At 65.4% G+C, this 103772-nt stretch carries 91 protein-coding genes; 57 read left to right on the top strand and 34 right to left on the bottom strand.

Annotated elements, in window-relative coordinates; all coding sequences use genetic code 11:
• Positions 1–554: 554 nt before the first annotated feature.
• Entirely contained in the window at positions 555–2576 is a 2022-nt protein-coding gene (locus tag G5C50_RS25140; protein WP_165073725.1) for a metallophosphoesterase, read from the bottom strand.
• 383 nt (positions 2577–2959) lie between these two features.
• Between G5C50_RS25140 and G5C50_RS25135 the strand changes: the two genes are divergently transcribed.
• The 11 genes from G5C50_RS25135 (at position 2960) to G5C50_RS25085 (ending at position 12430) form a co-directional block, all read left to right on the top strand.
• Positions 2960–3709 carry a hypothetical protein gene (locus G5C50_RS25135; protein WP_165073724.1) on the top strand — a complete coding sequence of 250 codons (750 nt, stop codon included), beginning with the start codon at positions 2960–2962 and terminating at the stop codon, positions 3707–3709.
• Between the two features lie 77 nt (positions 3710–3786).
• Positions 3787–4554 carry a ubiquinone/menaquinone biosynthesis methyltransferase gene (locus G5C50_RS25130; protein ID WP_240907357.1) on the top strand — a complete coding sequence of 256 codons (768 nt, stop codon included), beginning with the start codon at positions 3787–3789 and terminating at the stop codon, positions 4552–4554.
• A complete protein-coding gene (locus G5C50_RS25125; protein WP_165073722.1) occupies positions 4551–5165 on the top strand; it encodes a UbiX family flavin prenyltransferase in 615 nt (204 codons plus the stop codon). The genes G5C50_RS25130 and G5C50_RS25125 overlap by 4 nt, the downstream gene beginning before the upstream one ends.
• A gap of 2 nt (positions 5166–5167) precedes the next feature.
• Positions 5168–6046 carry an SDR family NAD(P)-dependent oxidoreductase gene (locus G5C50_RS25120; RefSeq protein ID WP_165073721.1) on the top strand — a complete coding sequence of 293 codons (879 nt, stop codon included), beginning with the start codon at positions 5168–5170 and terminating at the stop codon, positions 6044–6046.
• Positions 6047–6050: 4 nt separating this feature from the next.
• Positions 6051–6929, top strand: a complete 879-nt coding sequence (locus G5C50_RS25115) for a UbiA-like polyprenyltransferase (RefSeq protein ID WP_165073720.1) — start codon at positions 6051–6053, stop codon at positions 6927–6929.
• 120 nt (positions 6930–7049) lie between these two features.
• Positions 7050–8195, top strand: coding sequence for an aminofutalosine synthase MqnE (mqnE, locus tag G5C50_RS25110; protein WP_165073719.1), 1146 nt, complete (start codon positions 7050–7052; stop codon positions 8193–8195).
• A 447-nt stretch (positions 8196–8642) separates the two neighbouring features.
• Positions 8643–9476 (top strand): prolipoprotein diacylglyceryl transferase, encoded by an 834-nt coding sequence (gene lgt, locus G5C50_RS25105; RefSeq protein ID WP_165073718.1) that lies wholly within the window; start codon positions 8643–8645, stop codon positions 9474–9476.
• Positions 9477–9484: 8 nt separating this feature from the next.
• Positions 9485–10216 carry a DUF2334 domain-containing protein gene (locus tag G5C50_RS25100; RefSeq protein WP_165073717.1) on the top strand — a complete coding sequence of 244 codons (732 nt, stop codon included), beginning with the start codon at positions 9485–9487 and terminating at the stop codon, positions 10214–10216.
• Positions 10138–10842, top strand: a complete 705-nt coding sequence (locus G5C50_RS33320) for a class I SAM-dependent methyltransferase (RefSeq protein WP_407673589.1) — start codon at positions 10138–10140, stop codon at positions 10840–10842. The genes G5C50_RS25100 and G5C50_RS33320 overlap by 79 nt, the downstream gene beginning before the upstream one ends.
• Positions 10843–10855: 13 nt before the next feature.
• Complete coding sequence (locus G5C50_RS25090; RefSeq protein WP_165073715.1) at positions 10856–11623, top strand: glycosyltransferase; 768 nt, start codon at positions 10856–10858, stop codon at positions 11621–11623.
• Between the two features lie 297 nt (positions 11624–11920).
• Positions 11921–12430 carry a BUD32 family EKC/KEOPS complex subunit gene (locus tag G5C50_RS25085; RefSeq protein ID WP_165073714.1) on the top strand — a complete coding sequence of 170 codons (510 nt, stop codon included), beginning with the start codon at positions 11921–11923 and terminating at the stop codon, positions 12428–12430.
• Positions 12431–12446: 16 nt separating this feature from the next.
• Here G5C50_RS25085 and arfB read toward each other — a convergent pair whose 3' ends face one another.
• Positions 12447–12872, bottom strand: a complete 426-nt coding sequence (gene arfB, locus G5C50_RS25080; RefSeq protein ID WP_165073713.1) for an alternative ribosome rescue aminoacyl-tRNA hydrolase ArfB — start codon at positions 12870–12872, stop codon at positions 12447–12449.
• Positions 12873–13099: 227 nt separating this feature from the next.
• Between arfB and G5C50_RS25075 the strand changes: the two genes are divergently transcribed.
• From G5C50_RS25075 to G5C50_RS25045, 7 genes are all read left to right on the top strand, one after another.
• Complete coding sequence (locus G5C50_RS25075; protein ID WP_165073712.1) at positions 13100–14089, top strand: PstS family phosphate ABC transporter substrate-binding protein; 990 nt, start codon at positions 13100–13102, stop codon at positions 14087–14089.
• A gap of 7 nt (positions 14090–14096) precedes the next feature.
• Positions 14097–15080: a phosphate ABC transporter permease subunit PstC gene (gene pstC, locus G5C50_RS25070; RefSeq protein ID WP_165073711.1), complete on the top strand. Its 984-nt coding sequence runs from the start codon at positions 14097–14099 to the stop codon at positions 15078–15080.
• A complete protein-coding gene (gene pstA / locus G5C50_RS25065; RefSeq protein ID WP_165073710.1) occupies positions 15077–16024 on the top strand; it encodes a phosphate ABC transporter permease PstA in 948 nt (315 codons plus the stop codon). The genes pstC and pstA overlap by 4 nt, the downstream gene beginning before the upstream one ends.
• A gap of 43 nt (positions 16025–16067) precedes the next feature.
• Entirely contained in the window at positions 16068–16898 is an 831-nt protein-coding gene (gene pstB, locus G5C50_RS25060; protein WP_165073709.1) for a phosphate ABC transporter ATP-binding protein PstB, read from the top strand.
• A gap of 103 nt (positions 16899–17001) precedes the next feature.
• The gene (locus tag G5C50_RS25055; RefSeq protein WP_165073708.1) at positions 17002–17712 is read left to right on the top strand and encodes a glycosyltransferase family 25 protein; all 711 of its coding nucleotides are present in this window, start codon (positions 17002–17004) and stop codon (positions 17710–17712) included.
• 36 nt (positions 17713–17748) lie between these two features.
• The gene (locus G5C50_RS25050) at positions 17749–18969 is read left to right on the top strand and encodes a M20 metallopeptidase family protein (protein ID WP_165073707.1); all 1221 of its coding nucleotides are present in this window, start codon (positions 17749–17751) and stop codon (positions 18967–18969) included.
• Positions 18970–19053: 84 nt separating this feature from the next.
• The gene (locus G5C50_RS25045) at positions 19054–19761 is read left to right on the top strand and encodes a response regulator (RefSeq protein WP_165073706.1); all 708 of its coding nucleotides are present in this window, start codon (positions 19054–19056) and stop codon (positions 19759–19761) included.
• Here G5C50_RS25045 and G5C50_RS25040 read toward each other — a convergent pair.
• Entirely contained in the window at positions 19700–19933 is a 234-nt protein-coding gene (locus tag G5C50_RS25040; protein WP_407673591.1) for a carbon storage regulator, read from the bottom strand. The genes G5C50_RS25045 and G5C50_RS25040 overlap by 62 nt on opposite strands.
• A gap of 310 nt (positions 19934–20243) precedes the next feature.
• On the opposite strand from G5C50_RS25040, the gene trxB reads away from it, so the two are divergent.
• On the top strand, positions 20244–21278 hold the full coding sequence (gene trxB / locus G5C50_RS25035) for a thioredoxin-disulfide reductase (RefSeq protein ID WP_165073704.1): 1035 nt from the start codon (positions 20244–20246) through the stop codon (positions 21276–21278).
• Between the two features lie 12 nt (positions 21279–21290).
• On the opposite strand, the gene G5C50_RS25030 is transcribed toward trxB, so the two are convergent.
• From G5C50_RS25030 to folD, 9 genes are all read right to left on the bottom strand, one after another.
• Positions 21291–22604: a sensor histidine kinase gene (locus G5C50_RS25030; protein ID WP_165073703.1), complete on the bottom strand. Its 1314-nt coding sequence runs from the start codon at positions 22602–22604 to the stop codon at positions 21291–21293.
• Positions 22605–22679: 75 nt separating this feature from the next.
• A complete protein-coding gene (locus tag G5C50_RS25025; protein ID WP_165073702.1) occupies positions 22680–23396 on the bottom strand; it encodes a GGDEF domain-containing protein in 717 nt (238 codons plus the stop codon).
• A gap of 169 nt (positions 23397–23565) precedes the next feature.
• The gene (locus G5C50_RS25020; protein WP_165073701.1) at positions 23566–24378 is read right to left on the bottom strand and encodes an ABC transporter permease; all 813 of its coding nucleotides are present in this window, start codon (positions 24376–24378) and stop codon (positions 23566–23568) included.
• A gap of 3 nt (positions 24379–24381) precedes the next feature.
• Positions 24382–25251 (bottom strand): ABC transporter permease, encoded by an 870-nt coding sequence (locus G5C50_RS25015; RefSeq protein WP_165073700.1) that lies wholly within the window; start codon positions 25249–25251, stop codon positions 24382–24384.
• Positions 25238–26230: an ABC transporter ATP-binding protein gene (locus tag G5C50_RS25010; protein WP_165073699.1), complete on the bottom strand. Its 993-nt coding sequence runs from the start codon at positions 26228–26230 to the stop codon at positions 25238–25240. The genes G5C50_RS25015 and G5C50_RS25010 overlap by 14 nt, the downstream gene beginning before the upstream one ends.
• A gap of 43 nt (positions 26231–26273) precedes the next feature.
• Positions 26274–28202 (bottom strand): DNA gyrase/topoisomerase IV subunit B, encoded by a 1929-nt coding sequence (locus G5C50_RS25005; protein ID WP_165073698.1) that lies wholly within the window; start codon positions 28200–28202, stop codon positions 26274–26276.
• 66 nt (positions 28203–28268) lie between these two features.
• Positions 28269–30704 (bottom strand): DNA gyrase/topoisomerase IV subunit A, encoded by a 2436-nt coding sequence (locus G5C50_RS25000; RefSeq protein ID WP_240907355.1) that lies wholly within the window; start codon positions 30702–30704, stop codon positions 28269–28271.
• A gap of 243 nt (positions 30705–30947) precedes the next feature.
• Complete coding sequence (locus tag G5C50_RS24995) at positions 30948–31787, bottom strand: sugar phosphate isomerase/epimerase family protein (protein ID WP_165073696.1); 840 nt, start codon at positions 31785–31787, stop codon at positions 30948–30950.
• Between the two features lie 3 nt (positions 31788–31790).
• Positions 31791–32666: a bifunctional methylenetetrahydrofolate dehydrogenase/methenyltetrahydrofolate cyclohydrolase FolD gene (gene folD / locus G5C50_RS24990; protein ID WP_165073695.1), complete on the bottom strand. Its 876-nt coding sequence runs from the start codon at positions 32664–32666 to the stop codon at positions 31791–31793.
• Positions 32667–33359: 693 nt separating this feature from the next.
• Here folD and G5C50_RS24985 point away from each other — a divergent pair.
• The 9 genes from G5C50_RS24985 (at position 33360) to G5C50_RS24945 (ending at position 43122) form a co-directional block, all read left to right on the top strand.
• Entirely contained in the window at positions 33360–34166 is an 807-nt protein-coding gene (locus tag G5C50_RS24985; RefSeq protein ID WP_165073694.1) for a hypothetical protein, read from the top strand.
• A 107-nt stretch (positions 34167–34273) separates the two neighbouring features.
• Entirely contained in the window at positions 34274–35629 is a 1356-nt protein-coding gene (locus G5C50_RS24980; protein ID WP_165073693.1) for a Gfo/Idh/MocA family protein, read from the top strand.
• 59 nt (positions 35630–35688) lie between these two features.
• Positions 35689–36492, top strand: coding sequence for an AraC family transcriptional regulator (locus G5C50_RS24975; protein ID WP_165073731.1), 804 nt, complete (start codon positions 35689–35691; stop codon positions 36490–36492).
• Between the two features lie 44 nt (positions 36493–36536).
• The gene (locus tag G5C50_RS24970) at positions 36537–37877 is read left to right on the top strand and encodes a ThuA domain-containing protein (protein ID WP_165073692.1); all 1341 of its coding nucleotides are present in this window, start codon (positions 36537–36539) and stop codon (positions 37875–37877) included.
• An 11-nt stretch (positions 37878–37888) separates the two neighbouring features.
• Complete coding sequence (locus G5C50_RS24965; protein WP_165073691.1) at positions 37889–38857, top strand: sugar phosphate isomerase/epimerase family protein; 969 nt, start codon at positions 37889–37891, stop codon at positions 38855–38857.
• Positions 38854–40008, top strand: coding sequence for a family 20 glycosylhydrolase (locus G5C50_RS24960; protein WP_206107845.1), 1155 nt, complete (start codon positions 38854–38856; stop codon positions 40006–40008). The genes G5C50_RS24965 and G5C50_RS24960 overlap by 4 nt, the downstream gene beginning before the upstream one ends.
• The gene (locus G5C50_RS24955; protein ID WP_240907354.1) at positions 40005–40814 is read left to right on the top strand and encodes a ThuA domain-containing protein; all 810 of its coding nucleotides are present in this window, start codon (positions 40005–40007) and stop codon (positions 40812–40814) included. The genes G5C50_RS24960 and G5C50_RS24955 overlap by 4 nt, the downstream gene beginning before the upstream one ends.
• A gap of 134 nt (positions 40815–40948) precedes the next feature.
• Positions 40949–42139, top strand: coding sequence for a cytochrome-c peroxidase (locus G5C50_RS24950; protein WP_240907353.1), 1191 nt, complete (start codon positions 40949–40951; stop codon positions 42137–42139).
• A gap of 26 nt (positions 42140–42165) precedes the next feature.
• Positions 42166–43122, top strand: a complete 957-nt coding sequence (locus G5C50_RS24945) for a DUF1559 domain-containing protein (RefSeq protein ID WP_165073689.1) — start codon at positions 42166–42168, stop codon at positions 43120–43122.
• Positions 43123–43145: 23 nt separating this feature from the next.
• Here G5C50_RS24945 and G5C50_RS24940 read toward each other — a convergent pair whose 3' ends face one another.
• The 10 genes from G5C50_RS24940 to G5C50_RS24895 form a co-directional block, all read right to left on the bottom strand.
• A complete protein-coding gene (locus G5C50_RS24940) occupies positions 43146–43310 on the bottom strand; it encodes a hypothetical protein (RefSeq protein ID WP_165073688.1) in 165 nt (54 codons plus the stop codon).
• Entirely contained in the window at positions 43282–44634 is a 1353-nt protein-coding gene (locus G5C50_RS24935; RefSeq protein ID WP_165073687.1) for a glycosyltransferase family 9 protein, read from the bottom strand. Before G5C50_RS24935 ends, G5C50_RS24940 begins: the two co-directional genes overlap by 29 nt.
• Positions 44615–45739, bottom strand: coding sequence for a glycosyltransferase (locus G5C50_RS24930; protein ID WP_165073686.1), 1125 nt, complete (start codon positions 45737–45739; stop codon positions 44615–44617). Before G5C50_RS24930 ends, G5C50_RS24935 begins: the two co-directional genes overlap by 20 nt.
• Positions 45739–47235 carry a polysaccharide deacetylase family protein gene (locus G5C50_RS24925; RefSeq protein WP_165073685.1) on the bottom strand — a complete coding sequence of 499 codons (1497 nt, stop codon included), beginning with the start codon at positions 47233–47235 and terminating at the stop codon, positions 45739–45741. Before G5C50_RS24925 ends, G5C50_RS24930 begins: the two co-directional genes overlap by 1 nt.
• Positions 47228–47932, bottom strand: a complete 705-nt coding sequence (locus tag G5C50_RS24920; protein WP_165073684.1) for a class I SAM-dependent methyltransferase — start codon at positions 47930–47932, stop codon at positions 47228–47230. Before G5C50_RS24920 ends, G5C50_RS24925 begins: the two co-directional genes overlap by 8 nt.
• Positions 47929–48696 (bottom strand): glycosyltransferase family 2 protein, encoded by a 768-nt coding sequence (locus tag G5C50_RS24915; RefSeq protein WP_165073683.1) that lies wholly within the window; start codon positions 48694–48696, stop codon positions 47929–47931. The genes G5C50_RS24920 and G5C50_RS24915 overlap by 4 nt, the downstream gene beginning before the upstream one ends.
• Positions 48689–49732: a CDP-alcohol phosphatidyltransferase family protein gene (locus G5C50_RS24910; protein WP_165073682.1), complete on the bottom strand. Its 1044-nt coding sequence runs from the start codon at positions 49730–49732 to the stop codon at positions 48689–48691. Before G5C50_RS24910 ends, G5C50_RS24915 begins: the two co-directional genes overlap by 8 nt.
• Positions 49733–49822: 90 nt before the next feature.
• A complete protein-coding gene (locus tag G5C50_RS24905; RefSeq protein WP_165073681.1) occupies positions 49823–50767 on the bottom strand; it encodes a glycosyltransferase in 945 nt (314 codons plus the stop codon).
• A 142-nt stretch (positions 50768–50909) separates the two neighbouring features.
• Positions 50910–51866 carry a sugar phosphate isomerase/epimerase family protein gene (locus G5C50_RS24900; protein WP_165073680.1) on the bottom strand — a complete coding sequence of 319 codons (957 nt, stop codon included), beginning with the start codon at positions 51864–51866 and terminating at the stop codon, positions 50910–50912.
• Between the two features lie 25 nt (positions 51867–51891).
• Positions 51892–52716, bottom strand: coding sequence for a sugar phosphate isomerase/epimerase family protein (locus G5C50_RS24895; protein WP_165073679.1), 825 nt, complete (start codon positions 52714–52716; stop codon positions 51892–51894).
• 178 nt (positions 52717–52894) lie between these two features.
• Between G5C50_RS24895 and G5C50_RS24890 the strand changes: the two genes are divergently transcribed.
• Positions 52895–53377 carry a hypothetical protein gene (locus G5C50_RS24890; protein ID WP_165073678.1) on the top strand — a complete coding sequence of 161 codons (483 nt, stop codon included), beginning with the start codon at positions 52895–52897 and terminating at the stop codon, positions 53375–53377.
• A 16-nt stretch (positions 53378–53393) separates the two neighbouring features.
• On the opposite strand, the gene G5C50_RS24885 is transcribed toward G5C50_RS24890, so the two are convergent.
• The 6 genes from G5C50_RS24885 to G5C50_RS24860 form a co-directional block, all read right to left on the bottom strand.
• Positions 53394–54164: a phosphorylase family protein gene (locus G5C50_RS24885; RefSeq protein WP_165073677.1), complete on the bottom strand. Its 771-nt coding sequence runs from the start codon at positions 54162–54164 to the stop codon at positions 53394–53396.
• Positions 54149–55150, bottom strand: coding sequence for an adenosyl-hopene transferase HpnH (hpnH, locus tag G5C50_RS24880; RefSeq protein WP_165073676.1), 1002 nt, complete (start codon positions 55148–55150; stop codon positions 54149–54151). Before hpnH ends, G5C50_RS24885 begins: the two co-directional genes overlap by 16 nt.
• 72 nt (positions 55151–55222) lie before the next feature.
• Complete coding sequence (shc, locus tag G5C50_RS24875) at positions 55223–57250, bottom strand: squalene--hopene cyclase (protein WP_165073675.1); 2028 nt, start codon at positions 57248–57250, stop codon at positions 55223–55225.
• Between the two features lie 251 nt (positions 57251–57501).
• Positions 57502–58788: a BON domain-containing protein gene (locus tag G5C50_RS24870; protein ID WP_165073674.1), complete on the bottom strand. Its 1287-nt coding sequence runs from the start codon at positions 58786–58788 to the stop codon at positions 57502–57504.
• A 186-nt stretch (positions 58789–58974) separates the two neighbouring features.
• Positions 58975–61410, bottom strand: a complete 2436-nt coding sequence (locus G5C50_RS24865) for a TolC family protein (protein WP_165073673.1) — start codon at positions 61408–61410, stop codon at positions 58975–58977.
• Positions 61411–61835: 425 nt separating this feature from the next.
• Complete coding sequence (locus tag G5C50_RS24860) at positions 61836–62240, bottom strand: Mpo1-like protein (protein WP_165073672.1); 405 nt, start codon at positions 62238–62240, stop codon at positions 61836–61838.
• Positions 62241–62387: 147 nt separating this feature from the next.
• On the opposite strand from G5C50_RS24860, the gene lpxK reads away from it, so the two are divergent.
• The 10 genes from lpxK (at position 62388) to G5C50_RS24810 (ending at position 73183) form a co-directional block, all read left to right on the top strand.
• Positions 62388–63461: a tetraacyldisaccharide 4'-kinase gene (lpxK, locus tag G5C50_RS24855; RefSeq protein ID WP_206107843.1), complete on the top strand. Its 1074-nt coding sequence runs from the start codon at positions 62388–62390 to the stop codon at positions 63459–63461.
• 61 nt (positions 63462–63522) lie between these two features.
• Positions 63523–64605 (top strand): lipopolysaccharide heptosyltransferase II, encoded by a 1083-nt coding sequence (gene waaF / locus G5C50_RS24850; RefSeq protein ID WP_165073671.1) that lies wholly within the window; start codon positions 63523–63525, stop codon positions 64603–64605.
• Positions 64590–65534 (top strand): NAD-dependent epimerase/dehydratase family protein, encoded by a 945-nt coding sequence (locus G5C50_RS24845; RefSeq protein ID WP_165073670.1) that lies wholly within the window; start codon positions 64590–64592, stop codon positions 65532–65534. Before waaF ends, G5C50_RS24845 begins: the two co-directional genes overlap by 16 nt.
• A gap of 69 nt (positions 65535–65603) precedes the next feature.
• Positions 65604–67199: an ArnT family glycosyltransferase gene (locus G5C50_RS24840; protein WP_165073669.1), complete on the top strand. Its 1596-nt coding sequence runs from the start codon at positions 65604–65606 to the stop codon at positions 67197–67199.
• Positions 67196–68047, top strand: coding sequence for a lipopolysaccharide kinase InaA family protein (locus G5C50_RS24835; protein ID WP_165073668.1), 852 nt, complete (start codon positions 67196–67198; stop codon positions 68045–68047). Before G5C50_RS24840 ends, G5C50_RS24835 begins: the two co-directional genes overlap by 4 nt.
• Before the next feature lie 123 nt (positions 68048–68170).
• A complete protein-coding gene (locus tag G5C50_RS24830; protein WP_165073667.1) occupies positions 68171–69409 on the top strand; it encodes a glycosyltransferase family 4 protein in 1239 nt (412 codons plus the stop codon).
• Positions 69410–69463: 54 nt separating this feature from the next.
• Positions 69464–70219 (top strand): sugar phosphate nucleotidyltransferase, encoded by a 756-nt coding sequence (locus G5C50_RS24825; protein WP_165073666.1) that lies wholly within the window; start codon positions 69464–69466, stop codon positions 70217–70219.
• A 15-nt stretch (positions 70220–70234) separates the two neighbouring features.
• Entirely contained in the window at positions 70235–72010 is a 1776-nt protein-coding gene (plsY, locus tag G5C50_RS24820; RefSeq protein WP_165073665.1) for a glycerol-3-phosphate 1-O-acyltransferase PlsY, read from the top strand.
• A 94-nt stretch (positions 72011–72104) separates the two neighbouring features.
• Positions 72105–72530, top strand: coding sequence for an OsmC family protein (locus G5C50_RS24815; RefSeq protein ID WP_165073664.1), 426 nt, complete (start codon positions 72105–72107; stop codon positions 72528–72530).
• Between the two features lie 26 nt (positions 72531–72556).
• The gene (locus G5C50_RS24810) at positions 72557–73183 is read left to right on the top strand and encodes a hypothetical protein (RefSeq protein WP_165073663.1); all 627 of its coding nucleotides are present in this window, start codon (positions 72557–72559) and stop codon (positions 73181–73183) included.
• A 12-nt stretch (positions 73184–73195) separates the two neighbouring features.
• Here the strand turns inward: G5C50_RS24810 and G5C50_RS24805 are convergent, their stop codons facing one another.
• Positions 73196–74227 (bottom strand): type IV secretion system protein, encoded by a 1032-nt coding sequence (locus G5C50_RS24805; protein ID WP_165073662.1) that lies wholly within the window; start codon positions 74225–74227, stop codon positions 73196–73198.
• 212 nt (positions 74228–74439) lie between these two features.
• Here G5C50_RS24805 and G5C50_RS24800 point away from each other — a divergent pair, with 212 nt between their 5' ends.
• From G5C50_RS24800 to G5C50_RS24730, 15 genes are all read left to right on the top strand, one after another.
• The gene (locus tag G5C50_RS24800) at positions 74440–74913 is read left to right on the top strand and encodes a cupin domain-containing protein (protein WP_165073661.1); all 474 of its coding nucleotides are present in this window, start codon (positions 74440–74442) and stop codon (positions 74911–74913) included.
• Positions 74914–75036: 123 nt separating this feature from the next.
• Positions 75037–76248, top strand: a complete 1212-nt coding sequence (locus tag G5C50_RS24795) for an SGNH/GDSL hydrolase family protein (RefSeq protein ID WP_165073660.1) — start codon at positions 75037–75039, stop codon at positions 76246–76248.
• Positions 76245–79712: a PVC-type heme-binding CxxCH protein gene (locus tag G5C50_RS24790; protein WP_165073659.1), complete on the top strand. Its 3468-nt coding sequence runs from the start codon at positions 76245–76247 to the stop codon at positions 79710–79712. The genes G5C50_RS24795 and G5C50_RS24790 overlap by 4 nt, the downstream gene beginning before the upstream one ends.
• An 11-nt stretch (positions 79713–79723) precedes the next feature.
• Complete coding sequence (locus G5C50_RS24785; protein ID WP_165073658.1) at positions 79724–79897, top strand: hypothetical protein; 174 nt, start codon at positions 79724–79726, stop codon at positions 79895–79897.
• Positions 79898–79903: 6 nt separating this feature from the next.
• Complete coding sequence (locus G5C50_RS24780) at positions 79904–81121, top strand: GspE/PulE family protein (RefSeq protein WP_165073657.1); 1218 nt, start codon at positions 79904–79906, stop codon at positions 81119–81121.
• A 118-nt stretch (positions 81122–81239) separates the two neighbouring features.
• Positions 81240–82322 (top strand): type II secretion system F family protein, encoded by a 1083-nt coding sequence (locus G5C50_RS24775; protein WP_165073656.1) that lies wholly within the window; start codon positions 81240–81242, stop codon positions 82320–82322.
• A 110-nt stretch (positions 82323–82432) separates the two neighbouring features.
• The gene (locus G5C50_RS24770; RefSeq protein ID WP_206107842.1) at positions 82433–83563 is read left to right on the top strand and encodes a type II secretion system F family protein; all 1131 of its coding nucleotides are present in this window, start codon (positions 82433–82435) and stop codon (positions 83561–83563) included.
• 33 nt (positions 83564–83596) lie between these two features.
• On the top strand, positions 83597–83842 hold the full coding sequence (locus G5C50_RS24765; protein ID WP_165073654.1) for a hypothetical protein: 246 nt from the start codon (positions 83597–83599) through the stop codon (positions 83840–83842).
• A 1-nt stretch (position 83843) separates the two neighbouring features.
• Positions 83844–85088, top strand: a complete 1245-nt coding sequence (locus G5C50_RS24760; RefSeq protein ID WP_165073653.1) for a type II secretion system F family protein — start codon at positions 83844–83846, stop codon at positions 85086–85088.
• Positions 85085–85510: a hypothetical protein gene (locus G5C50_RS24755; protein WP_165073652.1), complete on the top strand. Its 426-nt coding sequence runs from the start codon at positions 85085–85087 to the stop codon at positions 85508–85510. Before G5C50_RS24760 ends, G5C50_RS24755 begins: the two co-directional genes overlap by 4 nt.
• A complete protein-coding gene (locus G5C50_RS24750; protein ID WP_165073651.1) occupies positions 85507–86034 on the top strand; it encodes a PulJ/GspJ family protein in 528 nt (175 codons plus the stop codon). Before G5C50_RS24755 ends, G5C50_RS24750 begins: the two co-directional genes overlap by 4 nt.
• The gene (locus G5C50_RS24745; RefSeq protein WP_165073650.1) at positions 86031–86441 is read left to right on the top strand and encodes a hypothetical protein; all 411 of its coding nucleotides are present in this window, start codon (positions 86031–86033) and stop codon (positions 86439–86441) included. Before G5C50_RS24750 ends, G5C50_RS24745 begins: the two co-directional genes overlap by 4 nt.
• A 30-nt stretch (positions 86442–86471) precedes the next feature.
• On the top strand, positions 86472–87389 hold the full coding sequence (locus tag G5C50_RS24740) for a DUF1559 family PulG-like putative transporter (protein ID WP_165073649.1): 918 nt from the start codon (positions 86472–86474) through the stop codon (positions 87387–87389).
• Positions 87390–87418: 29 nt separating this feature from the next.
• Positions 87419–88372 (top strand): DUF1559 domain-containing protein, encoded by a 954-nt coding sequence (locus G5C50_RS24735; protein WP_165073727.1) that lies wholly within the window; start codon positions 87419–87421, stop codon positions 88370–88372.
• Positions 88356–89261, top strand: coding sequence for a DUF1559 family PulG-like putative transporter (locus tag G5C50_RS24730; protein ID WP_165073648.1), 906 nt, complete (start codon positions 88356–88358; stop codon positions 89259–89261). Before G5C50_RS24735 ends, G5C50_RS24730 begins: the two co-directional genes overlap by 17 nt.
• A 453-nt stretch (positions 89262–89714) precedes the next feature.
• Here the strand turns inward: G5C50_RS24730 and G5C50_RS24725 are convergent, their stop codons facing one another.
• Entirely contained in the window at positions 89715–93746 is a 4032-nt protein-coding gene (locus tag G5C50_RS24725) for a DUF6797 domain-containing protein (RefSeq protein ID WP_165073647.1), read from the bottom strand.
• Between the two features lie 129 nt (positions 93747–93875).
• Positions 93876–95171, bottom strand: coding sequence for a hypothetical protein (locus tag G5C50_RS24720; RefSeq protein WP_165073646.1), 1296 nt, complete (start codon positions 95169–95171; stop codon positions 93876–93878).
• An 835-nt stretch (positions 95172–96006) separates the two neighbouring features.
• Between G5C50_RS24720 and G5C50_RS33315 the strand changes: the two genes are divergently transcribed.
• Positions 96007–96840, top strand: coding sequence for an alginate O-acetyltransferase AlgX-related protein (locus G5C50_RS33315; protein ID WP_407673590.1), 834 nt, complete (start codon positions 96007–96009; stop codon positions 96838–96840).
• Here G5C50_RS33315 and G5C50_RS24710 read toward each other — a convergent pair.
• Complete coding sequence (locus G5C50_RS24710) at positions 96812–97309, bottom strand: DinB family protein (RefSeq protein WP_165073644.1); 498 nt, start codon at positions 97307–97309, stop codon at positions 96812–96814. The genes G5C50_RS33315 and G5C50_RS24710 overlap by 29 nt on opposite strands.
• A 344-nt stretch (positions 97310–97653) precedes the next feature.
• Here G5C50_RS24710 and G5C50_RS24705 point away from each other — a divergent pair, with 344 nt between their 5' ends.
• Positions 97654–98016 (top strand): DUF3024 domain-containing protein, encoded by a 363-nt coding sequence (locus G5C50_RS24705; RefSeq protein ID WP_165073642.1) that lies wholly within the window; start codon positions 97654–97656, stop codon positions 98014–98016.
• A gap of 4 nt (positions 98017–98020) precedes the next feature.
• Here G5C50_RS24705 and G5C50_RS24700 read toward each other — a convergent pair whose 3' ends face one another.
• Complete coding sequence (locus tag G5C50_RS24700) at positions 98021–99631, bottom strand: glycerol-3-phosphate dehydrogenase/oxidase (RefSeq protein ID WP_206107841.1); 1611 nt, start codon at positions 99629–99631, stop codon at positions 98021–98023.
• A 262-nt stretch (positions 99632–99893) separates the two neighbouring features.
• On the opposite strand from G5C50_RS24700, the gene G5C50_RS24695 reads away from it, so the two are divergent.
• Positions 99894–101363 (top strand): hypothetical protein, encoded by a 1470-nt coding sequence (locus tag G5C50_RS24695; protein WP_165073643.1) that lies wholly within the window; start codon positions 99894–99896, stop codon positions 101361–101363.
• Between the two features lie 1771 nt (positions 101364–103134).
• On the opposite strand, the gene G5C50_RS24690 is transcribed toward G5C50_RS24695, so the two are convergent.
• Positions 103135–103772: helix-turn-helix domain-containing protein (locus G5C50_RS24690; protein WP_206107840.1), on the bottom strand; the 638-nt coding region annotated here is incomplete at its 5' end.

Genomic DNA, 103772 nt, shown 5'->3' with positions numbered 1-103772 from the left:
GCTTCCAACGCCTGAAACTCGACCCGACCCGCTGGCTCGACGCCCTCGTAGCCATCCAGCGCCCGCGTCCCCCCTCGCGCCTGGGCCGACCTCGCCCCAAGCCCCCGCGACGACTCGCGAAGCCTCACGGGTCCTTTCAGAAACCTTCCCCAGCGGCCTTCGCCGCTCATCCGTGAACAGGAATGTCAACTGATGGCGTCTCAGATCGGGCAATCGTCCCAACCGCCGCATCCAGGCCGCTCGTCCTGCATTCCCGGATGAGGATGTTGAATCCTCGTTCGCCCAGCGCGGTTTGAGCCCACGTTATTGGTAGATGGCACTTTGATAATTCGGCCGATGGTATGCGGCGGCGGACCAAGTTCGTCGGCGGGGTTCCGGGAGACAACCCCAAGATGTTAGCGAACGAACCCACCGTGGAGTCTCGCGTGGGTCGCGTTAACTTGTTACGGGTATTTTGGTTGCGTTGGCTGAAGGCTGCGGATGAACCGTGCGAGGGAAGCCAATCAAACCCACGGTCGCGAGATTGGCGGGGGCGTGCGGATCGCGGTGGCGGGTCAGTGGCGGCTGGGGGAGTCGGTGGGTGTCGCGAGGCGGTCGACCGAGGTCTGTCGGCCCTTCACCAGCGAGCGCCTCTGATCATCGACGACGGATTTCTGGATGACGAGAGAATCGGCGATCTCTCCGGTGGCGGTCCAGGAGCGGTAGGTCAGCCGGCCCTCGGGCTCGTCGATCTCGATCGTCTGGTAGGTCGAAAGGTCGGTTCGACCGACCTCGATGTACTCGCGACGGGGCTGGTCGTGGACGAATTTGTCGCCGGAAACGGAAACGACGTAGACAGTTCCGTCGGCCGGCGTGGAGACGCGCTGGTGGTTGCGCATTGGCGGGGTGCGAAGGTAGGCGTGGTCGTGACCCTGGAGGACCATATCGACGTGGTGGCGATCGAAAACGGGGACCCAGTGCTTGCGGAGGGTTGGGTTGTCGCGCCAGGGGTGCGAGGGATAGATGGGGTGGTGGAACATCACGAACTTCCAGTCGGCGTGGGTGCTCGCCAGCGCGGAGTCGAGCCACTCAGCCTGCCGAACGGCCTCGGCCTCGCTCCAGACGGCCGAGGTTCCGTCGAGGACCGCGAAGAACGCCCCGCCGTAATGGAAGGTGTACGCTAACCCCGGCGCCAGGTCGGTCGGGCCGTTCTGCGGAAGGCGGAAGAATGAGTTGTAGAGTCGGGGGCCCTGGTCCAGGTACTCGTGGTTGCCGGCCGCCGGCATCAGGGGGAGCCGGTCGAAAACCGGAGCGGCTCGCATGAAGAAGTGGTCCCAGTTCGTCCGCTCGTTGCCTCGATCCACGAGGTCGCCGGCCAGGAGGGCGAAGTCGAGACCTGGATGACGGCGGTATGCGGCGGTGAGGAGGTTCCCCCAGGACTCGAAGCCGGTCTGGGCGTCCCCCAGATAAAGGAACTCCAGTCGCTTGGGCCGGGCGGGGCCGGTGCGAACCGTCCTCCACGGACCCCAGCGCTCGGGAGAGCCGTCGCCGACCGAATAGTAGTAGACCGTATCCGGTTCCAGGTCGTCGACGACGACCGTATGGCGACGGATCAGCGGGTCGTTCACGACGGTCGACGTTCGGATCGTGCTTGAGCGGCCATCCACCAACCGTAGGTCGAGCAGTTCGGGCGGCGAGGTCGGGTCTTCCTCGGGCGTCTGGAACTTCGCAGGCGCGATCCGGACAAGGCTCTTGGTTACATCGGCGGATGTCCGCCAACTCCAGACCAGCCGATGCGCGGGATCCTCTCCGAGGCTCACGCTCACCTGATCGGGGATCGGCGAGGAGGCGGAATGCGTTTTCCAGATGCGGCCGACAGCCACGACCCCGGCGTGCCGACGGTCGTGAGCCGGTTGCAGCAGGACTGAGCCGTCAAGCTCCGCAGGCAAGTCGGCGATCGGTCGGTGACGGTCGCTGGCCGCGCTGACGCCCTCGCGAGCTTCAACCACCCGCCATGCGGTCTCGGGGTCGGGACGGACCTCCAGCGCCTCAAGAGCCAAGGCCCCTCCGGTGGCAGGCCGGACGAACGCCGCGTAATGGTCGTCGGAGGTGCGGTCGAGGCCGTTGACTCCGAGTCCGACCCAACCGGCCGTGAACGTCCGCTCGTGAACCTCCCAGGAGAGGCCGTCGACCTGGATCGATCGCCCGGAACGTCGGAAGCCCTGATCGGACAACCAGAAGGGGGCCGACTTCGCGGGACAGGCGACGGCGACGATCGTCGGTGCATCGGAGCGGAATCGGACGGCGTTGCGGCCCAACGCCTCGCGTTCGGAATGCTTGAGCCACGAAAGGAGTTGCGACTGGCGGGTGACAGCGGCGGTCAACTCGTGCTCAGACTTGACCGCGCCCAGACGGACTCCGACCGCGTCGAGCGACTCGCGGACGCCAGGCAGGTCCTCGACGGGCGTGGACTGGCGGCAGCCGGCGCAAGCCAGCGTCAGCAGCAACAGCCACCGACCGCCTCGCTTCCTTACGTACATGATCCGCCGTCCCTCCCTGGTCTGGCGACGCTCCTTCGAGAAAGATAGATACCGCATCGGGCCGACTCTTCAAATGGCGATTTGCCGGGAGCGACGCCCATATCCCGAGACGAAGCATGCTTGCCGCCGCTCTATCCTCCCCAATGGCTCTCCCCCTGGTCTGGGCTGCGGAAGATGAGCCTGACCTGCGAATCTGGGTTCTTCTGGGTGGCGGCGTCATCCTGGCACTCTTCTTCGAATTATTCCGCCTCCTCACACGGGCTCAAAGAGAAGCTGCGGCGGCGCGGTGGTCTGAGTCGGCCAAGGGGCCGATCGAGAATCCGGCGACAGGGGTCGTTGAACTTCCCATGGAGCCGAGGAAGGAGAATCCGGTCGATCCCCGGTTTTTTCGATACATCGGGCCGTTCAGTGACCAGCAACGTGCTGAGGATCGGCCGGCGATGCCGTGGCGGAAGGTGGCCTGCCCGCCTCTCAGGGGACGTGTGGTGCTGGTTTCACTGTTTGTCGGGGCCGACGGGAGGGGGTGGAGCGACGAGGAAATCGCCCGGCACCTCGCTTCGCTGGGACGCGCGGCGAGGTGGATGGAGCAAGAGGCCGGCCGCTATGGAGTCGAAGCGAGCGTCGGCACGGCCGACGTCTATTTCCAGGTGGACGGCGGCGAGACGCCTGACATCGACATGGTCGTCGCTCAGAGCGGCGGCGAGGTGGGGCTGTTCGAGGCCGAGATGACGGTCCGGGCTCTAACCTTGATGAGTCGCGCGGCGGCCGAGCTGGGGGTTCGCGACGCGGTTGATTTCGTCCAGGAGGTCGCTGCACGACTGCCGGGGACGACCGTCGCCTGGCTGCTGCATCTCCGGCTGGCGGGGCGGTCCTACGCCGTGCCGCTGGATCGGACCGAGCTGGACGGGGTCAGCCTGGCATTCTGCCACGCTCGCCAGGCCAATTTCACCGAACCGCTGATTCGGCCGCCGGTTCCACGGGCGGGGGTTTTGGCTCACGAAGTTCTCCATCTCTTCGGGGCCGAAGACAAGTACGGCTGGCCGCTCTCGCATTTTCCGCCCAGGTCGGTCTCGCGACGGGACGTGATGCGGCTGGATTCGGAACGGCTAACCGACCTTCGCGTCGACCCCCTCACCGCCAGTGAGTTGGGCTGGGCACCCAGCCCCGGCCGATGGGACCGCGAGGATTGATGCGGCTTGTCGTACTTCGAACCGACAGTCACAATGGGACCATTCCTGAATCCCGAAGACCACCCGGACGCAGCCCCGTGCCCCTATCCGAACCCGTTGCGGCCCCCGCGCCTTCCACCTCCTCCGAGGACAAGTCGAACCAGCGCGTGCGGCGGATGTTCGCGTCGATCGCCAAGCGTTACGACCTGCTGAACCACCTGCTGAGTCTGAACATCGACCGCTCCTGGCGACGGTTCACAACTCGCAAGGTGCCGCCGGTCCCCGGGATTCCTGTCCTGGACTGTTGCACCGGCACGGCCGACCTGGCGCTCGAATACGATAAGGCGGCGAAGGGAAAGTCGCCGATCGTCGGGGCCGACTTCTGCCGCGAGATGCTCCTCGTCGGCGAGAAGAAGGTGGGCAAGGCCGGTGCAGGCGACCGGATCACGCTCGTCGAAGGCGACGCCCAGCACCTGCCGGTTCCCAGCGACACCTTCGCAGTCGTCAGCGTGGCCTTTGGCCTACGGAACGTGCGGGACACCGTCGCCGGCCTCGACGAGATGATCCGTGCGGCGAGGCCCGGCGGTAAGGTGGCCGTGCTGGAGTTTTCCCGGCCTCGGGGTCGGATCCTCGGGCCGATCTATCTGGGCTTCTTCCGCTCGGTTCTGCCAAGGATCGGCCAAGCGATCTCCCCGAACGCCGATAACGCCTACAACTACCTGCCCAAGACCGTGCTGGAGTTCCCCGACGGCCAGGACCTCCTGGATCTGATGGCCTCGCGCGGGCTGGTCGATCTGGAAATGCACCCGCTGACGTTCGGGATCGCCACGCTCTACGTCGGCGTGAAACCGACGCAAAAGCCATGAACTCGGACGGTCCGCCGCTGGTCGTCGCGATCACCGGGGCCAGCGGCGCTCCCTACGCCCTTGGGCTCCTGAAAACGCTCGTGTCGCTCGGGCGAACCATCCACCTGACGATGAGCCCGAGCGCGGTGGAAGTCTTCAAGGCCGAAATCGGCGTCGCACCCTCTCTCGACCGCTTCGACGCGGCCGACCTGCTTGGCGATGTTCCAGCCGGCCGACTCTTCTATCACCACTACCAGAATTTCTCAGCCGGAATCGCCAGCGGCTCGTTCCTGACGGGCGGAATGGTCGTCGTCCCCTGCAGCATGAGTACCCTGGGGTCGATCGCCCACGGGATCACCACGAACCTGATCACGCGGGCGGCCGACGTCCATCTCAAGGAACGCCGCAAGCTGATCCTCGTGCCTCGCGAGACGCCCTTGAACCTCATCCATCTGGAGAACATGACCCAGGTCACCCGCGCTGGGGCCGTCGTCCTGCCGGCCGCTCCGGCCTGGTATCACCGGCCGAAGGGCCTGGATGACATGGTGGCCTTCATCGTCGGACGGATCTGCGATCAACTGGGGGTCTCGAATCACCTGATCCCGCGCTGGGGTGAAGGGGAGGGGGGCTGACGATGGACGGCTCATCCCCTGGAGACACATCGCAGCGAGTCGTCCTTGTGACCGGCGCATCAGCCGGGCTCGGGGCGGCGATCGTTCGCGAGATCGCCCGCCGCGGCAGGGCGTCGTCCTTCGTGCTTGTGGCTCGCCGCAAGGATCGACTCGACGAACTGGCCGACGAAGTGAGGCAGACGGAGAGGGCTCCTGAGGTTCTGACGATCGCCGTTGATCTGGCTGATCCGGACGGCTGCCGACGAGTCGCCGACGAGGCGCTGGCTCGCTTCGGCGGGATCGACGTCCTTATGAACAACGCAGGACTCGGCCTGCCGACGCTCTTCGCTGACGCACCCGTGCAGGACCTGGATCGGCAGATCGCCGTCAACTTTCGGGCTCCGATCATCCTGACGCGATTCCTGGCCGGCTCGCTCCGAGAGCGGCGGGGAATGGTCGTCAACATCGGTTCGGCGATCACCTGTGTGGCCAACTCCGCTCTCGGTGTTTACGGAGCGACCAAGGCTGGACTCGCTTACTGGAACGACGCGATTCGCAGGGAACTGTCCAACGAGGGGCTGACCGTCTGCCTCGTCGAGCCGGGGCCGATCCGGACCGAGTTTACCGAGGCCTTTCAGAAGCTCGCTACGGACGGGGCTCGTGCTCATCCGGTCGTCGAGACGCCCTCGGAGTGGATGACGGCGGACGTGCAGGAGGTGGCCCGGCGGGTCGTGGATCTGCTCGATCGGCCGAAGCGGCGTCTATCGGTCCTCCGCCGCATGGTCTGGCCGTTTCGAGCCGTGGGAGCACTGGTTTGGGCGTTCCCGGCGCTGGGGGACTGGTTCGTCACGCGGGTATTTCAGGTCGATCAGGCTTCGGGACGCGGTCGAAAGGCAGAGTGAGTTCATGTCGATTGGGTTGCGTCGCGTCCGCGACTACTTCGAGCTTGTCCGATTCAGCCATACGCTCTTCGCGCTGCCGTTCGCGATCATGGGAGCCGTGCTGGCGGCCTGGGGACCGAACGGGCTTGAGGGAAGCCCTCGGGCCTGGCTAGGAATCCTGCTCTGCATGGCGACAGCCCGGTCGGCGGCGATGGCGTTCAACCGGCTGGTCGATCGAGACGTCGATGCGAAGAACCCCCGCACGGCTGGTCGGCACATCCCGCGCGGGGCGCTCACGCCCAGCGCCGTGGCGTTGTTCACGCTGGTTTGCTCGGCGGCGTTCGTGGCCTCGACGCTGTTGTTTCTGCCGAACCCCTGGCCGTTGCGGCTGTCGGTTCCCGTGCTGCTCTGGCTGCTGGCGTATTCATACACGAAGCAGTTCACGAGCCTGGCTCACTTCTGGCTCGGCGTTTCATTGAGCCTCGCGCCAATCGCGGCCTGGATCGCCCTTCGAGCGGATATCGCCTGGCCTCCGGTCTGGTTGGGACTGGCCGTCTTCTGGTGGGTCTCTGGCTTCGATGTGATCTACTCGTGCCAGGACGCCGACTACGATCGCTCCGTCGGCCTTCGAAGCGTCCCGGCCAGGCTCGGCGTTGCGGGCGCTCTGCGGTTGGCGGCTCTCTGCCACGCTCTGATGGTGGTCGCCCTGGTAGGACTGGGAGTCTCGTACCCGCTGGGAGCGATCTACTACATCGGCGTCGTCGCCGCGGCCTTGCTGCTCATCTACGAGCATTCGCTGGTCCGTCCCGACGACCTGGATCGCGTTAATGTCGCCTTCTTTCACGTGAACGTCATCATCAGCGTGGGGCTGCTCGCGGTCACCATGCTCGACCTGTTCGTTTGAAGGCTTCGATCACTTCGAATGTCCAGGCGTTGCCGGATTGTTCGAGCACGACTAAAATCTCAGAAACCACGGCTGGGCGAGCCCCGGCGCGGACCAGCAATTTCGAGGAGCCCAGCTGTCATGGCCGTCGACGCTAATCTCAGGACGATTCGCGACAAGGTGGAGGCCGGCGAGCGGCTGAGCTTCGAGGACGGGCTGACGCTGGAAGCTTCGCGCGACGTGCTGGAGATCGGCTCGCTGGCGAACCTCGTCCGCGAGCGGAAGAATGGGAATCTGGCGTTCTACAACGTCAATACCCACATCAATCCAACCAACGTCTGCGTCTACACCTGCGACTTCTGCGCCTTCCGGGCTGATCTCGACGAGCCCAAGGCGTACGTCATGTACCGCGACCAGATCACGGAACGCGCACGTCAGGCCAGCGAGCGCGGGGCGACCGAGATCCACATCGTCGGCGGGCTGCACCACAAGCTGAAGCTCGACTACTACATGGACGTCATTCGCTGGATCAAGGAGGTCGACTCCGAGATCCACGTGAAGGCGTACACGGCCGTCGAGATCGAGTTCTTCGCCAAGATCACCCGCGTCTCGACTGAGGAGGTCCTCAAGCGGCTGGTCGACGCCGGCCTGAACAGCCTCCCCGGCGGCGGGGCCGAGATCTTCCACCCCGAAGTTCGCGAGAAGGTCTGCGGGGCCAAGGCGACGACCGAGCAGTGGCTGGACGTGCATCGCACGGCTCACCGCCTGGGCCTGCACTCGAACGCGACGATGCTTTACGGCCATATCGACAAGCCCGTTCACCGGATCGACCACCTGGTTCGGCTCCGTGAGCTTCAGGACGAGACCGGCGGGTTCCAGACATTCATCCCGCTGGCCTTCCACCCGGACAACTCGGAGATGTCCGAGATCCCCCGACCCTCCGGGATGATGGACCTCAAGACGATGGCCATCAGCCGCCTGATGCTCGACAACTTCCCGCACATCAAGGCCTACTGGATCATGTTGGGGATCAAGACGGCGCAGGTCGCGCTGTCGTTCGGGGCCGATGACCTCGATGGGACCGTCGTCCATGAGAAGATCTACCACGAGGCCGGTGCCGACACGCCACAGGAGATGACGACGGCCGAGATCCGCCGCATCATCCAGGAAGCCGGCCGAGACCCCATCGAACGCGACACGCTCTATCGCGAGATTCGGCGTGAGAACAACCGCTGGACGGCCGGTGCGAAGATCAAGACGCCCGCCCTCGCCGTTCTGAACAACTAGAGCGGCGACCGCTTGAATTGCACACGGCGGAGGAGAAAGGGGACTGGCTCCCGGCGCGAGAGCCTCGGCTCTTGGCATCGACTTGGCGGCCGGGTGCCTGTCCCCTTTCTCCGGGCATCCCCGAGGCCGCTTCGGAGCCAAGGGGGACAGCCACCTTCGCTGCGCTGCGGAGCCAGTCCCCGTTGACTCCTCCGCTCCTGGTGCAACCCGATCGTTCGTCGCTCTAGGCGATTGGGCTTGCCCACACCTCGGTCGACTGGCATCCTCTTCACGCGCCAGGGTGCCATGGCCTTGCTCGCGCGGCCATGAACCGGTGTAGGACGGATGCTCGCCCGTCGCCGATCGCATTCCCACGCTCACGTGGGCATGGCACCCGGACCAGCCTTCGACCGCTGCTGGAGAGAGCGATCTCCCGGTCAGAGGGCACTCCGCCGAAAGGATGCGGCCATGCACCCGATCTTGTTCGAGGTCCTCGGCTTCCGGGTCCACGCTTACGGCCTGATGATGGCCGTCGCCTGCGCCTCGGCGCTGGGGCTTTCGGTTTGGCGAGCCCGCCGAGAGGGGATGAACCCCGACGCCGTGTATGAACTGGCGACCTGGTTGTTCCTCGGCGGCGTCATCGGGGCCCGGGTGTTGTTCGCGGTCGTCCATCCCGAGGCGATCCGCTCGCCGCTGGACGTTTTACGCGTTTGGGAGGGGGGCGGCGTCTTCTACGGCTGCATTCTGGGCGGACTGGCGGGGACGCTGATCTACTACAGCCGGAGGCCGTTTCCGTTTCTGAGGATGGCCGACGTCGTCGCGCCGACGCTCGCGATCGGGGCCTTTTTCGGCAGGATCGGTTGCCACCTCAACGGTTGTTGTCACGGGTCGCTTACCAAGTCGAGCCTGGGGATCCGATTCCCATACGGCTCGCACGCCTGGGTCGAGCACGTCGACCGCGGCCTGATCCCCGTCGATGCGCCCTATTCGCTCCCCGTCTTGCCGACCCAACTCTACGCCGCCCTCTCGGCGCTCGCCTTGTTCTCGCTGCTGATGGCGTACTATCCGCGCCGGCGGCGGCCGGGTCAGGTGATGGCCCTGCTGATGATCGCCTATCCGATCACGCGATGGCCCGTCGAGATGCTCCGGGCCGACGATCCCGGTGTCTTCGCTGGCGTCACTGTCTCCATGCTGATCAGCCTGCTGCTCTGCGCGGCCGGAATCGCTCTTTGGCTGCGATTGAGCGCCGATGTCGGAGGCGGCCCCAGCTCCGCGTTGGAAGGTCGGCCCGCTCACGCTTGAGGTGTAGGATGCGCGGGAGCGACTTCGAGGCGTCGGCATCGTTCGCTCTCGTCATCCATGACGTCGCCCCTGTCTTTCGACCTCAGCTTGAGATCATCCGTAACGCCGTCGCTCCACTTGTGGCCGATCGGGTATCGGCGGCCGTCGTCCCTTGCTGGCACGGGTGTCCGCTCGGCGAGTCTCCGGGCGACGTCGACTTCCTGGACTTCGTCGCCCAGGGCTTCGGCGAGATTCTGCTGCACGGCTACACCCACCAGCAGGATAGGCCCGGCCTGATCTCTTACCTCTCCGGTCGTTCGAACGAGTTGAGTGGTCTCACGGAGAACGAGACGCGAGATCGCCTGGCGAAGGGCCGGGAACGCCTCGGGCGGCTCATGAGTTCGCCGATCGCGGGCTTCGTCGCGCCGGCCTGGCGACTGGGACGGGCTTCGCCCGAGGTCTTGAGCGATCTGGGTTTCGAGTACGTCGTCGGGTTCGGCTCAGGCCGCTTTTTCAGCGGTCCATCGATCCCGCTGGCGACGTGGTCGTGGGATTGGGGAATCTTGCCTGGACTCGGCTGGCTCGGCGAACGGCTTGGAGCTAGCGCCCGTGCCGTGCGGCCCGCGTCGCTCCCTTGCGTCGTCATCCACCCGCTTGACGTTGACCGCCGCTGGCTGCCACGGTGCCTTCGGGTCGTCGAGCGGCTGCTGGCGGAGGGGCGAACGCCGACCCTGTTCTCGGAAATCGTGGGGACGTCGTGACGCTGTCGGCTCGTCGACTTTTCAATCGCCTACTGGAACGTCGGGGAGAACGTCTGGCCCAACGACTGGCGCCGTACCTGCCCCGAGGCGGGCGACTCCTCGATATTGGTTCAGGAACAGGCCATAACGCCGAAGCGTTGGTTCGGGTCGTCGGAGGGAGTTGCCTTCAGGCGGACGTCGTCGACTTCCACGTCGGCGGAGAAGAGCCGATTCTCTTCGATGGGAGAGTTCTCCCGCTGGCGGACGGGGCCGTCGACGTCTGCCTGCTGATTCACGTTCTCAGCTACACAGATGATCCTTCGGCGATCCTGCGTGAAGCCGCGCGCGTGGCGAACAGGCGAGTGATCGTGGTCCAAACCACCTATCGAGGAGCGTTCGGAAGGGCGCTTCTTCGAGGACGGGGCTGGATCCAGGGGCCGGCCGCCTTTAGGCTCTGCCGGGCGATCGGCCTCGTTCCGGCTGTGAAAAACTCGATGGAGTCGCGACGAGTTTTCACGCGATCGGAAGTTCGGGCGATCGCCGAGGAGGCCGGGCTGCGTGTGGACCGCTTGGAGTCGGAGACTGACGCGGCAATGTGGATCAGTCGAGACCTCCTGATTCTCAGCACGGGTTCCCGTTTCCAATGAACGAGGATCTGCCATGTCTGATCGCTCCGACGGGCCGGCCCTGTCTGTGGTGATTCCGGCTCGTAACGAAGCGGCGCTTCTTGGGGAGACCCTGGAATCGGTCCTGCGAGCGATCGACGAGTTCGCCGCGCCGGGGGATGTCGAAGTGGTCGTCGTCGACGACGGCAGCAGTGATGGCACTCCCGCCTTGCTTGAGCAATATGCGGCCGATCACGGGGTTGTGGTGGTGAAGTGCGAGGTTCGAGGCGCGGCCCGGGCGCGGAACCTCGGGGTCAGGCGAGCGCGAGGGAGGATCCTGGTCTTTCTCGACGCCGATACGCATCCCCCCGCTGATGGACTTCGACGGATCGCGACGCTCTGCGACGAGCACGGATTCGAGGCTGGAATCACGAGACTCGGGGCGCTCGACGGCGGCCTGCGGGCGCGTTGCTGGTGGGGCTTCTGGAACACCGTCCGACGGCTTCCACTCCCCCGCGCCAAGGCGATGCCCGCCTGCATGTTTTGCACGAGGGAGGCGTTTGATGAATTCGGCCCCTTTGACGAGCGCGTCGCCATCGGCGAGGAGTGGCCGATCCTCGCGGGCCTTTACCGTGCACGCCCTCGCCGCTTCGTCTACGATCGTTCCAGGGTCGCCCTGAGCTCCGGGCGTCGGATGGAACTCCAGCGCTGGGGATATCTGCGGACGTTCCTGAAGTACGGGTGGGCGATCGTCAGCTTTCGGGGGCGAGTCCACTACCACGACCAGATCCGCCACGCGGCTCCGCAGGTCGACGTGGGTTAGGCGCATCCGCTCGCGACGGGGGGCGTTCCCCGGTGGTGTTTCGTGGCGAGGTTTGGGATTTCGTCGTGGCTCGGGCCCTTGCTGGCGAAGTTGCGCCTGAACTCGGTCGCACCCCGGCGTGCGGCCGATGGCAGGTGTTGCCTGGCCAAACGACGCCATTGGTTCGCACGCTGGCTGATTCCGGTCGAGAATGGCTATCTGCGGTGGCTTCGCGCCGGGGTCCAGGTACTCCCCGACGTCCCGTGGCAAGCCCGGGAGATGGAGGTTCACCGTCGTTTGTATGGCGTCGAGTGCACGGTGGACGACCAAGGATGGCTGCTCTTGCCCTTCTGGCCGGGCCGACTGGCCGCCGATCACTGCGCTGACGCCTTGGTTCCCGTGGAGGAACGGCTGCGTGCGCTCTCGGCTGTGGTCCACGCCCTACACGAATTGCATGGTACGCTCGGACCGGACGGGCCTCTCTGCCACGGCGACGCCACACTCCGCAACGTCGTCCACGACCCGGAATCCTCGAGCGCCCGATGGATCGACTTCGACACCGTCCATGAGCCCGCGGAGATCACCGAGCGTCAGGCCGACGACGTCCGCGCGGTCCTTTACTCGGCGCTCGGAGTGCTGTGGGATGCCCCGGTCGGGACGATCCTCGACACCGTTCAGGCCGGGTACAGGAACCCAGGCATCTGGCAGCATCTCCGAGATCGCTTACGAGACGGCCCCATCCACGCGGGACCCTTTCATATGGCTCAGGCCGCACCGTCGGCGGCCCGCCGACGTGAGATGGAACGTCGCATCATCTCCGGGGGATGAAACGCGGGCCGGCGACTCAATCGTCGGACGAGTTGCTGTCCCGCCGCCTGGATTTGGTCTCGCTATGCTTTCGCTTCGATTCCAGTCGACGTTTCTGAGAGCCGAGGGTCGGCCTGGACGGGCGACGCGGCTTGGGACGCTCACAGGCCTTGGCAATCAACTCGACGAGGCGATCGACGGCCTCGCGGCGGTTGGCGTCCTGAGTTCGCGCGGTCTGGGCGAGGATCGTCAAGAAGCCGTCGCCGCCGATCCGACGGCCGGCCAGAGTCAGCAAACGGCGACGCACGTCCTCCGGCAGCGAGGGCGAGTTGGTCGCGTCGAAACGCAGCCGAACGGCCGTCGAGACCTTGTTCACGTTCTGACCGCCGGGGCCCGACGAACGGATGAACTCGAAGTCGAGCTCCGCCTCCTCCAGCGAAACTCGGTCATTGACCACGATCATCGAACACCATCCCCCGGTAGGTCGCGAACCTTGCCCGCAACGAGTCTCCCCGCATCAGTGTACACTGGACGTTAGAACGAAGCGCACGGTTCGAACGCTCGGCAACGTCATGGCGTCTTCACAAGATTTTCATCAAAGACGGGTAAACTTGGTAGAGACCGGAATCGTCGGGACGTTCACGGGCCCGCGAGTCCCGACCTCTCTATGACCCGAAGGATCGAACATCCATGCGGCCTTGGCCTGAACTTGTGCGGCTTCCGATTCTGACGACGCTTGTGGGCTGCCTCGCCGGCTGCGGTTCGGGGGGCGGGCTTACGTCCCCGGCGCCGACGATTGTGGTCGACGGCTCCAGCACGGTTTTCCGCATTAGCAAGGCGGCGCAGGAGGCGTTCGCGAGCGTCGACCCCGACGTGACGGTCGTGGTCGACAACCACGGCACCGGCGGCGGTTTCGGCCGATACCTCCAGGGGGAGGTCGACATCGTCGACGCCTCCCGCGACGCCAAGCCCGACGAGAAGGAGAAGGCGTGGAGTCAGGCCCTGGAATGGACCCGCTTCGTCGTCGGCTACGACGGAATCACGCTCGCGGTGAATGCCAAGAACGATTTCGCTCGCTCGATCACCGTCGATCAATTGAAGAAGTTGTGGGAGGCGGACTCCAAGGTCGTGACCTGGAAGGATCTTGATCCCTCGTGGCCGGATCGCAAGATCGTCCTCTACTCGCCTGACAACGACTCCGGGACGTTCGAGTTCTTCGTCGAGGCGATTCTCGGCAAGGGGAAGCACCCGCGCGATGGCGTGCAGCAAAGTTCCGACGACAACATCCTGGTCAACGGCGTGGTCGGGGATCCGGACGGTCTCGGCTACTTCGGCTATGCTTACTACGCGGATAACAAGGAACGCCTCAAGGCTCTCGCGGTTCAGGCCGGAGCCGAGGCGCCTCCCGTGGCTCCCAGCCCTGAGACGATCGCCGACAAGTCCTACAAGCCTCTCTCGCGACCGCTCTACATCTTCGTCAAGAACTCGTCGACGAAGCGGCCCGAGATGGCGAGTTTCTTGAGCTACTATCTCGACAATGTCTCGACTCTCGCCGTGACGGGGCGGTACGATCCTCCCACCCCGGAAGACATCGAGGCGAACAAGGCCGCCCTGGCGAGCCTGACCGCTAAGTCCGGGGACGACGCCGCCCAGGCGGTCGCCAAGCCGTCTACCCCCTGAGCATCCGATGCCTCCCGACCGTTCCTCTCCGGCCGAGCCTACGACGCTTCGCGAGACGCCCTCCCCCGACGATCCCTGGGGAGGGCAGTCCCGGTTCGCCCTGTTCGCCGAGGTCGTTGCGCCGGTCGCTCTGGGCTTCTGCGGCGCGGTCACCATCCTGACGACCCTGGGCATTCTGCTGGTCCTGCTGGTGCAGAGCGTCGAGTTCTTCCTCCACGCGAAAATCAGCGTCGCCGACTTCCTGCTGGGCTCCGTCCTGAAGCCTGAGGCCACGCCGCCGAAATTCGGCATCTTGCCGCTGGTCTGGGGGACGTTCGTCATCGCCCTGGGGTCTTCGTGCATCGCGCTGCCGATCGGCCTGATGAGCGCGATCTACCTCAGTGAATACGCCCCGCGGATGGTGCGAAGCATCCTCAAGCCGACGCTCGAACTCCTGGCCGGCGTGCCGACGATCGTCTACGGCTATCTGGCTCTGCTGATGGTTACGCCCTTGCTCAAGGCCCTTCTGGAACCGCTGGGCCTGCGAGTGGAGCAATTCAACGCCCTCTCGGCCTGCATCGTCGTGGGCGTGATGATCGTTCCGCTGGTCTCGTCCCTGAGCGAGGACGTACTCTCGGCGGTTCCTCAGGGACTTCGCGAAGCCGCCTATGGACTGGGAGCGACGAAGTTCGAGGTCTCGACGCGGATCGTGCTGCCGGCGGGGCTCTCGGGGGTGTTCGCGTCCTTTATCCTGGCGATCAGCCGGGCCGTCGGCGAGACGATGGCCGTCGTGCTTGCGGCGGGGATGATTCCTCAGATCAGGCTCAATCCCCTGACTTCGGTCGAGACGATGACCACCTACATCGTTCAGGTCGTCGGGGGCGAGGCCTCTTACGGGTCGTCGAAATACCTGTCGCTCTTTGCCGTGGGGCTGGCCCTGTTCGGAATCACGCTGACGCTGAACATCCTCTCCAACATGGTTCTCAGGCGCTATCGCGAGGTCTATCAATGAGCGTGGCGCCTGCCGACAAGTTCCGGCCGCACCGCCGGCTCCGGAGATGGCTGGGCCCCGCCTTCGGCGCGGCTTGCCTGCTGGCGACCCTCACCGGCGTCATCGTGCTGACCGCCTTGATGGCGGCAATCCTCGCCGCGGCTCTTTCGGGACCTCCCCACGCTCCGTGGTACGACGTAGCGTCGAACGCCCGCGAACTCGCCTCGCTTCTCCGTCGGCTGCTGGCCAATCGACCTTCGAGCAACCCGGCGATCGCGGGGTATCACGTCGGGGTCATCGGCAGCCTGTGGCTGCTAGGGCTTGTCGCCGTGGTCGGCATTCCCGTGGGCATCAGCGCGGGGGTCTTCCTGGAAGAATACATGCCGGCGGGTCGAACTCGCCGGATGATTCAGACGAACATCGCCAACCTGGCGGGTGTTCCTTCGGTCGTGTACGGGATCCTGGGGCTCTCGCTGTTCGTCCGAGCCTTCGGTATGAAGGGACTGGCCCTCGGGCCGAGCCTGCTGGCGGGCGTTTTGACGCTTTCTCTTCTGATTCTGCCAACGATCGTCATCACCACCCAGGAGGCTCTCCGGACAGTGCCGCCGTCGCTCCGACAGGCCGCGCTGGCGCTGGGGGCCACGCGATGGCAGGTGATCAGCGGCCACGTCGTTCCGGCCGCGCTGCCGGGGATTCTGACGGGGACCATCCTGGGGCTCTCACGGGCCATCGGCGAGACGGCGCCGCTGCTGCTGGTCGGCGCGGCAGGCTCGCTGCTGCGGGCGCCCCGAGGTCCGCTCGACCGATATACGGCGCTCCCTGTCGAAATCTACAACTACGCCAAGGAGCCGGACCGGGCGTTCCAGGCGGTCGCCGGCGGCGGTATCCTGATCCTGGTGGCCATTCTGCTTTCGATGAACGCCGTGGCCATTCTGATTCGCAACCGCTTCCGACGCCGCCGATGAGTTTCATCGCCTCAACGCCTCCCAACCCCCCGCCGAGACGCCTATGAGCGCCCCGACCACGTCCCCGACGCCGGCCTCTTCCGCCGCCTCCACCCCGGAGGCCGTGCTCCAGACCATCGGCCTCCACGTATGGTACGGTCCGTCGCTGGCGCTCAAGGGGGTCGACATCGCGATTCCCCGGCACAAGATCACGGCCTTGATCGGGCCATCCGGCTGCGGCAAAAGCACCCTGCTGCGCTGCTTCAACCGGATGAACGACCTGATCGCGGACGCCCGGATGGAGGGGGAAATCCGATTCGACGGAGAGTCGATCACCGGCCCGAAGATCGACGCTGTGGGACTTCGGCGACGGATCGGAATGGTCTTCCAGAAGCCCAATCCTTTCCCGAAGAGCATCTACAACAACATCGCCTGGGGCGCGAGGATCAACGGCTACCGCGGCGACATGGATGAACTGGTCGAGCGATCGCTCCGCCGGGCTGCCTTGTGGGACGAGGTCAAAACCAAGATCCACCGCTCTGGACTGGAACTCTCCGGCGGCCAGCAGCAGAGGCTCTGCATCGCCCGAACGCTGGCCGTGGAGCCCGAGGTCATCCTCATGGACGAGCCGTGCTCCGCGCTCGACCCGATCTCGACGGCCCGCGTCGAGGATCTGATGGACGATTTGAAGGACGACTACACCATCGTCATCGTCACCCACAACATGGCCCAGGCCCGCCGCGTCAGCGACTTCACCGCCTGTCTCATGCCCGACGAAGACGCCGCCGCCGGCCACCGCACGGGCATCCTCGTCGAGTTCAGCCCCACCGACGTCCTCTTCACGAACCCCAGGGATTCGAGGACCGAGGCCTACATCACTGGGCGCATCGGCTGAGTCCCGGGCGTCACAGCGACTTGCCGAGGTGCCGGCCCCGAACTATCCTGGTTTGGGGCGTCATGCGCGCTCCCATTCGTTCGCACACCGATCTGGATCCGCGATGCCCATCCTCGACTGCTTCAGCCGGGCCTACGTCATCAACCTGCCGCAACGAGGCGACCGCCGGAAAGAGACGCGGGCCATGTTCGAGCGCGTCGGCCTTGAAGGCTGGCGTGATCGCGTCGAGTTCTTTCCCGCAGTGAAACCCGACTCGCCGGGAGGCTTCCCCAACATCGGCTCTCGGGGCTGCTTTCTCAGCCATCTCGGCATCCTAAAGCGGGTGCAGGCTGAGGGAGCCGGCGACGTCTTGATCATGGAGGACGACCTGGAGATCGCCGACGATTTCGTGCGTCAGGGCGACGTCATCCGGGAGATCCTCCGTCGCGAGCCCTGGGGATTCGCCTACTTCGGCCATCAGCTTGAATCGTTCGAGGACGGTGCGGAGGAACCTCTTCGTCCGTTCACTGGGCCGATCCGCACGACGCATTTCCTGGCGATTCGCGGCGACGTGGTTCCGCGCGTCGTCGACTGCCTGGAGGCCATCCTGCAGCGTCCCCCGGGATCGCCCGACGGGGGACCGATGCACGTCGACGGAGCCTACTCCTGGTTCCGGAACCTCAACCCCGACGTGCTCACGCTCGTCGCGGCTCCGAATCTCGGCTTCCAACGTAGTTCAGCCAGCGATATTACGACGGCGTGGTTCGACCGGATTCCGGGCCTTCGCTCGGCGGCCGAGGCCGGCCGCTGGGTCAAGCGCCGAGTCCGCCGCTGAGACCGGTCTCGGATCACGTCGGGAGGCGAACGAGCGATGTCCGACTGGCGATCGATCCTGGATCGCGCGATCGAATCCCGAACCGAGCGGATGCGTAACGTCCGCCGCAGCCTCCACGCCAACCCCGAACTCAGCCGCGAGGAATATCAGACCACCCGGTTCCTCGCCGACAGGCTCGCCGAGACGGGGATACCTTTCTCGATCGTCCCCTCGCGCCGGGGGATTCTCGCGGGGACTCTTCACGAGGCTCAGGGCCCGCTCGTCGCCTTTCGGGCCGACATCGACGCTCTGCCAATCCCGGACGCCAAGGACGTTTCTTACCACTCGACACGAGACGGCGTCATGCACGCCTGCGGCCATGACGCTCACACCGCGATGGCCCTCGCGGCGGCGGAGGCGCTCTGGGATTGCCGTGGAGCCTTGCCGGCCTCATGCTCCTGGCGTGCTGTCTTCCAGCCGGCGGAGGAGGTTGGCGAGGGGGCCTATGAAATGGTCGCTGCCGGCGCGATGGTCGGCGTCAAGGCGATCACCGCACTGCACGTCGACCCTGAACGGCAGGTGGGACGCGTCGGCTGTCGTTCCCATGAGTTGACCGCGTTCTGCCACGACCTCAACGTGACCGTTCGGGGCGTCGGAGGCCATGCGGCCCGGCCGCACCTCTCCCGAGACCCACTTCTGGCCGCGGCTCAGTTCATCACGACCGTCTACCAATCGATCCCGCGCAGCGTTGACTCCCGCGACCCCACGGTCGTGACCTTCGGCGCGATCCAGGCTGGGTCGAGTTGCAACGTCATCCCTGAGGAAGTCGTGCTCAAAGGGACAATCCGAACGCTCTCGCGACCGGCCTCCCAGCGGGTGGCCGAGCGGTTGCAACAGATCGCGGACGGCCTCGGCGCAGCCACCGAAACTCAATTCGAGCTGAGTTTGAACAACAGCACCGACGGCGTCTACAACGACCCCGAGGTCACCGCCGTCTGTCGACGCGCGGCCGTCGAGGTGGTTGGGGCGGAGAACCTCGACGAGATCCGCTTCCCCAGCATGGGGGGCGAGGATTTCTCGGGCTACCTGACCCAGGCGCCCGGTTGCCTGCTTCGCCTGGGGACGGCCGGGCCCGACGCCCCTGTGCACCACCTGCATTCCCCCTCGTTCGACATCGACGAGCACGCACTGGTTTTTGGGGCGAAGATTCTGGCGCGTTCCACGGTTCTCATGGCCGATCGGTTCGCGGGGATTGGGGAACCCAGGCGGGATTCATGATTTCTTCATGCAGGCTTCATCGTCGCCGCAAGCCCGCCAGTATACTTGCGCAAGAATCCCCCCTCGCAACCGGACGCGACCCAAATGCCGAAGCCCAAGATCCTGATCGTTGAGGACGAGCGATCGCTCGTCGAAGTTCTTCGCATCAACCTGGAACGAGAAGGCTACGAGACGACCGTGGCGTCCGACGGGGTTGAGGGGCTCCGCCAAGCGCGGCTGAAATCCCCCGACCTGATCGTGCTCGACCTCATGTTGCCTCTCAAGGGGGGCCTGGACGTCTGCCGCGAGTTGAAGTCGGATGCGAAGACGAAGGACATTCCCGTCGTCATGGTCACGGCTCGCGCGGAGGAGTCGGACCAGCTCGTCGGCTTCGCCACCGGTGCCGACGACTACGTGACGAAGCCCTACAGCATGAAGGTCCTGATCCAGAGGATCAAAAAGGAGCTGAGGCGGGCGCAGGCTCGCGAGGAGGCTCCGGCCGCAGCGCAGGTTTCCAGCCAGGGCGTGATGATCGACCGCCACAGCCACCGGGCCTTCTTTCGCGACCAGGAGCTGACGCTCACCCCAACGGAGTTCCGCCTCCTGGAGGTGCTACTGCGTCAGACGGGTCGCGCGTTCACGCGCTATGAGCTAATGGACGCCGCCATTGGCGAGGACGCCGTGGTCCTGGAGCGGACGATCGACGTCCACGTCAAGAGTCTTCGCAAGAAGCTGGGCGAGGCCGGCGACCTCATCGAAACCGTCCGCGGCGTTGGATATCGATTCCACGAGCCGAGGCTTGTGGGCGCGTAATCGACTCCTCGTCGGCGCCGTCGACGCGGGAGCGGCGCGTTCCTCGCTCCGGCAGGAGTTCGGCTCGGACCACGGCCACCTCGCGCGGGGCCTCGATCCCCAGCCGGACCTGGCCGCCCTCCAGGCGGACGACGGTAATGCACACGTCGTCGCCGATGTAGAGCCGTTCCATGAGCTTTCTCGTGAGAACCAGCATCGATTCAACCCCTCCAGCCGTCCGTGTTGCTCTGATCCCCGCCCCGAAGCCCTCGCTCCGGCGACGCCCGACCCCGCTCATCGGGGGACTCTGCTGGAAATCTAGGTCATAAGCTCCTACGATTGGGGGTCGATCGGCGAGTTTGCTCGGATTTGTTGCGAGAAGGCGTCGCACGCTTCCGCAACTCATCCTGCCGATCCCGGTCGTCGCCCACCTTGCGGGAGTCCGTTCCCGTTGAGGACGGAGCGAACCGGTACGCGGTCCGCCTGGCTCGGAAAGGGTGACGATGTCTGCTGCTGCTCATTCGGCCGTGATTATCATTGGATCGGGGTCTGCCGGGCTGACCGCCGCCATCTACGCCGCACGGGCCAACTTGGCTCCCCTCGTCTTCGAAGGGAAGGAACCCGGCGGTCAGCTCACGCTGACGACGTCGGTCGACAACTTTCCTGGCTTTCCAGAAGGCGTGGAAGGCCCCGAGTTGATGGAGCTTATGCGGAAGCAGGCCCAGCGCTTTGGAGCCGACACACGGTGGGAGACCGTGTTCGAGGCTGATCTTTCAAAGCGGCCTTTCACCGTCAAAACGACCGACGACCCTAGCGGCGACCCCACCAGCGGGGACATTCGCACCTACACCGCCGACGCCCTGATCATCGCCACCGGCGCCTCGGCGCGCTGGTTGGGAGTTGAAGGCCCTTACCGGGGCAATGGCGTGACCACCTGCGCCACCTGCGACGGCGCCCTCTACAAGGGGAAAGAGATCGCCGTGGTGGGCGGCGGTGATTCGGCCGTGGAGGAGGCTACGTTCCTCACGCGGTTCGCCACCAAGGTCACCCTGATCCACCGTCGCGACGAGCTTCGGGCCTCCAAGATCATGCAGGACCGGCTCAAGAACTTCCCCAAGATCCACTACGCCTATAACGCCGAGGTCGAGAGAATCCTGGGCGATGAGTCCGGGTCCTTCCCCGAGCTTCAAGGGGTCCGGCTCAAGTCGACGAAGGATGGATCGCATAACGACCTCAAGATCGCCGGTTTGTTCCTGGCGATCGGCCACGACCCGAACTCGAAGATCTTCCGAGGGCAGATCGCCACGACGCCTGAGGGTTACATCCTGACTCGCACGGCGCTCGCCTGGAAGGACGCTGAGGCTCCGGCCGGCCTCATGGATAAGCTGCCCAATTACGGCACGGCGACGAGCGTCGAGGGCGTCTTCGCCTGCGGCGACGTGGTCGACACCCACTACCGGCAGGCGATCACAGCCGCCGGCTCCGGGTGCGCTGCGGCGATGGACTGCGAGAAGTGGCTGGAAACCCAACATCACTGAGCCTGGGGCTGCTCAGCCCTCTCGAACGGGGGAGGCCGGGGCAAGGGACGCCGAGGCCCTGGGGAGCCGGACGACGAACGTCGAGCCGGCTCCCGGTCGGCTCGACACCTCGACCCGTCCCTGCAATGACGAGACGAGGTGCTTGACGATCGCCAGTCCGAGGCCGGTCCCCCCAAGCTCTCGGCTTCGCGCCTTGTCGACGCGGTAGAACCGCTCGAAGATTCGCGACTGATCCTCGCGGGGGATGCCCACGCCGGTATCGCGGACTTCCACCGTGATCAGGCTTGGGGTGGCCGAGCACGCTACCCGAACGTTCCCACCCTCGGGCGTGTACTTGATTGCGTTGTCGATCAGGTTGTCGAAGATCTGCCGGACCGCCTCCTCGTCGGCGAGGATCGTCGCGTCCCCTTCGACGCCGCCGTCGTCGAACGTCAATGAGAGCACGCCTGCTTCAGCCCGGTCGCGGTGGGTCTCCACCTGAGTGGAGAGGACGGGAATCAGGGCGAGCGGCTCGTGCCGGTAGAAGTCCTGATTCGATTCCAGTCGGGCGAGGCTCAGCATGTCGCGGACCAGGGCGTCGAGCCGGTCGGCCTGCTCGTCGATCCGTTCCAGGAACCGACGGTTCATCTCGGGATCCTCGAGCGCCCAGTCCAGCAGGGTCTCGGCGTAAGCCTTGATCGACGCGAGCGGCGTTTTCAGCTCGTGTGAGGCGTTGGCGACGAAATCCTGACGCATCCGTTCCAGACGCCGCAGCTCGCTGACGTCGTGAAAGACCAGGACGGCGCCAGCAGGAGACTTGCCCGGCAGGGGGGTCCCACGGACCGCCAGGATCCGCGAGGGCGACCGCAGGGCATCGCGGCCAGGGAGCGTCAACTCAACGTGGTAGGCGTCCGGGTGAGCGATGCGGAACGTCGCCTCGACGGCCCCCTGGACCTGCGGGCTTCGGATCAACTCGGGGATGAGTCGCCCGACCGAGTCGGGGTCGAGGCCGAAGAGCGCATCCGCGCTCGCGTTGGCGAAGAGCAGCCGTCGGCGAGGGTCCACGGCGAGAACGGCTTCGGCCATCGCTCCCAGCACGACTCGAAGCTGCTCCCGGTCGGCCTCCAACGCCTGGATTCTGTCGAAGATTTCCGGAGCCGTCGCGTTGTAGGCGGCGACAAGCTCTCCAAGCCTTCCTGATTCGCGGGCGTGCAACTGCACCGGCCGCCGACCCTCGGCCAGGCGGATCAACCCCATGGCCAGATCATTGATCGTCCACCCCCCGCGCACGGTTCGCGCCGCGATCGCGAGGAGGATCAAGAGCATCAGAGCCGCTACATACGCCATCCGCGATCTGCCGGGGTCGGTACGGATTCCTGGGTCGAAGATCGGATCCAGTATCGAGACACCAGCGGATACGGGTCAATATCCCACTCTCGAGGCTGCGCCGTGGGTCGCGACGGCAGCCTTCGGCATCAACTCGTCGGCGTGGGTGACGCGGTTGCGTCCCTGTCGTTTCGAGTGGTAGAGGGCGAGGTCCGCTGTTTCAACCAGGGCCGAAACCGTGCGAGGTGTGAGCTCGCCTTCGTGGTTGAGGGTCGCTGAACCCAGGCTCGCCGTGATCGTTTGAAGCGACCAGCCATGCTCCTCGATCGTCCGTCGAACCCGCTCTGCAACAGAGTCTGCGCCCAAGCGATCCGTCCCCGGCAGAAGGATCGCGAATTCCTCGCCGCCATACCGCGCCACGACGTCGTGGTTCCGAGCGCACGATTGGATCAACGAGGCGACGTCGCGAAGGATCACGTCTCCGGCGGCGTGTCCAAAACCGTCGTTGAACGTCTTGAAGTGGTCCACATCCAGGAGCACCAGCGAGAGCGGCAGCCGGTGTCGGATCGCAAAGGAGAAGGAAATGTCGAGCGAGTCGACGAGGAATCGGCGGTTCCAAAGCCCTGTCAGTTCGTCGGTCGCCGCGATTCGACGAAGGTGGAGGACGTCCTCCTCCAGGCTGGTGCGGTTGGCGAGTAGAACCTCGATCGTCGCATAAGCTTCCTCCAATCGTGAACGCAGTTGTTGGATCTCCCTCAGGAGGGGGGATTCCGGGGAGCCAGGCCCAGCGCTCGGCGACTCGTCACGCGTCATGTTCAACCCTATGCTGCATCGCGCCTCCGTGGGGATGGGCGCCTCCGCGACCGTCTCTCCCCGCTTATCTGAATCCTAGTTTATGGAGGAGCGTCGCAGCGAAAGTTCGCCGATGCGCTACAGGTCGCCTCCTCTGTTGTCTGCGTGCATCAGTGGTAGCGACGTTTGTTTAACTACTAGCGCTGCGATACGACCTGAGCGCGAACTGGAAGAACCAACGGCTGACCCACAGGGAGATCACGGCGACCGCCGCAGTAAAGCCGACCATCCACCAGTCCAGAACTCGGACCATCACATCGGCCGGGACGTTCGAGACCAGCAGGATCGGGACGACGAACGTGAAGAACCGCCCGAGCGTCTCAGCCCCCCGACCTGAGAAGATCTGCCGAGGGTAACGGGCCAGGCTGGAGAAGAGCCACCACATTTCCATCAGGCTCTGGTTGCGGACCATCCAGACGGAGAACGAGGTCAGGATCATCATAAAACTATAGGCGATGGCCACGCCGAATGCGAACGTCGCCACGAACGCCGCAACCCGGGAGGGATCGAACGTCCACCCCTTCTGGACGAGCGCGACGACCATCAGGATCGCGCCCATCACGAGGTTCGGCGCCGTCCCCCAGTCCATCCGGCGACAGGAGACCAGGAATTGCTCGTCGATCGGCTTGAGCAGGAGGAAATCTAGGTCGCCGGTGCGGACCAGCTCGGCGAACTCGTTGCAGTTTTCCAGGAAGAGGGTTTCGATCAGCCCGTTGATGGCGAAGAAGCAGCCGACGAAGAAGAAGTAGTCGGGCTCGCTCCAGCCGGCGATCTGGTTCGTCTTGCCGAACACCGTCCGGTAGAACGCGATCAGGATGCCCATCCAGAGCAGTTCGACCGAGACCTTCACGAGGAAGTTGCCTCGAAAGGCCATCTCTCGGGCCAGCGTGTAGCGAGCCAGGCCACCGAGCATCCGGAGGTAACGGAGGACGCCGGAAATCATGGGTCAGCCTCCGTACGCGCTGTAGCGCTTCAGCCCGGCCCGATAGAGCGTCCTTGCCAGAAGCATGAACGCGAGGGCCCAGAACAACTCCAGCCCCAGGTGGAGGATCAACTCAGTGCCCCGGATCTTTCCCTGGAAAACGACGGCCGGGAAATAGGCCATGTACTGGAAGGGGAGCGCTTTGAGAATACCGGCCCACGGCTGAGGCAGCAGGTCGAGCGGCAGCATGTGGCCAGAGATGAAGAAGTTCAGGGTCATCACGATATAGAGGACCGAGGTGACCTCCAGGAACCAGAACCCGACCATCCCCACGCTGGCCTCGAAGTAGAAGCCGACGAGGAATGAGAGGACGAGTGATAAAGCGTAGGCCGCCATCGTCGTCGCGTCCGGGAAGCCGTCGAAATAGCTCCGGCAGAGGTAGAAAAGCAGGGCGTAAGGCAGGAACGACATCGTGATGTAGGCGACCTTGTGCGCGACCCTCGACGAGAGCAGGAAGCCGAGGAGGTCGAGCGGCTGGAGCAGGTATCGCTTGAGCGTCCCCTCGCGAACCTCCCGGGCGATGCCCCCCGCCAGACCGGGCATGCTGGAGAACATCCGGCTGATGTTGGTCAGCAACAGGTAGGCGATCATCTCGCGGTAGTTGAAGCCGCCGATCTGAGTCTGGCCCGACCCCTCGTAGATGGCCTTCCAGAGAAGGACCGTGGTGATGATCGGCAGGAAACGGAGAAGCGTCCCGATCAGGAAGTCGCTGCGGTAGGTCATCCGCTCGATGAGGGAGACCCGGAAGATCCGCGCGTATTTGACCAGAGCGTGGAGAGGGCCGGGAGAAGGCGTCGCGGGAATCGCGATCGCGGCGGCGTCAGGCGGCGTCATGGGCGAGCCGAGCCTCCTCGAAGACCTTGGCGATGATGTCCTCCAGCGGAGGGTCCTCGACGCTGATGTCAGCCAGGGCGTTGCGATTGAGCACGTCAGCCAGGGCCCCGGCGACGCGGGAACGCTCGATCCGGACGTCGGCGAAGGGCCCTTCGCGGCGGACGACCTCGCCGTAGCGTTCCAGTCCATCGGGGGCCGGGCCCTCGAACTGGAGCTTGACCAGCTTCGACTCGCCGAATCGCTCGATGATCCCCGCCAGCGGCCCGTCGTAGACGATCGTCCCGTGGGTGATCACGATCACGCGGTCGCAGAGAGCTTCCACGTCCCGCATGTAGTGGCTGGTCAGAAGCATCGTCACCCCGCGCTTCTCGTGATAGTCGCGGAGACACTTCTGAATCGCCGCCTGGGCGACGACGTCGAGGCCGATGGTCGGCTCGTCGAGCAGCAGGAGTTGCGGGCCGTGGAGCAGGGCGGCGATTAGCTCCATCTTCATCCGTTCGCCGAGCGAAAGCTCTCGGACGGGCTGGCGGGTCAGCTTGCCGACCCCGAGCAACTCGACGAGTTCGCCGAGCGTCCGATCGAATTGCTCGCGAGGGATGGAGTAGATCTCGCGGTGGAGCTGGAAGCTGTCTTCGGCGGGAAGGTCCCACCAGAGCTGGTTCTTCTGGCCCATGACCAGCGCGAAGCGTCGGCGGTAGGCGTCCTCGCGCTTCCAGGGCGTGTAACCGAGGACCTTGGCGTCGCCGCCCGATGGGTAGATCAGGCCGGAGAGCATCTTGAGCGTGGTCGTCTTCCCGGCGCCGTTGGGGCCGAGAAAGGCGACCATTTCGCCCGGTTCGATGGTGAAGCCGATCCGGTCGACGGCCTTCACCTCTTTATACTCGCGGTGGTAGAGCCCGCGAATGGCACCGAGCAGGCCCTCCTGCTTCTGAAAGACGCGATAGGTCTTGGACAGACCTTCGACCTCGATGATCGGCATGGGGAGCTTGTTCCTGGCTGACTCGCGGCGGCCGGACGATCGATCAGATATCGATGTCCTTGGCCGTGTACGCTTCTTCCATGATGAACTTGAAGCGGGCCTCGGGCTCCTTGCCCATCAGGTCGCTGACGGTTCGTTCGGTGTAGGGCCGGTCCTCCTCAGGGACGACCACGCGGAGGAGGCGACGGCCCTCCGGGTTCAAGGTCGTCTCGAAGAGGAGCTTGGCGGGCATCTCACCCAGCCCTTTGAAGCGGGTGATGTCGGGCTTCGCGTTCGACGGCAGCTTGGCGAGAATGCGGTCGCGGTGCCTGTCGTCGGAGGCCCAGTAGGTCTCCTTGCCCCAGGTGATCTTGAACAGAGGGGGGCAGCCCAGATAAACGCGGCCCTCGGCCATCAGCCCGGGCATATGACGGTAGAAGAAGGTCAGAAGCAGGGTGGCGATGTGGTGGCCGTCGCTGTCGGCGTCGGTCAGGATGATGACCTTGCCGTACCGAAGACGAGCCGGGTCGTACAGGTCGTCCATCCCGCAGCCGAGGGCGCTGACGAGGTCGGTTAGCTCCTTGTTGTCGAGCACCTTGGCCTTGCCGGCCTGCTCGGCGTTGAGGACCTTGCCTCGAAGCGGCAGGATAGCCTGGATGTCACGGTCGCGACCTTGCTTGGCGGAGCCGCCGGCGCTGTCGCCTTCGACGATGAACAGCTCGGACTCTTCCGGGTCGGTGCTGTCGCAATCCGCGAGCTTGCCCGGCAGGTTGAGCTTGCCGCTGACGGCCGTCTTGCGGCGGACCTGCGACGCCGCGGCCCGGCTGGCCTCACGGGCTCTCGCTGCCTGGATGACGCGGTTGGCGACGGCCTCGCCGACGCTCTTGTTCTGGTGGAGGAACGCCTCCAGGCTGGGCCGAACAAGCGACTCCACCTGCCCGCGCACCTCGGGGTTGTTCAGCCGGCCCTTGGTCTGGCCCTGGAACTGGGGTTCGTGGATGCAGATGGAAAGGACGGCGGTGAGTCCTTCGCGGACGTCCTCGCGCTTGATCTCTAGGCCCTTCTTGACGAAGTCGTGCGTCTCCATGAAGCGGAGCACGGCCGAGCCGACCGCCGAGATCATCCCCATCTCGTGCGTGCCGCCGTCGCGGGTCGGGATTGTGTTGACGAACGAGAGGACGTCCTCGTCGGTCGCCTCGGTCCAGGCGAGCGCCAGGTGGAGCCGCAGGCCGTCGTCTTCCAGCTCCCGTTCGAGGACGAAGGGGAGCGGGGCGACGCGGTTGTCCTCGCGTCGCTTGTTGACGGAGTCCAGGAAGTCGACGACGCCGCCGTCGTGACGGAACTCGACGGAGGTCTTCGCCTTCTCGTCGATGAACTGGATGACCAGCCCTTTGTTGAGATACGTCTTCACGTCGAGCCGCTCGGCGATCAGGGCCGAATCGTAGTCGAGCGACTGGAAGATTTCCGTATCGGGCGTGAAGGTGACGGTCGTCCCCGAGCCGCGGATGGGATCGCCGGCCTCGACCGGACCCAGCGGCTTACCCCGCTTGTATTTCTGAGTATAGGACCGGCCGTCGCGACGGACCTCGGCGATCAGGCTCTTGCTGAGTGCATTGACGACGCTGGCACCGACGCCGTGGAGACCGCCGGCGACCTTGTAGGCGTCGTTGTCGAACTTGCCGCCGGCGTGGAGGGTCGTGAAGATGACCTCAAGCGCGCTCTGGCCGGTCTTGGGGTGCTTGTCGACGGGGATGCCTCGGCCGTTGTCGGACACGGACATCGTGCGGCCGTCGTTGTGGAGGGTGACCACGATCCGCGATGCGTGGCCGTTCATTACTTCATCGACGGCGTTGTCGACGATCTCCCAGAGAAGGTGATGCAGGCCAGCCTTGTCGACGCCGCCGATGTACATGCCGGGACGGCGACGAACGGCCTCCAGCCCTTCAAGGACGGTGATCGATTTGGCGTTGTACGTCGCGGATCCGTTCGACATCGGGGTCTGGTCCCTCTCGACCGGCCAGTGCCGGGACGCGGTATTTTTCGCGGACGCGGGGGTTCGTCAATCCTTGTCGTCGGATTTCGACCGGGAGTCGCCGGCCTCATTCACCTGATCGAGGGGCGGCACGGGCTCGGCCTCGCCGGGGACGAGGCACTCCAGAGAACCGCGCTGGAGGATCGCGTAACCGCGACCCCCTCGCGAGGTGACGGGGTATTTGGTGGCTCTTACAATCTGCTCAGCGCCGCGGTTGGTCCGGACGGCCAGGCCCTCGCGCTTCTTGTTCGCCAGGACGAAGCCAATGACCCGGTCCTTGGCGTCGAGCTTGATCGCCGCCACGCCTCTCGCGGCCGAGGCGACGATGTTCGCCTCGGTCACCGGGAAGATCAGGACGCGTGCCGCTTTCGTGGCCAGGCAGACGTTTTCAGACCCGTCGGTCGCCTCGACGCCCACAACCGAGTCTTCCTTGAACGTGGGGTCGAGCCGGATGACCAGGCGGCCCTTCTTGGTCGACACCGGCGCCAGCGTGGCCAGGGGGAATCGCAGAACCTTGCCGCCGGCCGTCAGGGCGATCACGTACGGCGGTGGCGGCAGACTGGGCCCGGCGTGGCCGTTCGCCTCGCCGTTGGTCGAGGCGTGGCCGTTGGTCGAGGCCGCGTCCAGGTCGACGTCGAGCGTCTTCTGCATCAGTCGGGCCGGCGTCTGCGAGTGCTTCGCGAAGTCCGGCAGGCAGCGCGGGTCGTGGCAGACGACGCCGACGAGCTTCTCCTGGTCCTCGAAGGCGAACTGCTTCTGGATCGGGTCGCCGTGGCCGGTCGTCATGGGGATGTCGTTCACGCGGAGCGTGTAGCCCATGCCGCGATCGGTGAAGAGGGTGATCGTCTGGCGGGCCCGGGCGCGGTAGACCCAGCCGACCTGGTCGTCGTCGCGAACGCGGATGCTAGCGACGTCCGTGAACGACTTCTGCCGCTTCGTCCAGCCGCCTCGGGTGACGATGACCCAGGCGTCCTCGTCCACGATGTAGTCTTCCTCGCGGAACTCCATCGGGGCGGCGGGGGCTTCAATCTTGGTTCGCCGAGCATCGCCGTAGGACTTGGCGATCTGCTTCAGCTCGTCCTTGATGATCGCCCAGCGGGCCGGTTCGTCGGCCAGAAGCGCCTGGATTTCGCCGGCCCGCGTACGTTTGGCGGCCAGCTCGGCGAGGATGTCCTTGATCTCCAGCTTGCCGAGGCGGTAGAGCTTGGTTTCGAGGATGGCGTCGGCCTGGAGGTCGCTGAGGTTGAACCGCGACATCAGCTTGGGAGCGGCGTCGGCCTTGCCGTCGCTGGCCCGGATGATCCGGATCGCCTCGTCCAGGTTGTTGAAGACGATGGCGAAGCCTTCCAGGATGTGGATCCTCGCCAGCAGCAGCCGCAACTCGTAGTTGAGCCGCCGCGTGACGACGTCCATCCGGAAGTCGAGGAAGTGCTGGAGGATCGTCTTCAGATCGAGACGAGCCGGGACCGCCACCGCGGCGCCTTCCGCCGGCAGCAGGCAGGTCAGGTTCACGCCGTAGTTGACCTGGAGCGGCGTGTTCTTGAAGAGGTAGGCCATCGCCGCGTCGGCGTTCGAGCCAGGCTTCAGTTCAAGGACGATCCGGATGTCGTCGGTGCTCAGGTCCTTGACGTTCGTGAGCTGAGGGACCATCCCCTTGCCGATCAGCTCGCCGATCCGGGCGACCAGCGGGTCTTTCTCAATTCCGTAAGGGATGGAATCGATGACGATCGTGTTGGGCCGGACTTCGGGGCGGGTGTAGGTGCCGCGGAGCTTGAGCGAGCCCTGTCCCGTGGCGTAGATCTTCCGGATGTCCTCCGGCGGGTTCAGGATCACGCCGCCGGTAGGGAAGTCGGGCCCGATGACGTGACGGGTGAGCTTCTCCAGCGGGGCTTCCCGATTCTCCAGCAGGACGACGAGCGCGTTGCAGACTTCCTTGAGGTTGTGCGGCGGGATGTTCGTCGCCATGCCGACCGCGATGCCCGCCGTCCCGTTCACGAGCAGATTCGGGAACTGTGCGGGGAGGACGACCGGCTCCTGGGTCGTCGCCATGTAATTGTCGCGGAAGTCGACCGTCTGCTCGCGAAGCTCGCTCAGCAGGGTCTGGGCGATGGGCGTCAGCCGGCACTCGGTGTACCGGAAGGCGGCCGGCGGGTCGCCGTCGATCGAGCCGAAGTTGCCGTAGCCCTCAATGAGAGGATGGCGAAGCGAGAACGGCTGGGCCATCCGGACGAGGGCGTCGTAGATGGACTGGTCGCCGTGGGGGTGGTAGCTCTTGATGACCTCGCCGACCACCGCCGCGCACTTCATGAACCGGCCGTCGGCGGTGATCCGAAGGTCGGACCACATCGCATATAAGATTCGCCGCTGCACGGGTTTAAGCCCGTCGCGGACGTCTGGCAAGGCTCGCGAAGTGATCACGCTCAGGGCGTACGTCAGGTACCGCTCCCGAGCCGCTTCCGCCAACGGAACGTCCTCCGTCAGCGTGCTTCGCCGCGGGCGAACCTCCCGATCATCATTCCCTCGGCGGTTCCGTTTCGCCATCTCTGGACCCCGGCTCCCGTCCTGACGTACCTAAAGCTCAGCCTCTTGCCGAGACAGATCAAACCAACTCCGACGATCGCCACAATACCAATTCATCATCGGCCGCCGCAATGGAATAGTGTACAAAAATACAATATTCATGGCGGCGGCAGAGTCGAGACGGCCCTAACGGCGAGCGGCATAGGCGGCGTCGAGATTCCTTCGGAGGCACTCAATACTCTGGCGAGCGGTTTCCTCCGCTCCCGGCTTGAAGTCGAAGACCTCGACGGAAACCCAGCGGTCGTAGCCGCTTTCGACGAGAGCCGCAAGAATCGGGGCGAAATCGACGTCCCCCATCCCGGGGCCCTTGAGGTTCACGTCCTGGGCGTGGAAGTGGCCGGCCGTGCGGGCATGACGGCGGATAAGGTCGGGCACGGACGCGTCGGTCTCGGCGCTCTGGGCCTTAACGTCCATGTGCAGCTTGAAGTTCGGGTGGCCCACCTTGGCGATCAGGGCTTCCGACTGTTCGCAGGTATTCAGGAAGTTGGTTTCGGACGGTGCCAGCGGCTCGATGCAGAGGTCGATCCCCAGATCGCCGACGGCCGGCATGATCCGGTGGAAGGTCTCCAATGCGTATTCCTCGGCCTGGTCATAACTTACGCCGGGGAGCAGGTCACGCTGCTTGGGCGAGCCCAGGACGAGGATCGAGCCCCCCAAGTCGGCGGCGGCCTCGGCGAGAGCCAGTAGATAGTCGCCGGTACGTTGACGGACGGCGGCGTCGGTCGAGGTCAGGTAGAAGCCCTCGGTCTTGGCGAGCAGCCAGTGGAGGCCGATCGTCGTCAGGCCGGAGTCTTCGACCGTCCGGCGGATCTCGGCCCGCTGGGACTTGGAGAGGTCCGTAATGAGGGGGGCCAGGGTGAACGGGGCGATCTCCAGGCCGTCGTAGCCGAGGCTACGGACGACCCGGCAGACGTCTTTGAGGTCCCAGCCTTCAAACAGTTCGTTGCAAATGCCTAGCTTGATCACGGTTTAGCCTCGGCGGTCGGCGGCGAGCCTGGCGGCGTGCAGCGTGTTCTTGAGAAGCATGGCGACGGTCATCGGGCCGACGCCTCCGGGGACGGGGGTGATTCGCGAAGCCACCGGAGCGACCTCGGCGAAAGCCACGTCGCCGCAGAGCTTTCCGTCTTCTTTACGGTGGATGCCGACGTCGATGACGACCGCGCCCGGCTTGATCCAGTCGGCCTTCACGGCCTCGGGGACGCCCATCGCGGCGATCAGGATATCGGCCTCGCGGGCGAACCGGGCTGGGTCGGGGGTGCCGGTGTGGCAGACGGTCACCGTCGCGTCGGCCCCCTTGCCTTTCTGCAGGAGGAGCAGGGCCACGGGCTTGCCGACGACCTGCGATCGGCCCAGGACGACGGCGTGCTTCCCCTTCGTCTCAACTCCTGCGTCCTTCAGCAGTTCGATGATCCCCAGCGGTGTGCAGGGGACAAACCGGGGCCGCCCCTGAGCCAGCAGACCGACGTTCTGGGTGTGGAAGCCGTCGACGTCCTTCAGCGGGTCGATCCGGTCGATGACCTCGACCGAGTCCAGGCCTTTCGGCAGGGGAAGCTGAACGAGGATGCCATGGACGTTGGGGTCGGCGTTGAGGCGGTCGACGGTGTCGAGCACCTGCTTCTGGGTCGAGTCAGCCGGGAGCCGGACGACCTCGCCGTTCATCCCGGCGGCCTTGACGGCGTTCTCCTTGTTGCGAACGTAAACCCGGCTGGCGGGGTCCTCGCCGACGAGGACGACGGAAAGCCCCGGCGTGATCCCCGTCGCCTGGCGGAACTCCGCCACCTCGCCGGCCAAGCCTTCGCGAACCCGCTCCGCCAGGGCCTTCCCGTCCAGGATCACAGCTGGCACGTCTCAATCCCCCCACCGACTTGAAATCACCGGCCGACCCGTCGCGGCCAGCCCCCATTATGCCGCAACCCGCCGATCCAGGCGACCCAGCGGCTTCGATCCAGCCTCGGAGAATTGGGTCCGATCGCGCCGCCCCAGAAACGATGCCCTGTGATGGAAGTCCTTGGCTGATTTGGCTTTTCCCATCGGATTCGCCGCCCGAGAATTGGCTTGGTTCGGTCGTTACTCGAGAGACTTCCGCCTTGGTTCTCAAAGCGGAGGACGAGGATGGAACGAACGCGGCTGCCAGGACGAAGCTTGGGTTCTTCGGCTCCTCTATCCTCCCAGATTACCCTGACGTACTCGACCTGCTTCGCGAAGTCGATGATGGGTTCGTTCGATACGCGTCTCATGGCGGTGGCCAACACAAAACCATGAATCATAGTATCTTATGGCCGCGTTCTCAGGCCGTGGATTGGGTTTGATCGCGCAGTTTTCGTTGCCCGGTGGAGTTCCCGCCGGGATCGATTCGTGATGAACGGGATGCCAAAGAACCGGCTCGTCTATAAGGAACGATAGGACAGGTCGTAGAACCTTGGAGCATCCGAGGCCAACGGACAGTCGAGAAATTGAGTCTTCGATGGAGTCGGCGGGGTTCTAGCGAATCTACGGGTATCGCCCCTCATGGGGGTCTGTTCACACGGAGGTGGTCTGATGCCTCTCGCCGAACGTCTCTTTGGGCTGACGATCCTTCATCTCGCTCTCGGCATGATCGCTGCGTTTTTTGCCCGCCTCGAACTGGGAACACGAATCGGGCTCAAATATCTGCCGATCGTCCCATGCCATGCATTGACCTTATGCCAGGCTTCGCTCCTCGCCCTGTGGAGTGTCTCATCAAGAGATCCGGTCAAGTCGAGGATGATCGGGGTCTTGCTCGGCGCAGTCTACCTGGAAGTCACCGTCCCTTTCAGTTTGAGCAGCGAGTTCCTCGGGATCTCCAGCCTGGCTGTCGCACTAACGATTGTCTCCCTCCTTGTGATGCGAGCGATGGGTTCCAGGGTCGAGCGACGGGTGCAATCAGAAGCCGCAGAGCAAGACCCGCCAGAGGATCTGAAGCTCTCGATCGGAGGGATCATGGTCTTCACGGCGGTCGTCGCCCTGATGTGCACCTTGGCGAAGGCCTTGCAGGCAAGTGGTCCCAACCGACTCCTTCTCACGGTCGTATGGGCCATGTGTTTCGTGGCTGTTGGTCTAATGTGCCTCTGGGCGGTGCTCGGCAAGGGACGGCTGATTCACCGAGCGCCACTCGTGTTTTTGATATCGCCGCTGCTTGGGGCGTTCTTCGCATTCGCCGTCGAGGCCCACAAGACGGGGTGGGCTTACATCCTGCTGATCATGACGCTGTATCCAGCCGTACTGATCGGCTCGTTGTGCGTGGTCCGCTCTTGTGGATACCGGTTCGTCGGAAAGTCCACGGATTCGCGGGCCTCGATCGCGACGCTGCCGCTGAATTCTGACTGATCCTTCCGGATCGCAGATGCCCTGCGTTCGGCTCACCGCTGGATTATCCTGAGGGGCGTTCGAACCATGACCTCCCTAGCACAGGATTTCCGAGAGGCGGTCCCGCGATGCGTCCCCCACTCCAGATCGACCGGCGAACCTTCACCCAAACCGCGATGGCGACGACGGCCGCCCTGACGACTCGGGCCTCGGCGGGGGCTGTTGCGGATTCGGTTCGGCTGGGATTCATCGGGGTCGGCAATCGCGGGTGCCAGTTGCTCAAGGGCTTTCTGGCTCATCCCGACGCCAGGGTCGTCGCTCTCTGCGACGTCTATGAGCCCTACCTCAACGCCGCTTACGATCGGATCGATCCCCGCTGGAAGCCATTGGAAGGCCGGATCGCCAAGATGCCGCCGATGCCGGAAGGCGTGGAACGCGTCGCCGACTTTCGCCGGATCATCGACCGCAAGGATCTAGACGCCGTGGTGATCGCGGCCCCGGATCACTGGCACGCGATCATGACCATCGCCGCGTGTCGCGCTGGGAAGGACGTCTACTGCGAGAAGCCCCTATCGATCACCATCCAGGAAGGCCGGGCGATGGTCAACGCCGCCCGCGAGCATCAACGGATCGTCCAGGTAGGAACGCACCGCCGCGCGTCACGGATGTATGCCAAGCTGGCGGAACTCGTACAGGGTGGGTCCCTCGGCAAGGTGACGGGAGCTCGGATCGGTTACGCCTCGAACATGGCCCCGGGGGGGATCGGCCACGCCTCCGACTCCGCGCCGCCGGAGGGGCTCGACTGGGAGATGTGGCTTGGACCTCGCCCCGATCGGCCGTTCAATCCGAACGTGCTGCCCTACAAGTTCCGGTGGCATCACCTTTACTCGTCGCAGGTCGGGAACTGGGGAGTCCACTACTTCGACCTCGTCCGATGGTTGACGGGCGAGACCGCTCCGACCGCCGTGGCGGCGATTGGATCACGCGCGGGGGTCGACGACGATCGAACGATCCCCGTTTCCTCCGAGTCCATCTTCGAGCACGCCAGCGGCATGTTGACGCAGTTCAGCCTCTACGAATCCAACGGCCAGCCGCTGCTCGCGGATGGCGCGGAGGTTGAGATCCGAGGGACGCTGGGTACGCTTCGCGCCAACATTCGGGGGTACAAGATCATCCCCGAGAAGGGGGGGCAGTTTCAGGACCCGAAGCCCCGTCGCGAACCCGAGTCCGGCCCGGGGGACGCCTTCGACCTCGACGTCCAGGCCGCGCGCGATTTTCTCGACAACGTCAAGGCTCGCAAGCGACCGATCGCCGACGTCGACGAGGGGCACCGGTCGACGATCTACGCCCACCTAGCCAACATCGCGATGACCGTCCGCGAACGATTGACCTGGGATTCCGCCGCCGAACGCTTCACCGGGACCGGGGCGGACGCCGCCAATGCGCTGCTTCACTACGAGTACCGCAAGCCCTGGACGCTCTGATCTGCGGGGACGGCCTCACGTGGTTCTCGCTGAAAGAGGAGACTCAGCGCTTGGCGCAAATGCCCGGTAAACGCACCGATTTCCGACGGTTTCTTCAACTAGCCGAGTTGTTCGACTGCCTGGACGACGTGGTCGCCTGGGTGAAGGACCGCGACGGGAGGTATCAGTGGGTGAACCGGGCATTTCGATTGAACCATGCGTTCGCCGGGCGATCGAACGGCTCGGCGGAACCTGAAGCGGTGGTGGGGAAGACCGACTACGAGGTCTCGCCGCCCTTCCTGGCCGACCAGTTTCGCATGGACGACGAATACGTCCTGGGCGGAGGGAGGATCGTCGACCGGATCGAACTGGTGGGCGAGCCCGGCGGCGGCGCCGTCTGGAGCGTCACGAACAAGATCCCGCTTTTCGACGAACACGGACGCGTCGTGGCGACGGCCGGCCTGACGCGCCGGTTGGTCGGTCGCGAGGCCAACGTGGCGACGGCCTCGGGTCTGGGGCCGGTGCTGGCCTTCCTTCGAGACCACTTCGCCGAGCCCATCGCCAACGCGCAACTGGCCCGAATCGCCCACCTCTCCGTTCGGGCGTTCGAACGTCGGTTCCAGGAGGAGTTCCACACGACTCCTCAAAAGTACCTCCGCCGCCTGCGTTGTCGTCTGGCTGCTCGCGCGCTGGCGACGACCCGTCGATCGTTGGCGGATATCGCCGCGGATTGCGGCTTCGCCGATCAGAGCCACTTCACCCGCGAATTCCGCCGTCAGTTCGGCCGGACGCCTCGCGACTACCGCGCGCACTACTCGCGTCGCGACGGTTTTGTTCCAAACCCTGACGCGAGCGAGCAAGAACCGAGCAGGGAGCCCGAGTAGATTCGCGGCGTGGTCGAAGGCCGATATTCGTTCGGAGCCAGCCCATGTCTGCGATACGACGTCGAATCGGGATGATCGCCCTGGGATTCATGGTCGGCGTCGGGGCTTCCGCCGTTGCTGCTCCGATCCGCGCTCTCGTCCTCAGCGGCTCGGATCAAACGGAGCGCCGGGAGGCTCTCACTGAGATTCGGCGCGTTCTCGATCAATCGGGGCGTTTCGAAGTTCGACTCTGTGAGTCGCCGATCGGACTCGGGTCGCGAGCCTTCGAGGGGTTCGACCTTGTCGTCGACGACGGCGGGTCGGCCGACGAAACCACGGCGCGATCGCTTGCTGGTTTCGTGGCGGCGGGGAAGGGGCTCGTCGTGACGTATGGAGGCGTGACGCGGCCGTCGGCCTCGTTGGGGCTCTCCCCCTTGACCGCCGAGCCAGCTCCCACGCCAGCGACTCCCATCGATCTGGAAGTGTTGCGAGGCGATCACCCGATCGTCGCCGGGCTCGCGTTGAAGCGTCCCATGCTCGGCCCAGTCGCGACCGCCCGAACGTCCGGGAGCGATGTGGAGACCATCGCCGCGGCTGGAGGCGTGCCGGTGGCGGCCACGCGGTCGATCGGCTCGGGACGGGTCGTGGCGTTGACGTTGGGGAAGGACGCGGCCGCCTGGCGCGAGCCCGACGCGGCGGTGATTCTCGCCCGCGCCGGCGAGTGGGCGGCCACCGGCGGCGTTCGATCGCCAGACGGTTCGCCTCGGGCCTTCCGCGCGTTGCTCGTCACGGGCGGCCACTTCCACGACGCGTCGTTTTATGGGCTCTTCGATGGGGTTGAGGGGTTGAAGTCACTCCCCGTCGAGACCTCGTCGGTCTTTCAGAAGGACGTCCGTGATCGGTTCGATGTGGTGATCTTTTATGACTTCACACGAGACCTGGACGAGACGTCCCGCAAGAACCTCCGCGACTTCGTCGAGGCCGGCAAGGGGGTCGTCGTCCTGCATCACGGGCTGCTCGACTTCCAGACCTGGACCTGGTGGTCCGAGAAGGTCGTCGGCGGGCGATATCGCCTGCAACGCGAGGGGACTGCGCCGTCGTCGAGCGTGAAGGACGACGTCCCGATGTTCGTCGTTCCGGCGGGCGAGCATCCTGTACTCCGGGGCGTCGCCCCGTTCCTGCTCCGCGATGAGGCTTACAAGAATCTTTATCACGCCGAGAACGCCATTCCGCTCTTGAAGACCGATGCACCGGAGTCGGACCCGGTCGTGGCCTGGGTCGGTCCCTGTGCATCGGCCCGAGTCGTGGCCGTGCAGTTGGGGCACGGAACGTCGGCCTATGAACATCCGTCGTATCGAAGGTTGATTCACAACGCGGTCCGGTGGTCGGCCCGCGCCATCGACTGAGGAGGCCCGCCGTGAAGATTGGACTCTACAGCATCACCTACCTCGGCCTCTGGTACGATGGCGAGGAGTTGACGCTCCCGCAGATGATCGACCGGGCCGCCGAGTACGGCTACGACGGCATCGAGGTCGACGGCAAGCGCCCGCACGGGAACCCGCTCGACTGGCCGACCAACCGCTGCCGCGACCTGCGCCGGCTTGCCGAGGACAAGGGCGTCCCGATCTACGCCGTGGCCGCCAACAACGACTTCAGCAACCCCGTCCCGGAGGTCCGCGAGACTCAGATCTGCTACCTCCGCGAGTTGATCCGGATGACCGCCGACATGGGAGCGCCGACGCTCCGCGTGTTTCTCGCCTGGTGGGGCGTCACGCGACACCCCCGACTCGCCAGCTACGACATTCCCGAAAACTACTGGCCGATCGTCCACGAAAAGTTCTCGCATGAAGAAATCTGGAGTTGGTGCCGCGACGCCCTCGTCGAGTGCGCCCAGTACGCGGGCGACGCCGGCGTGACGCTCGCGTTGCAGAACCACAAGCCGCTGATCAAGGACCACCGAGACGTCCTGCAGATGGTCCGCGAGGTGGATTCGCCTTACCTCAAGGTCTGCCTTGATGCGCCCCTCATGCCGGACCGGAGTACGGCGGGCATCGAAGCCGGGGCGCGGGAGGTCGGAGACCTCCAGGTCCTGACCCATTTCGGCGGCGAGTTCGAGCGTCGCGCGGACGGCTCGATCCGTGGCTTTGAACGCAACGACGGCGTCGTCGGCGAGGAAACCGAGCGATACTATCGCGACTTCGTCCGCGCCATGAACGCGATCGGCTACGAGGGCTACATCGGATACGAGCTGTGCCATCAGTTGCCGGTGGTCAACGGCCGGACGGTTGGGATCGAGTACGCTCACGAGAGCGCCAGGATGGCCGCCGAGTTCATGCGGTCCCTAATCGACGCCGAGGCCCCGGTGGGAAGCGAGGTGTCGCGATGACGTGTCGAAACGTCTTCCTTCTATGCCTCATCGCCGGGCTTCCTCCAATGGCCCAGGCTGAACAACCGAACAAGCTCGACGACGTGATGCCGATCCGCGGCCTCTGCATCGCCGCGCCGAACGCGAAACGCGTGGCTGAGTTCGCCAGGTTCATCGACGAGGAGTTGGGGCCCCGGCACGTCAACACCTTGATCCTGCGCATCGACTTCAACTACCAGTATGAGAGTCGTCCCGAACTGGCGTCGGCCGATGGGTTGTCAAAGGCTAACGCGGCCACGCTCGTCGCGGCGGCGAAGAAACATGGGATCAAGATCATCCCGCAGGTGAATTTGCTGGGTCATCAATCGTGGCAATCGCACCTCGGCAAGTTGCTGCAGACGCATCCCGAGTTCGATGAGACCCCCTGGGTCAATCTGCCCGAGAAGTACGTCTGGCCCAACCCGGACCGGCTCTACTGCAAGAGCTACTGCCCGCTGCATCCCCAGGTTCACGAGGTCGTCTTCCCGATCGTCGACGAGATCTGCGAGGCCTTTGAAGCCGACGCCTTCCACGCGGGGCTCGACGAGGTCTTCTACATCGGCGAGGACCGCTGCGAGCGTTGTGGGGGTAAAGATCGCTCCGTGCTGTTCGCCGATGAGGTCCGGCGCATCCGCGACCATCTCGCGCAGAAGAATCGGCGTATGTGGTTATGGGCCGACCGTCTGATCGACGGCCGCACCACGGGCCTCGGCGAGTGGGAGGCCAGCACCAACGACACGCATCGGGCCGTCGACCTGATTCCCAAGGACGTCGTCCTCTGCGACTGGCACTACGTGCGCCCGGACCCGACGACCGTCGCGTTCGCCTTGAAGGGGCTCGACGTCGTCGCCTGCCCCTGGCGGAAGCCTTCCTCGGCGATCCTGCAGGTGGAGGACATGACGCGGTTCCGCGAACACTCGAGCCGAGCCACCCGCAACCACCTGAGGGGAGTCGTCCAAACGGTCTGGTCTGGGGCGGAAGGCTTCCTGGACGAGTTTTACGGCCGCCGTCCGCCGCGCAAGAACGCGCGAGCCGACGAATCCGAGGCGGCTTGCTTCAAGGCCGTCTTCGACGCCATCGGCAAGCTGGAGGCCAGGGGAGAGTCGGCCGCCGCCACGGAGGAAGGTCGATGAGCAAGCGACTCGCCACGGCGATGGCGGTTCTCATTCTGGCCGGCTTCGGCTCCTCATTCGGCGAGGAGCCGCGCGTGCCGAAGCGTCTCCTGTTCGTCGGCCAGAGCAAGGGCTATCAGCACGACGCCGTCTCCACGGCCATGGCGACGCTCTACGACCTCGGCCGCAGCACCGGCGACTGGGAGGCGACTCTCCGCACCGACTGCGGCAACATCACCAAGAAGCCTCTCAAGTACGAGGCCAAAAACCTCGACCAGTTCGACGCCGTCGTCTTCTTCACCGACGGCGATCTCGACATGGACGACTCCCAGAAGGCCGATCTCCTCGCCTTCATTCGGGACGACGGCAAGGGCTTCATGGGAATCCACAGCGCCACGATCACGTTCCCATCATGGCCCGAGTATCGCAAGATGCTCGGCGGTGCGTTCGACGGCCACCCTTGGGGGCAGTTCGACGCGCCGCTCATCGTCGACGCGCCCGACTTTCCCGGCTTCCGAAAGCTGCCTCCCGCTTTCTCCCTCAAGGATGAGATCTATCAGATCCGCGATTTCTCACCGGCCGACTCGCGCGTGCTCCTGAGACTCGATCCCGACAAGCTGGACCGCACCCGCAAGGGTGTTCGCCCTCAGAACGATTTCCCCGTCGCCTGGGCGCGTCCGTATGGCAAGGGACGCATCCTCTACAACGGTCTCGGTCATCGTCGCGAGGTCTGGGAAGAACAGGAGTTTCGCGACATGTGGCTCGAATCGACCCGATGGATTCTCGGTCTCACCCCGGCCGACGCTTCTCCCCGCGCGACGCGTTGAAACTCCGAACGCCCTTTGTTATTCTAGGACTCCTCGCCCGTTGATTGAGATTGGATCTCAATCGCCGTCGGGCTGTGCATCCTGGAATCACGCAATTGGGTGAAAGAGTCGAAGGCGACATGAGAGGGTGCTCGTTGCGGCGTTTGCTGTGGTTGGCATGGGTGTCGTGGGGGCTGGTCGAGACATGTCGGGCGCAGGTGCCTGTCTCGCCGAGGCGGACTCCGGCGGCCATGGAGTCGGCGGCGGATCGAGAGACGCGAGCGACGCGACTGCGCGAGGTCTACCAACGGCCGGCGGCCGAGTGGCCGGCCCCGCAGGTCGACTCGGGCGTCGACTGGCGTGAGCTGGGGCTTCTCCCGGCTTCTGTCCCGCCCGCGGATAATCCCACGACCAAGGAGAAGGTCGAGCTAGGAAAGAAGCTCTTCTTCGACCCTCGGGTGTCGGGGAGCGGACAGCTCGCATGCGCCTCGTGCCACGACCCGGATCTGGGCTGGGCTGACGGCCGAACGACGGCTTACGGGCATCGTCGCGAGCCGCTCAAGCGGAACGCGCCGAGCATCATGAACCTGGCCTATTTGCCGGCCATGTTCTGGGACGGCCGAGCCGGCAGCCTGGAAGAACAGGCTCGTCAGGTTATCCTCAATCCCTCCGAGATGAGTGCGACTCCCGATCAGGTCGCCAAGGAACTCAACGCCGTCCCCGAGTATCGCGAAGCCTTCAAGGCGATCTTCGGTTCAGACGAGGTCGGCCTCGATTCGGCGGCCAGGGCGATCGCGGCCTTTGAGCGTTCGGTCGTCGGCGGTCGCAGCGACTTCGACAAGTTCCTGCGAGGCGATCGCGAGGCCCTTTCGAACGAGGCGCTCCTTGGCCTGGACCTGTTTCGAGGCAAGGCTCGGTGCATCAACTGCCACAACGGGCCCGCCCTGAGCGACGGCCAGTTCCATGATCTCGGCCTGAGCTATTACGGCCGCGAGTTGGAGGACCTTGGTCGCTACAAGGTGACGAACAAGGCGGAGGACGTCGGCCGGTTCCGCACGCCGAGCCTCCGGAACGTCGCCGCGACAGGTCCTTACATGCACAATGGATTGTTCGAGTTGACCGGCGTTCTGAACATGTACAACGCCGGCATGGCCACGCTTCGGCGCAAGCCCGAGCAGGCTGTCGACCCGCTCTTCCCCACCAAGTCCCCCCTGCTGAAGCCCCTCGGCCTCAACAAGCAGGAGTTGGGCGATCTCAAGGCGTTCCTGGAATCGCTCACCGAGCCCAAGCTCCGGGTTCGCGCTCCCGCGCTTCCCGGCCTCGCCTCATCATCCGCCCCCCGCTGAACCTTTCCCACCCCTGGAGACCCCTCATGGCTGCCGGTCCATTCGTTCGCTCACGTCGTCGTGGATTCACACTGATCGAACTGTTGGTCGTGATTGCGATCATTGCCGTGTTGATCGGTCTGCTGTTGCCGGCCGTCCAGGCTGCACGCGAGGCGGCGCGTCGCATGCAGTGCGCCAACAACCTGAAGCAACTTGGGCTGGGGATGCACAACGTCCATGCGGCGATGAACAGCTTCCCGATGAACGAGACGACGCCGGTGACGCGTTACTGGGGACCGCAGATCATCCCGTACATGGAACAGGTGAACCTGTACAACCTGTACAACATCGACGCCAACTACAACGTCCCCGAGAACAGCACGGCCATCCAGTATCCGCTCTCGGTGTTCATCTGCCCGGATTCGCCGAACTCTCCTCGGATGAACCCGACGTTCATCGCCAAGCCCGGACAGGGGATGGACAAGTGGCCCTCGGCCGCGGCCGACTACGCGGCCAGCACGGGGATCAGCTCCAACCTGTGGGTCAAGCCGTCGGTGATGAGCAGCGGCGATCCGGGCAACTACGACGGCGTCCTGCAGGGGAACAACACGGCAGGGCGGCGGAACGTCGCCGAGATCCTCGACGGCACCAGCAACACGATCATGCTGGTGGAGTCGGCCGGTCGTCCCCAGATCTGGCGGACGGGACTGAAGATGGTGCCGGACTCAGGCCAGACGACGGCCAACGCCTCGCTGCTGTGCGGCTGGGGCGAGCCCAACGCGTTCAGCATTCGCGGATACGACCAGGGGGGCGTGGTCAACAAGGGGCGCTGCGCTCTCAACTGCTCGAACGTCTACGCCGTCTACGCCTTCCACCCCGGCGGCGCGAACGTCGTGATGGCCGACGGCTCGACGCGGTTCATCAGGGAGACGGTCTCGATCGAGACGTTCGCCGCGCTCCTGACGCGCGCCGGCGGCGAGATCGTCTCGGCCGACGCCTATTGATCAGGATGACTGAGTCGCCGCGCTCAGGAGAACCAGCCGAGCCACGAACGCAGCCAGGGGAAGCGCGTGGCGAGCGCAAAGTGGAAGTATGCGGCCGACCAGACCACGACCCAGGCAAGGATCAGCCAGCCCCTGACGTCGATCGTGCGATGATCGGCGTCAGGGTGCGGCGTTGAAGTCGGGTTCATAGGCGATCTCCAGTGGGGCGGAGCTGGGGACGGCAGGTTTCGAGTCGGCGGCGGTGGGATTCCACCGTGCGATCCATCGCCGAGCGACTCGATAGACTCGCGCGGGGCTCAGGCCCGTCATGCAGGGGTGGTCGGCCAGCGGGCAAGTCTTCTGGTGGCACGGCCGGCAGGGGACCCGGTTGCGCAGAACCAGGGAACGCGACGACCAGGGCCGCCACTGGATCGGGTTGTTCGTCCCGCTGAAGAGGATCAGCGAGAGAACGCCCGCCGAGGCTGCGAGATGCGCCGGGCCGGAGTCCGCACCGATGAACAGGTCGGCGCGCTCCAGCAGAGCCGTCGTTTCTCGGACAGTCAGTCGGCCCGACCAATCCACGAGCTGGTCATGGGGAGCCAGGATTCGTGAAAGCGGCGGATCCTCCGGCCCTCCCACGATGACGACGCGCCAGCCGTCGGCGAGGAATCGCTCGATCAGATCTTTCCAGTGCCGTTTGGGCCAGCGTTTGGCAGCGGTCCCCGCACCGAGGTGGACGGCCAACATCGGCGATTGCGGTCGGAATTGATCCGCATGCAGCCGGGCGTCGGAACCGCGGCGAGCCGCCTTGCCGAATCGTCGTGAGCGATGATCGGGTCGACTCGGCCAGGCGTCGAAGATCCGCGCCGCGACCTCCGCTCGGTCCTCGTCGCGGACGTGAACGAGGGCTCGGCCGTCGAAATCGGGCGTGATCCCCAGCGGCCTGAGGAGTTCCAGCCGAGAGCGGACCTCGTGCCGGCCTGGCGTCCATTCCGCGACGTCGGTCAACAGGAACGAACCTCCGCCCATCGCGAAACCGACGCGACGCGAGACGCCGCCGATCGCCAGGACGAGGATCGAAAGCACGTCGCCCCGAACGTCGACGCCCAGGTCGTAACGAGCCCCCCGGAGCGAGCGACCGAGCCGCCAGACCTCGGCAGCCAGTCCCCGTCGCGACGGGCTGCGTTCGAACCAGGTCCGTTCGGCGATCTGAACCCGCGTCACGTTGAGGTCGGCCTCAAAGACTTCGTGATTGCTCGGCGAAGCCAGGACGTCGATCTCGGCGTCCGGGTAGGCCTGACGGAGCTGCGCGATGAGCGGGGCGGAAAGGACGGCGTCGCCCAGGTGGTCGAGTTGGACGACCAGGATGCGCCGGGGCGCGTCCACCTTCGGGCTTGGCCGCAGACCGCGCCAGAGAGGCGCGACGAGGCTGCCGGCCGTGTCGAAGGCGCGCACCAGGATCCGCCATCGCAGCTTGCTGTAGCGATAGCGCCCGGTCTGAACAGGCTTGAGGTCAGTCGGCGACCTGGTCATAAACCTCCGCCGTGAGCTTGGCGACGCGGTCCCAAAGGTAGTTTGAAGCGACGTGTGCGGCAAGACCAGGTCTTGGCCCTTCACGCCAGGCTCGCGAAAGCGCTGCGCCGATTTCGTCCACCCGGCCGGGTCGAGCGTATTCCGCGCGGTCGCCGAAGTAGGATCGCGTCGAGCCGTGGGGGGTGATGACGATCGCTGCGCCGGCGAGAGCCGCCTCGAGCGCCGCCAGGCCGGGGGTCTCGAACCAACTGCAGAGGGCGAAGACCCGGGCCGCGGCGTACGACGAGATCAGGAGCGGGTCGTGGTGGTCGAGCGATTCCAGCCAGACCACGCGGTCTCCTCCCTCGCGGCGGCAGAGGCGTTCGTAGTTCTCGTGCTGGGGAGGAGCCTCGCCGACGACCACCAGAGGCAGCCCCAGGCGTCGCGTCGCTCGGATCAAGCCCAGCGGATTCTTGCGGGGCTCGATGCGGCCGACGAACAGCACGAATTCGAAGTCGCCGACGCGCTCGCGGAAGAGTTGGGGCGACCCCCAGCCGAAGTCGGGAAGGACGCCGTTGGGGACGACGGCGATCCGTCGTCGGTCCACCCCGAACATGCGGATGAGTTGCTCGGCCTCGTCTTCCGAGTTCGGCAGCACCCGATCGGCGAGTTGCAGCAGTTCGCGACGCCAACCAGAGAACGCTGGGAACGTCCGCCGCATCGACCAGAGGCCGACGGCGGCGAGTTTTCGGGCGACCGTCGGCTCCAAGGCCCAAAGCGAGCGAGGCTCGTACCAGCAGATCGGCGAGAGGACCACGGGGACATTGCGAGCCCGAGCGGCTTTCGCCAACTCCAGCCCCTCGCGAGACATCCCGAACAGGTGGAGCACGCGGGCGTCGATCAGCCGGTCCGTCCAGGGATGGAAGAGGCGGACGGGGAGGTCGAAACCTTCCAGGTGCCGCCCGGTCTGAATCAACTGGTTCTCACCCCCGCCCCAGGCCTGGAAGGCGAACGACGGGGCGTGCAGGAACGCGGAGCCCGCCGCGTAGGGCCCATGCGAACGCGACGCCACCCAGCGGGCGGCCGTCGGCTCGGTGTCGGGGGTCTCCAGCGAACGGTCGTCCATCAACTCGTCCCCGTCTTCGAGAGCTTCCAACGCCGCAGCCCCTTCTTCACGCGGCCGGCGATGGTCGTTCCCGGAATCTCGTCGATCGGCGTGACCGTCTCCCAGTCGAGAGCCTGCCGCACGATCTGTTTCAGCGAGGCCGGCCTGGGATCCAGCGTCGGCGGACGCACGGCCCGTCTTGCTGGCGCCGGCCGGCGCTCGTAGGCCAGCGAGTCCAGGTCGAGGAGCGTTCGCGGGCCTGTGATCGGCAGCAGGCAGCGGAACGAGCCCTTCTGGATCTCCACGGCGAGCGGATAGTCGGCGTTCCAGTCCTCGAACTGGATCTCCACCCGGCCGGCGCCGCGCGAGATCGCCAGCCATTTGCGGGAGGCCCGCCAGCGCCACCAGCGAGCCATCTCGGTGAGCGTCGTCCGCCAGACGAGGGGGCGATTCGAGAGCGTTGAAGCCAGCGCGAGCATGACCTCGGGCATCCGCCCCAATCTTCGCTCGGGATGACCGTAAACGAAGGCCGGCTCGCCCGCCTCGATCTTTTCTTCGACCACCGCCGCGAGGTGCTCGGCGACGGGTCGGCCGTCGACCGCACCCGCATCGAGGAAGAGGCCCTCGCAGATCGGATGGACGGGAACCTGCAGCACGCGTGAGAACCGGCCGTCCTTCCAGGGGAAGAACGGCAGGTCGTCGTAGCCGAGCTGAAAGTCGGACGAGTACGAATACCCCAGGGCCTCGATGGCGTCGTCGAGCGAAGGGTTCCAGCGGCCGTGGGGGGCGGCGAAACCCTCGATCTCGAAACCGCGATCCCGGAGGATCAGGTCGGCCCGTTCGAGGTTGCGAAGGTTGGCCTCGGGGTCGCGGTAGACGTAATGGTAATGACCGTGCGATTGGGCGTCGCGACCGGCAAGATTCGACAGAACCTCGCGCTCGGCCTGGTAGGCCTGAGTGCTGACGAAATGGGTGGTGCAGTCGTCGAGCAGGTTGCGGCTCAGGGCGAATCGGAAGTAATCCTCGGCCACCGGCTCGTCGAGGTCCACTCGCAGGTTGAACGCCGAGAGGAACGGATGCGGGAACGGAGCAAGCCGCAGCCAGACGCCTTGATGGGTTCCGACGATCTCCCGAAGCCGCTCGATGATCGTCTCGCGAATCTGCGCCTTGGGGTGACGGGCGACCTTTTCGCGGAGGGTGAAGCCGCCCACGTCCCAGGTACCTCGCATGGGACGGTCGTCCACGAGCGCCTGGAATGGGTCGATGGGCTGGTTGCGGCGGAACTCATCCACGTCGATGGCGACGTGGGAGGAGTTGAGCAATGCTCGCATCGTCGCCGGCGACTCGCGGCGGCCGTCGAAGAGGACGAACCGGCCGCTCCGGAATGCGAACGGATGCGAGTCGTTCACGACCTCGAACGCGACACCCTCCTGGGCGAGGATCATTTCGAGGCCCGGCGGCGTCTTCCAGAGAAGGAACGGAAGAACCGCCGGAGTCGTCCGGCTGCTCTCAGACATCGCCTTCGCCTCCATCGCGCCGAGCCACCCAGAGGGCCATCAAGCGGGCTCCAGGCACACGCCGAAAGAGGACGAGACGACGTTCCGCCGGCGACAGCAGGTGAACGACGCGGACGTCGGGAAACGACTTCAGGAGTTCCTTGCGAAGCCGGCTGGGCCAGAACCAGCGCTCGCGGACGGGGCCGTCGGCCGGGTACATCCAGAGGCCGCGGCGTTCGTCGATTCTCTTGACCAAGGCCCCGGGCATCCAGGGGCGCTGGGCGTTGAGCGAGGCCAGGCTCTTGTCGACGATCGCCAGCACTCCGCGCGGGGTCAGCACGCGTTGGGCCTCGGCGATGGCTTCGCGCCAGGTTGAGGGTTCGAGGTGCTCGAAGACCTCGACGGCCACCACGGCGTCGAAGCTCGCGTCGGAAAAGGGAAGACAGCGGGCGCTGCCGCGAACGCGGTCGATGCCCTGCGCCTCGGCGAGCATGGCGGTGGAGACGTCGATCCCGGTGACGATCGCCCCGTGATTCTGAAGCGCCCGGGCGAACCGGCCCTTGCCGCAGCCGAGGTCCAGGACCCGCAGGCCTTCCACCGAGCCGATGGCGTCCAGGACCCCGCGCAGGCGGTAGTCGTCGGGCTCCAGCGAGTCCTTGAACCGCCAGTGCAGGGCGTCGAATCGGAACGTGACTTCAGCCTCGTGTGCCGAGATCATCCCGCCGCCTCCATGTGGTCGATTTCCCGCAACTTCCATGTGCGGACCGCCGCCGACACGCCTGACAACGCGCAGAACATCAACCCTTCCAGGCCGTCGCGAAACCCCTGCTTGTACAGGTACAGCTTGAGGAACAACCAGGCCGGCCGCAGCGTCAAATCGCGCGTCCGGAACCTCTCCCCGGCGCGGTGGAGGTCGCGAGCCTCAAGGGTCGTGTACTGGTCGATCTTGCGAAGAAAGACGCGGACGTCGGGGATCGTCCGATGATCGAGCGGAGCGTTCATCCGGCCGATTTCGCTGTCGAACTTCACGGTCTCATGGACCTTACCCACCCACTCGCCCAGATCGCGGCGGAAGAGCCGCAACGGCAGATCCTGCTGCGTCCCTGAGTAGCCGAACGGTCGGCCGAGGATCTCGCTGCGGATCGGGATCCGGAAGCCATCGGAGGTGTTTGAGGGATCGCGGAGCGCGGCCTGAATCTCGTCGGCAAGTTCGGGCGTAACCCGCTCATCGGCGTCGATTGAGAGGAGCCAGTCGCCTGAAGCCGCGGCCCGGCCTGCGTTGCGCTGGGAGGCGAAGTCGTCGAACGGGCGAACCAGGACGACGTCGGCAAATCGTTGAGCGACGGCCAGCGTCTCGTCGTCGCTCGTGGGGTCGACGACGACCACGCGCTCATGAGCGAAGGCGACCGACGCCAGGCAGCCGGGGAGGTTGGCCTCCTCGTTCCGAGCGACGATCAGGGCCGTGATCCGGGGCTCAGGCATGAGCCGCCCCCTTCCTCACGATGCCGGCGAACGCACGCGCGGGGAAGTAGACGGCGTAGGCCGCGAGGGCGACGTCGAGCCGGCCGATCGCCGCCAGGACGATCCAGAGGTGCCAGCGCAGGTCGGCGTGCCCGATCAGACCGACGAAGCGTTGCAGCGGTCTCGGCGAGCGAACGTTAGCGGCCGGTCCAGCCGTGGCGGCTTTCTCCAGTTCCTCGCCGGTCAACGACTGGATCAGGAACATGTATTTGCCTGCGGCGAAGGTCATCCCCAGCACAAGCCAACCCGGCCAACCCGAGGCCACGAAGGCGCTCCAGGCGATCGCACCGTGGAGGGCGAGATCCGCGAGTTCGTCGAGGACCTGATCGAGCCATTTCCCGAAGGCCGAGCACGACCCCTGCAGCCGAGCGAGGCGGCCGTCGGCCGTGTCCAGGACGAGGGCCGCCGCGAAGGCGAGTGCTGTCGCGGCCTGTCCGAACGGACCAAGCCCGCCGAGTCCCACGATTACAACGCCCACCAGCATGAGCGTGCCGGCGGTGAGCGTCAGTGAATTCGGACCAATGCGCGTCGGGGCGAGCGTCGCGGCCAGGCGTTCAGCGAGCGGGAACGCCCAGTACCGGCCGAGGGGCTGATAGTTGAGCCGTCGGTTGAGTTCCTGTTCCGCGCCGGCGAGCCTTTCGGGACGGTCAAGTCGCCAGAACGCGGCGGTTTCGGGATCGCGGCCGCGACGGACCGCGCGAGCCAGGCGACGGCCGTCGTAGAGACGATCGGTTCGCAGCACGGCGCTGCTGTCGGCAGGTTCCGTCTCGACCAGGTCGACGCGCCCGAGGTTGGCGTCGCTGATCATGCCCGAGACCTTGGAGATCTGGCCGCGATCCGCGACGACGGCGATGCGGCGGCCTGGGCCGACGGCGGCGAGACCCTGGTCGATCAGCCGGGCGAGCAGCGAACGACCCAGCACGACCTCAGCGGCGAGCAGGCCGCGAGGCCCGCTCGGGCGGGCGTCGATCACCAGGTTGAACGTCTCGGCGGCCATCCGTTCGCCTCCATGCGGTCGGATCGATCGAACTCCCTCGTGCCTCGCCTCGGTCGCGATTCCTTCGCGACCAGGCTGCGGACCCATCGACTACCACTCAAAGCGCTGAAAGAACGCCTCCTGCCGATCGACCCAGCCGACGGTGTCCGCATGCAGGGCGCGACGAGCCTGAAGGACTTCACGCCAACGCGCTGCGGCTTCCAAAAAGGCCTGTCGGAAGATCCGTCCGCCCCTAGCCAGCCGAACGGTCAGCCAGGCCAGGTGGCTCGCGAGACGTCGACCTCGGAGATTCTTCCAGGCGAAGATCAACGTATTCCTGATCGCCAGGCCGTCGCAACGCTCCTCGCCCAACTCCGGGGCGAAGGTTGCGAAGCCCTTGTGATAGGCAACCGACTCCGGGATGTAATAGCCGCGAAGACCGGCCATCCAGCCTCGGAAACCGAGGTCGAGGTCCTCGATGCGGCCGGGGAAGTAGATCGGGTCATACCCCCCGAGAGCCAGGAATCGCGCACGGTCGACGGCCAGGACCGGACCGGCCGCGGCGGTGAGGTCAGCCAGGTGGGCGGTCGACTCATGACCGGGGACGCGCGACATTCCCTGGACCATGCCGAACCGCGTTCGGACCCGCGTCCGCATCCCCTCGTAAGTCTGGCCGTCGAAGGTCCAGCACTGCGGCGCGGTGAACAGGGCGTCCGGGTGATCGTCGAATGCGCGAAGCAACGGTGCGACGGAGTCGGGCGCGAGCTTCACGTCGTTGTTGAGCAGGAAGACGAATCGCTCGCCGCGATCGGCGAGGACGTCGTTGAACGAGGTCAGACCCCGGTTGGGGCGGCGGATCGCCTGGACTTCCGGGCAATTCACCGCCAGCCAGACGAGCGAGTCGTCGGTCGAATCGTTGTCGACGACGATGACGGAGCAGGGGATGGGCGATCGCCGCGCGGCCTCGACGACGGAGGGGAGACACTCCTCCAGGAGCGCTCGGCCGTTGTAGTTGAGCACCAGGATCTGGGTGCGATCGAGCGACACGGGTTCCATCCCTGGTTCGTCGTCGGTCGTGGCTCGGAGCGGGCGCGGCTAATGCGCCGGAATCCGCCGATTTCGTCGCGTACCTTACGAAACGACGGGGACCCGGTCAAGGCCGGGTCCCCGTGTGGAAGCAGGCTGTAAGCAGGGCCGCTCAGCCGTGGTATTCCGAGCCCCGGAGCTTCTCCAGCAGCTTCTTCGTGGCCTTGATTCCGTCGGGCTCGCTGAGGCGGCTTCCCTCGTACTCGATGCCGACGAAGCCGTGATAGCCGGCGTCCGTGACGATCTTCATGATGCGGGCGAAGTCGAGGTTCTTCTCGTTCCCCTCATCGTCGAAGTCGTAGCTCTTGGCGGAGACGCCCTTGGCGAACGGCATCATCCGGGCGATCGCGTCGTAGACGTCGATCGTGTACTTGCCTTCCTTCTTCGGAAAGTTGCCGAAGTCCGGGAGGGTGCCGAACTGCTTGCTGCCGACTCCCTTGATGAGGGCCAGCAGGGCGTCCGGATTGCTGGACGGTCCGCCGTGGTTCTCGCAGATGATGGAGATTTTGTTCTGGGCACCGTAGTCGGCCAGCGCCGCACAGGCCTCGGCGGCGTTGGCGACGTCGGTCGGGCTGTAATGGCTGCCGGTGTTGACGCGGATCGCGTGGCAGCCGAGAGCGGCGGCGGCGTCGACCCACTTCTTGTGGTTCGCCACGGCCTTAACCCGGTCGGCCTGCTCGGGGGCGCTCAGGTCCCCCTCGCCGTCGATCATGATGAGGACGTTGGTCACGCCGTGATCGGCGGCCCGCTTCTTCAGGTCGGCCAGGTAGACCGAGTCGTGGGCCTTGTCCTTGAAGAACTGGTTGACGTACTCGACGCCCTCGATGCCGTACTCTTCGCGGGCGATCTTGGGGAAGTCGAGGTTGTCGATCTTCTTGGCCTGGAGAGCCTTGTGCAGGGACCATTCGGCGAGCGAGATCTTGAAGTCGCCGATCTTGCCGGCCGAGGGCTTGCCGGTCGGGTCGGCAGCCAGGACGGGGAGGCCGCGAAGACCGAGGCCGAGCAAAGCACCGCCGGCCGCGGCGCCCTGAAGGAACGAACGACGGTTGAGCGAGTCGTGGCGATGCATGAGGCACTCCATCTCGGAGGAGGGGTCAGGCGAAGGGGATCGATTTCTCTTTGAGAATCCGTTTCAGGGCATTGGCGGCGTCGGCGAAGCGTTCCGGGCCGGTGAAGCCGTAAGAGAGTTCGGCGACGGTCAGGTGCGGTTCGAGCACGACGAAGCCGTCGTACCCTCCACCGACCGCATCGGCGAGCAACGCCGGGATCTGGCCGTCGCCTTCACCGGCGGGGACGTTCTTGTGCTGGGCCTCGCTGTAGTCCTTGACGTGGAAGTGCGTCAGGAACGGCTTCAGCAGCGTCCAGGCGGGATCGATCGACTGACCGACCTCGACGTAGTTCGCCGGGTCGAAGGCGTGCGAGAGGGCGGGCGAGTCCACAGTGGTCAGAAGGTCGTGGACGCGGTCGGCCAGGTCGCCGTAGATGCCCTTCTCGTTCTCGAGGAAGAGCGCGACGTTGCGCTCAACGGCGATGTCCGCGAGCTGCGACATGCGGTCCATCACGGCGGAGCGGTGGATCGTCGGATCGTCGCCGGCCGGCATGTAGAAGCTGAAGATTCGGATCCGAGGGCAGCCGTAGAAATCGGCCAGGTCCAGAGCCTTGGCGTAGCGGTCGAGGTGAGGCTCGAACGGGTCGGTGATCTTGATCTTGCCGATCGGCGAGCCCAGCGCGCTGAGGCCGAACCCGGCGTCGCCGAGCATGGAGCGGAACTCTCGGTGCTGCTCGTCGGAGAGGTCCAGCACGTTGGTGCCGTGGATCGCCCGGAATTCGATGTGCTTGACGCCGTGCCGGGTCAAGACGTCGATCTGCTCGCGGGGGTCCTGGGAGATCTCGTCGGCGAAGGCGCTGAGGCGGATCATCGGGGCAGGTCTCGCGTCGATCTCGTTCGTGTCGTAGGGTTCCTCTAAAGGCCGATGATAGCAGTTCGACGGGAAACCTCCAGGGGCCGGTGGTGCGGCTTGCTGGATCGGAGTACGATACGTCCGGTCGATCGACGAGGACCCGCAACAACCGCCCGGCATCCGGGGACGCCTGCTCATGTGGACGATGCTTCTGACGTTCTTGGTCTACTGGGTCGTGGCCTTTGTGGGGTGTTTCACCGCCGTGGAGGTGGCGCAGGACGCTCTCTACGACGAGGTGACTCCCAAAGCCGGGCTGAAGGTCTCCCTGGCCTCGCTGATCCTGGGTCTGGTGATGGCCTACTTCCACCCGTCGTTCGAGACGATGTTCACCTCGCAGGTGTCGTTGACGGTCCTCCAGGCGATCATCTGGTTCCTGGTCTTCATGTTCGTGCTTCAGTTCCACCCGTGGCACGCACTCGGCCTTGGGCTGCTGATGATGTGCCTGGTGGCTCCGCTGGCGACGATGGGCGTGGACAGCATGCTCGCCCCGGACGCGCAGGTCCGATCGATCCGGAGGGGGACGAACATCCCGACGACGCCCGTTCGGGGCTCGCTCTCGCCCCGAGGCGCGGTGCCGACTCCGCCGGAAGGCTCCGCGCCGGCCCCGGCCAAGAAGTAAGTTCTGAGCGACCTGCTCAGTTGAGGCCGCGGATGAGAACCTGGAGCCCATCGGCCAGGCGGTCCGCGGCTTCCATGCCGTGCGCGTGCAGGTTCCAGAAGTCCTTGATCGCCGAGGGCCGTCCCCACAGCGCACGCAGCGCCGCACCGACGCGGTAGCTCCCCGAGGCGTTGAGCATCCGGCCGATCTCAGGCGGGAGATCGGTGCGAGCGTCGTCGCTGACGACGCGGAGCGAGAGGAAAGGGACGCGACGTGCTCGCGCCACCTCGGCCGCCGCGAAGGTCTCCATGTCGATCGCGTCGGACTGGTGGCGTCGTCGCAGTTCGGCCTTCTCCGAGGCGTCGCCGATCACGCGGTCGACCAGGAGAAGGCGGGAGATGATGCGGACGGTGGGGACCGCTTCGAAGGGCGAGGAGTCCAGCACGATCTCGGCCCCGGCGTCGTCGACGAGGGCGCGCGGGGCGACGAGGTCATTCCGATTCAGGTCGGGATCGAGCGCGCCGGCGTATCCGGCGGAGACGATCCAGCGCGGGCGATGGCCGTCGATCAGGTGCTCGACCCCACGGCGGGCCGATTCTCGACCCACGCCGGAGGCGAGCACCACGACGAGGCGGCCCTCAAGCTCTCCCTCAACGACCGTGAGGGACCGGCTGGTGTAGCGCCGGACGTGCGACAGCCGGTCGATCAGGTGGCCGGCCTCCATCGGCAGTGCAGTCAGCACGCCGATGTCGGCCGATGAAGGCGGAGGCGCCAGTTGGTCAGGGGCGTGGCTCAAAGGAACTGCCACTTGACCATCTTGAGCGTGTCGCCAAGCCGGCTGTTGACGCCGAGCGCTGCGGATGTCTCGAAGCCCGAGTGCATCATGCAGTTCTCGCAGCGCGGGTCGCGGCCTGGGCCGTAGTTCTCCCAGTTGGTCTTGTCGATCAGGTCGCCGAAGGTCGGGTGGTGGGTGTCGGTGATGAGGTAGCAGGGGCCCTTCCATCCCTTGATGTTTCGGGTCGGATTGGCCCAGGCCGTGCAGCTCAGCTCGCGCTTGCCCTGGAGGAACTCCAGGTAGATCGGCGAGGTGTAGAAGCGGTACTTGCGGAACATGGCCTCGGCCGCGCGGAACTTGGCCCGGATATCGGCGCGGGTGAGGAACATCTCCTTGTCGGCGACGGCGTCGTAGCCGTAGCCAGGGGAGATGAGGAAGCCGTCCACGCCCAGGCCGGTGAGGTGGCCGAACAACTCGTCGAGCTCGTTCATGTCGGTCTCCTTGAAGACCGTCGTGTTCGTGCAGACGAGGAAGCCGGCTTCCTTGGCGGCCTTGACGCCGTCGATGGCGATGTCGAAGACCCCCTTGCGCTCAACGGCAAGGTCGTGGTTCTCCCGCATGCCGTCGAAATGGACGTTGAAGAAGAAGCGGTTGTTCGGCTTGAAGTCCGCGATCTTCTTGCGGATGAACATGCCGTTGGTGCAAAGGTAGACGACCTTCTTGCGCTCCAGGATCTTGGCGGTGAGTTCGCCGATCCCCGGGTAGATCATCGGCTCGCCGCCGCAGATCGAGACCACCGGCGCGCCGCAGTCGTCGACGGCGGCGAGGCATTCGTCGATCGACAGCTTTTGCTTGATCGTCTGGGAGTATTCGCGAATCCGTCCGCAGCCGGTGCAGGTCAGGTTGCAGGCGTGAAGCGGCTCCAGCATCAGGACCATCGGGAACTTCTTGGCCCTGGAGAGCTTCTTCTTGGCAATGTAGCCGGCGATCCGGCTGGTCGCCTGGAATGGGAAACGCATGCGGCGATCACTCCCTTGTTCTGCTTGCGCGAGACCGGATCGAGGCGGAATCGAACGGAGGATGAAATCAGTTCAGACCGTCGGGCGAGGATCGGCCGGAATTCGGCTCGCCAGGGCGCCAGGGGCCAGTCCCCTTTCGCCGGCCACGGCCTGGCCGTAGCGGGCGAGCGCCATCAGGGGGAACGAGATCCGATATAGGTGATAACGAAGATAGAAGACCCGGGGGAAGCCCGTGCCGGTGAATTCGACCTCGTCCCACGAACCATCTTCAAGCTGGGTGTCGACGAGATACTGGATGCCTCGAGCCACGGCATGGCTCCTGGCGCGGCCGGCGGCGATCAGGCCGAGGACCGCCCACGCAGTCTGCGAGGCCGTGGGGACGCCGGTCCCCTTGAGCTCGGGCTCGTCGTAAGTTCGGCAGGTCTCGCCCCAGCCGCCGCAGGACTGCTGGACGGATTCCAACCAGTCGGCCGCGCGGATCAGGGCCGGAGCGTCCATCGGATGGCCCGCGGCATGGAGACCCTGAAGCACCTGCCAGGTGCCGTAGATGTAGTTCACGCCCCAGCGGCCGTACCAGCAGCCCTCGGGCTCCTGGGTCCGCCAGAGGTAGTCGAGTCCCCGGGCGATCGCGGGGTGGTCGAGCGGGAAGTCGAGATGGCCGAACGCCTCGATGATTCGGGCCGTGATATCGGCGCAGCTCGGGTCGAGCATCGCGTTGTGGTCGGCGAACGGGACCTGGGTGAGGACCTCGTTGTCGATGTCCACATCGAAGGCCGCCCAGCCGCCGTCGCGGTTCTGCATCGCGAGCAGCCAGTCGGTCCCCCGCTTGATCGACTCGACGTATCGCGGTTCGGCGGATGCAGGCGACCGGAGCAGTGCCATCAGGACCATGGCCGTGTCGTCGATGTCCGGATAGAACCCGTTGGCGTACTCGAAGTGCCAGCCGCTCGGTTCGACCCCCGGCCGACGCACCTGCCAGTCGCCGCCGCGACGGAGTTCCTTGTCGAGAAGCCAGTCGCCCGCCTTCTCAAGGGCCGCCTCGTCGGAGGGTTCGTCGGCGTCGGAGAGAGCGATGGCCGTGATCGCCGTGTCCCACACGGGAGAGACGCAAGGTTGGAAGCGAGTCGTATCGCCCTCGTCGATCTTCAGATCTTCGAGCTGCCTCCAGGCCCAGACGACGCTGGCGGAGTCGTCCTCATAGCCCAGGCAACGCAGAGCGAGGATCGTGTAGACCATCGGCGGATAGATCGCGCCCAGGCCGTCCGAGTCCTCGAAGTGCTCGACCATCCACCGGTGAGCGGCCTGGACGCCGCGACGACGAACGGCGGTCGGCAGCAGGCGGTCGGCCCACTTCAGACCACGGTCGACGGCGAGAAAGAACCTGCCCCACGAGAATAGGGGCAGACGAGGTCGGGACCACTTCTTGACGCCGTCGATGAACAGCTCGTCGATGCTCTTCTCAGGGGGGAGCTTTCGGACGGGCTTGAAGTGGGAAACGATCGAGAGCGGAACGACGATCGTCCGCGTCCAGGAGGACATCGCGTAAAGGCTGAAGTTCCAGTGCTTGGGAATCAGCGCCAACTCGGGTGGGACGGTCGGGCATTCGTCGTACGAGAGCTGTCCCAGCAGCGCGAGGTAGAACCGCGTGAAGCTGTTGCAGGCCGCCGCGCCCCCCATGGCGAGGACGGCCTTGCGGGCCTTCACCATCGCCGGGTCGTCGGTCGGTGTTCCGGTCAGCTTCAGGGCGAAGTAACCCTTGACCGAAGTGCTGATCTCGGCGGGGCCGCCGGGGTAGTTGGGCCAGCCGCCGTCCTCAAGCTGGTGTTTCAGGAGATACCGGGCCGAACGCTTGCAAACCTCCTCGTTTTCGCGGCCGAAGAAGGCCATGAGGAGGGTGGTCTCGGATTCGAGGATCGTGTCGCCTTCAAGTTCGCCCACCCAGTGGCCGTCCGACTGCTGGCGAGCGTGAAGCCAACCGCGGGTTCGGTCGAGAGCGACCTCATAACCGCCGGCGAGGGTTGTGTCACGGTGCGGCTTCGACCCGAGGATGGAATGGGCCGCCTCACCGTTGGGAACGCCCCCGTCCTTGTTGGCGATCATACGTGGTCGATCCTCATTCATCTCACGAACTTGATGGACGACATCCCCGCCACGGGTCGACGATGACCTTCGGCGCGCAGACGAGCGTTCAGAGCTCCCGCTAGGATTGGGAGGTCATCCTAAGCGCGTTCTCAAGATTCGATCAAGATCAAACCCCTCCGCGATTTGCGACCGTTCCCCCCGGGATCGAATCGAGGGGGCGGTGAGTTTTCCCATCCTTTCCAAAGTCGCGCGGCGGCGGGGCGAAACGGTCACTCCGGGTTGAAGCTCGACTCGATGTGAAAGTCGCGGAGCAGCGGAATTGAACGGAGCAGGGCGTTGATTCGTGATGGATCGTCGCCGGCGGGGAGCGTTCCTCGGACCTGGATCAGATCCCCCTGAACGTGGACCTTGTCGATGTGCGCGGCGCCGCCGGCCTGGCGGCGGAGGTGATGAAGCAGGTAAGGCTCCAGGTCGTCGGGCCTGGCTTTGGTCTTGAGAACGTTGGGGTTGTTCTCGTCCGGAAGTGGGAACTCGAGCCGGTCGACGACTTCGCGAACCCCGGGGGTTTGTTCGGCGGCTCGGTAAGCGAGCATGGCTTCGTAGATCGAGGGGACCTTGCCGCTGATCGTGGCGACGTCGCCGTTGGCCGTGACGTCGACCCCCAGCCCTTTAAGTTGAGGACGGCGCGAGAGCGCGTCTTCGATGCGGCCGGCGAGCCCTCCCGAACGTACTTGGGCGGCCGGTGCGGCCGCGGGAGCCGGAACTGCGACCGCCGCGGGGGGCGGCGCCGGCACGGCCGGTTCAAGCTCGACGGGACGACCGTCATAAGGCTGCGGCGGAGGGGGCGGCGTCATCCGGCTTGCGACCTGGATATTGCTCGTGACCCGGGTGACGCCGGGGGCGCGGCGGGCTTCCGCCTCGATCAGCCGCTTGTCCTCCTCGGTCGCCGCGACGCCGGAGAGCGAAACCTGGCCGAACTCGTCGACCGAGAGTTGGATCTGGCCCTTCACTGGAGCCGATGCGCGGCGGACCTGCTCGTCGGGCGTCGGCGAGGGCCGGGTTGCGGCGGCGATGGGGACGTCCCCGCGTCGCGCGAAGGCGGGGGGGATGCTGAGGATCGGGGGTTCCATGCCCCAGAACGGGTCGTCGAGCCGGCCGAAAAGCGGTTCGGGGTAGACGAAATAGGGGGCCGGGCCGATTGGGGCGGGGGTTCCGGGACCCGGAGCGTAGGTCTGCTCCATCGCCACTCGCTGGGCTTCGCCGGTGTCGATCACGAGGTCGTCGTGGGGAACGAGGCCCAGATCGATGACCGTGCGGATCACCATGTCATGAACGGCCTTGGTCCCGACTTTGCCGGCGAGGATGATCTCGCCGCTCTTGCCGGTCGTCACTCGGACGGAATACGGCAGGATGAGGGGATTGGCTCGAAGGGCGTCGACCACGGTCTGTTCGGGGGACGGGGTCGATCTTGGCGTCGATGGTTGCTCAGCCTTGATCAAGGACGCCGGCGCTGCCGCCAGGACGACGAGGAGGACCGATCGAAGACGCCGAGACATGATGGCTCGCCCCTTCCGTGTCGAGTTGCAGAGCTTCGAGTGCTGGTCCCACGATGAAGTTTATCGGCGACGGATCGACGCCGACAAGCGCTCTCTCCTGAATCATCGTAGTCCATGAAAAAAGGCCGACGCCCCAGGGAGAGGGCGTCGGCCTTGCAAGTGCTTTCGGCTTCGTGTTCAGCCGGCTCAGGGGAGCGGCGGCAGGTCGACGGACGGAGGCAGCTCGGGGAGCGGCTCAGCCGAAGAACTCGGGGCCGGAGCGGTCGGAGTCGACGGCGGCAGCTCGGGGAGCGGCTCGGTCGGAGGCGACGTCGGCAGGTCGGGAAGCGCTCCGGGCGCCGCCTCTGGCATCGGAGTCGGTTCCGGCGCCGGGCTCGCGGGGGCGGGCTCGGTCGCTCCGGCCGGGACGGTCTCAGAGTCCGCTCGGGGGGCTTCGGCGATGGTCCCCGGGGCTGGAGTCGGCTCGCCCGAGAGGATCGGGGCCTCGCCGGCCGGCCGGGCGGGCGGAAGCGGGGTCGGCGGCGGTCCGAGTGGGCCGATGGGGGCCGGCATCGCAGGCAGATTGCTGTCCTGCTCGACGTTCGGCGGCGGCTGAGGCGTGACCGGGTCAGGCATCATCGGGCCGGTGACGCGTTCCTTGTACTTCGGACCGTCGTGCGGGATCGGGATCTGCTTGTGGCCTTCCTGGATATCGCGGGCCTGAGCGTACGCCTTCCTCGGGTTCGGTCCTTCGGCGACCGCGATGTTGTTGTAGGCCAGAAGCGTCCCCTTGGCTTCTTCGAGGGCGACGATCGAGATGTTGTACGTCGTCTTGTACTGAGCCTCCAGGGCCACGGCCTGGGCGTACTGGCTGACGGCGTCCAGGAAGCGGTCGATCGTGATCTTGCCTTCCTGATAGTAGGCTCGCTGAGCGGCCAGACGCTCGGCGGCGGCGGCCCGCAGTCGCGAGGCGGTCTTGAACTGCTTGTAGTTCGCGTCGACTTCCAGGAAGAACCGGCTGAGCGAGTGGACCGTCTGGTGGATGACCTGCTGGAGGTAGGCCCGCTGTCGCAGGAGGACGTACTGCGAGTTGCGAACCGTGGCCAGCGGAGACCGCATGCCGAGCGGCATCTGGAACTGCCAGCCGACCTGCCAGGTCCGGAAGTTGTTGTAGAAGCCCGGATTTCCCGCCACGCCGGCATTCCGCATCTGGGCGGCGACGACCGGCTCCAGGGCCTTCAGCGTTCCTCCCGTCATGACGGACTCAGCCGAGTCGAGGCTCTGGCCGAACCCGTTGAACTGGTAGAGGATGTTCAGGCTGAGCTGCGGCAGCAGTTGGTTGCGGGAGACCAGGAGCTGAAGCTCGGCGATCCGCACCAACAACTGCTGCTGAACGATGTCGGGCTGGAAGGTCACCATCTGGGCCAGGCTCGACTCCCAGTCCGGTTCGAGCCGGGCGTCGGTCGGCGGGGTGACGGGGATGATCCGGCGGTTGTCGGCCGGCGGCAGGCCGAGGATGTTCCGGAGCTGACGCTCGGTGGTGATGACGTCGGCCGTCTTGGTCACCAGGTCGAGGTTGAACTGCTCCATCCGCTGCTGGGCCTCGGCCACGTCGGCGACGGTTCCCTTGCCGACGACCAGCTCGGCCTGCTCACGATCGACGATCTGGCGGGCCAGTTCGACGGCCTTCTCAGCCGACCAGAGCTGAACGTGCTGCTGAGCCAGGGCCCAGTATTGCTGTTCGATCGACCGGACCTGAGACATGATCTCAGCCTTGAACCGCCAGACGGCGGCGTCGGCGTTGAGCCGGGCCACGACGATCGGAGCGCGGTTGGCTTCCAGACCGACGGCCGGACCAGCGGACTGGCCGGGCAGCGGAGCGCTACCCATCAACGGCTGGCTCAAGGACAACTGGAGGTTCGTCGTGTACGCCGATGGGTACACGAGGAACGTGCTGTTCTGATACAGCCAGTTGACGTTGTGCGTGACGCTCATCGTGCCGCCGAGGGCATTTCGCTTCTGCAGGCCGACCTGGAAATTGGCCGTGTCCTGAATCGAAATGACCGGCGTCTTGATCCCGCCCAGGGTCAGCGTACCGCCCTGGACCGCGTTGTTGAACGGCTGGGTGCTCTTGCCGTAGGTCAGGTTCGTGATCAGGGCGGTGTCGAAGACGCTGAGCGCCTGGGCGATCTGCGTCTCCTGGATCGCCGGGTCGTAGACCGACTGCAGCGTTCCTGCACCAAGGGAGCTCGCGATGCCGCCCGCGGCGCCGTTGTTCAACGGCGAGGGCTCGAAGCCGCCGACCGGGATGCCCTGGGCGCCGAAGGCGATCACGCGGACCACCTCGGAGTTGTCCAGGCCGATCCGGATCGCTTCCTGGAGCGTCATCGGCCAAATTTCATCGGCCTCCGGATCGTTGGTCGTGCGCGGCTTGGCGATCTTCGGAATCGGCAGCGGAGTGCTGCTCGAAAGGAAATCGGCCTGCTTGACCTCCGAATCCTCCAGGGCCATCTTCCCCATGTTGTCGTGGGGGACGGTCTTGCTCTGGTCGATGTAAGGAAGTCTCTGGCAACCGGTGGAGCTCAGCCAGGCCGCCAGCACGGCCGCTCGAGTCCATCGGTTCCGTTTCAAGGTCAATCGCATGGCCAGCCGTCCTTGACTAAGATCGCCATGTGACGCGTAACCCGAGGCGTGGGATCACGCCGCGCCATCCCTGGCTTGGCTCACGGAGTCCATCACCACGACTCGACTGTCGCCGTCGCATTCGGGCCGACTCGGTCGCGACCCTTCTCCAACTCCCACGAGGCCGGCCCTGACGAAGACATGCGGTTGGCCGACCGCTCGTGCCGAAAGCAACTCGCCTGTGAGCGAACACCAAACGAGTGGATCCCAAAACCCTCCCGAATGGGTGGAGAATCGGGCTGTCGAATGGTATCGGTCGTTCGCGTCCCGAGACTTGAAGCGATGGCGGAGAATTTACCGATCAGTTCGATTCTCCTCTAGGGGAAAATGCTCCGGGCGCAGTCAATGCGCCGAGAAATCTCCTCGCGCCGTCGTGAGTCGCAACCTCAAAGGGACTTTGGCCCAGCCGAGGTTCCCGTGGAGGATGCGGATTGAACCCGGGCGTCGCCGGCTGGCGCTGAGGTCGACTCCGGCAGTTCGTGGAAAGGACCGAAGCCGGGGGGGAACTCGACGTAAGGGATGCCGAAGAGTCGCTTGAAGTAGATGACCTCGCCGGCGTCCGTCCCTTCCAGGGCGTGCCCCGCAAGTTGGAGCCCGTACCCTCCAAGAAACAGCCCCAGCGCCAGGACGAAGATCGGGAACGAGATCTGGAACACGTAGACGGCGAACAGGAGGACGCCCAGGATTGTGGGCGGGATGCCGATCATGTGGAGGATGAAGCTGACGGCGCTTCGGTGCCGCTTCAGCCAGTGGACGACCAGGGGGTGGGGGGGGGCAGGGGTCGCGATCATTCGTCGGTCGTTCTTCCAAATGGGCATGGCGGGCTGTGCGGGTTGACGATCTCCGCTGCCGGCGGTTAGCTTCCTCGATCAATCGTAGCGGCCGGGGCGGCGGCGTGGGAGTCGTCGACGCCGGAGTTGAACCGACAGGACGATCGAGTGGCCTTTATCCGACCTGAGAGCTATCTGAGATTGATTCGCGGCGAGATCCGAGGGCCTCTGGCGGCGACGGTCCGCGCGGGGTTGTCGCTGGCGTCGGTCGGCTATCGGCTGGGGACGAACTATCGGAACGCACGGTTCGACGTCGGTAAGGACGTCCATCGGGCGGCCGCGCCGGTCGTCTCGGTCGGCAACCTGACTCTGGGTGGAACCGGCAAGACGCCAATGGTCGAGTGGCTGGCCCGCTGGTATCGCGATCGCGACGTGCGCGTCTGTCTCATCAGCCGAGGATACGGCCGGGCTGACTCCGTCAACGACGAGGCGCTCGTCCTGGAGGAGAACCTCCCCGACGTCCCACACCTTCAGGATCCCGATCGCGTCCGCCTCGCTGGGATCGCCGTCGAGGAGTTGGAGGCGGAACTCCTCATCCTCGACGACGGATTCCAGCATCGGCGGTTGGCCCGCGATCTGGATATCGTGCTGCTCGACGCGCTTGAGCCCTTCGGACTGGGCCGGATTTTCCCTCGCGGCCTGCTTCGCGAGCCGGTCTCGTCTTTGAAGAGAGCCGACGTGATCGTCGTCTCACGCGCAGACCTCGTGCCGCCGGAACGTCGGAACTGGATTCGCGAGGAGGCGAAGCGATACACGGGTGAAGCTCCGATCCTTGAGGCGCGGCACGCTCCCCGCGACCTCATCGACGGCGAAGGACATGCGACGCCCCTCGAAGGATTGGAAGGCCGGGCCGTCGCGGCGTTTTGCGGGATCGGCAACCCCGAGGGCTTTCGACGCACGTTGGAGTCGTTGGGCTGTCGAGTGGTCAAACTGAGGGTTTTCCCGGATCACCATTCGTATGCCGCCGAGGACGTCGAGGAACTGAGTCGGTGGGCCGATGGAAGCGCGGCGGATCTCATCTTGACCACTCAGAAGGACTTGGTGAAACTCCGCCTCTCGGATCTCGGGGCCGCCCCCCTCCGCGCGCTCCGAATCGGCCTCGATCTGCTGGGAGACCCACGGCCGCTGGACGACCGGTTGGCGGCTTTGCTTCCCCAGAATCGGCCGGTTCCAGGAGCCTGAAGGCCGTCGACGGCCGCGGGAGGGCCTTGGACGGACGACCCACGGAAGGGCCTGGCCGCGCATGAACCTCGTGGTTTTTCTCCCCAGCCTTATTGGCGACACCGTCATGGCGACGCCGACCCTTCGCGCACTGCGGAAGGGGTTTCCTTCGGGTCGACTCACGGTCGTCTCTCGGCCGAACGTGGCGCCGGTTCTCGACGGCCTCGACTGGTTCGACCAAGTCATCCACTTCCACCCTCGGTCGAAGGTCGCCGAGCAGCGCACGCCGGCCTTGATTCGTCGCCTGCGAGCCAATCGGCCGGACGCCGCCGTTCTCCTGCCCAACTCGATCCGAACCGCCTGGATTTCCCGGCTGGCCGGAATCGGCCGCCGCGTCGGCTACGATCGATATCTTCGCGGCTGGTTGCTGACGGACCGTTTGCAACCTCCGCGCGACGCTCACGGTAAGCTGCTCCCTTGTCCGATCGTGGAGTATTACCTTGCCACGGCCCGGGCGCTCGGCTGCCATGGCGACGGCGTCCGCCTTCAATTGGCGACCACGACAGCCGACGAAACGGCGGCCGACGAAGCACTCGCCGCGCTGGGCGTTGACGCATCCAACGGCCTGGTCTGCCTGAACACCGGCGGCGCGTTTGGCCCAGCCAAGGCGTGGCCCGTCGAGTCGTTCGGTCGTCTAGCCCGTCGACTGGCCGAGGAGTCCGGCGTGGCGGTCGTCGCCCTTTGCGGTCCTTCCGAACGCGAAGAATCGCGCCGGATTGCTGAACTCGCGGCGCACCCTCGGGTGGTCTCACTGGCCGACCAGAAATTGAGCCTGGGACTTTCCAAGGCGATGGTGAAGCGAGCCGACCTTCTGGTAACGACGGATTCCGGTCCTCGACACTTCGCGGCGGCTTTCGGGACGCCCGTCGTCTCGTTGTTCGGTCCGACTCGGATCGAGTGGACGCGGACGAATCAGCCTAATGCCATTCACCTGTTTCATCCCGTTCCCTGCGGCCCCTGCCAGCGGCCGGTCTGTCCACAGGGACACCATCTCTGCATGAAGCAACTCACCCCCGAGTCCGTTTTCTCGGCCTCGCAGCGGTTGCTTCTGAAACGAACGGACCTCCGAACGACCGCCGAGGATTCGACATGGCGACCTGGCTGATCACCGGCGCTGGCGGCTGGCTCGGCGGCCACGTTCTGGAATCGCTTGAGCCGACGCTTGCACCAGACGACCGCCTGGTCGTCCTGGGGCGGAATCGGCCGAGCGCCTTGCCGAGGGGCCAGTTCGTTTCGGCCGATCTCCACGACAACGATGGGCTCAATCGAGTAGTCCGTGAGGTCGCCCCTGACTTCGTGCTTCATCTCGCGGGGAAGACCCCCCCCGCCGTCGACGATGAACTGTACGAGACCAACGTGCGCGGGACGGAGCGCCTCCTGGAAGCACTTCGTGATTTAGCTGGTCCGACCCGCGTGGTCGTCGTCGGGTCGGCGGCGGAACTTGGTCCGATCCAGCCGGCCGATCTGCCGGTGGTCGAGGACCAGCCCTGTCGGCCAACTCAGGCTTATGGGCGGAGCAAGCTGGCGGCGACGACACTCGCCCTGAGAAACTGGGGCGAGTTGCGAATCGTCGTCGGGCGAGTGTTCAATCTGATCGGACCGGGAACGCCGTCATCGCTGGCGTTCGGACGGTTCGCCACGCAGCTTGCTGCTGCAAAAGACCACTGGGTCGAGATTCAGGCCGGGCGTCTGGATTCGCGCCGGGATTTCGTCGACGTTCGCGACGCCGCTCGCGCCCTCATCGCTCTGGCGGAGCGAGGGCGGCAGGGTCGTGTTTACAACGTGGCTTCGGGACGCTCGTACACGATTCAAGATGGGCTCGATCGACTGGTGAGTCTCAGTGGCCGTACCGCGCAGGTGGCGTTCGACGCTGGGGCCCAGCGAGCGGGCGAGCCGGACGACACCCGCGCTGACATCTCGCGGATCACGGCCGAGGTCGGCTGGGAGCCGAAGATTCCGTTCGAGCGGTCGATCGCCGACCTCTGGGCCTCCGCGCTTGCACGCAATGGAAAAGCCCTGCCATTGACGGCCTGAATGGTCCACCTATAATCGCGGCCTGGGTCGAGGATCGACCCTAACCGGCGTGTGATCAAGGAGGATCGGGTGACGCATCGTCGCTGGCTCATCGGAATCGTGGCCTTTGCGGCGATCCTCGACGTCGCCGCCGTGTGCCGGACGTTGGTTCCGGCGCAGGACGGTCTCAAGTTCCTGGCCGTCGCCCGTCGGTTCCAAACCGATCCCTGGGTGGACGTGATCCGTGGGACGGACCAGCACCCGCTCTATCCGGCGATTGTCGCCTTGGTGCAACCCATCTCGGCTTTGGTCCTCGGTGCGGGGCCCGAATCGTGGCGTATCGCCGGTCAGGGAGTGTCGGTTCTCGCATCGCTCACGCTGCTGCTGTGTCTGTTCGCGCTGGCTCGCGCCGTCTTTGATGAGCGCGTCGCCTTGATCGCAACGTTCATCTACGTCTTGCTGCCGGTCCCAGCGGAAGTCGGTCGCGACGTGCTGGGGAACGCGGTTGGACTGCTCGCGATGACGGCCACACTTTGGTTGGGCTCGCAGGCGATCCGCCGCGATTCCTGGCCGTACGCGCTTGCGGCCGGACTTGTCGGCGGACTCGGCTACACGGCCAGGCCTGAGGCGATCCTCGCGCCCTTGGCCGTCGGTCTGGCGTGCTGCGTCCATCTGGCTCGCACTCGAGGCCTGCGAACGCTCGCCGCGTCGCCCGCCATTCCAGCGCTCGGCCTGGCCCTGTTGGTCTGCGTGGGCGGATACGCTCTCGCCAAGGGGCAGGTCTCCGAGAAACTCGCGCTGAGGCACGCGGCGTCGCTCGGCGCCCAGACGAACGTCAAGCGGAACACGCCTCAGCCATTGCCGCCGGGCCTGGAGCGGGCGAAGCTCGATCTATCTCCTAAAGAGGAATCTGACGACAAGGCCCTCGCTGGTCCGGTCGACGTCCTGAAGTCTGCGGTCCGCCGCTGGTGGGACGCGATGTGCGGCGGATTCGCGATCATGGCCGTTTGGGGCCTTGTCCGGAGCCGGTTCATCCGAGCGACACTCCAATCCGCCCGCGAATCCGGCGCGTCGGAACGCCTGGTTCTCGGGGCTTTTGTCGCGACATACCTTCTCGCCCTGACTCTCCACGGAGCGAAGCTCGGGTACCTCTCAGGCCGACACGTGTTGCCGGTTGTGGTTGTTTCCTCGATCTGGGCGGGCGCTGGTGTGTTCATTTGTCTGCAACGGTTGGGGGAAAGGCTGCCGTTCTCGCGCCGGACGTGGCGAATGGCGGTCGTCGCGGGTGCTGCGGCGGTGTCGACGATCCTCGTCGTCTATCAACTCCGGACTAGCCACGAGAGCCGTCGAGGCCACTGGCAGGCCGGTCGCTGGCTGGCCGCCAATGCACGGCCCGAGGAACGGATCCTGGACACGCGCGGCTGGGCCCGCTTCGTGGCCGATCGGAACGACGGCTACGACTACTGGCACGTCCGGCAGGCGCTCTCGGACCGCGGCCTGGCGTACGTGGTCGTGGGGCGGGATGAGCTTGAGGCGAAGAGTCGTCGGGCCGAAAGCCTGAACGCCCTGCTCGCCTACGCAGCGACGCCCGTGAAGGACTTCCCTGTCGTCGTCGAAGGTCGCGACGTTGGGACGCAGGTTTTCCGCTTGAATCAGCCCGTCTCCTGGGAAGGCTTCGCACCATGAACCTTCGCGCTCTCTGGCGCCGCATCGTCGAGGGTTCCCGCTGGTCGTGGATCGACGAGCGATACCGACCCGCGCTTCCGGCCGACTTCGACGCCTCGGTGATGTCGATCGAAAGCCGCGACCGGCTGCACGCGAAGCAGGGGAGGTCGACCGCCCGCGTCGTCTTCCATGCGGGCGAAGGCCGGCGCATCTCGGTCTACCTCAAGCGCCATTTTCGACTCCCCTGGCCGGCTCGCCTGGCGGCGACCGTCGACCCTTCCGGGAAGCACTCGCCGGGGGCCGCGGAATGGGCCCACCTGGAGCGGGCGCGGACGCTCGGCGTGCCGGTGCCGGAAGTCGTCGCCGTCGGCGAACGGATCGGCCCCTGGTGCGGCTTGCAAAGCTACCTAGCCGTCGCCGAATTGCCGGGCCGCGAGCTGAACGAGATCCTTCCCGGATTGCAGGAGTCGCTCGATCGCGAATTGTTCGAGGCGATGAAGCGTCGGATCGTCCGGGAGATGGCCCGCATGAGCGGAGCGCTCCATCGCGCGAACGTCTTTCACAAAGACCTGTACCTCTGCCACTTCTTTCTCAATCTCGAGAAACTGGCGAGCGACCCTCGCGACGTGGAATTGACGCTGATCGACCTCCACCGGCTTCAGGAACATCGGCTGTTCGCCGACCGTTGGCGATGGAAGGACCTCGGCCAGTTGCTCTTCTCGATCGAGGGCGTCGAGGGCGTTTCGGAGAGGGATGTTCTCCGTTTCTGGATGCATTACCGTCGCGAGGCGCGGTTGAAACGTCCCGAGTGGCAGGCGCGGATGGTCCGGCTCAAGGCTGCCCGATATTCCGCTCACAATCGGGCTTGAGAGAAATCACGACCGATTCACCGGAAAGACTTCAGTCCGGGTTCGCCTGGACGCGATGTAGGGACGATGACGGCTCGCCGGGCGCGGGCTGATGATTCCGAGCAAGGACGCGGAGACGGAACGATGCGGCTGGCCCTGAACTTCCCGAGGGTCGATCCCACGAAAGGCGGAGCCGAGACCTACATCGTGGATCTCTGCCGGGCGCTCGTCCGTCGCGGCCATGGGATCGACCTCTACACGTCGAGTTGGGCGGAAGGAGCCCTGCCGCCTGAAGTCCGCTGCGTCAAGGTCGAGGTCGAGACCCGTTCACGCCAGGCCCAAATCGTCGGCTTCGCCGAGGCTTCCGCCCGTCTTCTCAAGGGCGCTGATTACGATTGCACCGTTGGTTTCATCAATACCTATGAGCATGACGTGATCGTCCCCCAGGGGGGCGTTCACGGCGGCAGCCTGCGAGCGAACTCGCAGCGGTTCGCCAACCCGGTTCTGCGGCGGCTCTACGTGCTCGGCAAGATGCTGAACCCCAAATTCTGGTCGTATCGAGCCATCGAAAAGCGTCAGTACGATCCAGCGCGAGGGGCGCGCGTGGTGGCGGTCAGCCGGATGGTCGCGCGGCACGTCCAGGAGTTCGTCGGCGTGCCGAAGGGGCGAATCCACGTCGTCCATAACGCGATCGACCCGGACCGCGTCGTCGTTCCCCATCCCGGTGCGATCCGCGCCTCGTTTCGGAGCAAGCTGGGCTTCAAGTCGACGGATCTCGTCGGCCTCTTCGTGGGCCACAACTACGCTCTGAAGGGGCTGGAACCGCTCATCCGCGGCCTCGCCGCGCGGCATCGCGACGGAGTCCGGCCGGTTCATATCCTGGTCTGCGGCGGCGGCCGTCCCGGCAAATATCGCCGGCTCGCCGAACGGTTGGGCGTGGGCGAGTTCGTCCATTTCCTGGGCTTCCACGACGACGTCCGCGAGTGCTACTGGTCGAGCGACTTCTTCGTCTCGCCCACCTATTACGACCCCTGTTCGCTGGTCGTCTTCGAGGCGCTCGCCTGCGGATTGCCCGTCGTCACGACCGCCTGTAACGGGGCGAGCGAAATGATGGTCGACGGCCGTCAGGGCTGCGTTCTATCCGCACCCGGCGCTCAGGCCGAACTGGTTGCGGCGCTCGATCTGATGGCCGACGACGAACGACGGGCGGCGATGTCCAAGGCGGCTTCGAAGCTCGGCCGCGAGTGGACCTTCGACCGCCATGTCGAGGCTCTTGTGAAGGTGTTCGAGGCCGTCGCCCAGGAGAAGCGTGGGAAACCGTTGCATTCTCGCGGGCCGCATGCGGGCCGTCGCAAGAACCGAAAGCACGCGGGACGGGGATGACCTGGCCCGGCTGGCTCGAAACAAGATCGTGAACTACGGATGGGAGGGGACGTCATGAAGGCCGTGATCCTGGCGGGAGGCAAGGGAACGCGACTGCGGCCCTACACCCACGTTCTGCCCAAGCCGTTGATGCCGCTGGGCGAAGACGACCCGATGCCGATCATCGAGGTGGTCCTCCGGCAACTCGTCCGCTTCGGCTTCCGCGACGTGACCATCATCACGGGCTATCTCACCGAGCTGATCGAAACCTTCTGTGGCGACGGCCGGAAGTTCGGCGCTAAGATCTCCTATCGCCGTGAGGTGACGCCCCTCGGCACGGCTGGCGGCTTGACGCTCGTGGACCGTCCCCAGGAGCCGGTGCTCGTCATCAACGGCGACATCCTCACGACGCTCGACTACGGCTCGATGTACGACTTCCATCGGACGAGAGGCGCCTCGGCGACGATCGCCTCCTACCCGCGCGAGGTGAAGATCGACTTCGGCGTCCTCCAGTTCGGCGACGATCCTCACGTCTTGACGGGCTACCAGGAAAAGCCCGAGTATTCGTTCCAGGTCAGCATGGGCGTTTACATCCTGGATCCCCAGGCCTGGGACTATCTCGTCGCCGGTCAGTCCGTGACCATGCCCGAGCTGCTGGAAGCCATGCGGACGACCGGCCGGCCGGTCCACTGCTACCGTCAGAAGTGCTACTGGTTGGACATCGGCCGCCACGACGACTACGCCACGGCCAATGAGATCTTCGACAACCGCCGCGCCGCGTTTCTGGGCCGGCCGGAGAAGTCGAGCGTCATGATCGGCCGGGATGAATAACCGGAGTTCCCTTCTTTGAGCTGGACTCTCCCCGCAACCGCCCTTGCCGCCTATCTGATCGGCGGGATTCCCTTCGGCTACCTGATCTATCGCGCGCTGACAGGTCAGGACGTCCGCGAGTCAGGTTCGGGGAACATCGGGGCGACGAACGTCGGCCGCCTGCTGGGGTTCCGGTACTTCGTGCTGGTGTTCGTCCTCGACGTTCTCAAGGGGTTGTTGCCCACGATCGGCCTCCCCTGGCTGATCGATCGGATGGGACACGAAGTGTCGAACGAACTGCCGATCGCCGCGGCGGTCGGAGCGATCCTCGGGCACAACTTCCCGGTTTACCTCGGGTTCAAGGGAGGGAAGGGGGTCGCGACCAGCCTCGGGGCGCTCATCGCCCTCCAGCCGGTGGCGTGCGGCGTCGCGGCGGTTGCGTTCTTTGCTGTCTTTCTGCCGTCGCACTACGTCTCGTTGTCGTCGATGGCGGGGGGCGTGGCGTTCGCCGCTGCTTACTTCCTCAGGACCGCCGCGCCGTGGTCTCCGGAGCATCGCGCCATGAGCATTCTTGTCACGGCCGTCGTGGTGCTGCTGATCGTGCGCCATCGCAAGAACATCAGCCGGCTGCTCGCCGGGACGGAGAATCGGGTGAACTTCGGCAAGCGCAAACCGGACGCTCCACAGGCTCCCCCCTCGGGCAAGGTCGGCCTCGTGGTGGTGGCGGTCCTGGCAGTCGTCGTTGTGATGGCTGGCGTTGGGCTGTGGGTCGTTCAGCAGGCTCGAACGCCCGTTGAAGCCGTTGCGGGCCCGTGGCTGATGCGCGAGACGCATCGGGAGTCCACCGGCCAGCAGCGTGCATCACAGGTGGCGTTCGACGAGTCAGGCGAGCGTCTCGCTGTTCTCTGCCCTCGTTACAACCGTGTACTCACATATCGCGTGCTTCCTGACGCGTCGCTCGCACGAATCACCGAGATCGCCGTCGAAGGGAGGCCGGTCGCGATCGCGGTCGTTGGCAGCAATCTTGCGGTTCTGCAGCGGCCCGTGAATGACGCCAAGCACCTCGGCCCCGGATGGCTGGACGTGTTCGCACTCGAGGGGACGAAGGTTGGGACGAGGGTTGAGGCGGGCTACTATCCCGACGACATGGCCCCGACTCCCGACGGCTCGCACCTCCTCATCGTGGCCTCGGGCCGAGGCGAAGGCGACGACTCCAAGCACGCTCCTCAGCTTGAGGTGTTCGCGACCACGGCCTTGCTGGGATCGACCCCCGCGACCCCGGTGAGCCGGATCGAACTCGTCGACAAGGGCGATCCCGATCGTCTCGTCCTGTCCAATCTGGGGACTCGCGCTCTCGTCACGCTGGATCGTGGGGAACGGGCCGTTGCGATCGATCTCGCGGACCTCTCCGCTCCCCGTGAGGCGGGTCGACTCGACCTGCATGAGGCGAACGAGCCGTATCTCACGCGTTCCGAGGACGGCGACTGGATCGTCGTGCCCGCGCGAGGAGAGCGGGAGGTCGTAGCGATGCCCGGCCAAGGCGCAACCGACATCCATCTCATCGTTGCTCAGCCGGAGGCCGGCGAATTGGACGTCGTCCGCGCCGGGGCCACGCCCACCGTGCTCGGTCGATTCCCCGTCCGAGGCCCGCTCAATCTGGGAAGCGCCGAGGCGAGCGGCCTGGCGTACTGCGGTCGTCGCGGACTGCTCGCGGCGGCGACCAAGCCGGGAACCGTCCACATCGTCCGGATGGAGTCGCGCGCCGATCCCATCGCCGTTCGTCCGCCGGCCGCGCCAGTCCTCTCCCGCTGAGACCGAGGGTTGATTCATCCCGCTCGTTGGTAATGATACCTGGGATCGAACGAAGAACTTCCCAGCGTCGACCACCTGCGAGGATGAACTTCCGATGAAGACCACCGGCTCGGCCGTCTGGAGCGGCGGCATCAAGGACGGCAAAGGGGCGATCTCTACCAAGAGCGGCGCTCTCAGTGATTACCCTTATGGGTTCTCGAGCCGCTTCGAGGGCAAACCGGGGACGAACCCGGAGGAACTCATCGGCGCTGCGCACGCCGGCTGCTTCACGATGGCGCTCTCGCTGATCCTCGGCGAGGCCGGATTGAAGGCTGACCGGATGGAGACCACGGCCGAGGTCTCGCTCGACAAGGACGGCGACGGCTACGCCATCAAGACCGTCCATTTGACGCTGCGGGCCAAGATCCCCGGCGCTGATCAGGCGAAGTTCGAGGAACTGACCGGCAAGGCGAAGGTCGGCTGCCCGGTTTCGAAGCTACTCAAGGCCGAGATCACCCTCGACGCCAAACTCGAAGACTGAACGATCACAGCGGCGGAGTCACCTCGATGATCAAGGTCTCGAAGTCAGCCCCTGGGTATTGTCCCTCGTGCAACAAGACGGTCAGCGACCTTTCCGCCGCGTCGCTCTGTCCGCGTTGTGGGGATCGCTACTTGCCGCAAGGCTACTGCCCGGTTTGCGAGGCTTTCCAGCCTCGCGAACCAGGCGCACTCTGCGCGAAGCACGATGTGGAATTGCTTTCGGAGCCGCCCGCGGGGCCGCCGCTGGATGAGATCCAGGGACCCTGGGTCGAGGTGGCCGGCGGCCTCGACCCGACGCGATGGGAGCCCATGCGGATCCGACTGGAGGCCGAGGGGATACCCACGCTGATCGAAGACGGCCGGATGGGCTCGCGATCGATGTATCAGGTCGCCACCGGCGGGGCCACGCTCAAGGTCCCGGAATCGCTCGCCGCGGATGCTCGAGTGATCCTCTCGCAGACCTGGTCACGCGACGCCGCCGAACTCGGGATCGAGCCCGACGACGATTGGGACGACCTCGAGGATTCCGACGGGCTAGGGGGGGCCGACAGCCGTTCCCGATCTGGGAGGGGCGGATGGTACGCGTTGGTGGTCCTCGAATTACTCGCGTGTGCGGCGTATGTGCTGTACGAGATCAGGGTCTGGTTTCGATGATTTCGCCCTCTCTCATCGCCTCCAGGGTTGCTTGCGCTTTTGCCTTGGACCCATCCAATCCCAGGCCCACGGAGCGGTCAGCCGCTGGAAGACGCGGAGGCCTGATCCGAGCACGACGAACGCCATGAAGAAGAGGATCATCGGCATCAGCGCGGGCAGCACCGCCAGGAAGAGGCCGAGGATCCAGAGAACCACCCATCCCTTGATCAGCAGCCCGACGATATCGATGACTCGAATCTTCGAGGCCAGTTCCTGGAGCCGGCCGGCGGCGATCACGAGGTCGTCGAGGATCGACCCGGCCGGGCCCGAAGGTGCGTAACCGGACCGAGGCCGACGAGCGGGCGGTTGCTGGATTTCGGCGATCGCGTCTCGCGAACGCTCGATCGCTTCGGTCGCCCCGATAGGATCCGCCACGAGGTTCTTCTCGGCGTCCTCAAGTTCACGATCAACGAGCCGAAGCTCGCGTTCGTAGAGATCTCCCTCGCCGCCCCGGGGGCCGCCGCGATCGATCGAGCGGGCGAACGCCGCAGCCTCCCATCGGGCGTCCTTGAGCGACTTGGCGGCGACCTCGTGGGCCAGGTTCAGGCGATCCAGCTCGGCCTTGCACTGGGCCGAGTCGTGGAGCAGATCCTCCAGCCGACTCTGGGAGATGATCTCGCGGGCCTCATCGCTCGACCTCGTGCTGAAAGCGGAGGTCGACTTCATGCGCTCCTCGGCCCTGTTCCACATCTCCATCACGGAGAGCCAGCGCTCCCAGAGCCGGTCCAGATCAACGGCGACCCTCTCGTAAAGGGCGAGCGTCGCTCCCTTCATGGGCTGGGTGTAGTCCGGATCCGTGCTTGGGAGCGTCTTGTGCCGATTTCGAAGCGCGTCGATCTGGTCCATCAACCCGACGGCCCGCTCGCGGAATTCCTTGAACTGGGCTTCCGCTTCCGCCTGCACCTGTCGGTTGCGGCGGTAGAGCATGGCAAGGCCCAGCAGCCCAAGGCCCCCGAAGAGGAGAATCAGGAAGACGGGAAGTTGGATCATGTGAAGGTGAGGCATGAACAAGGATCTCCAGATCGTGCGGCCGAGGCTCATCGCCAGGTTGTTCGTTGCGCGACTTCGCGTCTTGGGCTGAAATCATCCGGGCGGCGATTCTCCGTGCGAAAACCATTCCATGCCTCCTGACGACCTGGCTGGTTTCGCGTGACGGAGGCGACGGATTACGATGTGGGCCCTGAAGGTTCGAACCTCCCCCCAACTGGAGCCCCGTCATGCCGCGCTTCCGCCTCCATCCGTCGATCGTACCGAGCCTTCTCGCTCTGGCCCTGGCTCTCGGCTGGGCCTGGCGTGAAGTGGTCCACGCGAAGGAGGCCAAGTCGATGGTCGCCTCGAAGACGGTCATCGTCGACGATGTGGCGATGTCCGTCTACAAGGACGAGGGAAAACCCGTGGGGAAGGTCGGCCTCTATTTCGACGGTCCGACCGAACTCTGCTCCAGCATGGTGACAGGCCGGTTCGTGATCGACCCCGGCAAGTCTCCCCACCCGCCGCACGTTCATCCCGACGAGGAGATCCTGATCGTCGAGTCCGGGCATGGTTCGATCTTCGTTGACGGCAAGACGACCAAGGTCGGCCCGGGCTCGGTGATGTTCTCGGCCCCGAACGTCCCCCACAACATCACCAGCGATGGTCCCGAACCGGTCGTCTTCTACTTCATGAAGTGGCTGCCTCGGCCGGCTAAGTGAGCCGTCTGCCTCGTCGGCGACAGACCCTCGACCAGGGACCGCGACGGCGTTAGATTGCTTCCATACACCTTGCCGGATTTCGACCGTCCGCTCGTCGTCCCCCGCAAACGTCGGAGCCCGATCGTGCCCGCCATCCTCCCCACCACAGCCCGCGGCCTCCTGGCCGCCGGGTTCCTCGCCCTCGTTGCGACGACGGCTGTCGCTCAACCGCCGCCCCCCTGGGAGTTCCGCGACGGCGACTGCATCGTCTTCGTCGGCGACACCTTCGTGGAGCGCGAACAGCGCTACGGCTATGTTGAGACCGTGCTCACGCTGGCGAACCCCGACAAGAACCTGACGTTCCGCAACCTGGGATGGAGCGGCGACACCGTCCGCGGGCTCTCACGAGCGGGATTCGACCCGCCGGCGGCCGGTTTTCGCGAGCTGGTGAAGCAGGTGACCGACGCCAAGCCGACGGTTCTGGTCGTCGGCTACGGGATGGCCGAGTCGTTCGACGGCCAGGCGGGACTGCCTCGCTTCGTGGAAGGCTACAACGCCCTCCTGGACGCCGTCGCCCCTCTCAAGGCGCGTCTCGTTTTGCTCTCTCCGCTCCCGCACGAGGCGATGGCTCCCCCACTCCCCGATCCCACCGCCCACAACCGCGACCTGGCGGCTTATGCGGAGGCGGTTCGGTCGATCGCGGTTTCACGCGATGCGGCGTTCGTCGACCTTTTCGACATCGTCGGCAAGGCGAGGGCTCGTCGCGAGGATCAGCCGACTCAGTCCGAGCCCGACACCGACAACGGAATTCATCCGACCGACCTCGGCTTCTGGCGGCTGGCAAGCATGCCCGAACTCGGGGTTAAGCCCGGGGCGTATTTGCCGAGCAAGGATCTCAAGACGACCGAACAGGGCGTTCAGTTCACGGCCACGGACTCACGGCTGCCGCTGCCGGCCTCCCCCGCGACGGGGAAGAGCCCCGACGGTGCACGTTCGATCCGCGTGGAGAAGCTCAAGCCCGGCCGGTACACGCTCAAAGTCGACGGCCGAAACGTCGTGACGAAAACCGCGCAGGAGTGGTCGAAGGGCCAGGCACTGCCGACAGGTCCCGAGGCCGAGCAAGTTGAAAAGCTCCGGGCCGCGATCGTCGCCAAGAACCGGCTCTTCTTCTACCGCTGGCGACCCCAGAACATCACTTACCTATTCGGCTTCCGAAAGCACGAGCAGGGCCGCAACGCCGTCGAGATCCCGCAGTTCGACCCCCTGGTCGACGCCAAGGAGAAGGAGATCGCCGCGCTCCGCAAGCCCGTCCAACACACCTTCGAGCTGGTCCGAGAGAGCGAGGCGTCCCGATGAATCAGACCTCCCGTCGCCGACGCCTCGCCGCGGCGCTGTTCGTTCTTTCCCTCGCCGCAACCGCCCGCGCCCAGAACGCCGTTGGGCCTCTGCCCGATCCCGACCCTGAGGTCGAGCGTCAGTCGTTCATCATGGCCGATGGCTTCGAGGTAAACCTCTTCGCCGCCGACCCCCTGATCGCCAAGCCGATCCAGATGAACTTCGACCCCCAGGGCCGCCTCTGGATCGCCAGCTCCGAGGTCTATCCTCAGATCGCCCCCGGCCAGCAGGCCAATGACAAGATCCTGATCCTGGAAGACAAGGACGGCGACGGCAAGGCCGAGAAGACGACCGTCTTCGCCGACGGTTTGCTGATCCCCACGGGCGTCGAGCCCGGCGACGGTGGCGTGTATGTCGCCAACAGCACGGAATTGCTCCACCTGAAAGACACTGACGGCGACGGCAAGGCCGACTCCACCCGCGTCGTCCTCTCGGGCTTCGGCACGGAGGACACCCACCACCTGCTTCATACGCTGCGGTGGGGTCACGACGGGATGATGTATTTCAATCAGTCGATCTACATCCACAGCCACATCGAGACCCCAAACGGCGTCCGTCGCCTCAATGGCGGCGGGATCTGGCGGTTCCGTCCCGAGACGATGGGGCTGGACGTCTTCATCCGTGGCCTCGTCAATCCCTGGGGACATCAGACCGACGCCTGGGGTCAGTCGTTCGCGACCGACGGGGCCGGGGGCGAGGGGATTAACTACTGCCTTCCGGGAGCCTATTACGTGACGGCCGTCGATGCCGTCAGGCTGCTCAAGGGGCTCAATCCGGGTAGCCCGAAGTATTGCGGCCTGGAGGTCGCCGACGGCCGGCATCTCCCCAAGTCCTGGCGCGGCAGCCTGCTGACGAACGACTTCCGGGGCAACCGCGTCTGTCGGTTCGTCGTCAGCGACGACGGCGCGGGGTATTCGTCGCGCGAGCAGTCCGAACTCATCAAGACGAAGCACGTTTCCTTCCGCCCGATCGACGTCCTGATGGGGCCCGACGGGGCGATCTACATCGCGGACTGGTACAACCCGATCATCCAGCACGGCGAGGTCGACTTCCGCGACCCGCGCCGCGACCACACTCGCGGCCGCATCTGGCGTGTGACGGCCAAGAATCGCCCGCTCGTCGAACGCCCCAAGCTGGTCGGCGCCGAGGTTCCAGCGCTTCTCGAAGCCCTCAAGGCTCCGGAGCAGTACACGCGGCGTCAGGCCAAGCGCGTTCTCAAGGAACGCGGTGCGGACGAGGTGATCCCGGCGCTCAAGACCTGGGTCGCCGCCCTCGATCCCAAAGATCCCGAGTTCGAGCGCAACCGACTTGAGGGGCTCTGGATGTACCAGGGTCTCGACGTACCCAACCCGGACCTCCTCAAGCAGGCGCTGGCCTCGAAGGATTTCCGCGTGCGAGCGGCCGGGGCGCGGATCGTCCCGCTCTGGCAGGGGAGGATTCCGGGCTCGGATTCGTGGCTCGACACGCTCGTCCTCGACGACAACCCGCGCGTGCGGCTGGAGGCGGTGCGTTCCCTGGCCGCCATGCCGAGCGGCAAGGCCGCTGCGACGGCCTTCCGTGCGTTGGGCAAGCCGATGGACGCTTTCCTCGACTACGCCCTCTGGCTGGCCGCCCGCGACCTGGCCCCGTCCTGGCTCCCCGCCGTCGAGGCCGGGAAGCTCGACGCACTCGGCGACGCGAAGAATCTCACGTTCGCACTCCAGGCCCTCGGCTCCGCGGCCGTCTTGCAGCCCTTGCTCAAGCTCTACAACGAAGGCCGAATCCCTCACGAACAGGATGCCGCGGCGCTCAACCTGATCGCGACTCTCGGCGGGCCGAACGAACTCGGGACGATGCTCGATGTGGTCGAGAAGAAAGAAGGGATGCCGACCCCGCGTCGCGCAGCGCTTCTGGAGACGCTTGTCCGGGCCGCCCGCGATCGCAAGGTGATCCCCTCGGGAGACCTCGCGCGAATCGGTGGGCTCCTTGACGACTCCGACGCTTCCTTGCGGGCGGCGGCCGTGGCCGCGGCCGGTGCTTGGAAGGTCGCCGCGCTCAAGCCTCGAATTGCCGAAGCCGCGACGGCGATCGACGTTCCCGCACCGGTGCGGTTGGAGGCGATCCGAGGTCTGCTCGCATTCGGCGATCCCGAGGCGTCGGCAGCCGTCGACAAACTTGCGGCGGCTTCTGGCGATCCAGTCGGCCAGTCGCTGGCCCTCGCCGCCCTTGCCGCGAACGGGCCGGCGGCTGTCGCTGAGCGGACCGCTCATTGGCTGGCCGAGCTGAACGCGGCTCGCTTCAACGAAGCACAGTCCGTCCTGGCGGCCTTCGTCGCACGTCGAGACGGACCGGCTGCCCTCGCGAAAGCGCTGGCCGCCGTGAAAGTCGATCCGGACCTCGCCAAGCTCGCCGTCCGCGACATCCGCGCCAGCGGTCGTCCGGCGCAGGAACTGGTCGACGCCCTCGCGAAGGCCGGCTCACTCGGCGAGACCAACCGAACCTACTCCGCGGCCGAGAAGACGGCGATCCTTGCTGAATTGGCCAAGGGCGATCCGGCCCGGGGCGAGGCCGTCTTCCGTCGCGACGAGATGACCTGCCTGAAGTGCCACGCTGTCGCCGGTGCTGGTGGGCAGGTCGGCCCCAGCCTGGAGAGCATCGGCGCGAGCGCCCCGGCGGATTACCTGCTCGACTCCGTCCTGGAGCCGAACAAGGCTGTGAAGGAGAACTTCCACTCGACGGCTGTGGCCACCGAGGACGGTCGAATCCTGACCGGTATTCGCGTTCGGCAGACGGACAAGGACCTCGTCCTCCGCGACTCGGAAGACAACGAGGTCTCCATTCCGCTCGCTTCGATCGAGGAACAGAAGGTCGCCGGCTCGATCATGCCGGCGGGCCTCGTCGAACCTCTGACGCGCGGCGAGCTGGTCGACATGGTCCGGTTCCTCTCGGAACTGGGCAAGATCGGCGACTACGCCGTCAGCAAGGAGCGCGTTCTGCGTCGCTGGCAGTCCCTGATGTCGACCAAGGAGTCGGCCACGGCGATGATTCGGACCAGCGTCGAGGCGGTGATCCACGGCCAGGAGTCGATGCCCTGGAAGCGGTATTACACCACGGTCGCCGGTCGCGTGCTGCCTCGCGAACTCCCCGCCGTCCCTCGCGTCGGCGGGGCTCCGCCGATCTCGTTGCTTCGCTCCGAAGTTGAGGTGACGACTCCCGGCGCGGTGCGCTTGAAGTTCGACTCGGGTCGCGATCTGGCGGTCTGGGTCGAAGGCCGTCGCATCGAACCCGATCCCAAGAACGCGGACGCCTTTACCGTCGACCTGGGCGCGGGCGTCCACGCTTTCTACGTGGCGTTCGAGCCGGGGCGCCGTCCTGACGGCTTCCGATGCGTTCTCGAGGACGTCGAGGGCTCGCCGGCGAAGGCTCGTCCGGTCCTCGGCAAGTGACGGAGCGTCTCATGCCCGACCCGAAGCCCGAGAAGCCTGCTCCCTCCGGTCAGACTCCCGACGTCGACGCCTGCCGTCCCGCCTGCCCAGCGTGCGGCGGGCGGCTCGTCGAGCAGAAGCAGAAGCTGATCTGCTCGCGCTGCCGGACCATCTGCGAAACCTGCTGCGAGGGCGGCCAAGGGTGAGTTGACATGGACGAGACGTCGGTCGCCGACCGCCTGAAGGCGTTGAACCCAGGGAATCCCCAGTACGCTCCAGAGGTCGTCGACGCGCTCCTCGCCGCGGCCGTTGCGGCGGGAGCGAGCGACGTCCACGTCCAACCCATCGAAAATGGGCTGGATGTCCGTTGGCGTGTCGATGGCGTTCTGCAAGCCGTCGCGACGCTTCCGCGTCAAGGAGCGCCGAACGTCGTCGCACGGCTGAAGGTGCTCGCAGAGTTGCTGACCTACCGGACGGACGTCCCTCAGGAGGGGCGGATTCGTCGCCTGCCGGGTCGAGTGGAGATGCGGCTCTCGACCTTCCCGACCCTGCATGGCGAGAAGGCCGTTGTCCGGATCTTCGCCGGTCCGGGTCGTTTCCTCGGCCTCGCAGATCTGGGGCTGCCCGACGAGATTCGCGACAACCTGTCGCGTCTCCTCGACGAAACCTCCGGCGCGATCGTTCTGGCCGGGCCGGCGGGGAGTGGCAAGACGACCACGATCTACGCCTGCCTTCGAGAGATCGCCCGCCGCTCGGAAGGACGGCGGAGCCTGGCGACCCTTGAGGACCCCATCGAATCGGCGATCGACGGCGTCTCCCAATCGCAGGTCGACGCGGCGGCCGGTCTCACCCTCGATGTCGGACTTAGAGCCCTGCTCAGGCAGGATCCGGAGGTTCTGGCCGTCGGTGAGATTCGCGACCGCGCGACCGCTGAGACCACCCTTCAAGCCGCACTCACGGGCCACCTCACCCTGACGACGTTTCACGCCGGCAGCGCCTGCGAGGTCGTCGGTCGACTGCTGGACATGGGGATTGAACCCTACGCCATCCGCAGCGGCCTCCGCGCGGTCGTCGCTCTTCGGCTGGCCCGCCGACTCTGCGCCGAGTGCTCGAAGCCGATCGGCGACCGGGCCGAATTCCTCGGCCTCCCTGTCCGCTCCGCTCGTGCTCCGGTCGGCTGCGCGGCCTGCAAGGGGACCGGCTACAGCGGGCGACTCGTCCTGGCCGAAATGCTGCCGCCGCTCGACGACGATCTGGGTCGCGCCGTGCTCGAACGGGCCGACGTCCGTCGCATGGAAGAATTGGCCGTCGCCGCCGGGATGACCACGCGCTGGGTCCGCGCTCGCGAGGCCGTGGAGCAGGGGAGCACCTCGCCGGCCGAGGTCCGCCGCGTCCTGGGCATGGGCGGCGACCTGCCCATCCCCGACTGAGGGGACACTTTGCCCTCGGACAAAAGTCCGAATTTCGAGTCGCGCCGCTTGACCTCCTGGGACAATTGTGATAGACCTGAATCTGTCACAATTGTCGTAGGCGCGGAGGCGGATTCCGATGGTCGGCGGCGGATCAGACGAGGCGGGCGGTCGGCCGATTACCGTCGAGGAGTTGATCGCTCTCAACGCGGAGATTGCGGCTCTGGTGCGGGCTGGGTCACCGCTCGAGTTCGGGCTGGGTCGATCGGGCAAGGATCTCCCCGGCCGGCTTGGCCAGGTCGCCTCGAAGCTCTCGGCGCGGATGGAACGGGGCCAGACGCTCGTCGAGGCGCTGGACGCGGAGAAGGGGACGATCCCGCCGCTCTACCGCGCCGTGGTCGAGGCCGGGTCGAGGACAGGGAACGTGGCCTCGGCTCTGGAGGGCTTGTCGAAATACCTCCGCGGCTATGCCGAGGCGCGCGACGCGGTGGGTTTGGCGCTCTGGTATCCGCTGCTGGTCGCGACGCTGGCCTACTTCCTGTTTCTTGGGGTGGCCGTCGTCCTGGTTCCCCGATTCGTCTCCGCGTTCGCCCATCTCGGCCTTCCGGCGACGCGTACTCTTGAGATCCTTGATGGAGTCGGGCGCACGGCCTGGGCCTGGTGGCCGATCTGGCCTGTCCTGCTGGTCCTGATTGCGTTCGCCTGGGTTCGCTCGGGGAAGGCGTCATGGTTTGACGCCAGGTCGTGGAACTTCCTGGGCCTCTTTCCCTGGATGCGCTCGCTGGTCCGAGACTATCGGTCGGCGGCGTTCGCCGAGCTTCTGGCCCTGCTGCTGGAGAATCGCATCGGCTATCCCGACGCCGTCACGCTGGCCGCGGAGGCCACGGGGGAGGCCGGGCTGATCGGCGATTCCCACAAGATCGCCGAGGCGATGCGTTCGGGCCGGCCCGCCGATCAGGCGGTGGTGGAAGGCTCGGCCAGCTCGTTCTCGCCGATGCTCCGCTGGGTGCTTGCTCATGGGAGAACCGAGGGTTCCGTCGTCCAGGCGCTTCGCAACCTGGCGCCGATGTATCGCTCGCGGGCCGCACTCAGGGCGGCGAAGCTTCGAACGCTTTTGCCATCGCTAATCGTCGTCTTCGTCGGAGCGACGGCCGCCCTGATCTACGCCCTCACGCTCTTTCTACCCCTCACGGGTCTCCTGAAGGAACTGGCCGGTCCCTGAGGACTCGGCCTATCGTCAACTTCGCCAGTCCGGTAGCCGAGGCCGCGTCCGCCATGAACGAGCCGGGAGAAGACAGATCAAGCGGAGGGAGGTTGACCGCCGAGGAGGCGGTGAGACTCTCCCAGCACGTCGCCGGCGCGGCCGATTCGGGCCTGCCGCTGGGGCCCGGACTGCGAGCACTAGCCGAGGAGACCGACAGCCGCGCCTACCGCGCGGCGCTCCGTGAGCTGGCCGACGCCATCGAGCGCGGCATGCCTCTGGAACAGGCGGTGGAGGCCGAGGCGGCCAAGGTCCCTCCTCACCTTCGGGGGTTGATCAAGGCTGGACTCCGAACCGGAAATCTGGGTGACGTGCTGGGCCGTTTCGCCGCGGTCTCGGGCGTCGGCTCGGAGCTCAAGCGGACCTTCTGGATCGGCCTGGCCTATCCGCTGTTCGCCATCTTCATGGCCGGAGTCCTGTTCGTCCTGGTCGACTTTATGATCGTCGGCAAGTTCGAGCAGATCTTCATGGACTTCGGCGTTCCTCTCCCGATGCTGACGCAATTCCTGCTCCAGTCCTCGCACGCCGTTCGGTTCGCCTGGCCAATCCTGGTCGCGGCGGGGATTGCGGTCCTGGCCCTGTGGAGCCTGCTGGGGCTGACGATGTCGCGGAGCCGCCGCAACAGCCTGTTCTCTCGGCTTCCCGTTGTGGGACCTCTCTGGAGGCTCACCTCGTGGGCAGAGTTCTGTCACCTGCTTGCCATCCTGCTGGAAGCGCATCTGCCGCTGCCGGAGGCCCTGCGATTGACCGGCGACGGCGTGGACGACCATGACATGGCCATCGCCTGTCGCGCCATGGCGAGGAGCGTCGAGGAGGGCGCGACGCTCTCCTACGCGATGACGGGTTTGCCGACCTCCGCACCGAGTAAAGGCCCGTTCGACCATCTCGGGAAGCCGAACGGAGCCCCGGAGGCGCCGCCGTTGGGCGACCTTCTGGACGTGGGCTACGGCCTGAAGACCGTCCGACGAGTCATGCCGGAAGGACTTCCCCGACTCCTGAAGTGGGCTGAGAGCCACGAGTCGATCGCCGAGGTCCTTCACATGGCCGGCGAAACGTTCCAGGCGCGAGCCAGGGCCGAGGCCGGTTGGGGGGGGGCCGTCGTCGGCTTCATGGCGATGGTCTTCGTTTTCTGGGGCGTGTTCATCGTCGTCGTGGGTTTGTTCCTACCGCTGCTGACCCTGATATCCAAGCTTTCGGGCTGAGCCGCCCGTGTCGCCGAACCGGAGGTCGAAACGATGAAAGCCTTGTCCCGCATCGCATCGCTGCAACTCTCGGATGACCTGCTGCCGGCGCGGATCGGCCAGGGCCTTTGTTACCTCGCTGCGCCGGCCGTCCTGATTCTCGCGGTGCGAGCCCTCTCGCGATCGGGGGCGTCCCACGCGGAGATCGTCATCGGCCTGCTGGCTGCCTCCGCCGTTTCGATCGGGCTGACGGTGCTGGGGACGCTCACCGCGCTGGTCGCTGAGCTGCGGAGACGCTGAGATGAGCGCCGAGTACGACATGGGGGGCTCGAATTTGAAGCTTCCGAAGCCCGAGGAGCTTCAGTCGAGCCTGGCCGAATACGAGCCCTGGAAGCTCTGGCACATGATCGTCGCGGTCTTCTTCGCGGCGGTCCTGTTCTGGGCCTTCCTGGTGATCGGCGGCTGGCTGGGCGTGTTGCTCATCATGCTGCTGTTCGCGATATTCATCGGTTGGATCTTCACGACCATCCGGGGGGCCTCCGGCCAGCGTTACTCGTTGCTCTGGATGCTGGCGATCGCCGCCGAACACAAGATGCCGCTGGCGACCACCGTGGAGGCGTTCGCAAACCAGTACCGCGGGCGTTTCCGTCGCCGAGTACTGAAGTTGGCCGTGATGCTGAGCCAGGGCGCTCCTCTGTCGCACGCCCTTCGGTCGATCCGCGGCCTGTCATCGCCCGACGCCAACATCCTGGTCGAGGTCGGCGAGGAAGCGGGACGACTCGCCCCGGCGCTCCGTCGCGCGGCCGCGGTGCACGCGTCGCGATCGACGCTCGGCCAGACCCTGGCGTCGCAGGCCAGCTACTTGCTGGTCGTCTTGATGATGGCCCAAACCATCACGAGCTTCCTGTTGTATTTCATCGTTCCGAAGTTCGAGGCGATATTCAACGATTTCGGCGTGGGACTGCCGGCGACGACCCGGGCGATCATCACGGCCTCGCACTGGGCCGTCCGATTTCTCGTGCCGATCTGGCTTCCGTTGTTGACCCTGACGCTGCTCCTGATGATCCCGATCGCGCTCACGTCCGGCACGATGTTCGAAATGCCGATCCTCGGCCGTCTTTTCCCCCGACGCCACTCCGCGACGATCCTGCGATCGCTCTCGATGTGCGCCGAGTCTGGTCAGCCGATCGAGAAGGGCCTTCATACCCTGGCTGCGCGATACCCGGTCAGCTGGGTTCGTCGAAGGTTGGCTCGGGCTGAGCAGAACGCCCTTCACGGCATGGACTGGCGCGAAGCGTTGAGGCGGGAGAAGCTCATCAATACGACCGATCACGAGGTGCTGGCGACCTCCTCGGCGGTCGGCAATCTCCCCTGGGCCATGAACGACCTGGCTGACGCCATCGATCGGCGTCAGAGACTCAAGATTGCGATGCTCTCCCAGGCGTTCTGGCCCATCGTAATCGTGGCGATCGCGGCGCTCGTGTTGTTCCTGGCCGTCGGTTTTTTCACTCCCCTGGTCACACTGATCGCGAGGCTCTCGGGATGACTGCTTCGAGGAGGCGGTCGACCCGGCGTGGGTCGCTGCTGCTGGAAACGGCGATGTCGGCATTCATGCTGATGCTCGCCATGACGATCGTCGTTCAGGCGATCAGCTCGGTCGCAAACGCCCGACGCAACTGGGACCGTCGCATGATCGCCGCGAACGAGGTCTCGAACCAGGTTGAGCGTCTCGCCGCCAGGCGGTTCGAGGAACTCAAGTCGGGGCCGGTCGACGGTCTGAAGTTGTCCACCGAGGCGCAGGGGCTTCCGTCCGCCGACCTGAAAGCGGAGGTCGTCGCCGCCGACGCGGCGGGCGGCGTCGATTCCAAGCGGATCTCCGTGCAACTCCGCTGGCGCAACGCCGCCGGCGATTGGTCGACGCCGGTTCGGCTGACGACCTGGATTCATCGGCGGAAGGAGGGGGCGTGAGCACTCTCACGTTCTACAGATCGGCCGGCTCGCGACGCGGCGTTTCGCTCGTCGAGTTGATGGTCACGATGGCGGCCGTCGCCGCGATGCTGGGGATCTCGGTCATGCTCCTGGGGCTGACGATGCGACTGGAGACGGACGGCCGCTCCGCGTTCGAGCGGACGGAGACCATCGCCCGCCTCTCGGGTCGGTTCCGCAACGACGTTCATCAGTCCCGCGAGGCTGCCCTCGACGGCCGCGTGCTGCGGCTCGGACGAGTCGAGTACCGCGTGGACGATCACGGCGAATTGACGCGAGCCGTCGTCGTTGAAGGCAAGGATACGGCTCACGAAGCCTACCGGATACCCGGCTCAGCAGGGGCGAGGCTCGCCCTTCGCGAGATCAACGGCCGCCGGTTCGCCGTGCTCTCGGTCGACGTCCAACCGCGGCAGGATCGGGTCGATCCGATCCGTCCGGTCGAGGTTGAGGCGCTCGTCGGCAAGACGGCGGCTTCGGCCCGGAAGGCGGAAGGAGGCAGGCCGTGAACGCCCGATCGAGGCGGTCTCGCCGACGAGGGTTGACGTCGGTCGTCGTGCTGGTCCTGCTGTTCGTCATCTCCCTCGTCGCGGCGTCGCTCGTCCGCGTGAGCGTCGCCTATCACCAGCGGACTCGTTCCCACGAACTGGCGCTCCAGTCTGAGTTGCTCGCGGACGCAGGGCTCGACCGAGCCCTGGCGAAGCTCTCGAGCGACCCCAACTACACCGGCGAGCGCTGGGACGTTCCGGCCGAGGCTTTGGGGGCGGACTCGTCCGGAGGCAAATCGGCCGCTGTGGTGACGATCGAGGTGGTCGGATCGCCCGGCGAAAACCGGAAGAAACTGAAAGTGCAGGCCGACTATCCGCCGGATCCGCCGCGCCGGGTGCGATCGAGCCGGGAAATCATGCTGCCGTGAAAGCCTATTGAGCGATCGAGGAGTTCGACGATGAGAGAACGACCTTTTCATTCACCCGGCCCACCGCGATCGGCGTTTACGCTGATCGAGCTGCTGGTCGTCATCGCCATCATTGCTGTGCTGGTGGCTCTGTTGCTGCCGGCCGTGCAGGCCGCCCGCGAGGCCGCTCGTCGAGTCACCTGCGTCAACAACCTGATGCAGTTGGGCCTGGCCTTGCACAACTACGAGGGTTCCTATGAGACGCTTCCCCCCGGCGTCGTCGACGACGGCAAGGGACCTGTGCTCGACCAGCCCAAGGGGTACGGCTTCAACTGGCTGACGAGGCTGACGCCGTACATGGAAATGAAGAATATCTACAATCACTTCAACCTGAACGTCTCCGTCTACGACGCCACGAACGGAACGACGCGCAGCAAGCTGGTTCAGTCGTTTCTCTGCCCGTCGGACAACACCCTCAAGTGGCGGAACGCTCAGGGGATTCCGGCGACGAACTACGCGGGCGTCCATCACGACGTCGAGGCTCCGATCGCGGCCGACAACAACGGCGTCCTGTTCCTCAATAGCCTGATCCGCTATGAGGAAGTCCCCGACGGCACGAGCCAGACCCTGTTCGTCGGCGAGAAGCGAAACGACGGCATCGACCTGGGCTGGGCCTCGGGCACTCGGGCGAGCCTTCGCAACATGGGGACGTTTCCCAACGCCGCGTCCACTCAGCAGATCTGGACCACGACGGGCCCGATCGATCCAGGAACGTTCATGGCCCAGAACGCGACGGGAGATGCCGCGATGAAGTTCGTCGGCGGTTTCTCCAGCGCCCATCCCGGAGGTTGCAACTTCCTCTTCGGCGACGGCGCCGTGCGGTTCATCAAGTCGTCCATCCAGCACGAGGTCTACCGGTGCCTGGCCAATCGCGCCGACGGCGAGATGCTCAGCGCCGACTCTTACTGACCGGGCGAATTCGGCAGGAGAAGCGTTCCATGAGACGCCGGTCGGGTTTCACCCTGATTGAGATGATCGTCGTGCTGGGGATCATCGCCGTGATCCTCTCGCTGATGCTGTCGGCCTTCCACGCCGGCAACGAGGCGGCTCGACGGATCCAGTGCATGAACAACCTGAAGCAGATCCACCTGGCGCTCAACAGCTATTACGAGACGCATTCGGTTCTCCCCCCCGGAGCGGTCGCCTCGACGCATCCGTTGACGGAGGGGACGGCTGGCCATCGGATCGATTGGATCGGCTCGCTCCTTCCCTTCATGGAACAGTACGGCATCTACCAGACGCTGAACTTCGAAGTGACCGTGGAGCACGCCGCTAACATGACGGCGGCCAATTGCAGGATCAGCGCTCTGGCCTGTCCGGACTCCTACCCGAGGGACGACCCTGCCTATGCCTACTTCCTCGGGCAGCCGCTCACGCCGCGTTCGATCCCGCTGCCCGGTCTGACGAGCTACGTCGGCTGCCACAACGATGTGGAGAAGACGATCGACGTGGACGACCACGGCGTCTTCTTCCTCAACAGCCGGGTCCGAATGGCGGACGTCGCCGACGGCCTCTCGCAGACGTTCTTCGTCGGCGAGGTCGCCGCCCCGACCGCCTCCTGCTTCCTGGCGAGCGGCCGGACCTCGCTGCGAAACACGGGGGCTGCGATCAACGGTGTGGAGGTGGAGGCTCTTGGCGAGTTGGCTCGATCGACGGCGTGGCAATCATCGGCGCAGACGCCCGAGGCCCTGGAGTCGTTACTGAAGGCGGGGACGGTCTCAATCCCCCCGGGTTATGTCGGCGGGTTCGGGAGTCGACATCTGGGGAATGGAGCGATCTTCGCGTTTGGGGACGGGTCGGTGAGGTTCATCCGAGCGTCGATCGAGCAGAGCGTTTACCGCCGGCTGGGGAATCGGAACGACGGGGAGGAGATCGATGACGCTGCGTACTGAGCCCCGCAAGGCGTTCACGCTGGTGGAACTCATGGTGGTGGTCTGCATCATCAGCGTCCTGATCGCGTTGCTGCTGCCCGCCGTGCAGTCGTCGCGCGAGGTCGCGCGACGGGTCCAGTGCACCAACAACCTGTATCAACTGGGCGTGGCTCTCGAGAACTATGCATCAGCGCACCGGGTGTATCCCCCGGGCGTCGTCGACTTCCAGGGACCGATCGACGCCAACCCGGTCGGCTACCGCTTCGGCTGGGCGGCGCAGCTCCTGCCGTTCATGGAGCAGAAGAACATTTATCACAACATCAACTTCACTCTGGGCGTCTACGCCGACGGCAACACCACGGCGACCAAGATGCGGATCAACACCTTCCTCTGCCCGTCCAGCGCGATCTCCAGCGGGGCGAACTACGCGGGGTGCCACAACGACGTGGAGAAGCCGATCGACGTGGACGACCACGGCGTTTTCTTCCTCAACAGTCGAATCGCCCGACGCGACCTTGTCGACGGCCCTGCGTCGACGATTCTGCTGGGCGAAACGCGCTACTCGATGACCTTCGGCACGTGGGCCATGGGGACCACGGCCACCCTCCGCAACGCCGGTTGGGGCGTCAACGACGAACACGCGCCGGACGTCGCGCTGAGGAAGAGCCCAGGGCCGGGAGGACTTTCTCGGGGCGACCGCTTCGACCCGGTCGTCCTCCAGTCGATGATCGACAACGGCGAGCTTTCCTCGGACCTCGTCGGCGGATTTGCATCTCAGCACAACAACGGTGCGAATTTCCTCTTCGGCGACGGCTCCGTCCACTTCCTCAAGGCGCGGATCGACCGTTCGGTCCTCCGCGCCCTCGCCCACCGCTTCGACGGCGAAATCCTCGACGGCGAAGCCTACTGAGCGACCCCCCGAATCGCTATGACGCGATCCTCAATCCGCCGATTCCCCTGCGGATTCGCGCGCAAGCACGGCATCCCGAGCCCCAGATATCGATAGGAGGCGCAACTCCGCCGACGGTCGTTCGCGCGGCCTGGGTACGTCCGAGTGTCTATTGAGGGTCGCGTCGCGATGCGCGAAATCCGACATTCCTCACTGAACACCACCGAAGAGAGACAGCGCAGGGTGCCAAGGTCACGCAAGCGTGGCCACCACACTCGAATTCAACTCTCAACTCGAAAATGGCGTCCGAAGCGGGCTGGTTGTACTCTGCGGAGGGCGTCCGAAAATCGGCCAAAGGAACCCAATTCCCGAAGCCGCAGCGGCGCTGCAATCAGCCTCTCGGAAAAGAGTTGCGACGACAGTACGGGTTCCCTCACGCCGGCGAACCAACCCAATTCGAAGCCAACGGCCTCGTCACTCAACGGTCATCACGCCGTTCATGACCATCCAGTGGCCGGGGAAGCTGCAGAGGTAAGGATACCGACCCAGGGTATCGGGGACTTTGAAGTAGATCGAGGCCTCGTAGGTCGGCTCGACGACGTCGATGTAGAACAGGATGTCGTCGGTTTTGGGGATGTAGCTCCGGATGGCGGCATCGGGCTCGGAGATGACCTTGTTGACGAGGTCACCGACCTTCGCCAGCGTGCCGGGTTTGAGCAGCACCCAGTTGTGCGGGACGACGTCAGGGTTCATGAACCTGAGTCGGATGATCTCGCCGGCCTTCACCTTGATCGCCGGTTTCGTGAAGGTCAGGTTCTTGCCCGCGGAGATATCGACGGTCCGAGCCTTGTCGATCTTGGCGGCCCACGGATTCGCCGGACGCTTGACGTTCAGCGCAGCCATGTCGGCCAGTCGTGGATGCGCCGCGATCGTCTTCGGTTCTGGTCGGTAGCCCTCGAACGACGTGAAGGGCGGCGCCAGCTTGTGGATCGTGGCGAACATCTCCTGCGGGGCTCCACCGCCGATATCCAGTCGCATGTGGAGTGTGTCCACCGGTTGCAGTTCGGGCATCTCCAGGAAGAGCGTTTTGCCGTCCTCGACAATGTGGGCCGATCGGATCGGCAGAACGTCGTGGCCGGGCGTGCCAGGGTGGCGGGTCGAATACTCCTTCGATCCGTAATTCGGGCTGTAACGGTAGTTCCAGACCTGGGCGAAGCACGAGCCCGGCTGAGCCAGCGCGGTCGAGTCGATCGGCAGGTTGAACTTCAGCACGACGCCGTTCTCGACCGCGTGGATCGAACGAGGAACCTGGATCGGATCGCCCGTGTAGCGGAGCCGCTGGAAGCAGCCGTCGAGCGAGGTGTACGTCCCCCAGCCGGCCTGGCCGACGACGTACAACTGGCCGTCGCGGGGGTTGAATCGTCCCCGATGGATGCCCGAAAGGTAATCGCCGGGGATTGGTACGACGGCCCCCTGCGCCTGGCCGTCGACCTCGTCGCGAAGCAGCAGGAACGCGCCGCCGGCCCCGAACGAGAGGTGAACCTGATCCCCCTGGAACGGCCCCCAGCGGTCGCTCGTCACCTCGACCTGTTCGGAGCTGGAGTTGTCGATCCCGCGCGGCAGATAAACCAGAGGCAGGGCGGGGACCTCGCCGTTCCTCGGGCCCTTGTAACCGTAGTGAGAGCCCGGTTTGATCTCGCAGACCTGGGACGTGGGGACCCACTCGCCCTCCGACTGCGGGACCGTCAGGACTCCCGCCTTCGTCAGCCCGATCCCATCCGGATTTCGAAACCCGGTGGCGAGCACTTCAGGGCGACCGCCGTCGGCCGGAATGCGGAGGACGCCTTCCGGCCCGGAGGCCGTGTAGAAGTTGCCGGCGGCGTCTCGTTGAAGCCCGCAGACGAAGTCGTGGCCGGCGGGCGAGGTGAGGTAGGCGTTGTTGATGCAGCGATGGAAGTCGGCCTCGCCGTCGCCGTCGAGGTCCTGCAACTCGGTGATCTGGTCGCGACCGATGACGTACACCTTCCCCTCGGCGATCACGAGCCCCAGCGCCTGGTGCAGGCCAGAGGCGTATCGACGCCAGACGACTTTGGAAAGCTCGTCGTCAATCCCCTCGACGCGCCAGACGTCTCCCTCCATCGTGCACAGGAAGGCGGTGCCGTCCGGGAGAAAATCGAGGCCGCCGAAGAACATCAGCGACTTCCAGGGGTTCTGGAAGGGGGGCTCGATCGTGTCGATCGCGAACGGCTTCGAGGTGCCGCGCCGACCCTTGGTGGTGAGAGCCTCGGGCCATCGCCGGCCGCCGCCTCCCTTCGTAAGTTCGCGAAGGCGATGCGTCGCGGCGGGGCCGGCCTCGCAGACGAACCGACCGGAGTCGTCGACCCATGGGGCGTCCAGCCAGTCCTCGCCGTCGATCGCATACGAGAAGATCACCCGTTTGCCGTGGCGGAAATAGCCCTTGTAGACGAACGGATTCGAGGGCGAGGCGCCTTCAGGCTTCGGGAGCGGCTTACCGTCGAGCATCAGCCCTTCCATGAAGCCGTGCCGAACGCTGGACACCTTCACGAATCCGCCCGACCAGAGAGCCTCATAGCGGAGCGTCTCGGGATTGAAGCACGCGGAAAGCTCGCCCTTGTCGCCGAGGCGGAGGCAGACGGCCTTGGGGATGGTCACGCCGTCACCCCGAAAGACGCCGCCGAGCACCGAGCCCATGTCGGACTCGTTCCAGCGGCCATCGGCCCAGGTGCTCTCGTTCTGGTTGCCCCAGTGGCCCGACTTGCCGCCGTCGAGGCCCTTGTACACCGGCAAGAGTCCAGGCGGATTCGGCATCTTGCGGAAGTGGTCGGCCTCCTTTGCGTAGAAGTCGAAGAGCCGATTTCGGTTCACGAAGTCGCCGGCGTTCGTGTAGTACTCGGGCTGAAGCGGCTTGGTGTCGTACTCGAAGGTCGCCGCCGTGTGGTCGTGGCTTGGGATCGTCAAGGCGGGGGGCGAAGCTCCCGGTGCGCCGAGGGTCAGCAGGAAACTCAGCAGGTCGGAGCGTTCCCGGGGCGACATCGTCGCGGCGATCCCGTCGGGCATGAGCGTGCCGACGGACTTCGATTCCTCGACCTCGGACTTCTTGATGGTGACCACCTTGTCGAGCGCGGCGTCGCGGATCTTGAGGGCGTCGGCCGTCTCGCCGACCTTGTATCCCTGGACGAATCGGCCGTCTTCCAGGCCGTAGGCGAACGCCTCGTAGCCCTGCTTCACCTTGAGCTTGGGCCAGAGGACGGACGCAGCGATCTCCTCGGGGCTGGCGTCTTTCGTCAACGCAGTCAGTTCCGGACCGACGCTCCCGCCCTGATCGCCGACCTTGTGGCAGGAGAAGCAGGTGAATCGAACGTCGGTGAAGACCACGGCCCCTCGCGTGGGGTCGCCCGTCTTGCGGGCCGAGTCGAGCGCCGACGCAACCTCCAACGCCTGCACCGCAGAAAGACCCGCGGCCGCAGCGGCGGGCGACGGAGCGGGGCGCGGCGGGACGACGGTCCGAGGCTTCGGCTTCGGCCCAGGGGCGGCGCCGTCGAGTTGCGGGACGAGCCAGTCGAGACCGTCGAGGTTGTCGCGCAGTCGATCCTCGGCGTCGTCCTGCGTGTGGCCCAGAATGCCGATTGGGCCGGCGTACCCGCTGTCGCGGATGAGGCGAAGGACTTCCACGTCGCGCTCGCCCTGTCCGAGAGGCAGGATCTTGCGACCGACGCGATCGCCGCCGGTGTCCATGCCGTTAATGCTGATTGTGAACAGGTGCGGCTTCATAAGAGGCAGAAGCGACTTCAGACGATCAAGTTGGTCATGCCCGTGGTGAAGGTTGTAGACGATGCCTACGTTCGTCAGGCCGTCCTTCTTGAGGCGTTCGATGATCGCCACCTGATTCTCGGGCTCGCCGAACCACCCTCCGTGACAGTAGAGCCCCACCGAACAGCCGATCTCGTTGGCCGCACGAGCCAATGGCGCCAGCTTGGCGGCGGCCGCCGAGACGCGACGCTCTTGCTCCTCGCCGGCGACCCGATCGACCCCGAGGTCCAGCATCGCCCAAAGCTGGGCCTTCACACCGTGGCGCTTGAGGACGTCCAGGATGCGCCGGGAGTCGTCGTTCAGTTCACCGGGGCACCAGAAGGCGTCGAGCGCGACGCCATGACGCTTGAGGGCCTCGACCTCGGCGTCGAACGTCGGGACGTGTTCGGCCCGCCAGTCATAGGCGAAATGCTTGAAGCCCAGCCGTTCCAACATCGCCGCGCGATCCTCAGGACTCCGCTTCTTGGAGTCGAACGGGACGATGCACCAGGCGATGAGGTTGTTGCGTGCGTAGACGCCGGCGTTCTGCGTGGGCTTCGGCGCGTCGTCCGTCTGCGTCTCCCGATGGAGAACCTGGGCGCGAATGAAGTCTGCCGAAAGCAGCGTGACGATCCCGAGGAACAGGCACCAGACGAGCGTCCGCGAGCGGCGGTCGGGCGAGGTCGTTTTCGGCATGGGCTGGACCCTGGAAGGCGGGGCGGTGGAGGCGTGACGTCGCCTCGGGACGGTGGCTGGTCCCGATCCCAACAGGTTATCGCGGGATTATCCGGTCGGCAATCGTCGCGAGTCGACGAACTGAGGAGTTCAGCCTGGCTCGCGCCAGTAATCAGGGAGTCCCGGTTTGGTCGCCAGGAGGATCTCGAGGATCGCCCGGCGCTCCTCAGCCGTCCGTCGCGCGAAGGCTTTCGAGCGGTCGCGACCGGTGAGCACCTCCCAGAGTCGTCGGTAAGTTCGATCCTTGATCGGCGTGGGGAGGGCGTCGAACGCCTTGGAGTAGATCAGATAGCTGCACGGGTATTTGAACATGCGAGTGTTCAGGTCGAAGTCCCGCAGCGAACGGCCTCGATCATCGCGAGGGCCGCGACTTGTGAAGTCGGCGGCGAAGGTGGAGGTCCCCTCGATGGCGCCCGACAACGGGGCCTCCTCGGTGAAGAGCATGTACCGCACGATCGCCTCGGCGGGGCCGTCGAAGCGTCGGGCCGTCCCTTCGGAGATCGTTCCCTCGGGCTCGCCGAAGGCCCTGTTCATATCCTTCGCATACTGCAGCGCCAGCTTCCCCTGATAGTTGGCGACCGTGAGCAGGTTGTGCATCTTCACCTGATGTTCCAGCACCAGGAGTGCGACGACGTCGCTGTGCGGGGAGAGGTAGGGCTTCAGATCCAGCCGACTGGAGAGGTCGAGCACGTCCGAGGCCGCCTTCGCATTCTTGCGGACGTCGGCCTCGTCCCCGCGAGTCAGAAGGTTCCCCATGTGGGCCTGACCGCTGAGCTTGCCGGTGACGTACCAGCCTCCCCAGCGCTCGCCGAGCGGGCTGTCGTGGGTGCTGGCAAAGCTGCCCGCGCTGAAGACCGGGCGGCCGGAAGGCTCGGTCTTCATCGACCGGACCTGATGGCCTGGCACTTCCTCGGTCCTGCCGGAGAGGTGGCACAACAGGCAGTCGTGCGTTCGGCGCTCGATCGCAGGTTCGGCGCCTTCCTCAGCGTCGGTCAGCGTGTAGAAAACGCCGCCGAGTTGCGGGTCCGACGCCGAGAACTCGATCGCCTCGCCGTGCTGGACGTAGCCGACGTAGACGTCGTCATTGAAGTAGATCGCCCGGGGCGTTTTGGGCGAGATCCGCGACGGTTGAAAGCTGGTCTTGGAGAAGACCAGAACCTGCGACGAAACGGGGACGTCCAGGGCCTTGAGCACCGCGCGAAGGTAGCCTTGCGGTCCTTCCTTCTCAAGAACGACCTTCTTCGATTCGACGAGCGTCTTGAGTTCGGCGACGGGATCGTGAGCCTGAGCGCTCAGGTAGTTGATGGGCTCACGATCATAGGGCAGGTCCGCTCGGGCGGAGATCGCTGTGACCACCAGGCCGGCCGCCATGAATCCTTGCGCCACGACCCGGCGCGCGAGAGAGCATGGGGCCGGCCCCTGGCGGTGTGCACTCAGGTCGACGTCGGCGGCCGGCAGGTCCGAGGTCGACGATGTTCGAGCAGGAGACAGCGGAGCATCCATCGCACGGTCAATCTAGCACACGCTGATGATAAGCCCAAAGCATAAACTTTGCCTGAACTTCATTTTGTGCACCCAGTCGGTTTGCGTTGACAGGAATCGACTGTTGTCGCCTAATCCGATTCCGTCGCATGGATTCGAGGGCGAGGGAGGCGTGGTCGCGATGTCGGCAGGGAATCGCGCGGTGAAATGGGGTGTCCATGCGATCTGGGTGATCGCCGTCGTCTCGGCGCTTCGACTTGGGCTCGGGGCCTTCGACACGAACCCGGAGCATCTGATCGGTCTGGTTGCTTTAACTTACCTCGCGGCCTGGGGGCCGTTCTTCGTCTTCTCCAGGCACGGAACGGGCGGGACGCTCGCCCGCTTCGCCCTCTGCACCGGGGTCGTGGGACTGATCCTGACCGCCGTCGAGTTGCCGGCCTACTTCGGCTTGATCGATTATCGAGTCGTCTTCGCCACGCCGACGCCGTCCTGGCTGCGAACGGGCAACGCCCCCGATGCCGATTTGATTTATGTCCGTGAGCCTCATGAGGAGACGAGATTCCGCTACGATGGGTCCGAACTCTACGGTCTTCGCGGCGCGACACCCTGGCGGCGGTACGTCTGCGAACTCTCCACCGACGAGCACGGCTTCCGCAACCCCGTCGACTTCGAACGCGCTGACGTCGTTGTGATTGGGGACTCGATCATCGAGGGTCTGCACGTCGCCGCCAAGCAGTTGATGACGGCCAGGTTGGCGGAGCTCACGGGGAGGAGCGTCGCGAATCTGGGGCGCACGGGCTACGGCCCGCAGCAGGAAGCCGTCGTCGCACAGCGGTTCGCGATTCCCCTCAAGCCTGACGTCTGCGTCTGGGCATTCTACGAGGGGAACGATCTCCAGGATCTCCACGAGTACGACGCGAATCGAAAGAGCGCCCAGCACGTCCTCGATCACCCTCGCGGTGCGGCGACGTACGGCCGCAGCTTCGTGCGAAACGGGTCAGGATTCCTGCTTAGAAACGTCATTCACCCCAGCCCGACTCGGTCGGCCGAGGCGCACGCGGGGCTGTTCGTCACGGCCGGCGGACAGGAGGTCCGCATGTACTTCGACACCGGCGTTCAGCACGGTTCGGGGGGGCCAGAATTCCCGAGGGGGAATTCGGAGGAGGTCGGGCGAGTGCAGACGATCCTGTCCGGCGTCAGCGACCTCTGCCGCGAGAACGGCGTCGCTCTCGTCGTCGCCTTCGTGCCTGCCAAGCTGAGGATCTATCGCGACCTCTGTCGCTTCCAGGCCGATTCTCCCTGCCCGGCCTGGCCGTTCGACGAGCTTCCCAAAGACTTCCGCAGCCTGGTGGAGAAGCTAGGACCGGATGTGGTCTTCGTCGACCTCACGACGCCCATGCGTCGGGCGGCTGAGGGAGGAAAGCTCGTCTATCTTCCCGACGACGTCCACTGGTCCGAGGAAGGTCATCAGGTCGCCGCCGAGGCGCTCGCCTCCGTGCTGGCGAGTCGCCTCGGAACGGTTCGCGATCAGGTCGCGGGCGAGGTCAGGCGATCGTCGTCCCCGGCACGATGAACGTCCGGGTCATGAGCTTGCGGAGCAGCATGATTTCGCCGGTGTGCCGCGATTCGTCCTGCATGGCGATCAGCAGCGTACGACGCGTCGAGCGTTCCGGCTTGCCGGGATCGGCCGTGTCGAGCTTCTCCGGTGTGAGCGCCGCATAGGCCTCGCGGAGTCGGCGATGTTGCTCGGAGAGGGCGGACGCCACGATCGACAGCGGCGGCCAGTCTTCGGGATGCGTGTGCGCGGGGTTGCTTTCCCAACTGAACATCTTCTGCCAGCCCGCGGGAAGATTCGGCGTCAGGTGGAGAGTCCGCGAAGCCAGGAATTCCGCCACCACATAATTATGACCTGCGTGCCACAAGCACGAATTATGCAGGTTGGGAGGCGCCCATCTTGCGTGTACGTCGTCCAGGCCCTTCAGCACGTCCAGGGTCTTGGCGCGAACGTCGTCCCACAGGGTCAGCAGCGTTTGGTCAGACATGATCATTCCCGACTCCCGGAGCGGTCCGGGAGGCGGCTCCTGAAGAGAATCGTCGGGCAGTCGCGGACCCCAACGGGTCGTCGCGGTTTCCGAGATATCTCTAGAGTCGGCCCGAGGGACCTCCGTGACAAGTCCTTTCCCCCCTGGCGCGCGTAGCCAGCCCTTGCCAAATCAGCGTCTTGCTCTACCATAATCTGAACAAATGTCGGGTGAATGAGCCGGATTTTTCTTGCGGGACCATCGGGCGGGTCGTGATGATTTGTAGGAACGACGCGCCGGCGCAGGATGCGCGGTTCGATCTCGACTGACGTCGCGGAGGACCGGGTCGCACCGGATTTCAGACGATGAAAGCACGTAAGTCGCCTTCGGGAAAGGGTCGCGGGCACGCGATCGGTGCCGGCGTCGCAGTCGCCGAGGAGCCGATCATCCTCGACTTCGTCGAGAGTCGGATTGGGGCGTTCAACGACAGGATGGGGGGCGGCGTCGGCGTGCGGAAGGACCGGCACGGTTACACGCTGTTTCGCGACGACTGCGGCGAACCGATCGCCCGGCTTCGTCCCAGGCCTGACGGCCGCTTCGCCGTCCTGTACTGGAGCGTCTTCCACGAACGCTGGCGGACGATCGGCGACTTCGGCGACGTCATCCTCGGTCTGGACGACGCGTTGGAGTACATCGCCAAGGACCCCATGAACTGCTTCTGGCGCTGACCGTTCAGGAGCCGTTCTGCGAGGGGGGCAGGTAGGTCGACGCAAGCTCACGAAACCGTGCGACTTGATCGACCTGCCAGCCGGAGTCACGGCCAAGTTCCCCGGCCATGAGCTCGGCGACCCGAGGTGCCGCGGCGATGCAGGCGCGGGCGTCCAGGAACAGCGAACGGGTCCGGCGGGCGAGCAGGTCCTCCACGGTTCGCGCGGCCTCGTGTCGAACGCCCCAGATGACCTCGGCCTCGATGTACGGCAGCGATTCGTGCAACCTTCGCCCGAGCTGGGGCGAGGACGCAACAAGGGACTGGATCTCGGACGACTCCGAGCCGTAAATCGCGAGCGTTTCGTCGATTGGGGCCGGTCGATCGGTCCAGCCGTGGAGTTTGAGCGACTCCGTGGAGCATGTCTTGACGGGGAGTCCGCCGATCTCGATGGCGTGGTCGACGGCGTCGCGGCCCATCACGCGATAAGTCGTCCACTTGCCCCCGGTGATCGTGATCAGGCCCGAATCGGAGACGACGACGGCGTGCTCACGGGAGAGCTTCTTGGTCTGTCCGCCTCGGCCTACGTCAGAATTGATGAGCGGACGAAGGCCGGCGAACTGGCTTCGCACGTCGGCCTCGGACGGGGCTTTGGTCAGATAGCGGTCCGCGTGTTCCAGGAGGAACTCCAACTCCTCGGCGAGCGGTCGTGGCTCTCGAGGGATGTCGGAGAGCGGTACGTCGGTTGTCCCAATCAGTGCGCGGTCGTGCCAGGGGATGGCGAACAGGACTCGGCCGTCATCCGTTTTGGGGATCATGATCGCCGCGTCGCCAGGCAGGAACGACCGATCCAGGACGATGTGCGCCCCCTGACTGGGAGCGAGGAGCGCAGAGGCGTCAGGCTGGTCGAGCCGCCGAACGGCGTCAGCGTAGACGCCCGTCGCGTTGACGACCGCCTTGGAGCGGACCTCGAACTCCTCGCCTGTCTCGGCGTCCCGCGCCCTGACTCCGGCCGTTCTGCCCAGTTCCTTGATCATCCCGACGACGGCGACGTGATTCAGGACCGAGGCTCCGAGATCAGCCGCGGTTCGGGCCAGCGTCACGGCAAGCCGGGCGTCGTCGAACTGGCCGTCGGTGTAGAGGATGCCGCCGCGCAGGCCTTCATCGCGGACCGTGGGGACGCGCTTCAGCACATCCTTCCGTGACAGCCATTGCGAGCGCCCCAGGCTGAGTCGGCCCGCGAGACGGTCGTAGAGCCACAACCCAACACCGTAGAAAGGCAACTGCGTGTAGCGATAGGCCGGGACGATGAAATCCCGCGAGTGAACGAGATGCGGTGCATTCCTGATGAGCAGCCCTCGCTCGTGAAGAGCCTCTCGAACGAGGGGGACGTTTCCCTGGGCGAGATACCGAACGCCGCCGTGGACCAGCTTCGTGCTTCTGCTGGAGGTGCCGTGGGCGAAATCGAGAGCCTCAAGCACGAGAGTTCGATACCCGCGTGAAGCCGCGTCGACGGCTGCTCCCAGCCCGGTCGCCCCCCCGCCGATGATGACGACGTCCCATGTCTCCCTGGCGCGGAGCCGATCCAGGTTTTCCGTTCGCGAGAGCGTGTTCGGCGACATAACCTTCCTGACCATCCTCGTTCCAGCCGCGGCCGTCGTCGTGACGTTCGCCGAGACCACTTCCCCAAACAGATTGTCGGTTGCCGGCGTCCCGATTTCCAGCCGCCTTGAACGACGAATCCCTTTGAGCGGAATCCCTAAAGTTCGAACCTCAGATGGCCGAGAGTCGCGATTGACCGAGCCGTCGCACCGACGTATGATCCGCGCCGCACCGGCCGGGACGGCTGGAGCAAGCCGCATGGATGGACTTTGAGGAAGCCGAAACGGAGGTCGACGCATGGGTGTCTCACTGGAAAGTCTGGCCTTGGCTCTCGCCGCGATGGGCCTGGGCGCTCCGATGGAAGATCCCAAGCCCGAAATCACGTACCGGTTCCGCACCGTCGAAGTTCGCGGCCTCGCCTGGCGCGATGCGGGAATCGGGCTCAAGCCGGTCGCCCAGCACAACGCCGTCAGCGTCTGGACCTGCCCAGACGACTTCATCGACCGCCTTCCTGCCGAAGCTCACGCCGCAGCCGAGGCTCCCTCGGCCGTCAAGGGACTGGCGCAGACCCCTGTCCACCTGGCGTCGAGCCGCAACCAGCAGTTCGTGACGCGGGTCGTCTACAAGGGCAAGGCGAAGTCACCACAGCCGGTCGTGGAGAGTGTCCGCGAGGGTGTCACGGCCACGGTTGTTGGCCGGAAGATCGACCAGGGCGTGTTGACCCAACTCGTGATCGACGATGTCGACGTCCGGAGCGTCCACACTCTGAAGCCGGCGAACCACGTCAAGCAGGTCCGAGCGGAGGTCGAGACGCCCGCGTCGGAGCCCTGCCCCTACATGGCGCGTCAGGCTGCCGAGGAGCGGACGTCGGTGGTTGCCGTCTCTGTGACGGCCTCCATGGAAGCCGACCCAAAGGCGACCTGGCAGCCGAGCACGGCGGCTGAAGCTCACGGCGATTGCAAGGACAAGGCCGAGTGCTGCCAGGCCGAGACCAGGGCCGTTGCCGCGAAGTCCGACGCCGCGGCCGCCCGCGCCGCCTGGTTCGCTGAGGGAAAGCTGCAGATTCCCGAAATCGGTCGAGCCTCCGCGGCCGGCGAATGGCTCATCCCCGACGGTGAGGTTCTCGTCATCGGCTTCGGCCCGCACACGATCGCCGACGCCGACGGCAAGGCGGTCGTCCGCGAGCATCTTGTCGTCGTCTCCGCCGAGGTTGACGACGAAGAATCGCCGATCGTCGTTCCGGATCGGGTGCGTCCAGAGGAGCCCAAGGCGGACTCCGCGCCCCCCGCACCGATCGAGACGCCTCGCACGGCGGTCAAGCTTCCCGAACTTCCCGGCCGCACGCTTCCCCAGGGCGTACATCCGGACGGCACTCCCGCGGCGCTCCCCACGCTCCCCGAGGACGAGGAACCGGTCGATGCCGCCGACGAGTCCGACGAAACCCGCGCCACTCCTCAGAGTCGCAAGAAGCCCTCGCCGCAAATGCAGCCCTCGGCCTCGCCGGCCGAGAGCGAACCCAAGTCGGACGCGAAGGCTCTCAAGTCCTCGTTCAGCCTCCCCGCGCTGAAGAGCCTTCCCAACTTCCCGCCGTTGAACAGCCTGGTGAACTCGGGAGTTTTCCCGATCCCCTTCCACGGAGCCCAGTTCCTGGTGCCCCTCAAGCCGCTGGCTCTCAAGCTGCCGTTCAACCAGAAGCTCGAGTTTGAACTCGTCGGTCGCGTCGTCACCGACCCCGAGGCGGCCGGCCGACTCTTCGTCGAGAACTGAAACGGTTGGCGGCAATCGACCTTCACGAGGCCGTCGGAGACGCGTATCCCACGCGAACCTCCGGCGGCCTTGTTGCGTCTTGAGCCTTGTGGCTCGTCCCATCGCCTGGTCAGCCAACCCCCTCCCATGCACGATCGAGGAAGAGCCTTCCGTCGCCGCCAGGCCAGACGCGCTCGACGTCGGGGCGCTCGTATCGCCGGTCTGCTGGGAATTGACGGCTTCGGACCTCGGCCTGCCCTCGCTTACTCGGTCGACCGCAAGCCGTGTTCATGCTGGATGTGCGGCAACCCTCGCAGGTGGTTCGGCGATCGAAACATCCAGGAATCACGATACGACGCTCGATCGCTGATCGAGCCTCTTGACTGAGCGGGGAACCCCAAAACGAAACAGGCCGGCCCAGCCGGCCGGCCTTGTCGTCTCTCAAGAGAGGGCTCTCGAATCGTGCTCGCGTTCGAGAGACTTGGTGGGAGTGGGCGATACAGGATTCGAACCTGTGACCTCATGCGTGTCGAACTGTTCAGGCGTCGCCCGTCCCGGGTCTGCTTCGGTCGGTAACTCCATTGGTGAAGCCAGATTATAGCAAATCCCCGGTTCGCGTCAATCCGCCGCAAACGCCCCCGTTTGACATCACTACCGGGTCGTAATGGTGGAAAACCGGTAGTCTACCGGGCATGTACATGCCGATGTGTTGATCGATTTTCGCGCACAAAACCAGCCGGTCTCGCTACGAAGATGGAGTACTGGCCGTCGGAAGACGAGCGATCAAATCTCAGATTTGAATCGCCCTGTGAATCCGCGCCCCGTTTCGCAGTAGAGGCGGAAGCGCCGGCCGCAATGATGGCAAGCGAGTCGAAAATCGATGTGGCCGTCTTGGGTCGGAGGACCGTCTGCGGCGTCGAGGATCCCCGGTTCGACTCCATCGCGGTAGATTTTCAACAGCAGTCTGTTCAGTTGAGCGGCTGACGTAAGGTCTACGACCCGAGTGAAGACGGTGCATCGTCCGCAAGTCGAGTCGTCATATCGATCCTTTAATTCCGGCGTCGTAGTCACCATGGCATACCAAAGGGCCATATCCGCCGCGCGAACGCACGCAGCCGCCCCTTCGACCTGGCGACGTCGGCCTCGATCGCGAACCCCTCCAGGGATTTGCGAACCTCGCATTCAGGCGCGGGGGCGTCGGCTTCTCCACGCGCCCTGGTCAGAGTAAGCCAAATGCGGTTCGCCTGGAGCCGCGCCGCCTGTAGGAGCTTTAAATCGTCGAACCGGGGACCCGATCCGCCGGCCTCAACGAACTGCCGCTTGTACGCAGTATAGGCGGCAGCCGTCACCCGGCGATCGTTCGCAACCGAGTCGGTTTCGACCTCCGGAGCCCCAGGATCATCGCACCAACGGTCCAGGTCGTTGGCGTCTCCTCTCAAACCGGCCTCACAACGAGCGAAGTCGCCCGGACCTCCGCGATCGGGGTCTGTGCTCATCGGTTCAAAACCGGCGTCGTCCGGCGGTCTCGGATTCGCGTCCATGACTCAGAATCCTCCTAGGTTCGTCCTGACGGCAGAACGCACGTTCGTCGCGGTTCGCTTCCGCCGTCGATCAAATTATATCAAAAATCAAAAATGTAAGATACATAAAATATCTTGTATGAACTAATGCGATTTCGTCCGCGCGTACAGCTGGCTGGGTCCGTCGACGATGACGAACCCAGCCCGCATGCATTCTTTGAGTAGATGGACGAAACATCCGATGGACGATGTTGTAAGGGGTGAACCTCAGATCATCCCGCCGCACACTCGATCAGAGCAGACGCCAGCTTTCGGCCCTTCGGGGTGATCGAGTAAATCCACGAATCACCCGATCGCTGTAGTTCGATTAGTTCCGTGAGTCTGAGCCCGCTGAAGTGGCTGGACATCGCCGCGCAATTCGCCTTGGTGGCTGCGATTATCTGGCGGGACGTCATCGGTCCCGCGCTGAGGGCGATTAAGATGCGAACCTTCATCTCGCTTGCCGTTATGCGAGTGAAGTCGATCACTCGGCCGACTGAGACGTCGGGAAGCTCGGCAACCTCTTCGTGGACGGCCTGAGAGGGCTCAGGGACGCTTGCGGCTTCGACCTGGACGTCGATCCCCTGGGCGGCTTCAGCGATCAACAGCGTGCGGTAGACGGCTTCCCAGAGGGAGCGTCCCCGGCGTGTCAGGGCGTAGACCCCATGCCGCCCCGCTTGGCGACGACCGACGACCTGGTCGCGACGGAGACGCTTCAGCAGGCGAAGGCATGCGGCGTTGTCGAGCCCCGTCCCTTCGACGACGTCCCGGAATCGCGGCCGGTCGTTCGACAGGCAGACCAGGACGCGGACGGCGTCCCGATCCGACAGGACCCATGCATCAGTCCTCTTTGCGACCCCGGCCTTTCGTG

The sequence above is a fragment of the Paludisphaera rhizosphaerae genome (genome assembly GCF_011065895.1).
Taxonomy (GTDB): Bacteria; Planctomycetota; Planctomycetia; order Isosphaerales; family Isosphaeraceae; genus Paludisphaera; species Paludisphaera rhizosphaerae.
This window is presented reverse-complemented; position numbering and strand designations above follow the sequence as displayed.

Bases quoted from the DNA above. Each gene is read 5' to 3' on its own strand.
- G5C50_RS25140 (WP_165073725.1), bottom strand. From the start codon at position 2,576: ATGCGGTATCTATCTTTCTCGAAGGAGCGTCGCCAGACCAGGGAGGGA.
- G5C50_RS25135 (WP_165073724.1), top strand. From the start codon at position 2,960: ATGCCGTGGCGGAAGGTGGCCTGCCCGCCTCTCAGGGGACGTGTGGTG.
- G5C50_RS25125 (WP_165073722.1), top strand. From the start codon at position 4,551: ATGAACTCGGACGGTCCGCCGCTGGTCGTCGCGATCACCGGGGCCAGC.
- G5C50_RS25120 (WP_165073721.1), top strand. From the start codon at position 5,168: ATGGACGGCTCATCCCCTGGAGACACATCGCAGCGAGTCGTCCTTGTG.
- G5C50_RS25115 (WP_165073720.1), top strand. From the start codon at position 6,051: ATGTCGATTGGGTTGCGTCGCGTCCGCGACTACTTCGAGCTTGTCCGA.
- mqnE (WP_165073719.1), top strand. From the start codon at position 7,050: ATGGCCGTCGACGCTAATCTCAGGACGATTCGCGACAAGGTGGAGGCC.
- lgt (WP_165073718.1), top strand. From the start codon at position 8,643: ATGCACCCGATCTTGTTCGAGGTCCTCGGCTTCCGGGTCCACGCTTAC.
- G5C50_RS25100 (WP_165073717.1), top strand. From the start codon at position 9,485: ATGCGCGGGAGCGACTTCGAGGCGTCGGCATCGTTCGCTCTCGTCATC.
- G5C50_RS25090 (WP_165073715.1), top strand. From the start codon at position 10,856: ATGTCTGATCGCTCCGACGGGCCGGCCCTGTCTGTGGTGATTCCGGCT.
- arfB (WP_165073713.1), bottom strand. From the start codon at position 12,872: ATGATCGTGGTCAATGACCGAGTTTCGCTGGAGGAGGCGGAGCTCGAC.
- G5C50_RS25075 (WP_165073712.1), top strand. From the start codon at position 13,100: ATGCGGCCTTGGCCTGAACTTGTGCGGCTTCCGATTCTGACGACGCTT.
- pstC (WP_165073711.1), top strand. From the start codon at position 14,097: ATGCCTCCCGACCGTTCCTCTCCGGCCGAGCCTACGACGCTTCGCGAG.
- pstA (WP_165073710.1), top strand. From the start codon at position 15,077: ATGAGCGTGGCGCCTGCCGACAAGTTCCGGCCGCACCGCCGGCTCCGG.
- pstB (WP_165073709.1), top strand. From the start codon at position 16,068: ATGAGCGCCCCGACCACGTCCCCGACGCCGGCCTCTTCCGCCGCCTCC.
- G5C50_RS25055 (WP_165073708.1), top strand. From the start codon at position 17,002: ATGCCCATCCTCGACTGCTTCAGCCGGGCCTACGTCATCAACCTGCCG.
- G5C50_RS25050 (WP_165073707.1), top strand. From the start codon at position 17,749: ATGTCCGACTGGCGATCGATCCTGGATCGCGCGATCGAATCCCGAACC.
- G5C50_RS25045 (WP_165073706.1), top strand. From the start codon at position 19,054: ATGCCGAAGCCCAAGATCCTGATCGTTGAGGACGAGCGATCGCTCGTC.
- G5C50_RS25040 (WP_407673591.1), bottom strand. From the start codon at position 19,933: ATGGAACGGCTCTACATCGGCGACGACGTGTGCATTACCGTCGTCCGC.
- trxB (WP_165073704.1), top strand. From the start codon at position 20,244: ATGTCTGCTGCTGCTCATTCGGCCGTGATTATCATTGGATCGGGGTCT.
- G5C50_RS25030 (WP_165073703.1), bottom strand. From the start codon at position 22,604: ATGGCGTATGTAGCGGCTCTGATGCTCTTGATCCTCCTCGCGATCGCG.
- G5C50_RS25025 (WP_165073702.1), bottom strand. From the start codon at position 23,396: ATGACGCGTGACGAGTCGCCGAGCGCTGGGCCTGGCTCCCCGGAATCC.
- G5C50_RS25020 (WP_165073701.1), bottom strand. From the start codon at position 24,378: ATGATTTCCGGCGTCCTCCGTTACCTCCGGATGCTCGGTGGCCTGGCT.
- G5C50_RS25015 (WP_165073700.1), bottom strand. From the start codon at position 25,251: ATGACGCCGCCTGACGCCGCCGCGATCGCGATTCCCGCGACGCCTTCT.
- G5C50_RS25010 (WP_165073699.1), bottom strand. From the start codon at position 26,230: ATGCCGATCATCGAGGTCGAAGGTCTGTCCAAGACCTATCGCGTCTTT.
- G5C50_RS25005 (WP_165073698.1), bottom strand. From the start codon at position 28,202: ATGTCGAACGGATCCGCGACGTACAACGCCAAATCGATCACCGTCCTT.
- G5C50_RS24985 (WP_165073694.1), top strand. From the start codon at position 33,360: ATGCCTCTCGCCGAACGTCTCTTTGGGCTGACGATCCTTCATCTCGCT.
- G5C50_RS24980 (WP_165073693.1), top strand. From the start codon at position 34,274: ATGCGTCCCCCACTCCAGATCGACCGGCGAACCTTCACCCAAACCGCG.
- G5C50_RS24975 (WP_165073731.1), top strand. From the start codon at position 35,689: ATGCCCGGTAAACGCACCGATTTCCGACGGTTTCTTCAACTAGCCGAG.
- G5C50_RS24970 (WP_165073692.1), top strand. From the start codon at position 36,537: ATGTCTGCGATACGACGTCGAATCGGGATGATCGCCCTGGGATTCATG.
- G5C50_RS24960 (WP_206107845.1), top strand. From the start codon at position 38,854: ATGACGTGTCGAAACGTCTTCCTTCTATGCCTCATCGCCGGGCTTCCT.
- G5C50_RS24955 (WP_240907354.1), top strand. From the start codon at position 40,005: ATGAGCAAGCGACTCGCCACGGCGATGGCGGTTCTCATTCTGGCCGGC.
- G5C50_RS24945 (WP_165073689.1), top strand. From the start codon at position 42,166: ATGGCTGCCGGTCCATTCGTTCGCTCACGTCGTCGTGGATTCACACTG.
- G5C50_RS24940 (WP_165073688.1), bottom strand. From the start codon at position 43,310: ATGAACCCGACTTCAACGCCGCACCCTGACGCCGATCATCGCACGATC.
- G5C50_RS24935 (WP_165073687.1), bottom strand. From the start codon at position 44,634: ATGACCAGGTCGCCGACTGACCTCAAGCCTGTTCAGACCGGGCGCTAT.
- G5C50_RS24930 (WP_165073686.1), bottom strand. From the start codon at position 45,739: ATGGACGACCGTTCGCTGGAGACCCCCGACACCGAGCCGACGGCCGCC.
- G5C50_RS24925 (WP_165073685.1), bottom strand. From the start codon at position 47,235: ATGTCTGAGAGCAGCCGGACGACTCCGGCGGTTCTTCCGTTCCTTCTC.
- G5C50_RS24920 (WP_165073684.1), bottom strand. From the start codon at position 47,932: ATGATCTCGGCACACGAGGCTGAAGTCACGTTCCGATTCGACGCCCTG.
- G5C50_RS24915 (WP_165073683.1), bottom strand. From the start codon at position 48,696: ATGCCTGAGCCCCGGATCACGGCCCTGATCGTCGCTCGGAACGAGGAG.
- G5C50_RS24910 (WP_165073682.1), bottom strand. From the start codon at position 49,732: ATGGCCGCCGAGACGTTCAACCTGGTGATCGACGCCCGCCCGAGCGGG.
- G5C50_RS24905 (WP_165073681.1), bottom strand. From the start codon at position 50,767: ATGGAACCCGTGTCGCTCGATCGCACCCAGATCCTGGTGCTCAACTAC.
- G5C50_RS24900 (WP_165073680.1), bottom strand. From the start codon at position 51,866: ATGCATCGCCACGACTCGCTCAACCGTCGTTCGTTCCTTCAGGGCGCC.
- G5C50_RS24895 (WP_165073679.1), bottom strand. From the start codon at position 52,716: ATGATCCGCCTCAGCGCCTTCGCCGACGAGATCTCCCAGGACCCCCGC.
- G5C50_RS24890 (WP_165073678.1), top strand. From the start codon at position 52,895: ATGTGGACGATGCTTCTGACGTTCTTGGTCTACTGGGTCGTGGCCTTT.
- hpnH (WP_165073676.1), bottom strand. From the start codon at position 55,150: ATGCGTTTCCCATTCCAGGCGACCAGCCGGATCGCCGGCTACATTGCC.
- shc (WP_165073675.1), bottom strand. From the start codon at position 57,250: ATGATCGCCAACAAGGACGGGGGCGTTCCCAACGGTGAGGCGGCCCAT.
- G5C50_RS24870 (WP_165073674.1), bottom strand. From the start codon at position 58,788: ATGTCTCGGCGTCTTCGATCGGTCCTCCTCGTCGTCCTGGCGGCAGCG.
- G5C50_RS24865 (WP_165073673.1), bottom strand. From the start codon at position 61,410: ATGCGATTGACCTTGAAACGGAACCGATGGACTCGAGCGGCCGTGCTG.
- G5C50_RS24860 (WP_165073672.1), bottom strand. From the start codon at position 62,240: ATGATCGCGACCCCTGCCCCCCCCCACCCCCTGGTCGTCCACTGGCTG.
- waaF (WP_165073671.1), top strand. From the start codon at position 63,523: ATGAACCTCGTGGTTTTTCTCCCCAGCCTTATTGGCGACACCGTCATG.
- G5C50_RS24845 (WP_165073670.1), top strand. From the start codon at position 64,590: ATGGCGACCTGGCTGATCACCGGCGCTGGCGGCTGGCTCGGCGGCCAC.
- G5C50_RS24835 (WP_165073668.1), top strand. From the start codon at position 67,196: ATGAACCTTCGCGCTCTCTGGCGCCGCATCGTCGAGGGTTCCCGCTGG.
- G5C50_RS24830 (WP_165073667.1), top strand. From the start codon at position 68,171: ATGCGGCTGGCCCTGAACTTCCCGAGGGTCGATCCCACGAAAGGCGGA.
- G5C50_RS24825 (WP_165073666.1), top strand. From the start codon at position 69,464: ATGAAGGCCGTGATCCTGGCGGGAGGCAAGGGAACGCGACTGCGGCCC.
- G5C50_RS24815 (WP_165073664.1), top strand. From the start codon at position 72,105: ATGAAGACCACCGGCTCGGCCGTCTGGAGCGGCGGCATCAAGGACGGC.
- G5C50_RS24810 (WP_165073663.1), top strand. From the start codon at position 72,557: ATGATCAAGGTCTCGAAGTCAGCCCCTGGGTATTGTCCCTCGTGCAAC.
- G5C50_RS24805 (WP_165073662.1), bottom strand. From the start codon at position 74,227: ATGCCTCACCTTCACATGATCCAACTTCCCGTCTTCCTGATTCTCCTC.
- G5C50_RS24800 (WP_165073661.1), top strand. From the start codon at position 74,440: ATGCCGCGCTTCCGCCTCCATCCGTCGATCGTACCGAGCCTTCTCGCT.
- G5C50_RS24790 (WP_165073659.1), top strand. From the start codon at position 76,245: ATGAATCAGACCTCCCGTCGCCGACGCCTCGCCGCGGCGCTGTTCGTT.
- G5C50_RS24785 (WP_165073658.1), top strand. From the start codon at position 79,724: ATGCCCGACCCGAAGCCCGAGAAGCCTGCTCCCTCCGGTCAGACTCCC.
- G5C50_RS24780 (WP_165073657.1), top strand. From the start codon at position 79,904: ATGGACGAGACGTCGGTCGCCGACCGCCTGAAGGCGTTGAACCCAGGG.
- G5C50_RS24775 (WP_165073656.1), top strand. From the start codon at position 81,240: ATGGTCGGCGGCGGATCAGACGAGGCGGGCGGTCGGCCGATTACCGTC.
- G5C50_RS24765 (WP_165073654.1), top strand. From the start codon at position 83,597: ATGAAAGCCTTGTCCCGCATCGCATCGCTGCAACTCTCGGATGACCTG.
- G5C50_RS24760 (WP_165073653.1), top strand. From the start codon at position 83,844: ATGAGCGCCGAGTACGACATGGGGGGCTCGAATTTGAAGCTTCCGAAG.
- G5C50_RS24755 (WP_165073652.1), top strand. From the start codon at position 85,085: ATGACTGCTTCGAGGAGGCGGTCGACCCGGCGTGGGTCGCTGCTGCTG.
- G5C50_RS24740 (WP_165073649.1), top strand. From the start codon at position 86,472: ATGAGAGAACGACCTTTTCATTCACCCGGCCCACCGCGATCGGCGTTT.
- G5C50_RS24735 (WP_165073727.1), top strand. From the start codon at position 87,419: ATGAGACGCCGGTCGGGTTTCACCCTGATTGAGATGATCGTCGTGCTG.
- G5C50_RS24730 (WP_165073648.1), top strand. From the start codon at position 88,356: ATGACGCTGCGTACTGAGCCCCGCAAGGCGTTCACGCTGGTGGAACTC.
- G5C50_RS24725 (WP_165073647.1), bottom strand. From the start codon at position 93,746: ATGCCGAAAACGACCTCGCCCGACCGCCGCTCGCGGACGCTCGTCTGG.
- G5C50_RS33315 (WP_407673590.1), top strand. From the start codon at position 96,007: ATGACGGCCAGGTTGGCGGAGCTCACGGGGAGGAGCGTCGCGAATCTG.
- G5C50_RS24710 (WP_165073644.1), bottom strand. From the start codon at position 97,309: ATGTCTGACCAAACGCTGCTGACCCTGTGGGACGACGTTCGCGCCAAG.
- G5C50_RS24705 (WP_165073642.1), top strand. From the start codon at position 97,654: ATGAAAGCACGTAAGTCGCCTTCGGGAAAGGGTCGCGGGCACGCGATC.
- G5C50_RS24700 (WP_206107841.1), bottom strand. From the start codon at position 99,631: ATGGTCAGGAAGGTTATGTCGCCGAACACGCTCTCGCGAACGGAAAAC.
- G5C50_RS24695 (WP_165073643.1), top strand. From the start codon at position 99,894: ATGGGTGTCTCACTGGAAAGTCTGGCCTTGGCTCTCGCCGCGATGGGC.